120 protein-coding genes and 2 tRNA genes (2 of these 122 cut by a window edge) are annotated in these 111,050 nt (G+C 57.8%); 48 read left to right on the top strand and 74 right to left on the bottom strand.

Annotation, left to right across the window (positions count from 1 at the left end; genetic code table 11):
* Positions 1–319, top strand: partial view of a DUF421 domain-containing protein gene (locus ACTQ33_RS00595; RefSeq protein ID WP_441461193.1) — the 3' end only. The gene continues 359 nt to the left of window position 1, outside the view; 319 of the gene's 678 nt are visible here — the last part of the coding sequence; its start codon lies off the left edge, out of view; it ends in the stop codon at positions 317–319.
* Positions 316–696: a DUF4363 family protein gene (locus tag ACTQ33_RS00600; protein WP_441461194.1), complete on the top strand. Its 381-nt coding sequence runs from the start codon at positions 316–318 to the stop codon at positions 694–696. Before ACTQ33_RS00595 ends, ACTQ33_RS00600 begins: the two co-directional genes overlap by 4 nt.
* Positions 697–779: 83 nt before the next feature.
* Here ACTQ33_RS00600 and ACTQ33_RS00605 read toward each other — a convergent pair whose 3' ends face one another.
* The 10 genes from ACTQ33_RS00605 to ACTQ33_RS00650 all read right to left on the bottom strand — a co-directional run bounded on the left by ACTQ33_RS00605 (position 780) and on the right by ACTQ33_RS00650 (position 8,690).
* Complete coding sequence (locus tag ACTQ33_RS00605; protein WP_441461195.1) at positions 780–2,228, bottom strand: methyl-accepting chemotaxis protein; 1,449 nt, start codon at positions 2,226–2,228, stop codon at positions 780–782.
* A 96-nt stretch (positions 2,229–2,324) separates the two neighbouring features.
* Positions 2,325–2,768, bottom strand: coding sequence for a hypothetical protein (locus tag ACTQ33_RS00610; protein WP_441461196.1), 444 nt, complete (start codon positions 2,766–2,768; stop codon positions 2,325–2,327).
* A gap of 137 nt (positions 2,769–2,905) precedes the next feature.
* A complete protein-coding gene (locus ACTQ33_RS00615) occupies positions 2,906–3,229 on the bottom strand; it encodes a hypothetical protein (RefSeq protein ID WP_441461198.1) in 324 nt (107 codons plus the stop codon).
* A gap of 65 nt (positions 3,230–3,294) precedes the next feature.
* The gene (gene nrdR, locus ACTQ33_RS00620) at positions 3,295–3,750 is read right to left on the bottom strand and encodes a transcriptional regulator NrdR (protein ID WP_441461200.1); all 456 of its coding nucleotides are present in this window, start codon (positions 3,748–3,750) and stop codon (positions 3,295–3,297) included.
* A gap of 85 nt (positions 3,751–3,835) precedes the next feature.
* On the bottom strand, positions 3,836–4,102 hold the full coding sequence (locus tag ACTQ33_RS00625; protein WP_441461202.1) for a DUF6514 family protein: 267 nt from the start codon (positions 4,100–4,102) through the stop codon (positions 3,836–3,838).
* Between the two features lie 28 nt (positions 4,103–4,130).
* Entirely contained in the window at positions 4,131–4,931 is an 801-nt protein-coding gene (gene spo0A / locus ACTQ33_RS00630) for a sporulation transcription factor Spo0A (RefSeq protein ID WP_441461204.1), read from the bottom strand.
* 328 nt (positions 4,932–5,259) lie between these two features.
* On the bottom strand, positions 5,260–7,317 hold the full coding sequence (feoB, locus tag ACTQ33_RS00635) for a ferrous iron transport protein B (protein WP_441461206.1): 2,058 nt from the start codon (positions 7,315–7,317) through the stop codon (positions 5,260–5,262).
* Positions 7,308–7,556 (bottom strand): FeoA family protein, encoded by a 249-nt coding sequence (locus ACTQ33_RS00640; protein ID WP_441461208.1) that lies wholly within the window; start codon positions 7,554–7,556, stop codon positions 7,308–7,310. The genes feoB and ACTQ33_RS00640 overlap by 10 nt, the downstream gene beginning before the upstream one ends.
* 375 nt (positions 7,557–7,931) lie before the next feature.
* Positions 7,932–8,357 (bottom strand): ImmA/IrrE family metallo-endopeptidase, encoded by a 426-nt coding sequence (locus ACTQ33_RS00645; RefSeq protein ID WP_441461210.1) that lies wholly within the window; start codon positions 8,355–8,357, stop codon positions 7,932–7,934.
* 3 nt (positions 8,358–8,360) lie between these two features.
* Positions 8,361–8,690, bottom strand: a complete 330-nt coding sequence (locus tag ACTQ33_RS00650; RefSeq protein ID WP_441461212.1) for a helix-turn-helix domain-containing protein — start codon at positions 8,688–8,690, stop codon at positions 8,361–8,363.
* Between the two features lie 278 nt (positions 8,691–8,968).
* On the opposite strand from ACTQ33_RS00650, the gene ACTQ33_RS00655 reads away from it, so the two are divergent.
* From ACTQ33_RS00655 to ACTQ33_RS00665, 3 genes are read left to right on the top strand one after another with little or no spacing between them, the layout of a single operon-like run.
* The gene (locus ACTQ33_RS00655) at positions 8,969–9,202 is read left to right on the top strand and encodes a helix-turn-helix domain-containing protein (protein ID WP_441461214.1); all 234 of its coding nucleotides are present in this window, start codon (positions 8,969–8,971) and stop codon (positions 9,200–9,202) included.
* The gene (locus ACTQ33_RS00660) at positions 9,181–9,387 is read left to right on the top strand and encodes a hypothetical protein (RefSeq protein ID WP_441461215.1); all 207 of its coding nucleotides are present in this window, start codon (positions 9,181–9,183) and stop codon (positions 9,385–9,387) included. The genes ACTQ33_RS00655 and ACTQ33_RS00660 overlap by 22 nt, the downstream gene beginning before the upstream one ends.
* Positions 9,384–9,767, top strand: a complete 384-nt coding sequence (locus ACTQ33_RS00665) for a hypothetical protein (protein ID WP_441461217.1) — start codon at positions 9,384–9,386, stop codon at positions 9,765–9,767. Before ACTQ33_RS00660 ends, ACTQ33_RS00665 begins: the two co-directional genes overlap by 4 nt.
* Positions 9,768–10,444: 677 nt before the next feature.
* Here the strand turns inward: ACTQ33_RS00665 and ACTQ33_RS00670 are convergent.
* From ACTQ33_RS00670 to ACTQ33_RS00735, 14 genes are all read right to left on the bottom strand, one after another.
* Positions 10,445–12,043, bottom strand: a complete 1,599-nt coding sequence (locus ACTQ33_RS00670; protein ID WP_441461218.1) for a hypothetical protein — start codon at positions 12,041–12,043, stop codon at positions 10,445–10,447.
* Between the two features lie 18 nt (positions 12,044–12,061).
* Positions 12,062–12,481, bottom strand: a complete 420-nt coding sequence (locus ACTQ33_RS00675; protein WP_441461220.1) for a hypothetical protein — start codon at positions 12,479–12,481, stop codon at positions 12,062–12,064.
* A 69-nt stretch (positions 12,482–12,550) separates the two neighbouring features.
* On the bottom strand, positions 12,551–14,350 hold the full coding sequence (locus tag ACTQ33_RS00680) for a hypothetical protein (RefSeq protein WP_441461222.1): 1,800 nt from the start codon (positions 14,348–14,350) through the stop codon (positions 12,551–12,553).
* Positions 14,351–14,354: 4 nt separating this feature from the next.
* On the bottom strand, positions 14,355–15,110 hold the full coding sequence (locus ACTQ33_RS00685; protein WP_441461224.1) for an N-acetylmuramoyl-L-alanine amidase: 756 nt from the start codon (positions 15,108–15,110) through the stop codon (positions 14,355–14,357).
* The gene (locus ACTQ33_RS00690; protein ID WP_441461226.1) at positions 15,107–15,583 is read right to left on the bottom strand and encodes a phage holin family protein; all 477 of its coding nucleotides are present in this window, start codon (positions 15,581–15,583) and stop codon (positions 15,107–15,109) included. The genes ACTQ33_RS00685 and ACTQ33_RS00690 overlap by 4 nt, the downstream gene beginning before the upstream one ends.
* Complete coding sequence (locus ACTQ33_RS00695; protein ID WP_441461227.1) at positions 15,573–17,279, bottom strand: hypothetical protein; 1,707 nt, start codon at positions 17,277–17,279, stop codon at positions 15,573–15,575. Before ACTQ33_RS00695 ends, ACTQ33_RS00690 begins: the two co-directional genes overlap by 11 nt.
* A 1-nt stretch (position 17,280) precedes the next feature.
* Positions 17,281–18,933 (bottom strand): portal protein, encoded by a 1,653-nt coding sequence (locus tag ACTQ33_RS00700; RefSeq protein WP_441461228.1) that lies wholly within the window; start codon positions 18,931–18,933, stop codon positions 17,281–17,283.
* Positions 18,930–19,133: a hypothetical protein gene (locus ACTQ33_RS00705; RefSeq protein ID WP_441461230.1), complete on the bottom strand. Its 204-nt coding sequence runs from the start codon at positions 19,131–19,133 to the stop codon at positions 18,930–18,932. The genes ACTQ33_RS00700 and ACTQ33_RS00705 overlap by 4 nt, the downstream gene beginning before the upstream one ends.
* Positions 19,134–19,410: 277 nt before the next feature.
* Positions 19,411–20,472, bottom strand: a complete 1,062-nt coding sequence (locus tag ACTQ33_RS00710; protein WP_441461232.1) for a chitobiase/beta-hexosaminidase C-terminal domain-containing protein — start codon at positions 20,470–20,472, stop codon at positions 19,411–19,413.
* A 375-nt stretch (positions 20,473–20,847) separates the two neighbouring features.
* Positions 20,848–21,198, bottom strand: a complete 351-nt coding sequence (locus ACTQ33_RS00715; protein ID WP_441461233.1) for a hypothetical protein — start codon at positions 21,196–21,198, stop codon at positions 20,848–20,850.
* Positions 21,199–21,211: 13 nt separating this feature from the next.
* Positions 21,212–22,573, bottom strand: a complete 1,362-nt coding sequence (locus ACTQ33_RS00720) for a phage terminase large subunit (RefSeq protein WP_441461235.1) — start codon at positions 22,571–22,573, stop codon at positions 21,212–21,214.
* 328 nt (positions 22,574–22,901) lie between these two features.
* Complete coding sequence (locus ACTQ33_RS00725) at positions 22,902–23,294, bottom strand: hypothetical protein (protein WP_441461237.1); 393 nt, start codon at positions 23,292–23,294, stop codon at positions 22,902–22,904.
* A gap of 523 nt (positions 23,295–23,817) precedes the next feature.
* A complete protein-coding gene (locus ACTQ33_RS00730; RefSeq protein ID WP_441461239.1) occupies positions 23,818–24,465 on the bottom strand; it encodes an HAD family hydrolase in 648 nt (215 codons plus the stop codon).
* Positions 24,466–24,469: 4 nt separating this feature from the next.
* On the bottom strand, positions 24,470–25,600 hold the full coding sequence (locus ACTQ33_RS00735) for an AI-2E family transporter (protein ID WP_441461241.1): 1,131 nt from the start codon (positions 25,598–25,600) through the stop codon (positions 24,470–24,472).
* A gap of 394 nt (positions 25,601–25,994) precedes the next feature.
* Between ACTQ33_RS00735 and ACTQ33_RS00740 the strand changes: the two genes are divergently transcribed.
* A complete protein-coding gene (locus tag ACTQ33_RS00740) occupies positions 25,995–27,173 on the top strand; it encodes an AI-2E family transporter (RefSeq protein WP_441461243.1) in 1,179 nt (392 codons plus the stop codon).
* 528 nt (positions 27,174–27,701) lie between these two features.
* Here ACTQ33_RS00740 and ACTQ33_RS00745 read toward each other — a convergent pair.
* Positions 27,702–27,944: an AbrB/MazE/SpoVT family DNA-binding domain-containing protein gene (locus tag ACTQ33_RS00745; protein ID WP_441461245.1), complete on the bottom strand. Its 243-nt coding sequence runs from the start codon at positions 27,942–27,944 to the stop codon at positions 27,702–27,704.
* A 190-nt stretch (positions 27,945–28,134) separates the two neighbouring features.
* Between ACTQ33_RS00745 and ACTQ33_RS00750 the strand changes: the two genes are divergently transcribed.
* From ACTQ33_RS00750 to ACTQ33_RS00770, 5 genes are all read left to right on the top strand, one after another.
* The gene (locus ACTQ33_RS00750) at positions 28,135–28,710 is read left to right on the top strand and encodes a nucleoside recognition domain-containing protein (RefSeq protein WP_441461247.1); all 576 of its coding nucleotides are present in this window, start codon (positions 28,135–28,137) and stop codon (positions 28,708–28,710) included.
* A 2-nt stretch (positions 28,711–28,712) separates the two neighbouring features.
* Complete coding sequence (locus ACTQ33_RS00755) at positions 28,713–29,222, top strand: spore maturation protein (protein WP_441461249.1); 510 nt, start codon at positions 28,713–28,715, stop codon at positions 29,220–29,222.
* Positions 29,223–29,375: 153 nt separating this feature from the next.
* On the top strand, positions 29,376–29,756 hold the full coding sequence (locus tag ACTQ33_RS00760) for a hypothetical protein (RefSeq protein ID WP_441461251.1): 381 nt from the start codon (positions 29,376–29,378) through the stop codon (positions 29,754–29,756).
* Positions 29,757–30,247: 491 nt separating this feature from the next.
* Positions 30,248–32,005, top strand: a complete 1,758-nt coding sequence (gene argS, locus ACTQ33_RS00765; RefSeq protein WP_441461253.1) for an arginine--tRNA ligase — start codon at positions 30,248–30,250, stop codon at positions 32,003–32,005.
* A 178-nt stretch (positions 32,006–32,183) separates the two neighbouring features.
* Positions 32,184–32,714 (top strand): ferredoxin domain-containing protein, encoded by a 531-nt coding sequence (locus ACTQ33_RS00770; RefSeq protein WP_441461255.1) that lies wholly within the window; start codon positions 32,184–32,186, stop codon positions 32,712–32,714.
* Between the two features lie 332 nt (positions 32,715–33,046).
* On the opposite strand, the gene ACTQ33_RS00775 is transcribed toward ACTQ33_RS00770, so the two are convergent.
* Together ACTQ33_RS00775 and ACTQ33_RS00780 are read right to left on the bottom strand one after the other, a co-directional pair.
* Positions 33,047–33,469 (bottom strand): DUF1934 domain-containing protein, encoded by a 423-nt coding sequence (locus ACTQ33_RS00775; protein WP_441461257.1) that lies wholly within the window; start codon positions 33,467–33,469, stop codon positions 33,047–33,049.
* A gap of 13 nt (positions 33,470–33,482) precedes the next feature.
* A complete protein-coding gene (locus ACTQ33_RS00780) occupies positions 33,483–34,550 on the bottom strand; it encodes a D-alanine--D-alanine ligase family protein (protein WP_441461259.1) in 1,068 nt (355 codons plus the stop codon).
* A 199-nt stretch (positions 34,551–34,749) separates the two neighbouring features.
* Between ACTQ33_RS00780 and ACTQ33_RS00785 the strand changes: the two genes are divergently transcribed.
* Complete coding sequence (locus ACTQ33_RS00785; protein ID WP_441461261.1) at positions 34,750–35,157, top strand: hypothetical protein; 408 nt, start codon at positions 34,750–34,752, stop codon at positions 35,155–35,157.
* 236 nt (positions 35,158–35,393) lie between these two features.
* Positions 35,394–36,779: a sensor domain-containing diguanylate cyclase gene (locus tag ACTQ33_RS00790; protein WP_441461263.1), complete on the top strand. Its 1,386-nt coding sequence runs from the start codon at positions 35,394–35,396 to the stop codon at positions 36,777–36,779.
* Between the two features lie 172 nt (positions 36,780–36,951).
* Here the strand turns inward: ACTQ33_RS00790 and ACTQ33_RS00795 are convergent, their stop codons facing one another.
* Positions 36,952–37,830, bottom strand: a complete 879-nt coding sequence (locus ACTQ33_RS00795; RefSeq protein ID WP_441461266.1) for an aldose 1-epimerase family protein — start codon at positions 37,828–37,830, stop codon at positions 36,952–36,954.
* 131 nt (positions 37,831–37,961) lie between these two features.
* Here ACTQ33_RS00795 and ACTQ33_RS00800 point away from each other — a divergent pair, with 131 nt between their 5' ends.
* Together ACTQ33_RS00800 and ACTQ33_RS00805 are read left to right on the top strand one after the other, a co-directional pair.
* On the top strand, positions 37,962–38,315 hold the full coding sequence (locus ACTQ33_RS00800) for a DUF2500 domain-containing protein (RefSeq protein WP_441461272.1): 354 nt from the start codon (positions 37,962–37,964) through the stop codon (positions 38,313–38,315).
* 167 nt (positions 38,316–38,482) lie between these two features.
* The gene (locus ACTQ33_RS00805; protein WP_441461274.1) at positions 38,483–38,905 is read left to right on the top strand and encodes a replication initiator protein A; all 423 of its coding nucleotides are present in this window, start codon (positions 38,483–38,485) and stop codon (positions 38,903–38,905) included.
* A gap of 459 nt (positions 38,906–39,364) precedes the next feature.
* On the opposite strand, the gene ACTQ33_RS00810 is transcribed toward ACTQ33_RS00805, so the two are convergent.
* From ACTQ33_RS00810 to ACTQ33_RS00850, 9 genes are all read right to left on the bottom strand, one after another.
* The gene (locus ACTQ33_RS00810) at positions 39,365–39,799 is read right to left on the bottom strand and encodes a hypothetical protein (RefSeq protein ID WP_441461276.1); all 435 of its coding nucleotides are present in this window, start codon (positions 39,797–39,799) and stop codon (positions 39,365–39,367) included.
* A gap of 6 nt (positions 39,800–39,805) precedes the next feature.
* A complete protein-coding gene (locus ACTQ33_RS00815) occupies positions 39,806–40,342 on the bottom strand; it encodes an FMN-binding protein (RefSeq protein ID WP_441461278.1) in 537 nt (178 codons plus the stop codon).
* Positions 40,339–41,310: an RnfABCDGE type electron transport complex subunit D gene (locus tag ACTQ33_RS00820; RefSeq protein ID WP_441461280.1), complete on the bottom strand. Its 972-nt coding sequence runs from the start codon at positions 41,308–41,310 to the stop codon at positions 40,339–40,341. Before ACTQ33_RS00820 ends, ACTQ33_RS00815 begins: the two co-directional genes overlap by 4 nt.
* Complete coding sequence (rsxC, locus tag ACTQ33_RS00825) at positions 41,307–42,608, bottom strand: electron transport complex subunit RsxC (protein ID WP_441461281.1); 1,302 nt, start codon at positions 42,606–42,608, stop codon at positions 41,307–41,309. Before rsxC ends, ACTQ33_RS00820 begins: the two co-directional genes overlap by 4 nt.
* A 445-nt stretch (positions 42,609–43,053) precedes the next feature.
* On the bottom strand, positions 43,054–44,076 hold the full coding sequence (locus tag ACTQ33_RS00830; protein WP_441461283.1) for an FAD:protein FMN transferase: 1,023 nt from the start codon (positions 44,074–44,076) through the stop codon (positions 43,054–43,056).
* Positions 44,077–45,201, bottom strand: a complete 1,125-nt coding sequence (locus tag ACTQ33_RS00835; RefSeq protein ID WP_441461285.1) for a hypothetical protein — start codon at positions 45,199–45,201, stop codon at positions 44,077–44,079. It abuts the gene before it with no gap.
* 466 nt (positions 45,202–45,667) lie between these two features.
* On the bottom strand, positions 45,668–46,192 hold the full coding sequence (locus tag ACTQ33_RS00840) for a Gx transporter family protein (protein ID WP_441461287.1): 525 nt from the start codon (positions 46,190–46,192) through the stop codon (positions 45,668–45,670).
* A gap of 13 nt (positions 46,193–46,205) precedes the next feature.
* Positions 46,206–46,595, bottom strand: a complete 390-nt coding sequence (locus ACTQ33_RS00845) for a NusG domain II-containing protein (protein ID WP_441461289.1) — start codon at positions 46,593–46,595, stop codon at positions 46,206–46,208.
* Positions 46,596–46,780: 185 nt separating this feature from the next.
* On the bottom strand, positions 46,781–47,164 hold the full coding sequence (locus ACTQ33_RS00850) for a 4Fe-4S binding protein (protein ID WP_441461291.1): 384 nt from the start codon (positions 47,162–47,164) through the stop codon (positions 46,781–46,783).
* 215 nt (positions 47,165–47,379) lie between these two features.
* Here ACTQ33_RS00850 and ACTQ33_RS00855 point away from each other — a divergent pair, with 215 nt between their 5' ends.
* Complete coding sequence (locus tag ACTQ33_RS00855; RefSeq protein WP_441461293.1) at positions 47,380–47,658, top strand: hypothetical protein; 279 nt, start codon at positions 47,380–47,382, stop codon at positions 47,656–47,658.
* Between the two features lie 185 nt (positions 47,659–47,843).
* Here the strand turns inward: ACTQ33_RS00855 and ACTQ33_RS00860 are convergent, their stop codons facing one another.
* Together ACTQ33_RS00860 and ACTQ33_RS00865 are read right to left on the bottom strand one after the other, a co-directional pair.
* Positions 47,844–49,001: a GNAT family N-acetyltransferase gene (locus ACTQ33_RS00860; protein WP_441461295.1), complete on the bottom strand. Its 1,158-nt coding sequence runs from the start codon at positions 48,999–49,001 to the stop codon at positions 47,844–47,846.
* Between the two features lies 1 nt (position 49,002).
* Positions 49,003–49,902, bottom strand: coding sequence for a hypothetical protein (locus tag ACTQ33_RS00865; RefSeq protein ID WP_441461296.1), 900 nt, complete (start codon positions 49,900–49,902; stop codon positions 49,003–49,005).
* A gap of 143 nt (positions 49,903–50,045) precedes the next feature.
* Here ACTQ33_RS00865 and ACTQ33_RS00870 point away from each other — a divergent pair, with 143 nt between their 5' ends.
* Positions 50,046–50,210 carry a hypothetical protein gene (locus ACTQ33_RS00870; RefSeq protein ID WP_441461298.1) on the top strand — a complete coding sequence of 55 codons (165 nt, stop codon included), beginning with the start codon at positions 50,046–50,048 and terminating at the stop codon, positions 50,208–50,210.
* A gap of 654 nt (positions 50,211–50,864) precedes the next feature.
* Here the strand turns inward: ACTQ33_RS00870 and ACTQ33_RS00875 are convergent.
* From ACTQ33_RS00875 to ACTQ33_RS00885, 3 genes are all read right to left on the bottom strand, one after another.
* Positions 50,865–52,166 carry an amidohydrolase gene (locus ACTQ33_RS00875; protein ID WP_441461300.1) on the bottom strand — a complete coding sequence of 434 codons (1,302 nt, stop codon included), beginning with the start codon at positions 52,164–52,166 and terminating at the stop codon, positions 50,865–50,867.
* 301 nt (positions 52,167–52,467) lie between these two features.
* The gene (locus ACTQ33_RS00880; protein WP_441461302.1) at positions 52,468–53,586 is read right to left on the bottom strand and encodes a tyrosine-type recombinase/integrase; all 1,119 of its coding nucleotides are present in this window, start codon (positions 53,584–53,586) and stop codon (positions 52,468–52,470) included.
* 214 nt (positions 53,587–53,800) lie between these two features.
* Positions 53,801–54,172: a PBECR2 nuclease fold domain-containing protein gene (locus tag ACTQ33_RS00885; RefSeq protein WP_441461304.1), complete on the bottom strand. Its 372-nt coding sequence runs from the start codon at positions 54,170–54,172 to the stop codon at positions 53,801–53,803.
* Between the two features lie 159 nt (positions 54,173–54,331).
* Here ACTQ33_RS00885 and ACTQ33_RS00890 point away from each other — a divergent pair, with 159 nt between their 5' ends.
* Positions 54,332–54,523 (top strand): hypothetical protein, encoded by a 192-nt coding sequence (locus ACTQ33_RS00890; RefSeq protein WP_441461306.1) that lies wholly within the window; start codon positions 54,332–54,334, stop codon positions 54,521–54,523.
* A 267-nt stretch (positions 54,524–54,790) separates the two neighbouring features.
* Here the strand turns inward: ACTQ33_RS00890 and ACTQ33_RS00895 are convergent, their stop codons facing one another.
* The 3 genes from ACTQ33_RS00895 to ACTQ33_RS00905 form a co-directional block, all read right to left on the bottom strand.
* The gene (locus ACTQ33_RS00895; protein ID WP_441461308.1) at positions 54,791–56,110 is read right to left on the bottom strand and encodes a restriction endonuclease; all 1,320 of its coding nucleotides are present in this window, start codon (positions 56,108–56,110) and stop codon (positions 54,791–54,793) included.
* 38 nt (positions 56,111–56,148) lie between these two features.
* Positions 56,149–56,571, bottom strand: a complete 423-nt coding sequence (locus ACTQ33_RS00900; RefSeq protein ID WP_441461310.1) for a hypothetical protein — start codon at positions 56,569–56,571, stop codon at positions 56,149–56,151.
* Between the two features lie 259 nt (positions 56,572–56,830).
* Positions 56,831–57,178, bottom strand: coding sequence for a helix-turn-helix domain-containing protein (locus ACTQ33_RS00905; RefSeq protein WP_441461312.1), 348 nt, complete (start codon positions 57,176–57,178; stop codon positions 56,831–56,833).
* 153 nt (positions 57,179–57,331) lie between these two features.
* Here ACTQ33_RS00905 and ACTQ33_RS00910 point away from each other — a divergent pair, with 153 nt between their 5' ends.
* The 22 genes from ACTQ33_RS00910 (at position 57,332) to ACTQ33_RS01015 (ending at position 67,807) form a co-directional block, all read left to right on the top strand.
* Entirely contained in the window at positions 57,332–57,571 is a 240-nt protein-coding gene (locus ACTQ33_RS00910; RefSeq protein WP_441461314.1) for a hypothetical protein, read from the top strand.
* Between the two features lie 16 nt (positions 57,572–57,587).
* Complete coding sequence (locus ACTQ33_RS00915; protein WP_441461316.1) at positions 57,588–58,355, top strand: phage antirepressor; 768 nt, start codon at positions 57,588–57,590, stop codon at positions 58,353–58,355.
* A 532-nt stretch (positions 58,356–58,887) separates the two neighbouring features.
* On the top strand, positions 58,888–59,088 hold the full coding sequence (locus tag ACTQ33_RS00920) for a helix-turn-helix domain-containing protein (protein ID WP_441461318.1): 201 nt from the start codon (positions 58,888–58,890) through the stop codon (positions 59,086–59,088).
* A gap of 6 nt (positions 59,089–59,094) precedes the next feature.
* Positions 59,095–59,391, top strand: coding sequence for a hypothetical protein (locus ACTQ33_RS00925; protein ID WP_441461320.1), 297 nt, complete (start codon positions 59,095–59,097; stop codon positions 59,389–59,391).
* A 15-nt stretch (positions 59,392–59,406) separates the two neighbouring features.
* Positions 59,407–59,601, top strand: a complete 195-nt coding sequence (locus ACTQ33_RS00930; RefSeq protein ID WP_441461322.1) for a hypothetical protein — start codon at positions 59,407–59,409, stop codon at positions 59,599–59,601.
* Between the two features lie 31 nt (positions 59,602–59,632).
* On the top strand, positions 59,633–59,959 hold the full coding sequence (locus ACTQ33_RS00935) for a hypothetical protein (protein ID WP_441461324.1): 327 nt from the start codon (positions 59,633–59,635) through the stop codon (positions 59,957–59,959).
* On the top strand, positions 59,949–60,152 hold the full coding sequence (locus tag ACTQ33_RS00940; protein ID WP_441461326.1) for a helix-turn-helix domain-containing protein: 204 nt from the start codon (positions 59,949–59,951) through the stop codon (positions 60,150–60,152). Before ACTQ33_RS00935 ends, ACTQ33_RS00940 begins: the two co-directional genes overlap by 11 nt.
* Complete coding sequence (locus ACTQ33_RS00945; RefSeq protein WP_441461328.1) at positions 60,149–60,997, top strand: DUF1351 domain-containing protein; 849 nt, start codon at positions 60,149–60,151, stop codon at positions 60,995–60,997. Before ACTQ33_RS00940 ends, ACTQ33_RS00945 begins: the two co-directional genes overlap by 4 nt.
* Positions 60,984–61,487, top strand: coding sequence for a recombinase RecT (locus tag ACTQ33_RS00950; protein WP_441461330.1), 504 nt, complete (start codon positions 60,984–60,986; stop codon positions 61,485–61,487). Before ACTQ33_RS00945 ends, ACTQ33_RS00950 begins: the two co-directional genes overlap by 14 nt.
* Complete coding sequence (locus ACTQ33_RS00955; protein ID WP_441461332.1) at positions 61,447–61,803, top strand: recombinase RecT; 357 nt, start codon at positions 61,447–61,449, stop codon at positions 61,801–61,803. Before ACTQ33_RS00950 ends, ACTQ33_RS00955 begins: the two co-directional genes overlap by 41 nt.
* Positions 61,793–62,452, top strand: coding sequence for an MBL fold metallo-hydrolase (locus ACTQ33_RS00960; protein ID WP_441461334.1), 660 nt, complete (start codon positions 61,793–61,795; stop codon positions 62,450–62,452). The genes ACTQ33_RS00955 and ACTQ33_RS00960 overlap by 11 nt, the downstream gene beginning before the upstream one ends.
* Positions 62,449–62,916, top strand: a complete 468-nt coding sequence (locus ACTQ33_RS00965) for a single-stranded DNA-binding protein (RefSeq protein ID WP_441461336.1) — start codon at positions 62,449–62,451, stop codon at positions 62,914–62,916. Before ACTQ33_RS00960 ends, ACTQ33_RS00965 begins: the two co-directional genes overlap by 4 nt.
* A gap of 14 nt (positions 62,917–62,930) precedes the next feature.
* On the top strand, positions 62,931–63,803 hold the full coding sequence (locus ACTQ33_RS00970) for a phage replisome organizer N-terminal domain-containing protein (RefSeq protein ID WP_441461338.1): 873 nt from the start codon (positions 62,931–62,933) through the stop codon (positions 63,801–63,803).
* Positions 63,804–63,881: 78 nt separating this feature from the next.
* Positions 63,882–64,616 carry a DNA cytosine methyltransferase gene (locus ACTQ33_RS00975; protein WP_441461617.1) on the top strand — a complete coding sequence of 245 codons (735 nt, stop codon included), beginning with the start codon at positions 63,882–63,884 and terminating at the stop codon, positions 64,614–64,616.
* Positions 64,604–64,987, top strand: coding sequence for a hypothetical protein (locus ACTQ33_RS00980; RefSeq protein WP_441461340.1), 384 nt, complete (start codon positions 64,604–64,606; stop codon positions 64,985–64,987). Before ACTQ33_RS00975 ends, ACTQ33_RS00980 begins: the two co-directional genes overlap by 13 nt.
* The gene (locus ACTQ33_RS00985) at positions 64,980–65,330 is read left to right on the top strand and encodes a hypothetical protein (protein WP_441461342.1); all 351 of its coding nucleotides are present in this window, start codon (positions 64,980–64,982) and stop codon (positions 65,328–65,330) included. Before ACTQ33_RS00980 ends, ACTQ33_RS00985 begins: the two co-directional genes overlap by 8 nt.
* On the top strand, positions 65,323–65,493 hold the full coding sequence (locus ACTQ33_RS00990) for a hypothetical protein (RefSeq protein WP_441461344.1): 171 nt from the start codon (positions 65,323–65,325) through the stop codon (positions 65,491–65,493). The genes ACTQ33_RS00985 and ACTQ33_RS00990 overlap by 8 nt, the downstream gene beginning before the upstream one ends.
* Positions 65,480–65,878 (top strand): hypothetical protein, encoded by a 399-nt coding sequence (locus ACTQ33_RS00995; protein ID WP_441461346.1) that lies wholly within the window; start codon positions 65,480–65,482, stop codon positions 65,876–65,878. The genes ACTQ33_RS00990 and ACTQ33_RS00995 overlap by 14 nt, the downstream gene beginning before the upstream one ends.
* Positions 65,875–66,114 carry a hypothetical protein gene (locus tag ACTQ33_RS01000; protein WP_441461348.1) on the top strand — a complete coding sequence of 80 codons (240 nt, stop codon included), beginning with the start codon at positions 65,875–65,877 and terminating at the stop codon, positions 66,112–66,114. The genes ACTQ33_RS00995 and ACTQ33_RS01000 overlap by 4 nt, the downstream gene beginning before the upstream one ends.
* Positions 66,104–66,784, top strand: coding sequence for a hypothetical protein (locus ACTQ33_RS01005; protein WP_441461350.1), 681 nt, complete (start codon positions 66,104–66,106; stop codon positions 66,782–66,784). The genes ACTQ33_RS01000 and ACTQ33_RS01005 overlap by 11 nt, the downstream gene beginning before the upstream one ends.
* 2 nt (positions 66,785–66,786) lie before the next feature.
* A complete protein-coding gene (locus tag ACTQ33_RS01010; RefSeq protein ID WP_441461352.1) occupies positions 66,787–67,428 on the top strand; it encodes a hypothetical protein in 642 nt (213 codons plus the stop codon).
* A 163-nt stretch (positions 67,429–67,591) separates the two neighbouring features.
* Positions 67,592–67,807: a hypothetical protein gene (locus tag ACTQ33_RS01015; RefSeq protein ID WP_441461354.1), complete on the top strand. Its 216-nt coding sequence runs from the start codon at positions 67,592–67,594 to the stop codon at positions 67,805–67,807.
* Positions 67,808–68,050: 243 nt separating this feature from the next.
* Here the strand turns inward: ACTQ33_RS01015 and ACTQ33_RS01020 are convergent, their stop codons facing one another.
* The 20 genes from ACTQ33_RS01020 to ACTQ33_RS01115 form a co-directional block, all read right to left on the bottom strand.
* The gene (locus ACTQ33_RS01020) at positions 68,051–74,479 is read right to left on the bottom strand and encodes a hypothetical protein (RefSeq protein ID WP_441461356.1); all 6,429 of its coding nucleotides are present in this window, start codon (positions 74,477–74,479) and stop codon (positions 68,051–68,053) included.
* Positions 74,480–74,491: 12 nt separating this feature from the next.
* Complete coding sequence (locus ACTQ33_RS01025; protein WP_441461358.1) at positions 74,492–76,093, bottom strand: hypothetical protein; 1,602 nt, start codon at positions 76,091–76,093, stop codon at positions 74,492–74,494.
* A gap of 15 nt (positions 76,094–76,108) precedes the next feature.
* Entirely contained in the window at positions 76,109–76,528 is a 420-nt protein-coding gene (locus ACTQ33_RS01030; protein WP_441461360.1) for a hypothetical protein, read from the bottom strand.
* Between the two features lie 14 nt (positions 76,529–76,542).
* The gene (locus ACTQ33_RS01035; RefSeq protein WP_441461362.1) at positions 76,543–78,342 is read right to left on the bottom strand and encodes a hypothetical protein; all 1,800 of its coding nucleotides are present in this window, start codon (positions 78,340–78,342) and stop codon (positions 76,543–76,545) included.
* Positions 78,343–78,385: 43 nt separating this feature from the next.
* Positions 78,386–78,880: a phage holin family protein gene (locus ACTQ33_RS01040; protein ID WP_441461364.1), complete on the bottom strand. Its 495-nt coding sequence runs from the start codon at positions 78,878–78,880 to the stop codon at positions 78,386–78,388.
* Between the two features lie 9 nt (positions 78,881–78,889).
* The gene (locus ACTQ33_RS01045; protein ID WP_441461366.1) at positions 78,890–79,666 is read right to left on the bottom strand and encodes an N-acetylmuramoyl-L-alanine amidase; all 777 of its coding nucleotides are present in this window, start codon (positions 79,664–79,666) and stop codon (positions 78,890–78,892) included.
* Positions 79,663–79,905, bottom strand: a complete 243-nt coding sequence (locus ACTQ33_RS01050; RefSeq protein WP_441461368.1) for a phage holin — start codon at positions 79,903–79,905, stop codon at positions 79,663–79,665. The genes ACTQ33_RS01045 and ACTQ33_RS01050 overlap by 4 nt, the downstream gene beginning before the upstream one ends.
* Positions 79,906–79,956: 51 nt before the next feature.
* A complete protein-coding gene (locus ACTQ33_RS01055; RefSeq protein ID WP_441461370.1) occupies positions 79,957–80,280 on the bottom strand; it encodes a hypothetical protein in 324 nt (107 codons plus the stop codon).
* 44 nt (positions 80,281–80,324) lie between these two features.
* On the bottom strand, positions 80,325–80,762 hold the full coding sequence (locus tag ACTQ33_RS01060) for a putative ABC transporter permease (protein WP_441461372.1): 438 nt from the start codon (positions 80,760–80,762) through the stop codon (positions 80,325–80,327).
* A complete protein-coding gene (locus ACTQ33_RS01065; protein WP_441461374.1) occupies positions 80,746–81,300 on the bottom strand; it encodes a DUF4376 domain-containing protein in 555 nt (184 codons plus the stop codon). Before ACTQ33_RS01065 ends, ACTQ33_RS01060 begins: the two co-directional genes overlap by 17 nt.
* 10 nt (positions 81,301–81,310) lie before the next feature.
* Positions 81,311–82,048, bottom strand: a complete 738-nt coding sequence (locus ACTQ33_RS01070; protein WP_441461376.1) for a pyocin knob domain-containing protein — start codon at positions 82,046–82,048, stop codon at positions 81,311–81,313.
* 11 nt (positions 82,049–82,059) lie between these two features.
* A complete protein-coding gene (locus ACTQ33_RS01075; protein WP_441461378.1) occupies positions 82,060–82,869 on the bottom strand; it encodes a hypothetical protein in 810 nt (269 codons plus the stop codon).
* The gene (locus ACTQ33_RS01080) at positions 82,869–84,560 is read right to left on the bottom strand and encodes a portal protein (RefSeq protein ID WP_441461379.1); all 1,692 of its coding nucleotides are present in this window, start codon (positions 84,558–84,560) and stop codon (positions 82,869–82,871) included. Before ACTQ33_RS01080 ends, ACTQ33_RS01075 begins: the two co-directional genes overlap by 1 nt.
* Positions 84,557–84,802, bottom strand: a complete 246-nt coding sequence (locus ACTQ33_RS01085) for a hypothetical protein (RefSeq protein ID WP_441461381.1) — start codon at positions 84,800–84,802, stop codon at positions 84,557–84,559. The genes ACTQ33_RS01080 and ACTQ33_RS01085 overlap by 4 nt, the downstream gene beginning before the upstream one ends.
* Before the next feature lie 47 nt (positions 84,803–84,849).
* Positions 84,850–85,920 (bottom strand): N4-gp56 family major capsid protein, encoded by a 1,071-nt coding sequence (locus tag ACTQ33_RS01090; protein ID WP_441461383.1) that lies wholly within the window; start codon positions 85,918–85,920, stop codon positions 84,850–84,852.
* 14 nt (positions 85,921–85,934) lie between these two features.
* Complete coding sequence (locus ACTQ33_RS01095) at positions 85,935–86,828, bottom strand: hypothetical protein (protein ID WP_441461385.1); 894 nt, start codon at positions 86,826–86,828, stop codon at positions 85,935–85,937.
* A gap of 65 nt (positions 86,829–86,893) precedes the next feature.
* Positions 86,894–86,967, bottom strand: a tRNA-Arg gene (locus ACTQ33_RS01100).
* A 26-nt stretch (positions 86,968–86,993) separates the two neighbouring features.
* Positions 86,994–87,314 (bottom strand): DUF4406 domain-containing protein, encoded by a 321-nt coding sequence (locus tag ACTQ33_RS01105; RefSeq protein ID WP_441461387.1) that lies wholly within the window; start codon positions 87,312–87,314, stop codon positions 86,994–86,996.
* 12 nt (positions 87,315–87,326) lie between these two features.
* Complete coding sequence (locus tag ACTQ33_RS01110) at positions 87,327–88,712, bottom strand: phage terminase large subunit (RefSeq protein ID WP_441461389.1); 1,386 nt, start codon at positions 88,710–88,712, stop codon at positions 87,327–87,329.
* Between the two features lie 1,046 nt (positions 88,713–89,758).
* Positions 89,759–90,166, bottom strand: coding sequence for a hypothetical protein (locus ACTQ33_RS01115; protein WP_441461391.1), 408 nt, complete (start codon positions 90,164–90,166; stop codon positions 89,759–89,761).
* 947 nt (positions 90,167–91,113) lie between these two features.
* Here ACTQ33_RS01115 and ACTQ33_RS01120 point away from each other — a divergent pair.
* The 5 genes from ACTQ33_RS01120 to ACTQ33_RS01140 all read left to right on the top strand — a co-directional run bounded on the left by ACTQ33_RS01120 (position 91,114) and on the right by ACTQ33_RS01140 (position 92,885).
* On the top strand, positions 91,114–91,380 hold the full coding sequence (locus ACTQ33_RS01120) for a hypothetical protein (protein WP_441461393.1): 267 nt from the start codon (positions 91,114–91,116) through the stop codon (positions 91,378–91,380).
* 74 nt (positions 91,381–91,454) lie between these two features.
* Positions 91,455–91,952, top strand: coding sequence for a hypothetical protein (locus ACTQ33_RS01125; RefSeq protein ID WP_441461395.1), 498 nt, complete (start codon positions 91,455–91,457; stop codon positions 91,950–91,952).
* Between the two features lie 30 nt (positions 91,953–91,982).
* A complete protein-coding gene (locus ACTQ33_RS01130; RefSeq protein WP_441461396.1) occupies positions 91,983–92,165 on the top strand; it encodes a hypothetical protein in 183 nt (60 codons plus the stop codon).
* A 70-nt stretch (positions 92,166–92,235) separates the two neighbouring features.
* A complete protein-coding gene (locus tag ACTQ33_RS01135) occupies positions 92,236–92,433 on the top strand; it encodes a hypothetical protein (RefSeq protein WP_441461398.1) in 198 nt (65 codons plus the stop codon).
* On the top strand, positions 92,430–92,885 hold the full coding sequence (locus ACTQ33_RS01140) for a hypothetical protein (RefSeq protein ID WP_441461400.1): 456 nt from the start codon (positions 92,430–92,432) through the stop codon (positions 92,883–92,885). The genes ACTQ33_RS01135 and ACTQ33_RS01140 overlap by 4 nt, the downstream gene beginning before the upstream one ends.
* Before the next feature lie 47 nt (positions 92,886–92,932).
* Here ACTQ33_RS01140 and ACTQ33_RS01145 read toward each other — a convergent pair whose 3' ends face one another.
* The 3 genes from ACTQ33_RS01145 to ACTQ33_RS01155 all read right to left on the bottom strand — a co-directional run bounded on the left by ACTQ33_RS01145 (position 92,933) and on the right by ACTQ33_RS01155 (position 96,000).
* On the bottom strand, positions 92,933–93,277 hold the full coding sequence (locus ACTQ33_RS01145) for a hypothetical protein (protein WP_441461402.1): 345 nt from the start codon (positions 93,275–93,277) through the stop codon (positions 92,933–92,935).
* Positions 93,278–93,507: 230 nt separating this feature from the next.
* Positions 93,508–93,584 (bottom strand) — tRNA-Arg (locus ACTQ33_RS01150).
* Positions 93,585–93,804: 220 nt separating this feature from the next.
* Entirely contained in the window at positions 93,805–96,000 is a 2,196-nt protein-coding gene (locus ACTQ33_RS01155; RefSeq protein WP_441461404.1) for a 5'-nucleotidase C-terminal domain-containing protein, read from the bottom strand.
* Between the two features lie 299 nt (positions 96,001–96,299).
* Between ACTQ33_RS01155 and ACTQ33_RS01160 the strand changes: the two genes are divergently transcribed.
* Both ACTQ33_RS01160 and ACTQ33_RS01165 read left to right on the top strand, forming a co-directional pair.
* On the top strand, positions 96,300–97,502 hold the full coding sequence (locus ACTQ33_RS01160) for a dicarboxylate/amino acid:cation symporter (RefSeq protein ID WP_441461406.1): 1,203 nt from the start codon (positions 96,300–96,302) through the stop codon (positions 97,500–97,502).
* A 210-nt stretch (positions 97,503–97,712) separates the two neighbouring features.
* Positions 97,713–99,071, top strand: a complete 1,359-nt coding sequence (locus tag ACTQ33_RS01165; protein ID WP_441461408.1) for an MATE family efflux transporter — start codon at positions 97,713–97,715, stop codon at positions 99,069–99,071.
* Between the two features lie 200 nt (positions 99,072–99,271).
* Here ACTQ33_RS01165 and ACTQ33_RS01170 read toward each other — a convergent pair whose 3' ends face one another.
* From ACTQ33_RS01170 to ssnA, 3 genes are all read right to left on the bottom strand, one after another.
* Positions 99,272–100,078, bottom strand: coding sequence for a hypothetical protein (locus ACTQ33_RS01170; protein ID WP_441461410.1), 807 nt, complete (start codon positions 100,076–100,078; stop codon positions 99,272–99,274).
* A 524-nt stretch (positions 100,079–100,602) separates the two neighbouring features.
* Positions 100,603–103,545 (bottom strand): putative selenate reductase subunit YgfK, encoded by a 2,943-nt coding sequence (gene ygfK / locus ACTQ33_RS01175; RefSeq protein ID WP_441461412.1) that lies wholly within the window; start codon positions 103,543–103,545, stop codon positions 100,603–100,605.
* 290 nt (positions 103,546–103,835) lie between these two features.
* Positions 103,836–105,176, bottom strand: coding sequence for a putative aminohydrolase SsnA (gene ssnA, locus ACTQ33_RS01180; RefSeq protein WP_441461414.1), 1,341 nt, complete (start codon positions 105,174–105,176; stop codon positions 103,836–103,838).
* Positions 105,177–105,667: 491 nt separating this feature from the next.
* Between ssnA and gdhA the strand changes: the two genes are divergently transcribed.
* Positions 105,668–107,017, top strand: coding sequence for an NADP-specific glutamate dehydrogenase (gene gdhA, locus ACTQ33_RS01185; RefSeq protein WP_441461416.1), 1,350 nt, complete (start codon positions 105,668–105,670; stop codon positions 107,015–107,017).
* Positions 107,018–107,118: 101 nt separating this feature from the next.
* Here the strand turns inward: gdhA and ACTQ33_RS01190 are convergent, their stop codons facing one another.
* The 3 genes from ACTQ33_RS01190 to ptsP all read right to left on the bottom strand — a co-directional run.
* Positions 107,119–109,110 carry a sensor histidine kinase gene (locus ACTQ33_RS01190; RefSeq protein WP_441461418.1) on the bottom strand — a complete coding sequence of 664 codons (1,992 nt, stop codon included), beginning with the start codon at positions 109,108–109,110 and terminating at the stop codon, positions 107,119–107,121.
* A 13-nt stretch (positions 109,111–109,123) separates the two neighbouring features.
* The gene (locus tag ACTQ33_RS01195; RefSeq protein ID WP_441461420.1) at positions 109,124–109,819 is read right to left on the bottom strand and encodes a response regulator transcription factor; all 696 of its coding nucleotides are present in this window, start codon (positions 109,817–109,819) and stop codon (positions 109,124–109,126) included.
* 478 nt (positions 109,820–110,297) lie between these two features.
* A protein-coding gene (gene ptsP / locus ACTQ33_RS01200) for a phosphoenolpyruvate--protein phosphotransferase (protein ID WP_441461422.1) crosses the window boundary here: on the bottom strand, positions 110,298–111,050 show its 3' portion. The gene runs 948 nt beyond the window's last position; 753 of the gene's 1,701 nt are visible here — the last part of the coding sequence; its start codon lies off the right edge, out of view; it ends in the stop codon at positions 110,298–110,300.

The following is a 111,050-nucleotide window of genomic DNA, read 5'->3' on the forward strand; positions in this document are numbered from 1 at the left end:
GGCCCAGGGCATTCTCGATCTGAGCACGGTCCAGTATGCCATCATGGAGGTAGATGGCAAGATCAGCGCCATTTTGGACCCCAAGTATCAGCCCCCCACGGCCCAGGACCTGCAAGTCCATGTGGACGCAGCGGAAATGCCCGTGGCCGTCATCAGCGACGGCGTCATTCTCGACGAGCAGCTCAAAGCGTCGGGCCGGAACCAGGCCTGGCTGGACAAGCAGCTGCGCCACTTCGGCTGTAAGGCCCAGGAGGTCTTCCTGCTGACGGTGACCAAAAGCGGCAAGCTGTACCTGTGCCGTCAGGAGGTGGACGCATGAAGCATCTGACCATGGGCATCGTGATTTTGCTGCTCTGTCTTGCCACCTGCTGCACCTCCCTTTTGGTGCTGAACCGCTGGACCACCCACGCCACCTCCCGTCTGGAACAGGCGTTGGAGATGGCCGACCGGGAATATTTCGACGAGGCCGAAGCGCTGGTGACGGAAACGTGGGAGTTCTGGCGCCGCCGCCGGGGCTTTTTCGGTATGGTTCTGCGCCACGCCGAAGCCGATCAGGTCAACTCCACCTTCCGGCAGTTGGTGGAATACGCCCAAAACGGCTGTGCCGAGGAATTTGAACCCACCTGCGCCGACCTGATCGAACAGATCAACCATCTGTGCGACATGGAAAAGCCCTACTATTATAATGTGCTATAGCCGCCGCCCGGTTCCCCATACAAGCAGCAGCCCCGGATTCCCAAGGGAATCCGGGGCTGCACAATGTACATATGGTTCTCGATTCAAATCTGGAATTTCCCCACCAGATTTTTCAGCATGGCCGCCTGACCGTTCATCTCTTCACTGACGGCGGCGCTCTCCTCGGCGGTGGCAGAGTTGTTGCAGACCACGCCGGAAATCTGCTCCAATCCCTGGCTCACCTGTGCCAGGGATTCGCCCTGCTCCTTGGCGGCCTGGGCAATCTTCGTCATGGCCGCCACCGTATTGGACGCATATTCTGCCGTCTGGTTGACGACCTCCACCGTATCGCCCACCAGATCGGTCCCCCGCTCCACCGACTGGATGGAACTGCGGATCAATTCCTGGGTCTTCCGGGACGCCTCCGCCGACTTCCCGGCCAGACTGCGGACCTCGTCGGCCACCACGGCAAAGCCCTTGCCCGCCGTACCGGCCCGGGCGGCCTCCACCGCCGCGTTGAGGGCGAGAATATTGGTCTGGAACGCGATGTCGTCGATGGTCTTGATGATCTCCTGAATGTTGAAGGAACTCTGTTTGATCTCCTCCATGGCCTCCATCAGTTCCTGCATCTTCCGGCGGCTGTCGTCCAGATTCTTTTTGGCCTCCTGGGCCTGGGCGTTGGAGCTTTCCACATACACGGCGCTGTCGGCCAGCTGGGTAGAAATCTGGTTGGAGAGATCCTCCACCGTGGCGGTCAGCTGCGACACGGCGCTGGCCTGCTCCGTGGCGCCCTGGGCCAGGGCCTGGGCGCTGTTGGACACCTGGGTGGCGCCGGCGTCCACCTGATTGGCCGCTTCGTTGATCTCCCGCAGCGCGTCGCTGACATTCTTCGACATTTTGATGCTGGCATCCAGCAGGGTTCTGTACTCGCCCACATACGCCTCGGGCCGGCTGGGTCTGGCCGTGAAATCACCGGCTGCAAAGGCGCTGAGCATATCGCTTTGGGCGCGCATGACCTGGCTCAGACTGCGGCTGATATCCCGCATATCCGAAGCCAGCTGTCCCAATTCGTCCTGGCTCTGATGCTGGACGTTGATCTCCGACAGCCGCCCCTGCTGGATCAGCCGCAGATTGCCGCTGAGCTCCCGGACCGGCCGGAGGATGATGGTCTGCATACAGAAGAACAGGGCCAGCACCAGCGCCACCACAGTCACCGCGCCGACGGTGCCGTTGGCAAGGAGCATGCTGCTCAGACTGGCCGAATACTCCGTCGCGGGCAGATAGGCCACAATGGTCATATCCTCGTACTGGGACGCGGCGGCCAGATACTTCTGCCCGTCCAGACGGACCCAATCCGCCTGTCCGGCTGCCGCCGTCAGCGCCGCGGCCGCCGTGGCCCCCACCTGGGATGCGTCGCTGTGGGCCACGTACACGCCGTCCTGGACAACGCCCACGGAACCGGTCTCACCGATTTTCATGGACTGGATGCGGTTTTGCAGAGAGAGGACATTGTCCAGCGTCTCCGTCGTCTGCGCATCAATGCCCACCTGCACCAGGCCCTTGCCGCCGTCCAGGGCAACGCCCGTATACTGGACGATCTGGCCGATGGAATTGGCCTGGGGTTCCTGGATGATCTCCAGAGAGGGATCTTACAGCAGTTTCAGAAATTCCCGGGCCTGTTCGGTGGAATTGAAGTTAAAGCCGTAAAAATCCTCCACATTGCTCCAATAGAGGATGCCGTTCTGATCGGCCACATGGATTTCACTGACATCCAACTGGTCGGCCAGCGCCTGAAGCTCCGCCGCGCTGTACTGGGCCGGCGGGGTCATCTGTGCCAGCCGCAGGGAAATCAGTTGCGCCAGCGCCTTTGTCACCGACAGATTGCGGTTTCTCAAATCGCTGAGCACCACGTTCTGGACCTGTTCAGTGACGTTGATTTCCTCTTCCAGGGAAACAATGGTACCCTCGATCTGCTCCCGGTAAATGCTGATGACCTCATTTTTGGCGAAAAAATAGGAGATACCGCCGAGTGCCATCACCGCGCAGATGGAAATGATGGAAAGTGGCAACAAAATTTTGGTGCGTAGTTTCATGGTCCTCTTCCTTTTCCTCAAGTTCTCTGGTGCGGTTTTGCCGCAGGTACGGCAAACGCCCGCATCGTGGCTGCCGAGACAGGGGCCGCCTCCTGCTTCCTGCGCCGCAGCGGCCCGGGCGGAGGCCGGTGCCATATTTATTTTATCATATCCCATCCAACTGGAAAATACAATATGATTCGACAAGATTTTCCTGTTCCAAACCGTCTCTTTTCCGTTTCGGCCCCCACCGGCTGCACCCCGTTATTGCAGAAATTTACGGTTTTTGGTATAATATGCAAGAACTTGTCAATTTTACCATCCCATCCAGAGAGGAGGAACCCATGTCCCACATCCCTGTGCCTCCGGCGGGCCGCCTGGGCAAAATCCAATATGACCCAAATCAAAAGCAGTATTGCGTATGCAAAAACGATCGACGCCCGGGTTTCGAGAGCCATGTGGACGTCGTTTTGCCGTTCCATGGCCTGCTCCCCTGCCCCATCACGCAGCAGCGCCGGAGCCAAACGGCTCCGGCGCTGCGTCTTTTTCACTTCTCCGCAAGAATCTTGTTGAGCTCCTGCATAAACGTATTGATATCCTTGAACTGGCGGTACACCGACGCGAAGCGCACATAGGCCACCTCATCCAGGGGTTTCAACCGCTCCATGACCAGCTCCCCGATCTGGGTGGTGCTGACCTCCCGTTCCAGAGAGTTCTGAATGGTCTGCTCGATCTCATCCACGGCCGCTTCCAGATCCGCCATGGACACGGGACGCTTTTCACAGGCCCGCACCATGCCGCCTAAAATCTTTCCCCGGTCGAAGCTCTGGCGGCTGCCGTCCTTCTTCACCACCACCATGGGCAGACACTCCACCGTCTCATAGGTGGTAAACCGCTTGCCGCACTCCAGACACTCCCGGCGGCGGCGGATGCTCAGACCATCGTCGCTGTGGCGGGAATCCACCACTTTGCTCTCCTGATAGCCGCAATAGGGACACTTCATCTCTCTTTAGACCTCCCGGTTTGACTATGCTAGAGATTATAGCAGATTTCCCCCTGCCGTGTCCACTGTTTCCCTTGGATTCCCGCTATAAAATGTCCTCCAATACGTCCCGCAGCCCCGTGGGCGTCACGGTGGCCTCGGCCAGCAGGCCGATGATGCGGGTCATGGACGAGGCCAGCGGCGTGATACACCCCACAGCACACCGTTCATCCTCCCGGCCCCGCCGCAGCACCACCTCCGTACCATATTGCTCCAGGCCCGCCGCGTACTCGCTGAGCAGATAGTAGTCCAGCTGTACGGACCGGCCTGTCTGGTCGGTGGTCAGGGCTGTGCGTACCAGTGTCTTGTTCATTTGCATTTCCCCTTCTTTTTCCCCTGCCTCAAACGCTCTGGGGCAGCTGCGCGTTTTTCAGCTGCAACTGCAATTTATCCGCGATGAGGGCGATGAATTCGCTGTTGGTGGGTTTCCCCTTGGTATTGGATACGGTGTATCCGAAAAACCGCTGCAACGTCTCCAGGTCGCCCCGGTCCCACGCCACCTCTATGGCGTGACGAATGGCCCGCTCCACCCGGCTGGGCGTGGTGGAAAACGTCTTGGCCACCTGGGGATAGAGCACCTTTGTAATGGCGTTGATGACCTCCATGTCCTCCACCGCAATCAAAATGGCCTCCCGCAGATATTGATAGCCCTTGATATGGGCCGGGACGCCGATCTCATGGATGATGTTGGTGACCATGGATTCCACACTGGCCTGCCGTCCGGCGGAAAGCCGGTCCAGCGACGACGCAGGCGCCTTGGGCTTCTGCCGCGTCTGCCACATCTCCCGCAGACGCTCCACCACCACCGCCGCGTCACAGGGCTTGAGCATCAGATACGATACCCCCATGGTGGAGGTCACATTGGCCACATACTCGGTGATAAAGCTGGACGTTACCAGGATCATGGGGCGCTTCTCCATCTGCGCCACCGCCTGCAATACAGCCATGCCGTCGAGTAGGGGCAGCGCCAAATCCAACACCAACACATCCGGCGTCTGCTCCCGCAGCATTGCCACGGCTCTATGTCCATCCCGGGCTGTTCCGATGAGTTGAAAGCCGCCGGCTCGTTCCATGGCAGTTCGTACTTGCTCACAGAATTCCTCACTTCCGTCGGCGATCAGTGCTTTGATACGTTGTTCCATCTGGTTCCTCTCCTGTCGGTAATTTTGATTCTCCACAAAAGCCGCCGGGTTTCCGATGCCTGCGACACCAATAATTTACCATAATTACCAATATTTTGCAAGTATGAAAAACCAGAATATCCCAATTTTTTATCGACACTTTTTCCAGTTCATTTTCAGGTTATTTTATCAATTCCGATGGTATCCGGAACAAAATTTAATTTTTCGTCAAAAAGGGCGGCGGGTCATATTTCCGGGAAATAGGCAAGTTCCCGACTGGGAATATGGTATCATTGGAAGCCGGAGCATCCAGGCAAACCCACGCCGGCGGCGGGGGCAATCCCCCGCCCTACCCCAGCACTAAATTGACCAGGGCGCAGAGGACCACGCCGAGGGTCGTGGGGGCCAGGGCGGCCAGCAAGGCCCATTTCCAGCTGCCGGACTCCTTACGGATGGTCAGCAGCGTTGTGGAACAGGGCCAGTGACACAGGGAGAACAGCAGGACGCACAGGGCGGTGACCCAGGTCCAGCCGTTGGCGGTGAGCACCTGGCCCAAGGCCGCATAGGTACCCGTATCGCTGAGGGCGCCCTGGGCCTGATAGATCATCACCGCAATGGGAATCACAATCTCATTGGCGGGAAAGCCCAGGAGAAAGGCCAGCAAAACCACACCGTCCATGCCCAGGAACCGCCCCACCGGGTCGAGAAACGCGGCGGCATGGTTGAGCATGCTCACGCCGCCTATGGTCCAGTGGGCCAGAATCCACAGGAGCAGGCCCGCCGGGGCCGCCACGGCCACGGCGCGGCCCAGGACGAACAAGGTCCGGTCCAACAGGGAGCGGACCACCACCTGCCCCACCTGGGGACGGCGGTAGGCGGGCAGCTCCAGCACATAGGACGACGGTACGCCCTTGAGCACGGTCCGGGACAACATCCAGGTCAGCAGGAACGTCAGCCCCACGCCCAAAACCACAAAACCAGTCACCATCAGGGCCGGGACGATGCCGCCCCGCCCGGCGAAAAAGATGGCCGACAGTGCAAGCAGCGTGGGAAAACGGCCATTACAGGGTACCAGATTATTGGTGAGCATGGCCAGCAGCCGTTCCCGGGGGGAATCGATGATGCGGCAGCCCACCACACCGGCGGCGTTGCATCCGAAGCCCATCATCATCGTCAACGCCTGTTTGCCGCAGGCGCGGCACTTTTCAAAGGGTTTGTCGAGGACATAGGCCACGCGGGGCAGATATCCACTGTCCTCCAACAGGGTAAACAGGGGAAAAAAGATGGCCATGGGCGGCAGCATCACCGACACCACCGACGAGAGCACACCGTAAACGCCGTCTATCAACGCACTGCGCACCCAGTCGGGCGCGCCGGACAGCAGCGCGTTCAGCGCCGCGCCGCCACGGTCAAAGAGCGCCGCCAGCCACGACGACGGCACATTGGCCCCGGCCATGGTCAAATAGAAAATCGCCGCCAGAAGCAGCAGCAATACGGGAAACGCCGTCCATTTTCCGGTGAAAATCCGGTCCAGACGGCCCTCCCCTCTGGGAGCCGTCCGGGTGACGGTCTCGGCGCAGATGGCCCGGGCCGTCAGATGCAGCGTTTCCGCCAGGTCCCGCTCCAGCAGGCCCCGGTCCAGGGGGACCGCCAGGGACCGCAGCGGACGGCCCACGGTCTCCTCCAACTGGTCCATCAGGTCCGGTTCCCCTTCCAGAATCCGCAGGGCCACCCAACGGCGGTCCAGATTGCCCAGGTCCACCGATTGCAGCGCGTCCTCCACCTGGGCCGCCGCCGCTTCCACCGCCGCACCGTAGACCGGCCGCAGCGGCGTAGCGTCCCCCGGATCGTCCAGCAGTTCGCCCAACGCCCGGAGAATCCGGCGCAGGGTGGATTTTTTTTGCGCCACGGTGCCCACCACCGGTACCCCCAGCCGCCGGGCCAGAGCCGAAACATCCACGCTCATGCCCCGCCGCCGGGCCTCGTCCAGCAGATTGACGCAGACCACCACGGGCAGACCCGTTTCCATCACCTGCAACACCAGGTGCAAACTCCGTTCGAGACAGGTGGCGTCGCAGACCACCACCGCCGCGTCGGGACGGCCAAAGCAGAGAAAGGACCGGGCCACCTGCTCCTCCGCCGACCGGGCCGACAGGGAATAGGCCCCCGGTATGTCCACCACAATATAATTCCGGCAGCCGTCGGAACAACGGCCCTGGGCATTGGCTACGGTCTTGCCGGGCCAGTTGCCGGTGTGTTGATGTAGCCCCGTCAAACCGTTGAACACGGTGCTTTTTCCCACATTGGGATTGCCCGCCAGGGCAATGACTCGATCTTCGGGGCAGCTTCGGAGATACAGGCCCCGATCCACGGCATACCGGCCCGTGGCCCGCCGCGTCAGTCCCATGGCGCGGCCTCCGTCACCGTGACGGCGGCGCCGTCCATGGCCCGCAGGGCCAGCACCGTCCCCCCCAGCCCGTAGGCCGACGGGTCCCCAAACGGACTGCGGCCCAGACAACGGACCTCTGTCCCTTTTACAAATCCCAGGTCCAACAACCGGCGGCTCAACGGGGCCGCCGGGTCCACAGACCAGACCACAGCCCGCTGTCCGGGCCGCAGCTCCTGTAATCCCAGGGTATTACCCATAGTCATTCGCTCCATTTCCGCAAATAGTCTGGGGTTTCCCCCTGATATCTTATGGCAGGCGCGGTCCGATTGTGTCTGCGGCCCGGTGCGCCGGGTGCTCTTGCCAAACCGGCCCTTGCCGCCCTTGCGCCCGTTTGAAACAGGAAGCGAACTGGGTTCTATTCGATAACAATGCGAAGCATGGATTGAGCACTTTACCGCACTCCTTCCAGCGCACCGCATTCAATCGAATAAATATCTTAAATATCCCAAACTTTAAAAGTTTTACTCGATTTTTTTCAAAAAATCGCAGGGGTCCAGGGGGCAGCGCCCCCGGTCGCCCGCCGCAGCGGGCGAAATTCCCCTTGCACAGGGCGAAATCCCCCCGGCGGCACCTCAGTCATGGACGAGAAATTGTTCATCGGCCAGGTTGCCGCAGCGATAAAAGCAGATGGCTTTCCGGATAAAGTCCTCGGTGAAGCCGAAGTATTCGGCCAGCTGCCAGCATTCTGTAAGGCCGCTGTCCACGGCCTGCTGGAGCTGTTCCGGCGGCAGATAGCGACGGATGGCGTACCGGTCCGCGGCGTTCTCCCGCTTTTGGCGTTCCTCGGCCGTGGCGTCGGCGCCGTAATAGGACCCGGTACAGCTATGAGCCAGCTCATGGGCCGCCACGGTGGTCTCCTCGGCGGTGGTAGCCAGTTTTTCCGTATCGATGGCCATATGGCCCGGCACCGTCATGGCTACGACCTCCTCAAACCGCAGAAAATGAACCTGAATGCCCTGCTCCTCCGCCTCCTCATAGATATGCCACGGTCGGATCACAGGCTATTCCCCCTTCTCCTTGATGAATTGGGCGAATTTCAACACGTCGCGCTTTTGGGCCTCGGTCATGTCCCGGACCTCGCCGAACAGGGCAAACTCCAAGCCATCCAGCTCCACGGACCGGTCCGGTTCCGTCTGTTCGCGGCCCGTGAGCAGATAGTCCACCGACACGTTGAAAAACGACGCGATCTTCAGCAGCAGCTCCTGTTTGGGCGGATTGCCGCTGTTTTTCCACTGGGTGACGCTGGCCCGGTTGAATCCAATGCGCGACGCCGCGCCGCTGGGCGTCAGACCCCGCGACCGGCACAGTTGACAATACACATCGTAGAACATTTTGTTCATCCTCCATCCATTTGCCCCGATGGATGTTTATACCAGTCAACATACCCCCTTGACTTCTTGATATTTTAGGGATATACTGGAATTGTAGTTGATGACCATAAACATCTTCTCTGGGGACCGGCCCGGCGCACGCACCGCTGCCGCCGGTTTTATTGTACCACTGTAGTTTATGATTATCAACGGTTTTTCCAAGTTTTTTCGGTTTTTGTTTTACAATACCACAACAGCTGTCCCATAAAACGGACTGATACAACGGAGGAGGAACGTTCATGGTACGATTTACCCGTTCGGAGCGACTGAAATACCAGCTGGACCGGCTGGGGTACACCCATCAGGAGCTGGCCGACGCCATCGGCTATTCCCGGCCCTATGTGACGGCCATGCTCAACGGGCGGCCCAGTTACCGCTGCCTGCGGGCGGCGGAGGAACAGGTGGCGCGGTGGGAGCGAAAGGAGGGTGCGGTACGGCGGTATGGCGGGCTGTGGCCCCTGAGCTGCCGCTGACGCCGCCGGAGCCCCGGCAGCGGGGCTTCTGCGCCTGGTGCGGCCACGAAATCTACGAAGGAAACGACATTTTCACCGGGGCGGGCCAGATGGTCCACCGGGGGTGCATGGGGCCGATGGCCTGTGAGATGCTGGACCCGGCGGAGCTGGCTGTCCTGTGCGGTTACAGGGAGGAATTGGCATGACAGACACACGACCTCAAATTCGATACATCGTCACCGACCGGTCCACGGGCCGGTTGGTGGCCCGGGGCGGTTCTCAGGACTGCGCCCGGCGGATGGGAATGACATATTCATCCTTTCTGACCATGGCCAGCCGGGCCCGGCGGGGCCATACGCCCTACCGTGTGGACCGGGAGGACGAGACCCAATGGCGGCGGGAGCTGGCACGGCAATGGGACGATTGTTTTGGATGGTACCGGGCGAAGACGCTGGTCTATCCCTGCGACGGGTGCATGAACCGGACGTATTGCGACCATACGGGGCAGTATTGTACGGCCTTTGCCCAGTGGTTTACGGCCCGATATAATGAGGCGGCCCGGCGCTTGCGCACCGCCCGAAACTGACCGCTGCACCCAAACGAAAAAGCTTTTACTGAATTTTTTCTCGAAAAAATTCTGGGGTCCAGGGGCAAAGCCCCGGTCGCCCGTCGCAACGGGCGAAACTCCCGCGCCGCGCAAGGCGCGAAACACCCGCCCGCCGCAGCGGGCGAAACACCCGCCCCGCGCACGGGGCGAAATCCCGCTGGCCGCAGCCAGCGAAATCCCCCATCGTCCCGAACCGCGCCTCGCAAGGCGCGGAATCCCCGGGGCGTCAGCCCCAAAGCCGCCGTCCCCACCCCTCGCGGGGTGGTGGACGGCGGCTTTCCCGTTTCCTCCGAATAAACTGCCGTCCCCCGAACATGGACCAGATGCCCCGCTTCATTGGGGGGCGGGAGGAACCATCGTACCCCGCTACGACATAAGGCCGCCGTCCTCCACCCGCTGACGGGGTGGGGACGGCGGCCTTCGGCTTTGCCGGGGGATTGCGCCATCTGCGGATGGCGCTTTGGAACGATTGGGGATTTCGCCCCGTGCGCGGGGCGGGTATTTCGCCCGTTGCGACGGGCGGGAGTTTCGCTGGCTGCGGCCAGCGGGTGTTTCGCCCGCTGCGGCGGGCGACCAGAGGCGCTGCCTCTGGACTCCGCGATTTTTTGAAAAAAATCGAGTAAAACTTTTTATTTTTGGGTGCTGTGCGGCCTTTTTTACGCGGTATATCCGAATTTGGACAGCAGCCAGGCCACCTCGTCATCGTTGAGCTGGAGGGACGTCTGTTTCCGATACTCCTCGATGGCCTTGCGGGCAAAATTGGGGTCGTTCCGGTTCAGCGATGTGTCGCGCATCTCCAGAATGTTGTTGTACAGCTGCATCACCTTCGATTCGTTGACACCAACCTCCCCCTTGGCCATGCGCCGCTCCAAATCCTGGGCCATGTTCTGGGAAATTCCGTCGCCGTAGCCCAGGCCCTTGAAATAGGCCACCGCCGCCGAATAGGTCCGGCATCCGGCCCGGTAGGCGTCCACCACCGGGTCGCCGCTGCTGCTGGCGCTGCTGCCGGTACTGCCCTTACTGCCGGACGAGGACCCGCCGGAAGATGGCCGCGCGGATGAGCCGGACGACGTCCCCGCAGACGCGCTGGAAGCCACTGTGCTGTCGATCTTGGTATTGGCCGCCTGCCAGGCGGCCTCCATCTGGGCGATCTTGTCCTCGTCCCAGCCCATGAGCTTGCCGTAGGCGCTGTAATCGCCCTGTTTCATCAGAGTTTCCGCCGCTTCCAGGTCCTTTTTATACTGGTCCTGCTGTTGCTCGTACTGCCACTGATCCTGGGTCAGACCCCATTCCCGGTCCTTGTAATACTGGTCCAGCAGGGTCTGGTACTGCTTCAGCGACTGGGACGCGTTGAACTGGCTCTGATTCTGCAATGCCTGGTCCACCCGGACCGCTTCCTCATACAGCGCCTTGAACCGCTCGTAATCGTTGTCGGCCTGGGCCTCCACCAGGGCGTTCTCGTACTCCTTGGCCAGCAACGTCCGCTGGCGCTCAATCTCAGCGTTGGCCGCGCTTTCCGCTGCCTGCAAGGTGCCCAGATTGCTCTGGAGCTGGGTGGCATAGCTCAGGGCCGCCTGGCCCGCCGTGCCGCTGTTGAGACCGTAGGCCGCCGCCGTTTCATTGAATCGCTGCTGCGACAATGCCGACTGGGCCGCCGTATCGTTGCGGGCCGACTGGTAATTGCTCCCCAGCTTCCCCTGCTCCGCCTCCAGACTGGAGAGGTTGTTTTCATAGGCCTCTTTCAGCGCCGCTTTCTGGGCTTCCAGCTGGGCCTTGTACATCTCCTCCAGCTTCTGGCTCTGGTCCTGGGGCTGGTAGGAGATCTGACCGTTCTGCGGCAGCTGAAACTGGGGATACTCCTCAAAGGTCTGGCCCGCCTGGCCCACCCACACGCCGTTGTTATAGGTGACGTTGCCGCCCAGCAGCTCAGCCAACTGCTGGTTCTGCTGGTGGAGCCGGTCCCGTTCGGCGTCGGTGGTGGCATCCCACCAGGCGGCGGAATTGGAATTCATCTGGTCGATGATGGCCTGTTGGAACGAGTTATTGGCCGTAATGCCGCTGGCCGAACCGGAAAAATCATTGGGCCGGGGCGTGCCGATGGACACGCCCCAGCCGCTGGAGGAGGAACTGCCGGAAGACGGCCGCGAGGAGGAACTGGACGAGGAACTGGAGGACGAGCCGCCGGTGGCCGCGTTGATGGCGCCGGAAATGACGCTGCCGATGGTATTGCCGATGATGCTGCCGAAAATACCCATAGAATGTCTCCTTTCGTATCAGGCGTTAAGCCCGCCGTAGGCCGGGGGGATCGTCTCCCAGACCGACGGCAGGTTGGCTCCCAGCTGATAGCGCAGCTCCGCATACCGCTGGGAGAAATAGTTTGCCAGGGCGTCGTTTTCGCCCAGGAGCAGATGGGCCGCCAGACCATAGGGCAGAATGCCCTGGGCCACGCCGTCATCCAGCCCCACATCCTGGTCCATGGCGGTGATCTCCGGCGGAATGGGGCGTTTGCCGTCGTCGGTGTGAACGTAGGTGTCGGAGATGGGATAGACCTCATGGCGCAGGACGTTGAGAATGGACAACGTCCGGAATTCATATTCCCGGGTGTCGGTGGTCTGGGTTTTGCCGGTGCTTTCGTTCTGCTCATCCATCAGATGGATGGCCCGGTCGAAAATCCATTGGGCTGTGGTGGACAAGTTGCGACCTCCTTTCTAAGATGGGTGGATGGTACCGAAGGAACTGGTGCGCCGCGGCGGGGGCAGGCCCTACTTGACATACCCTGTATACCGCACGCGGATGTCCACCCCCAGTACCGTGGTGGTGGCTGCCACATCGTTGATCTCCAGCACCAGCTTATAAAAGGCGAATTTCTTCACCTTCAGCTTCACCCGCTCGATCTGGGGGTTGCGGTTGGTGATAAACGAAAAATGGCGGAAATCCATGGACGTAAACGTTGCCAGCTGCATGGGCACGTATTTGACCGTATAGGTGCTGCGTTTATCGGTCCGGGCGGTGATATACAGCCGGGCATTGCTGTCGGGCTTGATGCTGACCCACAGAATCGTCGAATACTTCCGGCGAAAATCGGCGTCGAAATCCATGTTGCCGCTCTCCCAGCGGCAGGGGATGGGCTGGCCGTCGTCGCTGCGCTCCTCATAGGTGAAGCTGCACACCCGGCCGTCGCTGAGGCCGAAATACACCGCCGCCCCCGCCCGGACGGCGCAGAACACCGGCAGACCCGTATACCGGTACCACACGTCGCCGCCGCTGTCGTACTGGTACCGGTGGACCAGCGTGGTCCCCGCCGCGTCGTTGAGAAACACATAGTATTCCTGCTCCCGCTCGTCGTCGAAGGTCACCACCTGATAGGGGTCGGCGCTGTGCATGGTCTGGGCCACCCGGTCACTGACGATCTTCGCCCGCCGCTCATCCCGGCCCGTGGAGGTCAACTGCCAGTCGTAGAGGTTCCCGGCGTACATGGTCCGGGGCTCGTTGTAGACGGACCGCACCTGTCCCGGCGCTTCGTTGCCGATCTCCCGGTTGATGGGACTGACGTAAAAGCCCGCCGTCACCGTGCCGTCCTCCAGCGTCGTGGCGCTGTACTGGGTGGAAAAGGCCCCGTCGGGCTTGAAAATCATCAGGTACGAAAACTGTTTCATCATACCGGTGACGGGGGTGTTGCCGCTGTCCACGGCGATCTCATAGAGGTCCGGAAAATACTCCGCCGACGGCTGGCCATCCTCGGTGATGCCGGAATAGATGGTCTTGTTGGTGCCGTCGCCGTAGAGGAACACGCGGGTATCGGTGGAGCCGTTGTACGTCTCGGCAAACCGCATGGCCGTCACCTGCGTGCGGAAACTCGCCTTGGCCGTGTACCAGACCTCCACGTTGTTGACGCCCTTGGCCGGGGCCTTCAAAAAGGTGACGGTCCCCTTGGCCGCGTCCACCGTGTACTGGCCCGCTGCCACCGCCACGCCGTTCTGTTCCACCCGGTCGATGGACGCCAGCTGCTGCTCCGGCAAATGAAACTCCAGGGCCGTGCCGTCGGCGGAAAACCGCACCCGGCGCTTGGCCGTCAGCCGGTTGATGTTTTCCAGCTTGGTACCGCCGCCGGTGGGGGTGGCCGCCGTCACCACCAGCGGAATATACCCCTCCACCGTTTTGGCCGTCCCCGTCCCGTCCCACACCAGATATTCATGGCCGTTGAGGATGTACAGTTTATTGGAAAAGGGCAGAAAGGTCACGGCGCTGTCGGTCAGCGACGCCAGCGCCGTTTTTCCTCCGCCGTCGGTCAGCTGCCACACCTGGCCGTCGGCGGCGGCCAGCATCTGCCGCCGTCCGGCCAGGTCGCCGCTCCACAGTCCCCGGACCGGGCCGGTGAACTTCCACAGGGTCTTCAGCCCCGGCCGGATGCGCAGATGGTACTGAGGCGTTACCCGCCAGTTTTCCATGACGGACGCCTCGCCCAGCTGCAGCTGAGTATCGCCGTCCAGGGATTCATTGACCCCCAGAAACCGCTGGATGGCATAATACCGGGTGTCGCTGCCGGTCTGGATGGTGGCCATACCGTCACCGTCCCTTCCCGGCCAGATTGTACAGGGCCTGGGCCAGCTCCTCCCGGGTCACATGGGAACCGTACCGGCCATCGTTGAGGACGCCGCCGGTTTCACACCAGGCCCGGGCCTGGGCCGACCAATCCGCGGCCGGCGCCGCCGCCCGCTCCCGTTCGTACCGCTCCATCATGGCGGTAAATTCCTCATAGGTCATGGGCTTCTCCCCTTTCCATCCCAATGTCTCCGCCGCGGCGTCGGCCAACGCCGCGACCACTTCGTCATAGCGGCGGTCATAGAGGGCCATGTCGTCGCCGTCGTCCAAAAAGCAGACCTCCAGCAGCACCGCCGGGACCCCCTGCCGCCGGGCGGCGGCAATGACCGCCCAGTTCTGACGCTTTACGCCCCGGTTGGGAAACCCCAGCGGTTCCAGCGCCCCGCACAGCGCCGACGCCAGCGCCGTTTCCGTCTCCGTGGTGGTCACATACGCTTCGACGCCCTTGGGCTTGCCGTCGGCGGCCCCGGCGGCGCAGGCGTTGAAATGCAGCTCCAGCACCGCATCGTATTGGGAAAACTGCGCCGTCTGCGTCAGGCGTCCGGCCTGGTAGTCGCTGTAGGCGTTGCGGTCCTCCGGGTACCGGGCCACGGTGCAGCGGCCGGAAAGGGCCTGCTGCACATCCGCCGCCAGACGGCGGGTTTCGTCGGCCTCCCGCCGCCCGTTCCAGACGGCTCCCGGGTCTCCGGCCCCGTGGCCGGCGATGAGCAGCAGGTTCATACCGCCCCACCTCCCAGACCGTTCCCCGCGCCGTCCACGGCGTCTTTGCCCAGGGCCAGCAGCTTCCGCAGCCATCCGGGAATGGGCGCGCCCATGGCGGCGGCGTTTTCCACAATGCTGCCCAGCTCCGTCAGGGCGTACCACACCAGCACCAGAGGCACCAGCAGCCCCGTCTGGGGCATGGACAGCTCCACCACCGGCAGCTGCCGCACCACCGTGGCCAGCACCGTATCCCCCAGCGCCGCCACCAGGACCACCACCACTTCGCCGGTCTTGTGCCAGATGCCCTCCCGGGCCGTCTGACTGCGCCAGGCGCCGCCCTTGAGGGCGGCGGCGGTGCCGGTGGCATAGTCCAGGGCCATGAGGGCCGCCCAGGCCACCACCAGCCAGCCCAACCAGCCCCAAAAGGCCGAAAACGCGCCGATGACCGTGGCCAGTGCGCCTTTCAGCGCCCGCATCCAATCAAACTCCATCGCTCACCCCTCCTGTTGTTATAATGTTGCCGTCGATCTGATTGTCCGTGCCGCCGTCGTCGGGTCCGTACCCCACCAGGACATTGCCGGACACGATGTTTTCGTTGCCGTCCAGGCGCATGGAAAAGTTGTAGCCGGACTGGTTGGCCTTGACGATATTGCCCACAAAGGTGATGCCGCCGTATTCGCCGATGTTGCCGATGTACACGCCGTAGACCCGGAAATAAGCCGACGCGTCAAACAGATTGTTGGTGGCTACGCTGTGGCTCCCGCAGATGGTGGAGTTCATACCGCGAATCCGATTGCAGAAAATCAGGGCTTCCGCACCGTTGTTGAGCAGACCGCCCTCGCCGACGAAGCATCCGTAGACGGTACACCGCGGCGCGGAGACCACAATGCCGCCCTTTTCGCTGGTCCGGCAAAACCGCACGGAGCAATCCTCCGCCGTGGGGTTGACGCCGAGGGCCGTCAGGGCGAAGTTGCGAAAATCCAAACTTTCCAGTACCACCTCTTTGCCGGAGACCTCCACGCCGCAGGCCATGCCGCCGCTGAATCCCTCGCCGGTGGACAGCCACAGGCCCGACAGGGTACACCGGTCGGCTGTGATGCGAACGAAAAATTTCAATCCCGTGATGTTGTAGGCGGTGAATAGCTTGGTGGCCCCCGGCGTGCCACGGATGGTCACGTCGGATTTGTCCAGAATGAACTGTGCCGACAGATGGTACGACCCGTCCAGCAGCCGGATCTCGCCGCCGCTTTCCGGCAGGGCGGCAATGGCCGCCTGTAGCTCCACCTGGTCGTCCACGCCGTCGCAGAGGTAGTCGCAGTCGGTTGCCGTCCAGCCGTCGGCAGCGGAACCCACCACCAGACGGCACGTTCGCGTGCCGCCCACGGCGGCGGACTGGGCCACATCGGCCCAGTATTTGGCGTTGTCCCGGTCCTCGTCGGGCCGGGTACCGGTGCCGCCCACGGCCCAGGACTGGGCGGACTGGGCCGCGTCGGCAGCGGTGGCGGCGGCGGTGGCCGCCGTCTGTGCCGATGCGGCGGCCTGTTCCCCACCGGTGGAAGCCGCTGCCGCCGATTGACCGGCCGCCGTTTCCGAGGCCGCGGCGGCGGCGGCGCTGGCGGCGGCATTCTGGGCCTGTTTCGTGGACTGGGCCACGATGCCCGTGGTGGAATCCACCCGCTGGGCCTCTGCCGCCGCCCGGGCCGCTTCGGCTTCGGCCCGGGCCGTCTCCGCCGTGATGCGGCCCTGCTCCGCCTCCACCCGGGCCAGTTCCTCTCTGGCCCGGCCCGCCTCCTGGGTCCGGCGGGTGTTTTCGCCCTGAATGCGGCCCGTTTCGCCGGATTGCCGCAGATATTCGGCGTGCTCCCGCTCCGCATCCGCGGTCACGCGGGCCTGCTCCGCCGTCACACGGCCCTGCTCCGCCGTGACACGGGCCTGTTCCGCCGCAACGCGGCCCTGTTCCGCCGTCTTGCGGCTGGTCTCCGTGGCATCCAACCCCACCACCTCGGGAATGAGGGTGTCGTTGAGAAACGACTGGATGGCCTTGCCGCCTTCGTCAAACTTGGCTTTCAGCTCCGCCGCCGTCAGACCGCCCACATCGTTGGGCTGATCGTCCAGGGCGGCGATGATGTCCATGTCCTTGAGGAAGTTGGTGATGATGTTCATATCCTTGGTGAATGGCGTTCCCATCTTATTCCACTACCCCCGTTTCATTGATGGCCCGCTGCAACGCGCCGTAGCCGCCGCCCTCGGGAATGGGCATGGGCTGGTTGGTGTCCAGCACCGGCGACGACGCCGACGCGCCCCGCAGTTTTTCGATCAGTTCCTGTTTTTTGGTGATGTAGCCGTTGGGAATGCGCTCCAGATAGTCCACCAGATCGATCTTGTCCTGGACCAGCAGATTGTCGAGGGTCTGCTGGGTGGCGATTTCCGACCAGTAGGCCGACGCGCCCACATCCAGCTGAATCGACACGGGCGCCTGGGCCAGCTGGGAAAAGTCAAAGGCCCGGTTGAACTGCTGATTGGGCAGCGAAATCCCCAGGGGCATATCCTCGGGCTTGAGATTCATGTTGACCTGCACATGGCGGACGCCGTAATAATTGCGCATATGGTCCATGTAGATGCGCCCCAGCGACTCGATGGATTTGTAAAGATTCTGCTTGGTGATCTCCATGGGGATGTTGCTGGCCCGCTGCAACGCCACGATGGCCGAGGTGTTGGTGGGGTTGACGTTGCCCATGGCCACGTCGGACGCGCCGAGAAAGCTCTGGGTGTAGTCCACGGCCAGTTGGATAAACTGAGCGATCTGGGGCGAAATCTGGGCCGGGTCGATGATCTTTGCCACGGCGTTCATGTCGCCGCCGTTGACGCCGATGGCCGCGCCCACGCGGCTGTCCCAACTGGCAATCCTCGTCTTGTCGTAGACGATTTTCGGGTAGGCGGTGGTCATCAGGGAGATCATGGACATGGCAAACAGCTTGTTGATGAAAATTTGGTTGGGAATCAGGCCGGTAATCATGGCCTGTCCGTGGTAGCAATCCTGGACATAGTCCCAGTTGAGCCAGACGATGGGATAGAGGGTCAAACCGGTGTCGGTGGCCTTTGCCATCTCCACGGACTGGGTGCAGACGTATTTCCAGATGGTGCCGGTTTTCCGGTCCCGGTAGAGGTACGTCAGGACGGTAACCTTGTCGTCGGTCATGGCGTCGTGGGGACTGTGGAAATCCTCATGGTCGGGACCGATGGCTTCCCAGTCGGGACTGCCGTTTTCCTTTGCCAGCCGCTGGGCCTCGTCCACCATCATGCGGCGGCACAGCAGAATGTAGGGCTGGGATTGGACGTCGCGGCTGTTGGGGTTGCCGAAGTGGACGCGGGTGTTTTCCACCACTTCGGTGACGAGTTCGCCTTTGACGTTCTGGCCGTTTTCGATGGTGGGGTCGAACCAGGTATAGAGACAGCCGTCGCCGTCCACCGCGGCGTTGCGCATATACTCCCGCAGGAGTCCCACCAGCTGATTGCGTTCAAAGATGGCGGCAAACTGCTTATTCAGGATGTCGGCCATCTGATCGATGTCCCACAGGTCGAGACGGGAGGTGGACGCCAGGGGCGACGCCTGCATGGCGATGTTGTCGGAGGTGACGGTGGCCACCTGGAAGAGCACCACCCGTTTGAGGAAATTGAACACGGGGGTAGGCAGGCCGTTGGATTCGACGCCCTCCCACTGTTTGCCGATAAAAAAGTTCTCGTTTTTGGTCACGGTGTCGTAAAGGCCCAGTTCGGTGTTGAATTGGAGCCCCCGCTCATAGCACCGGGCCACATGGGAAACGGTGGGCAGTTTGGTCATACGGCGCCGCCCCCTTTCTCAAAGGGGTCATAGGCGAGAATGTTGGCCACCCCCGCGTTGAACCGCTCCATGGCCTGGGCGGCCTGGGGGTTGGGCGGTTCCTGGGGCTGAGACGGTGCGGCAGACTGCCCCTCCAGACGGCCCAAACGCCAGAGGATCAGACAGAGCAGCACCGTTTGTGCCAAGCACAAAATGGTCATGGCAGTTCTCCTTTCTGAGAAAATTAAAAAGCTTTTACTGAATTTTTTCTCGAAAAAATTCTGGGGTCCAGGGGCAAAGCCCCGGTCGCCCGCCGCAGCGGGCGAACCTCCCGCTGGCCGCAGCCAGCGAAACACCCGCGCCGCGCACGGCGCGAAATCCCCTGTCGTCCCAAACCGTCCTCCGCAGAGGACGGAATCCCCGGGGCCGCCGGGGCGGCCCCATGGTTCCCCGCTCCCGCCTGTAGGCGGAGTGCGGGGAACCATCCCAGACGCAGAGTTATTCCTCGTCGGTCTTCTCAGCCACAGACGAGCAGAACTTCTCCCCGTCGATGGCGCAGGCGCGGACCACGTCGCCGCTCTCCACGGTGACGGCGTCGCTGTAGGTCTGGGCGCTGGCGCTGTAGCGGGGGTCGCTGCCGTCGATGGTGTACAGAACCGTACCGGTACCGCTGATGGTGGCCTGATGGCCGCTGATGGAAATGGTGGGAGCGGCGCTGACGGTGCCGTTGGCGGCGGCCACATAGATACCGGCGGCCTTGGAGCCTTTCACAAAGGCGTCGAAGATCACGCGGCCCTCCACCAGATCGCCGGAGATGCCGGGGGGATCGGAGTGGATTTTGTAGTCGTTGAGCTTCATGGGAGAGATGGCGCTGCCCTTGGTGACGATCATGAAATAGACGTCCTTGGGCATGTAGCTGGACGGCACCTTTTTGACGGCCATGCCGTCGAACTCCCCGACGATGCCCCTTGCCAGAGCGTCCCGGCCCAGCTTTTCCACGGTGAGAAATTCGTCGCAGAGCTTGAGCATCTTGTAATAGCCGGCGGTGATGTACAGGGTGCGGCCCTCGGTGGGGGCCAATGCGTCATCCAGGGCCACGGTGCCGTCCATAATCAGGCCCGCGATGGTGGACTTGTCGGGGGCGGCGGCCAGGGCGGTGATGATACCGGCCTTTTTGGCCCAGACGTTCATACGGTAGCGGTCGATATAGGGGGTGACCACCTCGCGGAGCTGCCGCTTGAGGGAGGCCCCGGCCTGTTTGACGTTGAACTGTTCCCGGGCGTTGCCCTTGTCGATGGTGTAGGTGAACGCCTTGTCCTGGGTCATGATGTATTCCTGGAGATTGTCGGTCAGCTCCTGGGGGGTGCCGTAGCGGTTGGCGCCGCTGCGGGTGTAATCGTTGAGGGGCGCGGTGTCCACCTCGTAGACCTTGACGGTGCGCACGCCGGTAAATTCCATGTCCAGGTCCTTGGAGAAGGAAGACTGGGTAAAGGAATCCTTGTAGAACCGCTCCTGAGCGGCGGCGGCGTACTTGGTTGCCAGATTGATGGTGTTGCCCATAGTTGGAATACCTCCTGTTTAAAATCAATGGTTTGCATGGCGGGACGGTGGATGAATCGCCGCATTCGGTATGGGTTTCCCCGGTGCGGTGGATGAACCGTCGTGTTCGGTACGGGTTTCCCCGGTGCGGTGGATGAACCGCCGCACCCCGCCGCAGGCGGGAGCGCCGGTCCATGGCTGCTGCCTTGGCAGCAGCCGGGGATTCCGCCATCTGCGGATGGCGGTTTGGGACGACTGGGAATTTCGCCCGCTGCGGCGGGCGGGTGTTTCGCCCGTTGCGACGGGCGGGTATTTCGCCCCGTGCGCGGGGCGACCGGGGGCGCTGCCCCCTGGACCCCTGCGATTTTTTGAAAAAAATCGAGTAAAACTTTTTTCTTAGTCGCTCAGCAACGCTTCCAAAAACGAATCCCGTCCGGCACGCTGGCCGTCGGTCCGTTGGGACCCAATGGTCGTTTGCCGGTTGCGCTCGTTGTCCTGCTCCGAACGGAGCTGCTCCCGCAGCTGCCGGTTTTCCTGCCGCAGCTGCCGTTCCCGGTGGCCCCGGTAGGCGGACACCAGACTTTTCCCGCCCTGGACCTCCGTCCAGACCTCCGGCGCAATGTCCGTGGCCTTTACGCCGGGAAACTCGTTGACAAACTCCCGCACGTCCCGCCGCATCCGCTCCTGTTGTTCCGCGTCGGCGGCCGGTACCATCTCCGGCCCCTGGTTCTGGATGACTTCTTCCATGCCAACTTCCTCCTTAATAATATAAGTAGCGCAGGTCCGGCGCGCCGCCGTGCATGACCTCGTCATAGTCCGGCGGCGCATCCTCGTCCACCGGTTCCGGCGGCTTCTCCGGCAGCAGCGCCCGACTGGCGGCAAAATACCGCAGCGCGTCGGGCCGGTGGGTGATGTGGTGGGGCTCCGTGGCCGCGTCGGAGGGGTTCCGTTCATCGGCCTGCAACGCCTCCAAATCCTCAATCAGCCCCCGGCAGTCCCGGAAAATCACCAGCCCCGGCTTTCCGTCGCCCCGGACCCGCAGCAGTTCCTTCAGGGCCAGCCAACCGGGGACCCGGCTGTTACCCGCCCGGACCAGCGGCAGGCCGCTCTCGGTGAAAATCTCCGCCATGGTCCGGCCCGTGTCCTTCTGGGTGGACCACAGATCCGGCGGGGCCAACGTCGCTTCGATGCACTCCCCGTCCGGGGTGGATGCCAACGCCAATTCCGCCGCCCGGGAGACAATCAGGCCGCTTTGGGCCACTTCCCGGTAGACATAAAACCGTCCCTGGAAGTCCACCGCCACCCACACGCAGGCGAAGCAGTCCAAACCGTAATCGAACGCCCGGTATTTTCGCCACTCCGGCGGGATGGCAAAGGGGGCCACTGTGTGCAGTCCCCGGGTGAACTCGGAAAAATACTGCCCCGACAGGGCGTTCCAATCGCCGTCCCGATGGGCTTTGCGCACCGATTCCGGCAGATTGTCCAGCATGGCGGCATACCCCGGCGAGGATTTCAACAGGTCGGCGTTATCGGTGAATCGGGCCGGAATAAAGATGTAATCATCGGGGTTTTCCCCCGGTCGGAATCGCCCGTCGATGAACAGCCGTTTCACCCACTGATGGCCCACGCCGCCGGGGTTGCACGTCAGATAGAACCGTTTGGGAATGTCGTTGACGCCCCGGAGACAGCCGCCCATGCCGCGAAATTCGCTTTCGGTGAACTGCGTCGCCTCGTCCATGAAAATCCAGTCAAACTCTTGCCCCTGATATTCGCCCTCTACGGTGGCCCGGTCGTTGGGCAGATGGCCGAATTTGATGGACGAGCCGTTTTGAAACAGCACCATATTACTGCTGCCGTTGTACCGTCCCACCTCCGCCGGAATCAATTTGACCAGCGGTGTGATAAGACTGTTTTCCATATCCCGGTACGTCCGCCGGATGATGAGGATGCGGATACCCGGCCACCGCAGCGCACCGCCTACGGCTTTCGTCCGGACCGCCCAGGACTTTCCGCCCCCTCTGGCCCCACCGTAACAGGTGTACAGCTTCCGGCTTGCAAAAAAACGCCGCTGCGGCTCCGAATTGGGCCGCCCCAAATCCACCTGGACCGGCTGCTGCGGCATCGTATCACCTCCTTGGGGGATTTCGCCCCGTGCGTGGGGATTTCGCTGGCTGCGGCCAGCGACCGGGGCTTTGCCCCTGGACCCCACAATTTTTTTGAAAAAAAATTGAGTAAAAACTTTTAATTTTTGGGGTTTTTATGAGTTTGGTTTGGTGCAATGCCTCAGAATGGATTCAGCGCAGCCCTCGACCCCCTCTTTTACCCGGCCATGGATTCCGTGGGAATCCATGGCCAGAATAAAGTTTTACTCGATTTTTTTCAAAAAATCGCAGGGGTCCGGGGACGGCGTCCCCGGTGGGGTGTGGGGCAGCGCCCCACAAAAACCCCCCTTACCCGAACGCGTCATCGGCGCCGGGCGTAGGGCCGAACACCACCTGCACCACCGGCGCGGCGGCGGCGGTTTCCCGCTTGTCGGTGTAGGATTGTCCATCCCATAACTGTTGTTTGATGAGGAAAACGGACTTGGAACCGTTGGTACCGGACCAGGCCGGGGACGTTTCCAGATGGGCCCGCAAACGGGTGGCCGCCTGCCGCAGCACCGGCCCACAGCCCCCCGCTTCCCCGGCCAGGGTGGTGGCCGTTTCCATGTCCATCCCGATGCAGGCCAGCAAATCACTGGGCCCGCCCCGTTTGGCCGGGTCCGCCTCCAACGACGCGAAATAGTCGTCAATCTTTTGGGCCAGTTCTGTGGCTTTCCATCGGGTCTTTCCTTTGGCCGCCATGCGCTCACCTCCTTTCGCACCGGCCGGTGTGATGGTAGTATAGCATATGATTTTCAACGTTTTCGCGAAAAAGTTTACAAATGTTAACATCAGAGCAGAAAAAAACGCCCTACTATCAAGGGGTTTCGCCCTTGATGTCAAGACGTAAAAAGTTTACAATTGTAAGATTTTTTCCATGGGTTCCGCCATCTGTGACGGTCTGCGGTCAACCCGTACCGCCCTATGTACCAACCTCCGGCGGGGCTGAGGGGCCTTTGGCCCTCTCACCGCAACAATGCGAAGCATGGATTGAGCGCGCTGCCGCACCCATTCAGAGCCACCGCACCAAACCACTAAAAAATAAAGCTCCCCCAAACTTTAAAAGTTTTACTCGATTTTTTTCAAAAAATCGCAGGGGTCCAGGGGGCAGCGCCCCCGGTCGCGCCGCGCACGGCGCGAAACACCCGCCCGTCGCAACGGGCGAAATCCCCGCTGGCCGCAACCGGCGAAATCCCCGCTGGCCGCTTTCTGCTGCCCCTATGTATTATAATCCCAGAATCACCGGTACCAGATCGGCCACGGTGTCCGCGATGGCGACGGCCCCGGCGTCCAGCAGCTCTTCCCGGCTGCCGTAGCCGTAGAGGGCGCCCACGGTGGGAATCCCATGGGCCCTGGCGCCCAGAACGTCGTGCTTCCGGTCGCCCACCATCAGCGCCTTCCCCACCGGGCGGCCCAGCTTTTCCATGGCGTAGGCGATGACGTCGGCCTTGTTGGTGCGGCTTTCGTCCATGGTGCTGCCGGCCACCACCGTAAAGAACTTCCGCAGGTCGAACCGTTCCAGCACCCGCTCCGCGAACACCTCCGGCTTGCTGGTGGCTACGATCAGCGTCGCGCCTGCGTCTTTGAGGGCCTGCAAGGCATCGGGGATGCCCGGATAGAGTTCATTTTCGAGAATGCCCCGGTCCTGGAAGTAGACGCGGAATTCATCGGTCATGGCCCGGGCCTCGGCCTCGTCCACGCCGTAGACGGCCCGGAACTGTTCCAGCAGCGGGGGGCCGATGTAGGAATACAGTTCGGAACGGGGCGGCACCTCCCGGCCTGTCTGCCGGAGGGCGTAGGCGACGGAATTGGTGATGCCCTCGCCGGGGTCGGTCAATGTGCCGTCCAGATCAAAAAAAATCGTGTCAAACATGGTATCAAGTCTCCGTTTCTTCTTTGGGGGGCTGCTGGCCGTCCAGCCAGTCCAGTACCAGGGTGTAAAGGACCGAGGAAATGGGCACCCCCAGCAGTACGCCCATCATACCGCCCATATTGCCGCCGACGATGACGGCCACCAGGACGATGAGGCCCGGCAGACCCACGGACCGGCCCACCACCTTGGGATAGATGACGTTTCCCTCGATGAGCTGGAGCGTCAGGACAAAGACCAGGAACAGCAGCGCCTGGATGGGGCTTTCAATGAGGATCAGCAGACAGCCGATGACCTCGCCGATGATGGGACCGATGACAGGCACCAGCGCCGTCACGGCGATGAGGATGGAAATGATGGTGGCGTTGGGGAACTGGAAAATCTTCATGCCCAAAAAGCAGAGGAACCCCAGAATGGCGGCTTCGGTCAACTGGCCGGTGATAAAGTTGGAAAAGGAATTGTTGGCCACCTTGCAGATGTGGCGGATTTTCCGTGAAACCTTCGGGGGGAAAATGGCGTCGGAGAGCCGGGTCGCCAGTTGGCCCACCCGCTCCTTGCGGGCCAGGATATAGATGGACAGGCAGAAGCTGATGACCAGATTGGTGACGCTGCGAATGACGGAGGTGGTGACGCCTGCGGCGGTTTCCACCAGATTGTCGCCGGGGGTCAGTAGTTCCTTGAGCTTTTCAAAGATCATCTCCCAGTCCAGTTGGATGTTGAAGAGCTGCCGTCCGTTGCGGTCGATGGCGTGCAGCAGGTTCTGGGCCGAATCGAGGTACAGCTCCAGGTTTTGAATCAGGCTGAGGATGGTTTTCTGCAATCCCGGCAGGACCACCCAAACCAGCAGCACCACGGCCCCCAGCATCAGAACGATGGTGGCGCCGAGACTGACCGGCCGCAGCAGCCGCCGGACGGCGGCATGGGGACTGCGGCCCAAAAACGCGAAGACGCGCCGTTCCAGCACCCGCAGCAGCACGTTTAAGACGAACGCAATGCAGAATCCCGCGACCACCGGCGAAAAAATACCGTAGATTTTCCAGAAAGCCCGCCAGGCCAGGGCGAAATTCTGCGCCAGCGTGAAGAGCAGAACACCGAAGGCGATCAACACCAGTATGGCCTTGAACCGCTGTTTATCCATGGACAACCCCTCCCGGCGCATAGAGATTATAGTATAGTATATCCACAATTTTGTCCACCGTCAACGCGGCCGCCGTAAAGAAATCGTGAAGCCGCCGGGGGGCGTTTCGCCCGTTGCGACGGGCGACCGGGGCTTTGCCCCTGGACCCCACGATTTTTTGAAAAAAATCGAGTAAAACTTTTTAATTTTGAAGGTTTTTGTTTATGTGGTTTGGTGCGTCGGGCTGGAAGAACGTGCAGTAAGGTTCTCAACCCATGCTTTGCACGGTTGCGGTGAGCGGGTCAAAGGCCCCGCAGCCCCATTTCGTCCGTCCTGTCCCAAAATTTTTACATTTTTCACACAACACCATAAAACTATGGTATACTAGTAAAACTACACACAAAGGAGCTACGCCATGTTCTTTCACGACAAGCGCAAGCGGGACCTGTTGGGCAAATGGCTCATCGGTGTTGTCGCCGTCTGTATTCTGTTCTATCTTGCCATGGGGAACCTGAACATTCTGGGAAAAAGCGTCCTGTGGGTCGTGAACCTGCTGTTGCCGTTGGTGCTGGGCGCGTTTTTTGCTCTGGTGTTCAATGTGCCCATGGGGTTCATCGAACGCCATCTGTTCCCCCACACCAAACGGGAACGCTTGCAGCGGCTGCGGCGGCCCCTGGCCATTCTGCTGTCGATTCTGCTGGTGTTTGGCATTTTTATCGGTGTGGCGTTTCTGGTCATTCCCCAGCTGGCCGGGGCCATCAAACTGCTGTCCTCCCAGGTATTGGAGAGCATCGACCATCTTTCCCAGCTGGAAACGGAAGCCTTTTGGGCGTCCATTCCCTTTGGCGACACCATTTCCCGCATTGAGATTGATTGGGTCGCCATGCAGAGTAAACTGGAGGCCTGGGCCTTGAACACCGGTTCCAACCTGATGGACGGCGCCCTCAATGCCGCCGGGTCCGTTGCCGGTACCACCGTGGATACGTTCATCGGTCTGGTCTTTGCCATCTATATTCTCGCCAATAAAGAGACCCTCAAACGCCAGGGCAGCCGTCTCATTCACGCCTGGATTCCCCAGCGTGCCGGCAATGGACTGCTTCATGTGGCCACTGTGTGCAGCCGGATTTTCCGGTCCTTTGTGGCCGGACAGGTGACGGAAGCGTTTATTCTCGGCTCCCTCTGTTTTATTGGTATGCTCCTGCTGGGCCTGCCCTACGCCGCCATGATCGGCGCGTTGGTGGGCGTATCGGCGCTGATTCCCATTGTGGGCGCGTTTGTCGGCATGTTTGTGGGCATTTTTATGATTCTCACCGTCAGCCCCCTCAAGGCCCTGATCTTCGCCGTCTTCCTCCTGGTGCTCCAGCAGGTGGAGGGCAATCTGATTTATCCCAAGGTCGTCGGCTCCAAAATGAACCTGCCGGGCCTGTGGGTCCTGGCCGCCATCACCATCGGCGGCGAACTGGCCGGCCCCATCGGTATGCTTTTGGGCGTCCCCGCCTTTTCGGCCCTGTACACCCTCCTGAAAGAAGCCACCGCCGCCCGGGAAACCGCCCTGGCCGCCAAAGAGGAGGACACCCCGGAGGGAACTGCCTAAGGAGATTTCGCTGGCTGCGGCCAGCGGGTGTTTCGCCCGTTGCGACGGGCGGGGGTTTCGCGCCGTGCGCGGCGCGACCGGGGGCGCTGCCCCCTGGACCCCTGCGATTTGGGTTGCCCGCCGCCCGTTGGCAAGTGTGGTCGGCGAGGAATTTTGTGTCAGGGCAAGGTGTGGCTTTGCAGCCATACTGGATGTATGGCAAAAAGCCGCACCGCCGCCATGGCGCAAAAGGCCCGGCGAGCACCGCAGACACACGGGTGGTGGGCAGCCCTCACAAGAAAAAAATCGAGTAAAACTTTTAAATGTTGGGATTTTGAGTTATCTTAGTGGTTTGGTGCGCTGCCACTGAATCCGTGCGGCAGCGCCCTCAATCCATGCTTCGCATTGTTGAGAGGGCCAAAGGCCCCTCAGCCCCGCCGGAAGCGATTCTCCATTGCTATTTCTTCCAGAAACATCTACAGGGGATGGTATCCAGTTAGGATACCATCCCCTGTTTTGCGCTAAAAGAGGGCCGTGTCCCTCAGTCCGTCAAATCTTCTTGAGTTCTTTCAGGCAGCTGGCGCAGACATTCTTGCCCTTGTAGTTGGTGATGCCTCTGGCGTCGTTGCAGAAAATGCAGGAAGGCTCGTACTTGCGCAGTACGATGGCCGAGCCGTCCACATAGATCTCCAGCGAGTCCTTCTCTGCGATGTCCAGGGTACGACGCAGCTCGATGGGCAGCACAATCCGGCCAAGCTCATCGACCTTTCTGACGATTCCGGTAGATTTCATGTTCTTTTCCTCCACGGGGTAAATATATGTCCATCGGGACGTCTCTATTGTACAACGGCTTCCTATATTTGTCAATGCGACAAAATCTCATATTTTTCTAAAAATAACAAAATTTTTTCTTAAGATTGTCATAAGACTTTTTTATTGCGCATAGGGTATTTCATGAGAAATGGAGGGGTTCTCCTTGGCAATGTCGATGATTTGGTTGCTGTTATCGTTGAGTTCCATTGTCTACGCGCTAATTGATAATTGTACGAAAGTCTTAGGGACAGCTGTCCTTGACGGGGCCTCTTCGGCCATTACGCTGTCGTTGTCGCTGGCGGGCAGTCTGTGTCTGTGGAGCGGCCTTTTGAAGGTCATGGAACGCAGCGGCGTCACGGCTTTGCTGTCCCGGCTGCTGCGGCCCGTCCTGGGACGGCTGTTTCCCCAGGCGTCCCGGGACCCGGAGGCGTTGGGCCACATCAGCGCCAATGTGTCGGCCAATCTTCTGGGCCTGGGCAATGCGGCCACTCCCGCCGGTGTGGCCGCCGCCAAACGGATGCGGCAATTGTCCGGTTCCTCCACGGCATCCCATGAGCTGTGCCGGTTTCTGGTGCTGAATACGGCCTCGGTCCAGCTGCTGCCCACCACCGTGGCCGCCATCCGGGCGGCGGCGGGATGCGCGTCGCCCTTTGACATTCTGCCCGCCGTCTGGCTCACGTCCGTCTGTGCTCTGGCGGTGGGTCTGCTGGCGGCGCGGCTGTTCCAACGGCTGGGGAGGGATTGACGGTGCTGGATTTGCTGATTCCCCTGATTATGGTGGCGGTGGCCCTGGCGGGTCTGTCCCGCAAACAGGACGTTTACGGCCTGTTGGTGGAGGGGGGCCGGGACGGTCTGCGGGTGCTGGCATCCATTGTCCCGGCGCTGGTGATGCTGCTGTCGGCCACATCCATGCTGCGGGCGTCGGGGGCCATGGACGCGTTGGCCGCGTTTCTCAGCCCGGCCCTGCGGTATGTGGGCATCCCGCCGGAGGTGGCCCCCCTGCTGCTGGTGCGGCCCATCAGCGGCAGCGCCGCGCTGGCGTTGGGGGCGGACCTCATCGCCGCCTATGGCCCCGATTCCCCCGTAGGCCGGACCGCGGCGATTCTGCTGGGGTCCACGGAGACCACCTTTTACGCCGTGTCGGTGTATTGCGGCGCGGCGGGCATTTCCAAAACGCGGTACGCCATACCGGCGGCGCTGCTGGCCGACTGTACGGGATTTCTGGTGGCATCGTGGTCGGCCCGGTGGCTGTTTTAAGTCCTGTAAACTTTAGGGATATATGATAAATTTTGTTTTTTTACCATTTATTTTCCGATGAACCTTAATTTTACTTTAAACCGGTCGATAGAGAGGATAGTCCCGTCGGACGGGATTACCCATTGTGGAGGAAAAATTGGAGGAGTCTCAACTATGAAACAAAAACTGTTCAAAGCATTTGCTCTGCTGCTGACCCTGATCACCGTCATGAGCCTGGTGGCCTGCGGCGGCGGCGATTCCAAGGATACCGACCTGACCGGCACCACCTGGGCGCTGAGCGGCGGTTCTCAGGGCGACACCACCGTGGACAAGGCCACGCTGGAGACCCTGTTCGGCGGCGAAATGACCTATACCTTTGAAGAAGGCGGTAAGATGACTGCTGCTGCTGCCGGTGTGGAAGTGGAAGGCACCTGGACCCAGGACGGTTCCGAAGTGACCATGGACGTACAGGGCCAGTCCAGCACCATGACCATCGACGGCGATAAGCTGCTGCTGAAGCAGGGTGACATCACCGTGGAGTTCACCAAGAAATAAGTACATCGAACCGCGTCCGACTGGATACCGTGGGACGTCCTGCCAGGAAGGAGGCAGGACGTCCCTTTTTGTATGTTCCTTGCATCCCGGCGGCACCCGCTCCTCCCCACCGCCGCACCGATGCGAACCCGTACCACACATATCCCACCACCCCCCGGCGGGGCTGAGGGGCCTTTGGCCCTCCCACCGCAACAATGCGAAGCATGGATTGAGGGCGTGACCGCACAAATTCGGCGGCACCGCACCAAACCACTAAAATAACACTCCCCCAAAATTAAAAAGTTTTACTCGATTTTTTTCAAAAAATCGCAGGGGTCCAGGGGGCGGCGCCCCCGGTCGCGCCTCGCAAGGCGCGAAACCCTCTCCCCGTCGCAGCTGGCGCTCCCCCCTCCCCGCCGGAGCGGCCGAAAGTCCCCCATTCTTCTTTACACGGCACCGCTTTTTTGGTATGATAAACAATACGATTACAAAAGAGAAAGGAATTTCTTTTTATGGAAAAGTTATTAGATTTGATTTCGGCGACGGTGTCGGGAGCGTTTGCGGCGGCGGGCTATGATGCGGCGTTGGGGCGGGTAACGGTGTCGAACCGGCCGGACCTGTGCCAGTTTCAGTGCAACGGGGCCATGCCGGCGGCGAAGCAGTACCGGAAAGCGCCCATAGCCATTGCCAATGAGGTGGTGGCCCAGCTGCAAGCGGACGGGATGTTCTCCAAGGTGGAAGCGGTCAACCCCGGTTTCATCAACCTGAACCTGTCGGAAACGGCGCTGGCCGATTACGTGGGTCAGATGAAGCAGGACAGCCGGTTCGGCGTACCGCTGGCGGAGCAGCAGAAGACCATTGTCATCGACTACGGCGGACCCAACGTGGCGAAGCCTCTGCACGTGGGCCATCTGCGTTCGGCCATCATCGGCGAGAGCATCAAGCGGATTTACCGGTATTTCGGCCACAAGGTCACGGGCGATATCCATATGGGCGACTGGGGCTTGCAGATGGGCCTGATTATTGCCGAGGTCCAGGAGCGTCACCCGGAGCTGCCCTATTTTGACGACAGCTTTACGGGCGAGTATCCCAAGGAAGCCCCGTTCACCATTTCCGAGCTGGAGGAGATCTACCCTGCCGCCAGCGCCAAATCCAAGGTGGACGAAGCCTTTGCGGAAAAGGCCCATACGGCTACCTACCTGCTGCAAACGGGCAAGCGGGGCTATAAAGCCATGTGGGACCACATTATGGCCGTGTCCGTGGCGGATTTGAAGAAGAACTATGCCAAGCTGAACGTGGAGTTCGACGCGTGGCTGGGCGAGAGCGACGCCCAACCGTTTATCGAGCCCATGCTGGCCGATATCAAGGAAAAGGGCCTGTGCCGGGAGAGCGAGGGCGCGCTGGTTATGGACGTCCAGGAGGAGACGGACACCAAGGAGGTGCCGCCGTGCATTCTGGTGAAGTCCGACGGCGCGACGCTGTACGCCACCACGGACCTGGCAACCCTGGTCCAGCGGGAACGGGATTTCCACCCGGACAAGGTGCTGTATGTGGTGGATAAGCGCCAGAGTTTGCACTTTGAGCAGGTGTTCCGGGCCGCCCGCAAGGCCGGGATTGTGCGTCCGGAAACGGAATTGCAGTTCCTGGGCTTCGGCACCATGAACGGCAAAGATGGAAAACCGTTCAAGACCCGCGAGGGCGGCGTCATGCGTCTGGAGCGGCTGATTCGGGAAGTCACCGAGTTCGTCTACGCCAAGATTCAGGAGAACAACATCGTCGAGGGTGACGCGGCCATGGAGACCGCCGGGAAAATCGCCCTGGCCGCTCTGAAATACGGCGACCTGTCCAACCTTGCCACCAAGGATTATATTTTTGATCTGGATCGGTTCTCGGCCTTTGAGGGCAACACCGGCCCGTATATTCTCTATACGATTGTGCGTATCAAGTCCATCTTGAGCAAGTACCAGGGCGACGTGTCCGCCGCGGCCATTCAGCCCGCCGCCAACGACGCCGCCCGGGACCTGATGCTGGCTCTGACCCGGTTTGCCGACAATCTGATTCTGTGCTGCCGCGACAGCGCCCCCAACATTCTCTGTGCCTATATCTATGAACTGGCCGGTTACGCCAACAAGTTCTATCACGAGACAAAGATTCTCACCGAGGAGGACCCCCAGAAGCAGGCCGGCTATATCGCCCTCATCGATCTGACCCGCGCCGTCCTGGAGCAGTCCATCGACCTGCTGGGCTTCAGCGCACCGGAGAAGATGTAAGTCCGGTGCATGGGGAGTTTCGCCCGTTGCGACGGGCGACCGGGGGCGCCGCCCCCTGGACCCCCGCGATTTTTTGAAAAAAATCGAGTAAAACTTTTATCTGGCCATGGATTCCGCAAGAATCCATGGCCGGGAGTTTATGTTTTATATAATTCATTGATTCTGAGGAGGTATTGTTATGATTCATTCTTCCCATGACGCCGAACAGGCCCATCTGCTTTCCACGGCCCAGGCCATGTGTGCCGCCGCCCGCACGGCTCCCAAAACAAAGGGCCTGGACTATCTGGACACCTGCATCCTGACCGGCGACGATTTGGAATCTCCGGCCGCCAAAATGGAGGAGCTGGCCGACACCCACAATGCCGCATTCCTGCGCCGGGACGCAGGCAACCTCCGCAGCAGCGGCGCAGTGGTCCTCCTCGGTGCCAAAAACGTCCCCCGCGGCATCAATGGGCTATGTCAATACTGCGGCTTCCCCGATTGCGCCGCCGCAGCCGCCGCCGGGGCCGCCTGCGTCTATACGTCCATGGATTTGGGCATTGCCGTCGGCTCCGCTTCGGCCATCGCCGCCGATCACCGGGTGGACAGCCGCGTGATGTTCTCCGCCGGACGGGCCGCCCTGGCCCTGGGCCTGCTCCCCGATTGCTCCATGGCCATCGCCATTCCCCTCAGCGTTTCCGGCAAGTCCCCCTACTTCGACCGGAAGTGACCGCATAGGGATTTCGCCCGCTGCGGCGGGCGACCGGGGCTTTGCCCCTGGACCCCACAATTTTTTTGAAAAAAAATTTGAGTAAAAACTTTTAACTATTGGGATTTTGAGTTTTTTATAGTGGTTTGGTACGATGGTTCTGAAAAAGTGCGGCAGCGCGCTCAATCCATGCTTCGCATTGTTGTGTGATTGGGTCGGAGCCTGTGCATCACCAAAAAACTCCATATAGTATTTTTGGCCATGGAATCCAACGGATTCCATGGCCATTGAAAGTTTTACTCGATTTTTTTCAAAAAATCGCGGGGTGTGGGGCAGCGCCCCACAAAGAAGCCTCACGGCTCCCACACGGTGATCTCATAGGTATTGGTACCGACCGGGACATGTTCAATCTCCACGGCGTAGTCTACAAAGAGACTGCCGCCCTTTTCGGTCATGTCGCTGCGGACCCGCCGGGACGACACGCCCAGCAGCATCGCCCCAAAGCCCATATCGTAGAGGGATTCGGTTTTTTCCCCCTCGATAAAGGTCATGGTGGAATTCAAATCGCCGTCCCGCTGGAGAATGACCCGGTCAGGCTCCACCCGAAAGGTGGTGATAACGCCGTCCAGGCCGGTCATTTCCGATTCCCGATAGGAGACGGTCACCACGCCGTCCTCCGCCGTCAGCGTGCCGTCGGTGGTCAGTTCGATGACCTGGGGTTCCTCGCCGTCGGTGTGCTGGGTGCCGCGAATGGCGATGAGTACATCTTTTGTCATAGTTCCTCTTTTCTTATTCTTCTTCCATAGCCAACTGCAACAGCTGGTCGATGAGGTCGCCGTAGGCGATGCCGCTGGCCTCGAACAGTTTGGGATACATGGAGATGGAGGTAAAGCCCGGCAGGGTGTTGATCTCGTTGAAAATAACCTCCTCGCCGTCGCGGGTCACGAAGAAATCGACCCGGGACAGGCCCCGGCAGCCCAAGGCCTCATAGATGCGGACCGCCGTTTCCCGGACGGTTTCGGAGGCTTCCTCGGAAATCCGGGCGGGGATATAGCAGGTGGACGTATCGGTGATATATTTGGCCTCGTAATCGTAAAACTCCACACCGGCGTCGATTTCGCCGCAGGCGGAAGCGGCGGGGGTCTCGTTGCCCAGGACGGCCACTTCCACTTCCCGGCCGTCGATGAACTCCTCCACGAGGATTTTCTTATCGAAGGCGGCGGCCTTGTCCAGGGCTTCCCGCAGTGCTTCCCGGTTCTTGGCCTTGGACACGCCCACGGAGGAGCCGGTTCCGGCGGGCTTGACAAAGACGGGATACTGGAATTTTGCTTCCACGGCGTCCAGGACCTTGTCGGCGTCCCGCTGAAGCTCCCGGCGGGTCACCAAGTGCCAGGCGGCCTGCCGGACGCCGGCGTGATCGGCCACCAGTTTGGTCAGCGTCTTGTCCATGGCGGTGGCGGAGGCGGCCACCATGGGACCTACACAGGGGATACCGGCCAGCTGCATCAGGCCCTGAATGGAGCCGTCCTCGCCGTTTTCGCCGTGGAGGACGGGGAAGACCACGTCGATGCGCTCGCGCACCACGCAGTCGCCCTCAAAGCTCAAAAGGCCCTGGCCCCGGACGGGGGAAATGGCGGCCCGGCGGTTATCGGGGCAGTCGAGCCAGGTGTTTTTGGGCAGCATGGAGTAGTCTTTGCCGCCGAAATGGACCCAGTCGCCGTCGCGGGTGATGCCCACGGGGAAAATGTTGTATTTCTCCGGGTCCATGTGCCGCAGCACGGACTCGGCAGACCGGAGGGACACCTCATGTTCCGGGGAGACGCCGCCGAACAGTACGCAAACACTGAGTTTTTTCAAGGTTTTATCCTCTTTTCCAGATGAGATGGTCGGGCGATGCCCATTGCATACGCACCGATGCTTTGTATATAATATTCTAAAACGCGCCGATTGACAAGGGTATTTTTCACAAAAGAAATTGTTTTAACAGTGGAAATTCCCCACAGGGCCGTATATAATGGAGAGAGAAAGACCAAAGCGCGAAGGGAGGGCCTGTGCAATGAACATCGAGCTGACAACGAAGGAGTTCCGGCGGCTGCTGGACCTGGTGTACATCGGCAACTGGATCCTCAACTCCACCCGGGGCGACGACCGGTTTACCGACTACGACCAGGTGGAGAGCAAGCTGTTCGGACTGTGCCGCAGCAACGGAATGTCCACGCTGGTGGAGCGGTGGAAGGGAGAGGATATCCCGTCCCGCGCCTTTGCCGACGGCGGCATCCACGAGGCCATCATGGATTATGAGGACACCGTGTTTTTTGAGATTCTGGCGGAGGAACTGGCCCGGCGGGATATGGGCTATGTGGAGGTGTCCTCCGACAATTACGAGGAGCTGGTCAGCCGGATGGATGACTACATCGCGGAATTTGAAGCCCACGGCACCGACCATATCACCATCGAGACGTGACCCGGCCGACAAATTTTCCCCTTGACAAATGCTGTCACAGCAGGGAAAATACTACATGAGGAACACCGCTGTCACCGACGCAGCGGCTTCCATGGAATTCAGAGTTCCACCGTGTATCGCAGAGGACTGCTGTGCCCATCTGACCCTTTCGGATTGAGCACAGCAGTTTTTTACCGATGCGTCCGGGGAGCCGGCCAGCTGTCGGAAGTGTTTTACGGAGGGAACTTCGCACAAAAATGAAAAAAAATGTGGGGTTGATCTGTTATCTTTCGGTGTTTTTCATTGTGGAATTTCTGTTTGGATTTTTCATACTGGAAACCCGGAGTATATTTCTGGATAAAACAGCCCAGACAGGCCAATTTCTGGCCCAGTCCTACGTGGAAAAAATCGACACGCGGCTGGACGATTACGTATTTTCCGTGGAGCTGGCGGGCCAGTATCTGCGGGAGATGGACGCCGCCGGCGTCTCCATCGACGAGATGCAGCAGTGGCTGCGCTCCTACTGTGAAAAAATTGCGGAGAAATTCGGGGATACGGCGCTGGATTTCTATGCCGTCATCGAGGATACCCTGGTGACGGCCAATCCCTGGCCCGGCGACAGCAACTATGCCTATCAGACAAAATCCTGGTATTCTGAAGCGGCCAACGCCGAACCGGGTACCATCGTGTTTTCCGATCTCTATCGGGATGTGGCTACGAAACAGTACGTCTTTACGATTTCCCACTCCTTTGACACCTCCAAAAATGTCGTGGCGCTGGACGTGTATCTCAGCCGGGGCGACTGGATGCGTTTTACGGAACTGCCGCAGGATTACGGTATTTTTCTCTATGATACCCAGGGCGTTCTGGCCTATGCCATGGGACAGACCCAGCTGCTTTCGGACATTCCCCAGTCGGAGTATGAGGCGTTGGAGTGTCCGGCGGACGCCCACGCCATCCAGTACCGGGAGCTGAAGGACGAGAATTACAATCTGTATCTGTGCTGTCTGGACATTGGCTGGAAAATCGTGGTTGCCATTCCCAGTGAAAACCTGGTGTCGTCGGAGCATATGCTTTTGATGGATGTGGGCCTGTGGGCGAACATTCTCAACGTGGCAATCGTGATTATCTTCCTCATCAAGAACGAGCTGAGCAAGAAAAAGCACAACCAGGACGTTCTCACGGGCCTGCTGAACAAGTCGTATTTTACGAAGTGCGTCCGCCGGAAAATCCGCAAGGGAGAGGGCGTGCTGCTGGTCCTGGACCTGGACAATTTCAAGAGCATCAACGACAATTACGGCCACGACAACGGCGATCTGGTCTTGCAGCAGGTGGCGAACCTGCTGGAACGCACGTTCCGCAAGACGGATTATATCGGACGGTTTGGCGGCGATGAATTCATCGTCTATGTGGACAGTGAACTGTCCGATTCCATTTTGGAACGCAAAGCCCAGGACCTGCTCCAGCAGATCGGCAAGCTGTCGCAGCAGTATCCCCTGGGTGCGCTGTCGGTGAGCATCGGCGGATGCCGCAGCGTCCGGGGCGACCGATACGCCGACGTGTTTAAACGGGCCGACGAAGCCTTGTACACCGTCAAGGGCCACGGCAAGAGCGGCTACGCCATGAGCGGCGCTCAGAACTGACGGCACCTGTACGCCGGGGCGCTGCCCCGGACCCCGCGATTTTTTGAAAAAAATCGCGGAGTCCAGAGGCAGGGCCTCTGGTCGCGCCTCGCAAGGCGCGAAACACCCGCCCGTCGCAACGGGCGAAACTCCCGCTGGCCGCAGCCAGCGAAATCCCCCTGAACCGCTTTCTTTACTGTCCCAGCACTTGAATGGTCCAGGTGTTTTCGTAGACGCCGCCGGGGGCCAGGTGGAAGAACGGCTGCTTGGTGGCGAAGTCCTCAACGACGTCCTGGACGGCGGGGAGGGTGGCCCAGGGTTCGATGCAGAGGAAGGGGGCTTCGGTCTTGGGGGTATGCCACAGGCCCAGGAAGGGCATATCGGGGAAGGAGACGACCACGCCGTGGGGGTCCTGCTCGGTGACGAGGGAGACGGAACGGGCCATATCCTTTAAGATAATGGCATCGTTGTCAAAGAGGTCGTGGCGCAGGGGGATGGCGTTGTCCGCGAGGGGGTACGGGGAATCGGTACCGGCCAGATAGGCGGCCGGGGACAGGTCCAGGGACCGGGGATTGCAGGGGGCGCCGAATACCACCTTGTAGTCGGTGAACTGCAAGCCGTCGGCCATGGGGACGCGGAAGCCGGGATGGGCGCCAAGGCCGAAGGGCATCTCTTCCCCGCCCCGGTTTTCCACCCGGAACGTGATGGAAAGGGTGTCGTTTTCCAGGCGGTAGCGGAGCTGATAGGAAAAGGCAAAGGGATAGCTGGTTCTGGTCTCATCGCTGTCGGTAAGCTCCAGTGTTACGGTGTCTTCGGTCTGTTCCACCAGGGTATAGTTGAGATTCCGGGCGAAGCCGTGGGGACCTAATTCATAGGTCTTCCCGTTCCAGGTGTAGGTACCGTTGGTGAGCCGTCCCACATGGGGGAACAGGTTGGTGGCACGGCGGGCCCAGTAGGCCGGGTCCCCCTGCCAGAGATATTCGACGCCGTCGGCGCCCAGGATGGATTGGAGTTCCGCGCCATGATCGGAAACGCGGACGGTGAGCAGGCGGTTTTTCAGTGTATATTCCATCGATTGTACCTCCATGGGGCCGCAGGCCCGTTATTTGGATGTATCATACCACGTTTTTCCGCCGCATACAATGGTTGACACGGTCCCGGAAAGGCCGTATACTACAAAAAAAGACACAGGAGGGGTCCGGTATGCTTGGTCCTATGGGGTTTCAGATGTTTAACGTGATGTTTACGGTGATGTTTGTCCTCTTCATAGTGGTCTTTGTGGTGATGGTGGGGCGGTCGCTGTTCCGGTGGAACCGGAACAACCATTCCCCGCGCCTGACGGTGGCGGCCACGGTGGTGGCCAAGCGGCAGCATGTGAGCCGCCGGAACAGCGACACACACCGCACGTCCAGCAGCTATTATGTGACGTTCCAGGTGGAGAGCGGCGACCGGATGGAATTCCATGTGGACCCGTCGGAATACGGGATGCTGGTGGAGGGCGACCGGGGACAATTGACGTTCCAGGGGACCCGGTACCTGTCGTTCCAGCGGAAGTAACCGGCAGCTGAAATGAGACAAAAATCTGACAAATGTGCTTTTTTTCCGTTCTAAACAAGAGCGCCCCGGAGGCCCTGAAAACAGGGGCTTCCGGGGCGTTTGGCTTCGGTTGGGCCGGGGCGGGGATGTGGTATCATAAAGGCAGCGCAAAAAAGGAGGTGGCTCCCATGGAAGCCGTACCGATGAAAGAACGTCCCCCCTATCCCCTGCTGACCGCCTCCCACCGGGTGGAGGCGGATTTTTACCAGATGCCCCGGTGGCTGCTGGCGCGGCAGGATTTGAGTTTGGATGCCAAGCTGGTGTATATGCTGCTGTACGACCGGTTCCGGCTGTCGCAGAAAAACGGGTGGGTCAACGAACACAGCGAGGTGTATCTGATATACCCCCGGCAGGAGCTGGCGCAGACGCTGGGCGTACACCGGAAACGGATCACCGCAGCCATGCGGGAATTGGCAGCTGCATCGCTGCTGTGGGAACAAAACGGCGGCTACAGCGTTGCCAACCAAATCTATCTGGCCTGGGGAGAGCCTGTGGATATCTCTGAGGATAACCTGTCAGTTTCCTGTGGAAATTCTCCATTACCCTTCTGAATTTCCGCTGCCATAGGGGACAAAACGGACCATCATCGGGGACGATTTGGCCCGTATATAGGGGACGATTTGGCCCCCTAGTAATAATAAATAAAATATAATAAAAAAACTATAACAGAAAGAAAGAAAAAAAAGAAAGAACTCCACCGCCTTGGACACCGCAAACGCCCCTCCCCCATCTGCCGCCGCACTGGGGCGAATCCGTACCAGCCGCAAAAAAAGAGATACCACCCGATTGGATGGTATCTCTATCGATGACTTCCGCAACAATGCGAAGCATGGATTCAGCGGCTTACCGCACAAATTCAGCGGCAGCGCACCAAATCACTCAAAACTCTAAGCCTTAAAAGTTTTACTCGATTTTTTTCAAAAAATCGCAGGGGTCCAGGGGGCAGCGCCCCCGGTCGCCCGTCGCAACGGGCGAAACCCCTCGCACGTCGCAGCGGGCGAAACTCCCCCTTACAGCACCATGCCCATGCAGCCCTGAACAGCCAGGAACAGCAGCAGGCCGGTGACCACGGGGGCGGCCTTGTTGGACTTGCCGGCGGCGAGGCGGTCGGCGGCGATGGCGTACAGGGCGGTCAGCACCGTAAAGGATACCGCACCGGTGACGGCGAACTTGACCAGCTCCATGCCGCCCAGGAGGCCGGAAAAATAGGGCATGGCGGCGAAGATCACCAGACCGAAGACCGGCACCAGGGGCCAGCAGCGTTCGGCGTTGGGGGCGGCGTAGTGGTCAATGACCAGGGCCACCAGGGACACGGCGCAAATCCACATCAGGTCCAGACCGGGCAGCATGGCCTGGGGCGCAAAAGCGCCGTAGAGCACATGGCCCAGGCAGAACAGAGCGGTGACAATGGCCAGAATCGTAAACAGGCGATAACTTTTCTGCATCCTTACTCAACCTCCCCATTCGGTGGCGCTGGAAGACACGTCCGCGCCGGTGACGAAGGCTTTGGCCGAGTTGACGGCCTTGACCACGGCTTTCGAGGTCACGGTGGCGCCGGTGACGCCGTCCACGTTCTCACCCACGGTCAGCGTTTCCTCGTCCCGCAGGAGCTGGGTCAGGAACGGCACGTCGTTGGCGGCTTTCTGGCCCAGGCCCCAGGTCTCATGCTGGTTCCGGATGACAACGCCGGTCACTTTGCCGTCGTTGCTGACGCCGACGAGCATGGTAATCCCATCCACATAACCGTCGGTGACGGTCTCCACCACATAGCCGTTGTCGGCCTTGTAGACGGCGGAAATGTTTTCATCTTCGCCGCTGTAGGGTTCCACGGTGAAGGTTTCCGAACCGGGCAGCAGCGTCGTGAGGATGGATTTCAAATCGGCCAACCGGTTTGCATTGGTGGCCGGCAGCAATCCGGCGGCCACACCGTAGAGGACAGCGGCCAGGACCACCGTCACCACAACCGGTACAACAATCTTTTTGTTCATTTGGCACCTCCCGGAATGCTGGTAAACCGCCGGGGCGGGGTGATGCGGTCCAACGCCCAGGCCACGGCGTTCATGAGCAGGATGGCGTAGGTGACGCCCTCGGGGAACAGGCCGAAGTACCGGAACACCACGGTCAAAACGCCGCAGCCCACACCGTAGACGATCTGGCCCAGGGGGGTGACGGGAGACGTGGCGTAGTCGGTGGCCATAAAGATGGCGCCCAGCAGCACGCCGCCGCAGAGCAGGTTGTAGGCCATCCACTGGATGGGGTCCTGCCCCTTGTTGAAAATCAGGGTCAGCACGGCCACGGCAGCCAGATAGGCCACGGGAATCCGCAGGGAGATGACCTTGCGGATGACCAGATACGCGCCGCCGATGAGCAGGGCCAGGGCGGACACCTCACCGATGCAGCCGGGCAGGTTGCCGAGGAACGCATCCAGCAGGGACACATTGGGCAGCTCCGGCATGACCATATGGTGCAGGGGCGTGGCGGAGGACACGATATCCACGGACATGGGAGCGCTGCCGATGGACGTACCGGCGGCGGCGAAGCGGGTCATGGCCGCCGGGAACAGGAGCACCAGGAAGGCACGGGCGGCCAGGGCGGGGTTGAAGGTGTTCTGACCGAGGCCGCCGCCGAGGCCCTTGACCACGATCATGGCGAAGAAGCCGCCAACGACAGGCACCCAGTAGGGCACGGACACGGGCAGGGTCAGGGCCAGCAACAGGCCGGTGACGGCGGCGGAGCAGTCCCGGAGGGTGTGGGGCTGACGGCGCACGGCGCACCAGAGGAATTCGGCGATCTTACAGGAGGCGATGGACACCACCATCAGAATCGCAGCACGGAGGCCGAAGAAGTAGATACCGGCCACCACAGCGGGCAGCAGAGCGATGAGCACGTCGGCCATGAGGCGGGACGTGGTACGGCCGCTGTGGATATGGGGCGACGAAGTAACCAGAAGATTCACTTGGCGTTGGCCTCCTTCCAGAGTTTTTTGCCCTCCCGGATGGTCTGCACCAGGGGCAGTTTGCCGGGACAGATGTAGGAGCAGCAGCCGCACTCGATGCAGTCCATGAGGTGGAACTTGTCGATCTGCGGCACCCGGCCCAGCCTGGTATAGCGGTACAGGTACAGGGGCTGCAAGTGCATGGGGCAGACGCCGACGCAGCGGCCGCAGCGGATGCAGACGGGATTGTCGGGCGTTTCGTTGCCGTTTTTCAGGCAGAGAATGGAGTTGGTGCCCTTGAGCACGGGCACGTCGAGGTTGGACTGGGCCCAGCCCATCATGGGGCCGCCGGAGATGACCTTTTTGGTGCCGTCCAGCAGTCCCCCGGCGGCGTGGATGGCGTCGCCGAAGCTGGTGCCGATGGGCACCAGGAAGTTGCGGGGCGACAGGACGCCGTCACCAGTGACGGTGACCACGCGGCGGGTGATGGGAGCGCCCTCATAGACGGCCCGGTAGACGGCGGCGGTGGTGGCCACGTTGAAGACGGCGCAGCCGACGGCAGCGGGCAGACCGCCCGCCGGGACCAGACGGCCGGTGACAGCCTGAATCAGCTGCTTCTCCGCGCCCTGAGGGTAGCGGGTGGGCAGAACCATCAGCTCGATGTTGTCCTCGGGCTTCAGCGTCTCCTTGAGGATGGCGATGGCCTCGGGCTTGTTGTCCTCGATGGCGATGACGGTGCGCTCGGGGGTCAGGGCCCACTGGAGCACCTGGGCGCCGGTGCGGACCTGCTGGGCATAGTGGCAGATCAGGGTATCATCGGCGGTGATGTAGGGCTCGCACTCACAGGCGTTGATGAGAACGCAGTCCACCTTGCCCAAAGCGGAGAACGCCTTGACGTCGGTGGGGAACGTCGCGCCGCCCATGCCGACAATACCGGCCTCGTGGATGATCTTCAAAATGTCGTTGGGCTGGAGGTCTTTGTGGTCCATGTAGCGCATCATCGTCTCGTCCAGGGTGTCGAGATAGTCGTTCTCGATGACGACGGAGAGGATGTCGCGGCCGGAGGTATGGGGCCGAGGCTCCACGGCCAGGACGCGGCCGGAAACGGAAGCATGGATGGGGGCGCAGACGCCGGAGCCGTCGCCGATCTTCTGGCCCAGTTTGACGGTGTCGCCCACCTGCACCAGGGGGGTACAGGCCGCACCGATGTGCTGCACCATGGGCAGCACCACCTGTTGGGGATGGAGCTCCGGCAGGTCGCCGCCCCTGGACAGGGATTTGTTGCCTTTGGGATGAATACCACCCCAAAACTTACTCATAACATTCACCTCTTATTTTGGGTGACGCAGTCCAATTGTCACCCTAGCTCTCAAACGATGGTGCGTACTGGACCATGGTGATGCACCGCGTCTCGTCCACCGCCGCAACAATGCGAAGCATGGATTCAGAGCCTTACCGCACCACTTCTGTGGCACCGCACCAAACCAAAATTTCTAAAAACTCCAAACAGATAAAAGTTTTACTCGATTTTTTTCTTGTGGGGGCTACCCTCCGCCCGTGTGTCTGCGGTGCTCGCCGGGCCTTTTCCGCTATGGCAGCGGTGCGGCTTCTTGCCATACATACAGTATGGCTGCGAATCCACACCTTGCCCTAACGGAAAATTCCTCGGTGAGCACTCTTGCCAACGGACGGCGGGCAGCCCAAAATCGCGGGGTCCAGGGGGCAGCGCCCCCGGTCGCCCGTCGCAACGGGCGAAACCTCCCCCTATGTCCGCACCATGGCCTGGAAGCCGGGGCTGTACAAAAGCGTCCCGTCCTGGGTCATCCAGAGGGCTTCGGCGTCGAACTGGTCCAGGAGTTTTTGTCCGTCCTCCTGGGACAGGGTGAACAGGGCCGTGGAGAGGCCGTCGGCCAGGCCGGAATCCACGCCGACAATGGAGACGGACCGCCATTGGGTGGCCGGATAGAGGGTGTCGGGGTCGATGATGTGGTGATAGCGTTTACCGTCCACCAGATAATACCGCTGGTAGTCGCCGCTGGTGACCACGGAGGAATCCTCCACATAGAGGGTATGGAGGAAGTCGCCGCCGTCGGGGTTTTCGATGCCCACGACCCAGGGGGAGCCGTCGGGCTTGGGGCCGGTGGCCCGGACGTTGCCGCCGACGGAAATCAGCATTCCCGAGGGCGCCGTTTCGCAGACCCGCTCCACGGCGTAGCCCTTGGCAATGGCTCCCACGTCCAGGGACATCTCCGGGTCGCTGAGATAGACGGTCCCGGCTTCCTCGTCAATGACCACGTTGGACCAGTCGGTGTGGCGGGCCGCTTCTTCCAGGGCGGCCTGGTCCGGCAGAACGGCGTTGGCCGGGTCGTCGATGCCCGCTTCTCTTGCGTCGTGCCACAGAGCCAGGACGCTGCCCATGGCCACATTGACCCGTCCACCGGTCTCCTCGTACAGTTCCCGGGAAAACTCCAGCATGTCGAGAATCTTACCATCCACTTCCACCGGCGCGACACCGGCGTTATCGTTGACGGTCTTTAAATTATTTATGCCGTCGTAGTCGTTGTAGATGTCGTAGAGCTGGTGGTACTCCAACAGGCCGTCGTGAATCTGCTGGGCCTGGGCCGTGAACGCTTCTTCACTGTCGGCGTAGCCCACCATGGTGGTCACCGTGTCAAAGAGGGTCAGGAACGACGCCTCGTAACGCTGGGGCTCCCCCTGCCCTGCCGGTGCGGCGGCACAGCCGCACAGGAGGGCACAGAGGACCAGAACGGAACCCAGCCGTTTCATTTACTGTGCCGCCTTGGCAACGACGGACTGGAAGCCGCCGATGGAGATGGAGCAGGAGGCGGCCAGATCGGCATCGGCAGCGCCGCCGGTCTCGGAGACGGCAATGCCGGTGACTTCGTCGGCGGTCTTACCGACGGTGTAGGCAGCGAAAGCGGCAGCCTGCTCGTTCCACTCCTTGCCGATGGCGCTGGCCTTGCTCATGCCGTAGTCGGTACCCAGGGTGTTCTTGGAGGCCACGGAGCCGCTCAGGTCGGTGGTAACGGTACCGGTCTGGTCAAACTCCACCTTGGGCTGGATGCCGTCGATGACGCAGGAGGTGATGACGCCGCCGTTGGTGGTGACAGCGGAAATGGTGGTGGACACGGCCACCGCGCCCAGGGCGTCGGCGGTGGCGGAGGTGGTGTCGCCGAGGGAGGGCTCCTGGGCGATGGTCAGCACGTCGCCGGCCTGTGCGCCCAGATCGACGGCATTGTTGTAGGCCTGCTCAATGAGGCTGATGTAGCCGCCGATGGAGATGGTCACAGAGGAAGCCAGATCGGCGTCGGTGGGCTTGGTGGACTCGTCCACCGCGATGCCCTTGACCTCGTCGAGGGTCTTGCCTTCCACATAGTCGGCCAGGGCCTGCGCCTGTTCGTTCCACTCCTTGCCGATGCCGCTGGCCTTGACCATGCCGTAATCGGCGCCCAGCTCATTCTTGGACTGGACCGGGGCGGTCAGATCGGAGGTAACGGTGCCGGTGGCGTCGAAGTTCACCTTGATCTGGATGGCGTCGATGGCGCAGGCGTCGATGACGCCCGCTTCGTTGACGGTGACGGCGACAACGCTGATATCCGCCTGACCCAGGCCGTCCTCGCCGTCGGCGGCGGACTTGGATTTGCTGATGGAGCCGGTGACGGCCAGGCCGGTCTTCACGGCTCCGGCGGCGGAACCGGTGTCCACTTCGCTGTCGTTGGTTTCGGTGGTGGTCTCGGTGTCGGTGTTGTCGGTGACCTCAGTGGTGGTGTTCTCCGTGTCTTCGGCCAGCAGTTCGGCATCGGAGACGTGGACCACGGCGGTGCTGCCGCAGCCGGACAGGATGCCGGTCAGCATGGCACAAGCCAAGGTCAGGGCAAAAAATTTTTTCATGTCTTCTCCTCCTGGAAAGTTTAGTCTATTCCAAACGCGGTTTTCCCGCATCTTTGGCGAATTTGTTTAATATCCTGTACTCCCATTGCAGAAATAGGGTTATTTATCGTGGTGCAGGGCGGCATATGCCTTCGGTGGGGCACGGAGGTTTTTCCCCTACGAACCATATGGGCAGTCCGTGCGGTGTTATGTACGTTCACATCGCGCCGGGACGAAACCATCCCATCGAACATCCTTCCGGCGGGGCTGAGGGGCCTTGGCCCTCCCACCGCAACAATGCGAAGCATGGATTGAGCGCGTTACCGCGCCCATTCTGAGGCACCGCACCAAATCAAAATAACAATCCAAACTATAAAAGTTTTACTCGATTTTTTTCAAAAAATCGCAGGGGTCCAGGGGGCAGCGCCCCCGGTCGCTGGCCGCAGCCAGCGAAATCCCCGCCCGTCGCAACGGGCGAACTCCCCCTTTACCCGCTCCCCTGCCGCAGCCGCAGTCCCGTGCCCAGGAGTCCCCGGAAGCCGTAAACGGCGACGGTGCCGGTGATGGCGCCGGTCACCAGGGAGACCAGCAGCAGAAAGGGCAGATAGGCCCAGACGTAGGACGAGCCGAGGACCAGGGCGGCCACGGAGAGCTGGCCGATGTTGTGGGCGGCGGCGCCGGCCATGGAGACGCCGTACAGGGAGAGGGCGCGGCAGCGTTGCAGGGCGGCCATGACCAGCAGGGCCAGGAGCCCGCCGCCGATGGAAAAGAGGAACGCCGTCACGCCGGTGGAGAACAGGGACCCCAGGGCGCAGCGCAGAACGAGAATCATCCCGGCTTCCCGGACCGTCAGGAAATAGAGTGCAAAGACGGTGACGAGATTGGCCAGTCCCAGCTTGACGCCGGGCAGGGGGACGAGCAATTGCAGGGGGAAAAACCGTTCCATATAGGAAAGGGCCAGGGCCAGGGCCGTAAGGATGGCCCCCATGGTGAGACGTTTGGTGTGTTGCACGGCATCCCCTCCCCTAGCGGCTGACGCCGTCAATGTCGGGTTCCGCGCTGCCGCCGGTGAGACGGACTTCCACGCCGTTGGGCAGACACACGATGGTCTGGCCGGTGTAGGAGATCCAACCGGTGTGGACACAGTCCTGGGTGGGGCAGTCGGAATGGGTGACGGCGACCTTGCCGAACTCGACGGTGACGGTGTTGGTGTAATCGCCGGAGACGTCAAAGGTCACCTGGGACATGGCGGGGACCGTTTTGACCAGGGCGCCGTTCTGCCAGACCTCCACGGTGGCCGGTTCCACGGCGGCATTGCGCAGGAAGGACAGCAGAGACGCCCCGGCCAGCAGCAGCACACAGAGGATCACCAACCCGTCGGCGGGCCGAAAACGCAGAATGGGGGACGATGCCATGGAAGCCTCCTTAGTATCGATAGAAACATATCAATATGTCCATAGGAAAGAGTACCAGTCCCGATGGCGTTTGTCAAGATGGTGTCGAAAATTTCCATATTGCGCCGATGGGAAATCCGATGGCAAGCAATGAAAAAGCGCCGCCTCCTGTGGAGACGGCGCTGGAAAAAAAACCGCAGGAAGAATCAGGCCTCGACAACCTCAAGGATTTCCATGGGACATGCCTTGGCGCAGATGCCGCAGGCGATGCACTTGGAAGCGGGCTGATCGGCGACCTTGACCAACACATGGAAGGGACATGCCTCGGCGCACTTACCGCACTGGGTGCAGAGCTTTTTGTTGATGGTGTAAACGCCCTTGGCGTTCTGGGTGATGGCGCCGTACTCGCAGGCCTTGGCGCACTTGCCGCACTGGACGCAGACCATGGGCTTGGCGGCGCCGTTCTTAGCGACGATCTGGATGCAGGACTTATCGGGATGGAATTCCTTGTAGAACGCGTTGGAGCAGGCCTGGACGCAAGCCAGGCAGGCCATACATTCGCTACCCTTTTTGACTGTCAGCTTTTTCATATGTAAAGTACCCCTTTATTTGTGTGTTTGCGTTTTTGTTCAGCGATATCATTATACTGTTTTCCGGTAAAAGAATCAACAGTGATTTTCTCAAAAAATGGTGGGGCAATTTGGCGGAAATCGCCACAACTGGTAGGGATTTGCATAGTGACGGGAGGAAAAACGGCACATACTACGTCTGGAGATACGAGATTTACCACAAGGAGGAATTTTCGATGAAACAGACGGTAACCATGATTATGGCGCTTTTGTTGGCGGCGGGGCTGACGGCCTGCGGCAACAGCGTATCCCAGATGGTGGACAAGGCGGAGGACGAGGTAACGGAGTACCGTGGGAACGTATCGACCACCCATGACGGCCGGGTGAACGGGACCAATCCGTCCAAGGAGACGGACCGGAGCGACCGGACCGACCGGACGGGCCGGGAGCCGGTGCGGCCCATGCCCCGGACCCAGACACCGAACACGGATTCCATGGGCGCGGGGATGCGGTAAAAAAGGCGGGGGCCAGCCCCCGCCTTTTTGTTCTTTTGCCGCAACCGGCAGATTGTTCAACGCCTGATGACCGGTTGGGGCATTTCGCCCCGTGCGCGGGGCGGGTATTTCGCGCCGTGCGCGGCGCGACCGGGGCTTTGCCCCTGGACCCCAGAATTTTTTCGAGAAAAAATTCAGTAAAAGCTTTATACTGTTATCAATGCGGGTTCCAGGTCCCGGTTTAAATCCATATTAAAATCCATCAACCACAGGGTCTTCCCTGCCCCGGCCACGGTACCGGCCTCCGTCATGCCGTTTCGGCGGTAAAACCGGACGGCCCCCGGATTTTCCGGCGACACCGCCAGCTCCAAATGGGTTCTGCCCAACCGCCGGTAAAAGCTGACGGCCTGACCGATCAGTTGGACGCCCAATCCCAACCGCCGGTACTCCGGCAGCAGATAGAGAAACGGGATATACCCCACGCGCCGCTCCGCGCCCCGGTTCAGATCCAATTGCAGCAGACCCGCCGGTTCGTCGCCCAGCATGGCCTGACAGATGGCCCACGGTTCTCCGGCGGCGCGGCCCACGGCGTCGGCGTAATACGCCGTTCCGTCATGGAAGCTGCCCGGCCCGTAGATGCCCTCCCAGGCTTCCCGGCGGCACTGGACATACCACTGGGGATCGTTGCCCAGGGGCCGGAACCAAAGATTCCGGTCCCGCCGGACCCGGTCCTTTCTCCACCAATTCTGTTTGGCGAAGGTGGATAAATTTTCCGGTACATGGCTGTTGTCGTTGCGGTAAATCTCCCGATACCGGCCACCGTCGTATTCCAGCAGGGTGACGCCGGTGTTGTCACAGTGGCCCGCCTCCTGTCCGGGGAACAGGCCCTCCAGCATAGCCCGAATGACGCAGCCATGGGTGAAAATGGCCACCGTTTTTCCGTCGTGCCACTGGGCCACCCGCTCCAGCGTATCCAGGAACCGCCGCTGATAAACGAGAAAATCCTCCGCCCCGTCCACGTGCCACTCCCGGGGCCGGTGGCTGAAGGCCGTCAGCTGGTCCCGCTGCTCCCGTTCCAGCAGGCCGAAGGGCAAATCCTCCCAGGGGCCAAGATAGACCTCCCGGAATCCCGGTTCCAGCCGCAGGGGCAAATCCCTCGGTTCGTAGACGGCCCGGGCCGTGACCCGGGTCCGCACCAGATCACTGCTGTAGCAAACGTCGATGGGTTCGCCCTGGAAGCGCCGTTCCAGCGCGGCAATCTGTTTCAATCCGTCGTGGGTGACGTTGCTGTTATAGTGGCCGTGGATGCGGCGGAACAGATTGCCCTCGGCCTCGGCGTGGCGGATGATATAGAGTTTTGTCATGTCACATCACCTTCACATGGCGGGCCAGCTCGTCCCGCAGCCGTTCTCCGGCCAGCTGGAGCGCGCCCGCCGGGTCGGTCGGATGGCGTTCCCAGGCGTCCAGAAGACCGGACGTAATTTCCATGACGGCCCCATGGCCGTACTTGTCAAAGAGCCGGGTCATATCCTTAAAGGAGGAGCCGTGGACCGTGCGGCCGGGAATCAGGAAGAACAGCCGTTCATAGCGGCGGCGCAGTTCGGCGGCGGCGTCGGCGCTGCGGGGGCACAGGGCCACGCCGACGCGGGAGAACCCGGAGCCATCCTCCATCCCCACGCTCCAGCGGACGGCCAGATCGGCCATGGCCGTGTGAACGACCCGGTCGCCGGAGATCAGGTCCTGGACCTCCCGGGCCGATTTATCGGCGGTGCGGGCCTGGACAAAAATGCTTTTGTTGAGGGTTTTACAGTGGGCCAGGTAGGGTTTGACGCCGTCGCTGCCGGTGTACCCGCCGATGGACAGGCCATGGATGGGCCAAGGCTGTTCCCACGGTTCATTCTGAGCGCTCAAGGGGCCGAAATAGGTGGCAGCCGACAGTTCCGCCGCCGCCGGATGGTCGGAGCGGCCCGTCTCCAACAGGACATAATACCCCAGGGATTGGGCGTAGGCGCACAGGTCACGGACCACATCGAGGCCGCGGCTGCCCAGCCGTTCAAACCAGACGGGATGGAATTTCACCGCCGGGATGGAATCGGCCAACGCATCCAAAATCGTTCTGCCCCAGGATTCGTAAGCCGCCGCCAGATCGGCGACGGAGCCGCCGCTCCAGACCGACGGCGGCAGGAGGGCCGGGGTCAGATCGAGACTGACCAAGGCCGGGGTTCGTTTTTCACAAATTTTCCGCTGTAACAGTTCCATGGACATACAAACCCACCGTTCTTTCTTTCAGATAGCAGTATCATATCATAGAAATGTGCGTCTGCCTAGGGTGACGTGACTGGGGGAAATTGCATGGGTGAGAGGGGGCAAAGTGGGATATGCTATGGTCGGAGAGGAGGTTGAATGTTATGGAGATGAAAGGACTTGCCGCCGCTGTAGGCGCAGGGATGCTGGCTGGTGCGGCCGTGATGATGATGGTACCCAAGCGGTCGGCCATGTATCAGGCCGCCGACGACGCTGCGCATACCATCAAGCGCAAGGTATCGGACGTCGTGGACGACATGATGCACTGAGCATCAGAGGGCGGGCGGCAGGAGCCGCCCGCCCGGCCCCGGACTTACATCGCACCCAAAAGAAAAAAGTTTTACTCGATTTTTTTCAAAAAATCGCGGAGTCCAGAGGCAGCGCCTCTGGTCGCCCGTCGCAACGGGCGAAACTCCCGCCCGCCGCAGCGGGCGAAATCCCCGCGCCGCGCACGGCGCGAAACACCCCATCGTCCCAAACCGCCATCCGCAGATGGCGGAATCCCCGGGGCCGTCATGGACGGCCCCATGGTCCGCCGCTCCCGCCATAGGCGGGGTGCGGCGGACCATCATCCAGCGTACCCACCGCCCCCGCAGCCGGTTCGTGACACAGTATGCACCTGGTAAGGGACGAACTGCCCTACGTGGTTCGTGGTGCGAGTATGTCATCGAACGCGGTACGACATAAGGCCGCCGTCCACCACCCGCTGACGGGGTGGGGACGGCGGCCTTCGGCTTTGCCGGGAGTTGCGCCATCTGCGGATGGCGCTATGGACGATTGAGGAGTTCGCCCGCTGCGGCGGGCGGGAATTTCGCTGGCTGCGGCCAGCGGGAGTTTCGCCCCGTGCGCGGGGCGACCGGGGCTTTGCCCCTGGACCCCACGATTTTTTGAAAAAAATCGAGTAAAACTTTTATTGTTTTGCTCTATTGCAACAAATCGGCGACGATTCCACAGAATGCGGCCACGCCGGTGACCAGATCGCCCTCATCAAAATCAAAATTCCTTCCATGGAACGGTCCGGCGCAGGGCGACAGCGTATGGAACATCAATCCCTGTCCCCCGTGTTCCTGAACCGCGTTCACCATATACGCAAAATCCTCACTGGCCCCGGCCTTTTCCCCAGACAGGACCCGCAATCCCAGCTTGTCCCGGCAAACGCTCTCGGCCCGTTTCACCAATTCCGGATGGCTCCGGAGGGACGGCGATGCCCCCATGGGCGTGATCTCCCAGCCGCACCCGTGCATTTCCGCCGCCGCCTGAAGGATTCGCCGGGCGTATCGTTCCATCTCCTCGTTGATTTCCGTCGTAGCACCCCGGACTTCCAGTTCCATCGCCGCCCGGTCACAGATGACATTCCGGCCCGTGCCTGCGTGGAGGGTCCCCACATTGATGCGCGTCTCCCCCTGGCTGCTGCGGGGGATGGCGTGGAGGTTCAGTACCGCCGTGGCCGCCGCCAGCAGCGCGTTGCGCCCCTGCTCCGGCACCATGGCCGCATGGGCCGCCTTGCCCGTAAAGGTCACGTCCAGTTTGGTCGTAGCCAGCGTTCCCTCCTCGGTGAAAGAGACCTGAGAAACGCCGTCGGACCGCTGGCCCATATGGGTTGCAATCACATAGTCCACATCGTCCAGCAGGCCCCGGTCCACCATTGATTTGGCGCCCCGGACCCCCTCCTCGGCCGGTTGGAACAACAGTTTAATCTTGCCGTGGAGCTGGTCCCGTAGATTCATCAGGACCTCCGCCACCGCCAAGCCCATGGCCGTGTGGCCGTCGTGGCCGCAGGCGTGCATGACGCCCTCATTGCCGGAGCGGAACCCCTCCGCCGCCGGACGGTGGGACAATTCCGCCGCCTCCACCACGCCCAATGCGTCCATATCGAATCGCAGCGCCACCACCGGCCCATCGCCGCAGTCCAGCACCCCCATGACGCCGGTGAAGCCGCCCCGCAGGCGGGGGGCAAATTCCGGGTCGGCCCCCTGGGCCATGGCCCGCTGGTACGCATCATCCAGCCGCTGCACTGTGGGCAGCCCCATACGGCTGGCATCCCGGCAAACCTCCCGTCCCAGGAAAACCGCATAGCCCAGCTGGGTCAACCGCCGGGCCACCAGGGACGCGGTGCGGATTTCGCACCAACCGCCCTCTGCATGGGCATGGAAATCGCGGCGTGTCTCCCGGAGCTGCGGCCCCAACGCGTTCGCCTGCTGCCAAATGGATTCATAGATGGACATGCGATACCCCTCCAAAAAAGTCGATATTGAAAAAGCAGGCAACCGAAGTTGCCTGCCATGCGATTCAACAGAAACAGGTGGGGTGACGCTTCCCACATCTCCCGACCCTGAACCGGGGGCGACAGCCACCCGTTCCGTCCTCTGCTTCTGCGGTATACATCTGAAATTTTGCACGGCTATAGCAAAAAGCACCCCGACTGCATTTGCAATCGGGGTGCTGGTACGGTAGGAGGGACTCGAACCCCCGACCTACTGATTCGTAGTGCAGAAAAACTCCTGTATTATCAACGCTTTCCGGGTTTTAGTGTGTAGACTGGTGTGTATTGCCCGAAAAATACGAATTGAGTTTTTCCGCTACCGATTCTCTCCTCGAGTTGCGAATATGTGTATAAATTTGCTGTGTAACCGAAATATCGGAGTGCCCCAGCAAAACCTTGGCTTGCTGCACATCAATACCGGCCTCATAGAGGATGGTCGCATACCCATGGCGCAGCACATGGGCCGTCAGTGTGTTTCGATGGGCCTTGTAGGTGTAAGCCCGTCCGTTCTTGTCTGTTCGCTGTTCTGGCCGCCAGTCAGAGAACCCGGCGTCTTTGCAGTAGTGCCGCCAGTGTCGTTCGTATGTCTTGCTGCTCATTGGCTGGCCGTTCTCCTGGGGGAACAACAATTCATCGTCCCGCAGCTTTGGCAGGACCCGCTCCAGATCATCCAGCAGCGGCACCTCCCGCGTACCGGCTTCCGTCTTGGGCGTCTTGATGTACGGCACACCATGGCTATAGGCCACCGACCGCCGAATGTGGATCACCTTCCGTTTCCGGTCAATGTCGGCGCCGGTAATCGCCAGGGCCTCCCCTTTCCGGCAGCCGGTATACAGCAGGAAAAACGCGAACAGTCCAAAATAGGCCCCCACGTTGTCCCGGATACGCTGTATGGCGTCATCCTCCGGGGCCTCCCTCGTTTTCCGGGGCAAGCCCTTGGGGGTCCGCACGGCCTTGGCCGGGTTCTGCCGGGTGTATCCGTGGACAATGGCATAATCCATTACCATTCCAAATAAATATTTCTGGATTTTAACCGTGTGTGCAGATAGGCCCTTGGATTTCAGGTCCAGCAGCACGGCCTCTATATCCTCGCCGCTGACCTCGTCAATGGGGACCTCCCCCACGGCGTCCTTGGCCCGCTGGATAGCGCTGTTATAGCTGGATTGGGTACCGGGTCCGATGGTCTTATAGTGCTCTTCCTGCCATTCGTCGCAAACCGTGGAAAACGTTCGTACCGGGTTCTGCGCCGCTTCGATCTTGCGCCACACCTCGTCCGGGTCCTTGGACCGGAACGCCCTCCGCTTCCCGTCAATCGTCAGGATTTTTTCATATACGCCGTTGGGCCGCAGATATAACCCGTCGGTATTCTTTTTTCTGGGCATGCGGCCACCTCCTGTGTTAAATAGAAAGCCGGGAGCATCTCAATTAAGACACTCCCGGCTTATCTTGGACTTTGGAAGGGCGGCGTATCCTTCATCTCAGGTTCCCCGAAGGGAGTGTCGGGAGCCATTTCCGACCTCAAAGACCAAGCAATATATATGCTCCTTGTGTCTTGATTATACACAGTAAACAAAAAAATGTCAACAGTTGTTTACGTCAGTTATCAATTCGTTTCAATCTTCCGCTGTTGATTCGGTTTCTCAGCTTTGCCTCTGTGATTTCAAACACACTGGCAACAAACAGGTAGTTCTCGTCTAAATCCAGTTTGATGCAAACCATCACGTTCTGGTGCAGCACTTTCACCAGTTCAATACTGTTCTTCTCTTTTGGATGTTTCCCAATGTAATCCGGATTCTGGATGATGGCCGGTATGTCGTTCAAATGCTCATTTTCACCGGCGTGCCGTTTCTGAATGTGCTTTGCCAGGCCATGAGACTGGTAGATAGCACCGCAAGGGAGCGCCTGCCCTGTCATCTGATTGAACAATTCTATGTATTCGCCAACACGAAATAGTTTCTCTGTCTGCATTTACGTCAGCCGTTCTCCCTTCTCATAGATTCAGTGCCTTTCTGGGCATGCGGCCACCTCCTGTGATTTTCGCAAACTAAACAATCGTCTGTTGATATTTACAAACATTTGTTCTATTATATATTATAAGTGCAAGGACACTGAAAGGAGGAATCACCAATGAAACCCGATGAATTTACCATGAAAGAGCGGCAGCGCATGATGGAGAACGCAAAAAAGCACCCACTGTTTGGGAGTGAAACGTGTTCCACCATCGAAGAATTGGCGTCCCACTATGGTCGGGTCATTTCCCCGGCCTATGAAGATCGGATGAGAAGTTATCTTTCTCTTCCTCCGGCAGTGCGGGAGTGATCGGTTCCCTTGTGTTCATGTCTGGGTGATGCATAAACATTAGCATCAAATCTCTGCGGCACAGGTCACACGGCATACTCCCGTTCATATTTTCACATCCGTTACACTCTGGAAACCAGCCCTGGGGAACTTTTCTCAAAATCACCTGCATTGGTTCGATTTTGAAATTGTCCCCGGGGCAGTATACGTTAAAGTTGATAATTTTTAACGATTCCATGCCAATTTCCCCCTTCCTTGGCATACCGGCCACCCCCCTGCATCGTAGCTCTATGATTTATCAGGAACCCACCTGTATGCACGTCGGAACCCCTTGTCCTCAGCTTCTTTAATAGTTGAGGCATAGAAAGCGCCTGGTTTCCCACAAATAGAAACGCGATCATATTGCTGATCGAACGGCAAATGATAGATTTTCTCACCATTCTTTGCAATATTGCACTTAATCATCGGGTAGTCTTTATATGGAAGATTCTCAACCAATTTAACATCTAAATACTCTGCGCATCTTCTTGCGACATCCGAAAGTGTTGTAGTTGTAATAAATACAGCCTTAAAATCCTTCCCCTTTTCTTCGCTGGCCAACAGAACCATGGTTGCATAGAGTTGAAAAATATGTTTTTCATGAATTATTTTTTCTTTGCCCCATCTTTTACACTGAATTACCAGAACTTGTTTATCTTTTCTGGCAATAAGATCCCGCCCCATATCTTCCAGTCCTTTTATGGCCCCGTTGTAGAGAACTCTATATCCGTCTGTTTCCAGTAAAAAACCGATGTACCGTTCATATCCAATGCCAACTCCACGATTGTTTTTTCTTTTCTCTTTGTACCTATCCAATGCGCGCTGGAATTTCTCAACTTTTGGGAGATTGGCATATTCTTCTGGTGATAAATACTCCCGATATTTCTCATATCGCTCAGAGTCATCCGCTTCATCACTCTGATTTAGGTATGAATATGCTTCTCTAGGCGGTATTTGTTTGAATTCTTCCAGCCAAGGAAATACAGATTCATAATAGTTTAGTTGATACTGTAGTTGTTTATTTTCGTAAAGGAGTTCGCGTTTTTCTTTTGCAATCCTTTTAACTTCCTCCGACGCTTTGATAGCTGGATTTTTTTTATTCCTAAGAATCTGATATGTTCGCCTGTTTTCGGAATATTCAAAATCTGCAATGATCTTTGCCAACCAAGGGTAGTTTTGCGATTCAGAATGAAGGATTCTGCTCACATCAGAATCACATTTTATTTTATAGTTATTTTTTTCTTCTTCACAATCATTTTTTATTTTATTAACTGCTTGCCTAGCGTATTCAATAGAATTCCTTTTCGCTTCATCAATTGCAGTATACAGCCATCGGTCACACTCTGTTCTGTACTCCGCGTTCTGTTTTGATATTTCCTCATCTGCCCAAGCCCTTAATTCTTCCTTGTACTCCTTGCACATTTCTTCTACTGTTTTTTTCTTCTTTTGCTTTACATAATCAGATATGCGCTTCTTTATATCATCATAGATAACGTAAAAAAACATATAAAGCGGCCATCCGAACACAAGGATTATAAGGAAAATTACAAGTATTACTTCACCGATCATACGACACCATCCCCCTGTTGGTGTAGCGGTCACCTTCCCTATTTTGTGGTACTTTCTTTAGACCTCTCAGCGCGTTGTTTTTTCTCAAAATAAACAAACCAAATATCTAGTCCGACGCTTAAAACCCAAAACCATATAATAGGCAAATCAGATTGTGTAAATACAACATATGCAGTTACGCTGGCTAGAATAATCATCCATGCACATCTAAAATATCCAATAAATATTGGAGCATCGTCCTTGCATATAAACATAAACAAACAGTTACAAGCAATAGCTGATATCAATGCTGCCGCAGTCGGCGCAGCACCTCCTAAACCAATAAATGCTGGAATAAATGGAACAAAAGAGTTTAAAAAGTTTGTTCCATCGTATGCTATAATAACAATTACAAAGAAAATTACAGTAGATAGTATCGTTGCAAGAAATGTTCTTATGGTTAATGTCATTGTTTTTTTCATTTTGTCACACCCTCAAACAATATCTCTTTCATTGTCCCATAAATAGGACTTCTCCTTAATTTCTCTGAAATCTCCATTTCGACCATTTCTGCCGGGATATTTCATGCAAATTTCCATCTTGCCATTATAGAACAAATGTTCAATAATAAAAACACCACCGGGGAAACCCGAACACGGCATGAGGTGATAAGCATGGAATCTGATCAAGTGGTAATGGAAATTATGGAAATTCTCAGAAGAATGCCAGAAACGCAGCGGCTCATTTATTTGAATCGCCTGCGCGCTGTCGCAGGTACGCCAACTCCCGCGCCAATTCATCCTCTGATAAAGAACGAAGCAGTTGAATAGCCTCGGATTCCCACCCGTCAGCGTCATCGCTGGCGGGTTTTTCTGTGTTTGCCGTATCTTCCCAGCCCATGATCTCCGCCGGTGATACATGCAATATTTCTGCAAGTTTAGCTATCTTCCCGTGTCTGATAGATTTAATGTTTCCACTTTCCCATCGCTGAACCGTGGCTTCCGCCACACCCATCTGTTCGGCAATTTGGGCCAAGGTAAGGCCAAGGTCTGCCCGTCTCCTTTTTAATGTTTCTGATAGAGAACCCATAGCAACACCTCCTATGCTGTCAATATACCACGGTTTCAAACATCATGCAACGTACAACTTTCGTTTTGTAAAAAAACTTACGCAGAACGTATTGACGTTTGACGTAAGTTATGCTACTATACTTTCGTAATACGAAAGGTTGGAGGTGATTTGATGATGCATGTAGACGTCCCAAGAGTGCGCGGCAAGATGGCTGAACACGGTTTTACCATTACATCTATGGCCAATGCCCTAAATATTGCCAGAAACACCCTCGCATCTTATTTGCAAACACCCGAAAAGATGCCCTATGGCGTTGTGGCCAATATGGCAAATTTGCTGTGCAACAGTCATGCGGAAGCAGAGGATATTTTTTTTGCCCCGAACTTACGTAAAACGAAAGATTCTGATTGATCGGAGGTCATTAAAAATGAGCAATCTAAAGATTTTCCAGAGCGACGAGTTCGGCTCCATCCGGACTGTGTCTATCGACGGACAGCCATACTTTATTGGCAGTGACGTTGCCAATGTCTTGGGATATACCAATCCCAGAAAGGCTATTTCGGACCACGTTGATGATGAAGATAAGGGGGTAACGAAATGTGACACCCTTGGCGGTCATCAAAATATGACCATCATCAATGAGAGCGGCCTGTATTCCCTGGTCCTGTCCAGCAAGCTCCCGAGCGCCAAACGCTTTAAGCGCTGGGTTACGTCGGAGGTGCTGCCGGCCATCCGGCAGACCGGCGGCTACATCCCCACCGCGCCGGGTATGTCGGACATGGAGATTCTCTCCCGCGCTGTCATCATCGGCCAGCGCACCATTGAGCAGCAGAAGCAGCAGCTGGAAGCCCAGGCGCCCAAGGTCCTGTTTGCCGACAGCGTCGCCGCGTCGGATAACACCATCCTAATCAACGACCTTGCCAAACTGCTGCACCAGAATGGCGTGGATATCGGAGGAACCCGCCTGTTCCAGTGGATGCGGGAAAACGGCTATCTGATCCGCCGCAAGGGCACCGATTACAACATGCCCACCCAGCGCAGCATGGAACTTGGTTTGTTCCGGATCAAGGAAACCACCCACGCCCATTCTGACGGCCATATCAGCATCAGCCGCACCCCCAAGGTGACCGGCAAAGGCCAGCAGTATTTCGTGGAGAAGTTCCTGGGCCGCGCCCCGGCAGAGCGGAAGGCGTGACGATGTTCAAATTCCTTGCTCACAGAATCCGTTGGTTTCCCATCCACTGGAAATTGGTCCGTCGCGGCCCCTTAACCATTCGCTATGAGATCGACGGAAAACGGTACGCCGCCTTTGTGATCTTCCGCCTGTGCAAGCCGCCCAAGACCACGCGATTTGAGGTCGTGGACGAGGTAGACCCTCGCCACAACCCCATTCCGTGGAGAACGAATCCTTCTAACATTTCACCCAGACCGACGGAGCCCCGCAAGTCGGGCAGTCAGGGAGCTCTTCCCCGTCATCCGTAATCATTGCAATGTACGGCTCGTCTCCGTCGCAGAGCGCACAGACATAGTATCCGTACGGCACCGCGTCACCGGTTCTGTACTCAAACATACCTTCCAGCTCTTCAATTTTTCTCATAAGGAACACCTCTTGTCATTAGATTTCCCGAAATATCCGGGGGTGTTGGCACACTCCAACGATATCACTAAAGAAACTAATGTGCAACTATTGTGTTCCCATTATTAACAATCTCAAAGGTGGTGATTGCATGGAGGAACGGTATACCTGTCAGCAGGTCGCAGACCTGTACCACGTCAAGATCAGAACCGTGTGGAAGTGGATTCGAGAAAAACGTCTTTCTGGCATAAAGCTGGGGAAAACGTACGTCATCCGCAAGGAAGACCTGGAGCGTTTTGAATCTGATCGGCTTACGGTTCCATATAGTCAAAATTCTAAAATGGAGGAGTGATGACCCATGCAAGCAGACGATGGAATTAAGGCCCGCTGCATTGAACTGGCCCAACACGCCGTTGGTCTGGGACAAAAACGGCCCTATACCAGACATGGAAAACAATTTTACAGACCCTACAGGAACTACTTTACCACGTTGCTGCCCTGTGAGCCGTGGGATCTGATGGTGTATGCCGAATACGCCGAAATGCGGGAATACATCCGGGATGGCCGCCGCGCCGCCACATTCTGGCTGACCCGGGCGGGCCTGGACTGGCTGGGCGAACAGTTGGGAATGCACATCTATGACGCGAGACATTGAAAGGAGGCCCACACCATGAACACCAAAAACGCCGAGACCTACCGCCGCAATGTGGAGTGGATCAAAGCAGTTTACCCGAACAAGGAACTTCTGACCATTAAGGACGTGGCCCAGTTCTTGGGCCGCAGCAATAATTTTTGTGCCCGGACCTATCCCTTTCGGAATCGTATGATTTCCGTTGCCACCCTTGCCAGTTATCTCACGGCCTGACGCCGTATCAAATCGAAGGAGGAACCGCCCAATGAACCCCGATACCTACCTGGAAGCCATTACCGCCCGCCGTTACTCTGTGGCCCTTGCGCAGCGGGAAGCCGATGCCGCCGCCCGCCGGGAAGAAATCGCCCGGCAGATTGACCGCCGCTATCCCCAGGTGGCCGCCCGCCGTGCCGTTGCCGCAGCCGGGTATACCCTGTTTGTTCTGCTGGCCGTACTGTGCGTCTTTGCCCTGGCCGCCGGGAACTTTCTGGCCCTGACCGTCAGCGCCATTCTGTCCGTCTCCGGCATTGCGCTGGCAAATTGCATGGTCTATGAGATTGACACTCTGGAGCGTGGCGATCATGGGGCTTGACCGCCGCACCCGCGTCAAGGCCCGGCTGCTGCAAATGGGCTACACCCAAGCAGAACTGGCCGACGCCATCGGCTATTCCCGGAGCCGGATTGCCGCCGTGCTCAACGGTGCCCGTGACGGACGGAACCTTCTGTCCGTCATGGAAAAAACATTGAACCAATGGGAGGATGAAACAAAGTGCAGGAAGAAATGATCCGCTTAGTACAAGCCCCCGTAATTGAGGAACAGCTACAAAAGGTTAAGGCCGCTGTGACGGCCCGTGTCGATGCGGTGTCCAACATGGCCTGTACAGTTCAGACCGTTACGGATGTGAAAAAGGCCCGTGCCGATCTCAATAAAGAACTCGAGGCATTGGAGGAAAAGCGTAAAGAAATCAAAGCTAAATGCCTAGAACCCTACAATAAGATGGAAGCCGCCTATAAGGAGTGCGTCGCAACTCCCATACGGGATGGACTGGCCAAAATGGATAAAAAAATCCAGGAAGTAGAGGGGGCGCTGAAAGCCGCCTGTGAGCAGCGTCTCCGTGCCTACTTTGCGGAACTCTGCCAGCGGGAGCGCCTTGGCTGGCTGCAATACCACCGCGCCGGTATTACCGTGGATTTGACCAGTGCTAAACAGAAGACGCCCCAGAAACTCATGGACCGTCTGTCGGAGTTTGTGGCCCGCGTTGCGACTGAGCGTGACGCCATCAATCGGCTGCCAGACGCCGACGAAATCATGGTGGAGTTTCAGAAAACGCTTTCCATGGCTTCCGCAGTGGAGACGGTGCGCCGCCGCCATGAGGAAATGGCGCGAGTGCGGCAGGCCTCCCAGCAGAATGCCGCCGCAGAAGCCGCAGAGAGCGCCGCTGTGGCCCGCGTAGAAGCCGCCGCCCCCGTTGTCGTGGAGCGCCCGGAGCCGGTGCAGACGCCCACAGCGCCACCCGTGCAGTCTGAAAAGCTGCTGCCCTGCACGTTCACCGTCACCGCGACAAAATCCAAGCTGATAAAGCTGAGAAATTTTTTGAAGCAGGAGGAAATCCACTATGTCTGCAAATGAAGTCGCCAATCGGCCTACCTTTTCCGCTGCCATTTCTACAAAAGGATATCAGAAGCTGATCAACAACACCATCAAGGACCCCGCACGGGCCCAGCGCTTTGTGGCCGCCATTACGTCCGCCGTGGCTGTCAACCCGACCCTCCAGACGTGCGACCCGTCCACCATTCTCAGCGCTGCCCTGCTGGGAGAATCCCTGAACCTGTCCCCCTCTCCCCAGCTGGGCCAGTATTATTTAGTCCCCTACTGGAATAAGCGGAAGGGATGCAATGACGCCCAGTTTCAGCTGGGCTACAAGGGATACGTCCAGCTGGCCCTTCGTTCCGGCTCCTATAAGCGGCTGAATGTTCTTGCGATCAAAGATGGGGAATTGAAGCGGTTCGACCCTCTGACGGAGGATGTGGTTGTGGAGCTGATCACCGACGAGATCGAACGGGAAAAGACCCCTACCATTGGCTATCTCGCCCCAGAAAGTGAGTTTTGCCGACTATGAAGCCGGCAACTACCCCAAGCAGGACGAATGGTTGTATTCCTCCCATTGGTACAAGGACTTTGACGCCATGGCCTTTAAGACCATGCTGCGGCAACTGATCTCCAAGTGGGGCATTATGTCCGTTGATTTGCAGACGGCCATGGAGCAGGACGACTTTATGACGGAATCCGACTATCTGACGGCCCAGGACGCCCCGGCCCCCGTACCGGCCATCGAGACGCCGGACGCCGCACCGGAACCCGCACCGGAATCTCCGGACGCCGCCCCCGTGGAATCTGTGAACCTGGATGACCTGGTGGACGACGATGCAGTTTGAGATTTTATCCACCGGTAGCAAAGGGAATGCCGTCCTGATCGGCAACCACCGAGAAATCCTCGTGGATTGCGGCGTTCCCATAGCAAAACTGGAGCCCTACGCCGACAAACTGAAACTGGTGCTGCTGACCCACATTCACGGCGACCACTTCAACAAATCGACGGTGAAAGCCCTGGCCCGCCGTCGCCCTACCCTGCGGTTTGCCTGCTGGGCCTTCCTGGTGGAGGCCCTGCTGGGGGCCGGGGTGGACAAGCGGAACATTGACGTCTGCACCGAGGAAAGCGCGTTTTATTATCCCTCCCTGTCCGCCATGGTGTATACATTTCCACTTGTGCATGACGTGGAGAATCTGGCCTATCTGGTGAAGATCGGGCGGGAACAGCTTTTTTACGCCACCGACACCGGCACTCTGGACCATATCGCAGCCCCTGGTTGTGACCTCTACATGATAGAGGCCAACCACACCAAGGAAGAGCTGGAGGCCCGGAAAAAGGCCAAGCAGGCCGCTGGACAATATGCCTATGAATCCAGGGCCGCCGCCACCCATTTGTCCCAGGAGCAGGCCATGGACTGGCTGTATCGCAATATGACCCCCAACAGCAAATACATTTTCTTGCACCAGCATGAAGAAAAGGAGGCTACACCTTGAGCCTGAATACCATTATTCTCATGGGCCGTCTGACCCGCGACCCGGAATTACGACGGGGCGCCACCGGCACCGCGATTTGTGGGTTTTCCATTGCCGTTGACCGGGACTATAAGGCAGACAACGGCGAGCGGCAGACGGATTTTATTGATATTGTCACGTTCAAAAATACGGCGGAGTTCGTCTCCAAATACTTCGCGAAAGGCCGAATGGCCGTGGTACATGGGCGTCTCCAAATCCGCGATTGGCAGGACAAGGAGGGCAACAGACGCCGCAGTGCGGAGGTGGTGGCCCAGTCGGTTTATTTTGGCGATTCCAAGCGGCCCGACGATGGACCGGAGCGGTTCAGCGGCGACCCCATTCCCTCCCCTGTCTATCCTGGCATCCCCGGATATGAAGCACCCGCCGCATACTCTCCCGGTGATTTTTCTGTTACCGAGGAAGAGGACAGCGAATTGCCGTTCTGAAAGGAGGTGCCGCTGTGGCAAAGCGGTACTACTGGCTGAAACTCCAGGAGGACTTTTTCGCCTCCCCCCGCATTAAGAAACTGCGTCGTATTGCCGGGGGCGATACCTTTACCATTATCTATCTGAAACTGCAACTTTTGTCCGTCAAAAGCGGCGGTCTTTTGGTCCATGAGGGCATTGAAAGCAAATTCTCTGACGAGTTGGCCCTACGTCTCGACGAGGACGCGGACAATGTAGCGGTTACGCTGAATTTCCTGCTTGCCAACGGACTTATGGAGCAATCGGACGAGGACAAGTACATTCTCCCCCAGGCCGTGCAGAGCATTGGCAGCGAGGGGGAAAGCGCTGCCCGAATGCGGGCGCTTCGTGCCAGACCGTCACAATGTGACGCGATTGTGATTGGTGGTGACAAAAAAGTGACTACAGATATAGATAGAGATAAAGAGATAGATATAGAGAAAGATACTACTCTACATACTGCTGCTGTAACTACGCGAGCGCCCGCGCGAGAGGAAAGCGCCGCCGCAGCCGCCGCCGTGATCGCCATGTATCATGCGAAATTGGGCCGTGCCCCAAGCGAGGACTGCGCCCAGGAGCTTGTGCATTTTCTTTCCACAATGGACGCCGCCTGCATCGAGCGCGCAATCAATATCGCCATCGACGCCGGTGCGCCGCGCTGGAATTACATTCGGTCCATTTTACAGGACAAACAGAAAAAGGGCGTCCGCTGCCTTGCCGACTGGGACCGGCTTATTGCAAACGCCACCCATCAGCAGCCGCCCCCGCCTCAGACCGGCCGGCGGCCACCGGCGGGCAGCGCCGGGATGGTCCCGCTGGGAGAGTTGGAACAGCAGGCATTGGATCGGATGTTGTCTCACAAATCATAGATAGGACGTGAGAAAATGGAGTTACTTACACACTTGTCCCTATTTTCTGGAATCGGTGGAATGGACTTAGCCGCAGAAATGGCAGGGTTTCAAACGGTTGGTCAATGCGAATTTGCGGATTTTCCGCACTCAATTTTAGAGCGACATTGGCCCAATGTTCCGAGGTGGAGAGATGTTAGAGAACTTACAGGAGAATCTTTTCGAGAAAAATCAAACGGATGCACGCCAACTGTCGTATCAGGGGGATTTCCATGCCAACCCCATAGCCTTGCGGGAAAACGTCTGGCATCTGATGATGAGCGCGATTTATGGAGTGAACTCCTTAGGGTATTTTGCGAAACTCACGCAAGATGGCTTGTGGGAGAAAATGTACCAGGGCTTCTCTCAAGTGAAAATGGAAGGTTTTTTGGACGAATACTCCGGGACTTGGCCGAAATCGGGTGTTCTGCATGGTGGTATTGTTTCCCAGCCCATTCTTGCGGAGCTAAACACATCGGAGAACGGGTTTGCATTGTGGCCACGACCCATAGCGAGCGACGGCGAAGTGTGGAGAAAATGCAGCCAATCGAACCCGATGAAAAGTATCCGAAAATGCTGGGGAACTGGGAAGCAAGACAGAACAATTTATTACCATATCCAAAACGGATTGAACCCAAACCAGGCCGCAGAATTAAACGGAATGATGATGGGCTTCCCAGAGGGATGGACAGACTGAAAGCGTATGGAAACGCTGTCAATCCATATCAGTTTTACCCTATTTTCAAATCAATATTTGATATAGAAATGAGGCTCAAAATTTTATGTCAAACCTGAAATCCATTGAATCTTACAATCTGTCCCAGCAACTGCGGGAGCAGTACCAAATGGCCCCACGGGCAGGCTGGGACCAGTCCGGGAAGCGTGGAAGGGACAACCACACAATTCTGGTCAACCGCGCACAAGTCCTGGACCTGACCGACCGGCTGAGAAGCGAAGCCAATATAGCATCTGTCTACACGTTTGAGCGGTTGAACCTTGTCAACGTACTGGAGCAGTTGGCCCGGGGAGAACATGACGCGGTCATTTGCCCGGAATGTCACCGCACCTACCAAACCGGATGGATGAACGGCCAGTGCGTTTACTGTCAGTGCCGCAAGGGCGCGTCAGACTTCGTACAAAAGCTTCTGGTGGAATCCGATGGGTAGAATGTCACGGGAGAAGGGAAAGCGCGGGGAACGGGAGTGGGCGGCCCTCTGCCGGGCGCACGGATACGGAGACGCCCGCCGCACTTCCCAGTATTGCGGCAACACCGGTGACGCGTCGGACGTTGTCGGGCTCCCCGGCATCCACCAGGAAGTAAAGCGGGTGGAACGTCTGGAATTATACTCCGCGCTCAAACAGGCCGCCAGAGACGCACAGGAAGCCGGAAACGGTGCCATTCCCATCGTGGCCCACCGGCGCAACAAAGAAAACTGGGTGGTCATCATGGACGCCGAGGACTTTTTCAAACTGTACGGCGCATGGCTGGAGGACTTGCACCATGGATGATATCCCCGAACGCCCATTGGAGCCGCCGGAGGTCCCCGTCCGCTGCTACTGCGAGTTATGCGGTCATGAAATATACATAACCGATCTTGTGACCTTTGACAGCAGCGGGCGGCCCTGCCACCTGTCCTGTGCCGGAGAAATTTTTGGAGGTGATCCAGATTAAGACGTACACCGTTTTTGACCGGTTGACCGGCAAACTGCTGGTCACCGGAACAGCGAAGCATTGCGCCGCAAAACTCGATATGCAGTATAAAAGTTTTCTGACCATGGCATGTCGCAGCGTCAAAAAAAAGACAAGATACCAAATTGACGTTTGCGAGGATATGGCAGCACCGACGCAGGAAGCCATTGCCAATTGGAACCGCGCAATCTATATCCCGAACCAAGAAAGGAAGTCGGGGCCTTACCCGTGCCGCCGGTGCCCCCGCCGCTCTCTCTGTGATGCCATGGACGCCCGCTGCAAAGACTGGGACGCATGGTATGCCGCCGCCTACGATGGAGCCGCCAAGCGGATTTCCAGCGCCGAGAGAAGCGAGGGCGACGCATGAGCCTGGACAACGTAACCCGCGCACAAATCGCCATTGCCATGCGGAACGGCCAGGAATTGGAATTGCAGTGCGGCAATATTTGTCTCCTGGTCTCGTCTGGCGGTGGCCCGTGGGGCCAAGAAATGATCTGTGGCGCGGTGGTTTCATTCCCCGGCGGACTTTGCCGGAAGTGGTGCAGGAGTGTTGCAGAGTTGGAGGAGTTTCTGGAAGGAAAGGATGAACGACATGAAAAATGAAGAAGCGATTGCTTTTTTGGAACAGTATATAGGCCCCGAAGTGTACACGGAAAAGTGCATTTCTGCTCATGCAATGGGGATATCTGCGTTAAAACAAAACAGGCTTATTAACGCAGAAAAAATGGAGCCGCTGACACCGGAGCAGTTGCGGGAGATGGACGGAAAGCCGGTGTGGGTTAAGATGAAAACTATCCATGAGTTGACCGGATGGGCAATCGTCCACATGGATTATCAAATGGATGCAATCCGTCTGTGGGAAAAAGGAGGAAATTGGCTTCGGTTCAATTCGGATGAAATGGATGTTTACGCCTACTCGACCGCCCACATTGACCGGGAGGCGTGGACGGCTGAATGGGTAAAGCACGATGGATATACCGAGTGCAGCAAATGTGAACATTGGTACGATTCCCCGGAAAACGAGGATGAAGGAGACCGCCCAGTGTTCTGCCCATCCTGTGGCCGCGCCGTGACGCCGGAAGCGTGGGACGAGCTGGAAAAGCGGATGGGGGTGATGGGGGTTAATGGAAAATGGATTCCAAACACGGACGAATTTACGCCGAAGAAGCGTTGCACAAACTGTGGATACAACAAGCCTATTGCAGCAGGAGAGTGTTTGCGGGAAGAACCAGAAAAATACTGCCCCAACTGCGGCGCGAAGATGGAGGAATGAGCGTGAAGCGGTTAACGACAGATGATAAAAATTCCATTGTGTTTTCCTTTAACACATTTTATGCGAAGGACAGAGAAATTTGGATAAGAGGCGGAGGACCAGCGCCGGATTATCAAGATGTGACACTTGTACAGTGGATTCGATCGGCTGCATCAAAGCACGGACTTGCCATAACTGCCGATGACCCGGAATGCCTGGGAGACGAAATGTACGATGCGCTCCAGGACGGAGACGAGACTGTAGAAGGTATTCTGGCTCTTATGCATCTTGCCGCGGTGCAAGCCACAGAAATGCGAGAAAGATTGAAACCCATTGAGGACATTTTGGGCGACGACTACGACCTTTACCGTCTGCGTGAGCTGATCGAGGCAGACCGGGAAGGGCGGTGCGTGGTGCTGCCGTGTAATATCAATGACCCGGTTTGGGTGACTATGGCATACGGGAAGCGATACAACCCTCCGATAGAAGGGCACGTCCAAAGATTTATTTTGCATGATGACGGAATTGTGTATCTCGAAGCAATTATATGGATGGATATTAGTGATGGGAAAAAAGAATACGGGTACAGCACAAACAGCTTTGGAAAGGTCGTATTCCTCACCCGTGAAGCCGCAGAAGCCGCGCTGCAAAAGGGGGCAGATTGATGGAATCCGCAAAGGGTAAAATCTGCCCCATGACCGGGGCCACCTGTACCGAAACCGTCTGTGCATGGTGGTGTGGTTGGGCCAAAGATTGTGCCGTTCCGCTACTGGCCGGTATGGTTGCCGACAGTGAGATTTGCCGGAATGTATTTGATGAGGTGCAAGAATGTTCTGGACAATCGTAATCCTGATCTTGGCGATTATGCTGTATCTCTCCTACCGGCTGGAAAAATCCCATCCGAAACTGGCAACCATTGCCATGTCTATCGCGCTGGCCGCAGCCGCCTTTTACATCTTAGGGATGTCCATTACAGTATATTCGCCCAAAACATACCGATGCCCCGTCTGTTCTTCAGAACTACAGATGGAAACCACTACATAGGAGGTGCGGGACATGCAACACCGCGACCAGACATACCGCTGCCGGAAGTGTGCATACTCCGGGAAATACGACGGTACCAACATCTGCTGTATGTACTGGGAAATCATGGACCGGAAGCGGCCCTGCCCGCCGGGGGACGATTGCACAGAGTTTAAACAAAGAACCGTCCGTCATCGGAAAGTACCACAAAGAGTATAGAAACTGCCCCCGGGAGCCATGCCATAGGCCCCGGGGGCGTTCCTGTCAATCCCATTTCTTTTTTGCCTGCGAGTAAAACCGGTCTGCCCTATATTGGTCTCCCAGTTCCTGGTACAGTGCGTCGATGGCCTCGGCCTTTGTATCCTCCCCGCTCATAATGCGGTACAGCTTCAAAAACTCGTCCATGTCATATTGGCTGCTGCCCCAGTTGTCCCACACGGTTTTCTGTTTGTCGGTCATTGTATCATAATTATACGATTTCTGATAATCGGCCTGGAACATAGCGGCGTTGTATTCCTTTGGAGATAGGTCCAGCCCGTCAAGGTACTCAATAAATGCTTTCTTTTGGTCTGCACTCTCTTGATACTGATTTTCTATGCTGTCTGCCTTGGAAATAATGTCCACGATCTCGTCCACAGTCAACCCGGACTGGCCCATGGCTCCGCTGTACGGGTTCTTCGCTGCCCTGGTGTTGCTGTTCTTGCTGGACCACAGGGCGGCGGCGGTGTCTTTGTCGGCAATCCCCGCCTTTTCGATTGCCATAATCGCCGTTGCGGAATCGGAAACCTGATTCTCTGTGTCCTCTTTGTCCATGACGCTGTATATCGCATCAAAGGCAGCGTAGTTTTCCAGACCGACACCTCTGTCGGCAGTCTGCATGGCCTTTGACGGAGTGTACTCCAGCCCCATAGATTGCAAAAGTTCCTGCTTTGCCACTTCCGCCGCCAGTTCTTTGGCGTTCACCATAAACTGTTCCTGCTCTTTTGGCGTCATGTTCTGCAATGCCCCGGAGTTATAGGCGGCTTCCAGAATGGAGCGCCGCGTCTGTCCGTAGGTGATCTGCCGGTCGTTGTACTGCTCCGCCGTCAACTTGTGTTCCACGCCGTCAACGGTAATGCTTCTGTCGGTGATACGGTCCGGGAGAACTGACTTGTTCCCGGTTTCATCGTACACCGCCTGGATGATCTCGTCTACCGGCGTAGTCTCGACAGTGCTTCCGTAGCCGGGGGACAGGAAGTTTTCAAGCCCTGTCAAGAGTTTGTTTCCGTTTTCCTCCACCCGTCCCCAGGCGTCAACAAACGGAATTTGGTTGTAATCGAAACCAGGGACCTTTGCCAAAGCACCGCCAAGCGCCTGCTGAAGACTGCGGCCAGTCTGTGTTCCGGCGTCTGTAAACGTGGTCATTCTGGCGTCCTCTGCCGTCCGCTCGATCTGACCGCCTAGTGTGGAGGTTAATCCCTGATTTATATAATCGATAGCAGCGTTCAAAACAAACTGCATGGCTCCATCGTCGGAATAGGACACGGAGGAAAAGGCGTCGTTGATACCCTGCAGCATGGACATTTGAATAATCGGGGCCGTCATCTGCTTTCCGATTTTCATAATGGAATCAAAACTAAGTCCTTCGCTGCTGCCATACTTCGCCAGCTCTGCACCCACAAACAGTGGAACGCTGACAGGTGCACTCCAGTCAATCGTATAGCTCTTGCCGTCGATCTCCAAGGAATAGCTCTGATGACCCTGCAGCTCGTCAAAATACTGCTGCTCCAAATCCTCATCGTCACCGCCGCGCAGGATACCGGATAGGAATAAACCGGCACCAAGTCCCAAAAGGCCGGTTCCCGTCAATCCAGCGGCCAGCTCGTCGATGATTTCCGCACCGGTAATGTCAGAGGAACCGCGCTTTTTCTTTACGCCGTCAATGGCCGATTTCACAATGGAGTACGGGGAGTATTCCGCGACCCGCATAAAAACATTTGCGGGAGTTCTTTTGAACGGCAAAGTTCCTTCCAGAACCACGTTTGCAGCCTTTTTCGGCAAGGTGTCTGCGTTCTTGAATCCAATGCTTGCCACCATGTCAGAAAATGCGTTGTGGTCACGGAACGTGGCTTTCTGCGCTTCCGTGATAGCGTATGCCCTGGCCTTATCCAAGAGGTCAGCGTCCACAGCTCCATCCGCAAGCTGACGGCCAGAAACGCCGTTTGCGTGAAGGTAAGAGGAAAGAGCGTCGGCGTATGTTGTGTAGGAAAAAAACAAATCGCCCTTGTCCATAGCAGAAGAAACAATTTTTCGTCTTGCCTCTTGAAATCTCCATCCGGCGTCGTATAATTTCCTAATAAATTTTACAGTTGTTGAACTGTCCTCCTGCGTTCCCCACTTTGCGTTGCTCTTGAATATGGTGCGCTTATCCTGGATTTCCTTGTTAATGGCGCTGCGGTCAGAAAACTTTCCGGCTCCCAGCAGAATGTCGCGCACATTTCTGGCGTCTGTCCACGCGGAAAAAAACAGGTCCTTGTCCAAATAGAAGGATTTTGACCGCTGCAGGCCGTCGCCGCCAAACAACCGGCTGCCGTTGTCCACCATGGATTCAATGCCGGTTGCAATGGCGTTTTTGCCCATTCTGGCGCCCTGCATCACCGCATTGCCGACAACATTTTTGACTTGCGTTTTCAGATTGCCCAGCATATGCAGATACCGCAAGGCCGTAAACCGCTCCATAAAGGTGCTGGGGATCTGGTCGGCAATGTCCTGCTTGATCTGGTCCAGGATGTTGTCGCGCTGCTGGTCGGTTTCTGCTTCCAGATACGCCTGGGCCAATTCCGGGCTCACCTTGTACTTTTTCTCACCAAACAAATAGGTGTTCAGCCCGTCCCGAATGGCCGCATCGGAAAATCCGCCGGACGCAATGGCGGCGCGGAGTTGGTCAAGGTTGCCTTTTGGTTTTGCTTTTCCTTTCAAAGAATTGTTGATGGAATTGGTGACGGTGCTGTTCAGCCAATTCCGATACTGGGCAATGGCGTCCTCGTTTCCTTCGTACTTTTCCTCCAAAAGCTGCTGGGCGTCCTGCCATACATCATCGTAGAAGTCTCTGTTTTCCAGATAGTCCTTGATCCGGTCAAAGTCCGTTTTGGCATCGCCTGTGCGCTGCACCCTTTCTCCTGCGGTCTGATAGGCAAAACGCTTCAAGTCCGCGAGGATCTCCTGCATGGTGGTTTTTCTGCCGGGTGCCTGTTGCTGCCGGTCAACCGATGCAGTCAGCCGGTCCGCAGCCTCCATCCACCATTCCTGTGCCGGAATGTTTTCATCCATGACAGCAGCGGAAACGCTTTTGCCGACGGATTTTGCAGCGCTTTCCACATTGCGCTGGTTGTTCCTGCTCTGGTCGGCGGCGTTCATGTTTCGCACGGTCTTTTCCACCATATACAGCTTTCCGGCAGGCGTAAGCTGGTTCATAAGGGAAATGACCTGCACCGCTCTGGCGTAGTCTCTGGTGTTCTGTTGCAGGGTGTCGAGAATGTTGTACGCCGTCACATCGTCACCGGCTGCAACCGCTTCATTGTAGAGGGCAAGACCAAGGGCGTTGTTGTCCACGGCAGCAGTGCCGCCACGGTCGATGTTCCTGTAGTATTGGGAAAGTGCGTCTGGAAATCCGACGGATTTTATGCGATCCTGAGCTCGCTGCTGCACCACGTCATTGGGCAGCACCGCATATGACAAATCGCCCTTTACGATCTGATCCTCGATCAAAGAGGCCATGGTGTTGCTGGTGTTGCGAGAGTTCAGCGCCGTCGCAGCTGTTTTGGAAATGCGGTTTCCATACTGATTTTCGGTCGGAACCTCTATTGGTGCCCGCCCGAATTGCTCTTGTGCAACAGACGCCGCTTTCTCGTTGATCGGGTGAAATGCGCTGGACTGCTCCTGCAACTGAGAAAACGGGTCAAATCCGCTTTCAGCCGCGCCGACGCTGGTAGTCTCTCCGGGCTGCGCCGCCTGGTCCATGGCGTCCATAGACAAATCAGTATCCTGCTCAGGAATATTGGACGCATCATAATTAAAATATCGAGCCTCATCCCCTAGCTTTGTAACAAAATACGTCTTATTTTTCCGCTGACTAATCATACCAGAATGAATAGCGGCTTGAACATCCTTGAGATGCCTTATTCCATGTTCTCTTGCATAGGAAGTAATATCATCCCAAGTGGGATTCTCCCCAGTAAAATCAACAAAAGCATCTATAAACCTAACGCCATTATATGCGCTCTGCGTGTTCTGCACAGTGTTTCCGTTGGGGATTTGTGCGAAATTCGCGTTGTTTTCCACACCGGCTTGTGGTACACTATCCATAGAAATAGAGTCGCTGATGTTTACGGGCTGTACCGATTGCAAATTTGCTGAGGAGGTCCGCGTAGGAGGCTCTATCCCAGAATCTGATGAGGCACCGTTGGAACTGCGGCGATGGCCGCCTCCTACATCGCCCAAGGATTCGCCAAACGCGCCATTCCTGACGTCTTGGACGTGCATCTGGGGGACAGCTTTCGCTGCATCACCTGGAAGGGAATTGGCGCTGTTTTTTTGCCCATCCAGCACATCAAGAACCGTCTGCACGGCCTCCGGCGGCTGATAGGCGGTGGCGGTATCTGCGGGGGCCTGTGCCGTCTCCTGCCGGCCATTGAGCACATCCAAAACCGCCTGTGCGCCGGGAGAGAACGTCTCGTCAGGGCTTTGCATCCGCGCAACGGTCTCTTTGACCGCCGCCCGGCGCTGCGCCTGGGTCATGCCGTCCGTCAGCGTCAGGCCGTTTTGCTGAAGATCAGCAACCGCCGCCGGGTCATTGAGAATCGCGGTGGCAGTGTTGTTGCTCACAGCGCCGCGCTGGTTAAACTCTGCGGCTGCTTTTTCCAGTATGGACGCCGGTTGTACCGTCTGGACACTCCCGCCCTGCTGCGTCTCCATGGGCGTCTCCGTTGCCGTTTGAATGTTCGGAGAAGATGGACCAGTTTGATTTCCATTCGTGGAAAAATAGTTAAGTCCCCTGACTGCGCCTCCCATAATACCGCCGGATAGAGCGCCGCCGACACCAGCTAATACAACTTGTCCAACATTGTCTAAAAAAGCCTTTTTCTCCGCTTCCTTTTGGCTCATGCCGCTGGATTTGTAGGCATCAACAGCGCGCGCATAGTTGCTGTTGCCCTGCATAATAACGCTGTCGCTGATAATATTGGAAATCTCCGTCAGCATTTCCTCAGACGCTTCAACGCCTGATTGCTTTGCAACTTCCTTTACCAACGATTTCACACTGTTTACATCTTTGATGGACAAAAGCCGGTCGACAGAGAATTTCTCAAAAACGGCTTCTGCCGCGCCAGCGGCCAGACCGCCCCAAATCGCCTGGTTGCTTGTGCCGCCCCGCTGGATGATATCCGCCGCCGTGGAAGACGCAGCCGCGCCGCCCATGAACATCGTGGCCGCAGGACCCACCGTGGACACTAGACCGACGCTGTCTGCAACACTCATGCCGGTCTGGTATAGAAACGATGCCACATTGCCCCAGTTGGTCTGGATATCGTCCGATACCACGCCCCGAATCTGGTTAACCGCATTGGTATTTACCATGTCATAGACATTGGGGGGCACATAATTTTTTAAATCTTTCGGGTCATTCCCGATGCTTTCCGCTGCCAGTTCCAGAAATTCCACGCCCTGCAAAGGAGACCGCAAAACAGACGAGATAGAAGAAACAATCGGGTGTTCCTTTGCCCACTTCTGCCGTGCTTCACTTTCCTGCTGGTACTGCTTCGCCTTTTCCTGCGTGTCCTGGTACTGGCTCATCCGGTCAAACTGATAGCCCGCTGTTGCCAACCCTTTTCGCAGGTTTTCCAGCTCCTTTTCCATCTGCCCCCGGATATTGGAGATTTTCAAATCGCCGTACATGGATGCGTTGGCAAAGTCCTGAGCCGTGATACCGTACTTCTCCATCACATCTTTTGCCACTACAAAGGGGTCCTCGGTTTCCATCGGGTCTGCGTTGTTATACAACTGAATCGCCCGGTCCAGTGCTTCTAAATCCTTTTGCAACGTTCTAGCGGAATCATACGTTTGTCCTGTCCCCTGATCTCTTGATAGATTATACCGCTGCAACTCGTTTTCCAGCTGATAATACTGTTCGACCGCGCTGGCCTGGTCCGCCTTTAGCCCGGCAATCTCCTGTTTGATTTCCTCTGTCGTTCTGGTAGTTGTTACCGGCTGCTGCGTACTCCAGCTGTTGCGCACAAACGGCGCGCCCTTTCTAGCTGCGGATAGTTCCTGTTCCGCTGCTTTTATCTGTGCATCATAGTCAATTTTCTTACGAATTGAAGTCGTACCGTCAACCGTGCGACCAATCAAAAATGGGTTATCCGGTGCGCTGTTATAGTCCCGGATAAACTCGTTCATCTGTTGCCCTTGCGTCTGCTGAAAGGCATTTTTCACCGCCTCCGCCATTTTATCTGCGGACGAAAGCAGCGATTGTGTACCGGGCGAGGAAAATCGGCTGTCCGTATTGCCGCCGGTAGCCTGCTCCAGCAGGGACGGCGCTTTTTGCGTCGTCCCTGTGGATGCCGTAGGTTTTTTGGCCGTACTTTGGACGATCTGTCGGTTTTTCTCCTGGTCCTTTTCGTATTGGCTCAGTCCCTGTACCCATGTAAACTTTACCATAGAATCACCCCATCAACTGATAATGTACCCAAAATACTTGGCCTTTTGTTTCACCTGGTTTGCTATGCTGGGATTAGCGCCGATCTTGTCCCAGTTGTTTTGAATAATCTTCATGGCAGTCTCGTCCATGTTGTTGCCAAAATAGAAGTCAATTTGGCGCAAAATCTCGTCAAGCTGCTTCTGTGCCTCTTTCTGTGCCTCTTCCTGTGCCGTGCTGTTTCGTTCAAGCCAGGAATTATAATCATCATAAAGACCCGTAGACTTGGAAAATCCATATTTCTTATAATTATTTTCAATAAAACTCTCAGGATAGCCGCTTGCCATAGCCGCCTTAAACAATCCTTCGTAATCGTTAGAGATGCTGGGGGTGTCCACACCTCCAGAACCGCCGCCGCCAGAGGAACCGCCTCCGCCGCCTCTGCCGCCGGAGCTGCTGGTAATGGTGTTTGCCATCTTCCAGGCGTTGTTCATCTGGTCAATCTTACTCTGGTCCCATCCGAACAACTTGCCGTAGGCGCTGTAATCGCCGGACGCCGCCAGCAGTTCCGCCGCCGCCAAATCCTTCTGATACTGATCCTGCTGCTGCTGATACTGCCACTGCTCCTGTGTAAAGCCCAGCTGCTTGTCGTTGTAATACTGGTCAAGAAGCGTCTGGTACTGCTGCAAGGTCTGCTGTGCGTTGAACTGGCTCTGCTGCTGCAACGCCTGATCCACCCGTACCGCCTCCTGATACAATGCGTCGAACAATTCATAGTTGTTGTCCGCCTGGGCCTGGACCAACGCACTCTGGTACTGCTTGGAAAGGTTGGTCCGCTGCCGCTCTATTTCCGCATTGGCGGCGCTCTCTGCCGCCTGTAGGGAGGAAATATCGGCCTGAAGCTGATTGGAATAACTCAACGCTGCCTGCCCTGCCGTGCCGCTGTTGAGACCATAGGCATTCGCCGTTTCGTTGAACCGCTGCTGTGCCAGGGCGGATTGGGCCGCCGTGTCATTTCTGGCCGCCTGATAGTTTACGCCCAATTTGTCCTGCTCTGCCTGCAAATCAGAAAGATTGGTCTCATATGCCTGCTTCAACGCCTCTTTCTGTTTTTCCAGATATGCCTGATACATTTCCTCCAGGTATTGGCTCTGGTCCTGCGGCGTGTACAACCCGCCAATCTGCCCACTTGGCAATTGATAGTTTGGGAGCTGTTCATTGGCCGCGTCACCATGCCAAACGCCGTTGGTATACTGCACGCTGCCACCCAGCATGGCCGCCAACTGCTGATTCTGTTGATGCAGCTGGTCCCGCTCTTCCTGAGAGGTGGCGCTCCACCACTTCTCCGAATTTGCGTTCATTTGGTCCTTAATGGCCTGCTGGTATTTGTCGTACACCGTGACATAGCTTGCGCCGCCCTGGTAGTCGCTGGGCGGCTTGATGCCCAGGCTAATTCCATTGCTGCTGGACCCGCCGGAAGAGGGTTTGGAAGCAGACGATCCGGAGGAGGAAGCGCTGGAAGAACTGGAAGAAGAGGAACCGGAGGATGGTTTGCTGCTGCCGCCGGTGGCGGCGTTGATAGCGCCGGAAATGACGCTGCCGACGGTACTGCCGATGATATTTCCAAAAATACTCATTGTCGTTTCTCCCTTTTATACGCTCAGCCCGCCGTAGGCCGTGGGGATGTCCTCCCAGACAGACGGCATGGACTTCATCATGGCGCTGTACAGTTCGGCATAGCGCTGGGAAAAGTAGTTTGCCAGGGCGTCATTTTCGCCCAGCATCAGGTGGGCGGCCAGTCCATACGGCATAATGCCTTGTGCCACGCCGTCATCCAGTCCAATTTCCTGATCAAAACTGAGCAGCTCGTCCACAATCGGGCGCTTGCCCGGCTCCACCACCGCATATGTATCGGAAATTGGATACAGCTCATGACGCAGGACATTGAGAATGGACAAGGTCCGGAACTCATATTCTTTGGTGTCCGACGTTTTGGTGGAACCGGTGCTTTCGTTTTGCTCGTCCATCAAGTGGATTGCCCGGTCAAATACCCATTGTGCTGTTGTAGCCATCCAGAAACCCCTCCCTATTTCACATAGCCGGTATAGCGAACGCGCATATCCACGCCGAGAACGGTGGTCACAGCGTTGTCGTCCTCAATTTCCAGAACCAGCTTATAAAATGCAAATTTCTTGATTTTCAGTTTCACTCGCTCGATCTGCGGGTTGCGATTGGTGATAAAGGACCAGTGCCGGAAGTCCGCTTCCAGGAACGTTGCAAGACCCATGGGAACATATTTCACCGTGTAGGTGCTGCGCTTGTCCGTCCGGGCGGTAATGTTCACACGGGCTTTGTTGTCCGGCTTCAAACTGACCCAGATGAGCGTGGAGTATTTGCGGCGGTAATCGTAGTCAAAATCCATATTGCCGCTTTCCCACCGGCAGGCAATGGCTTTCCCGTCATCGTTTCTGGCGCTGTAGGTGAACAGGCATACGCGCCCATCCCGCAGTCCGAAGTACACGTCCTCGCCTTTCCGAATGGCGCTCATGGCCGGTATTCCGGTATACCGGTACCACACGTCGCCGCCGCTGTCGTACTGGTAGCGGTGGATCAGGACTGTCCCCGGAACATCGTTGAGAAACAGGTAATACTCCTGCTCCCGCTCATTGTCAAAGGTAACTATTTTTTTCGGGTCGGCACTGTGCATGGTCTGTGTCACGCGATTGGTGATCAGCTTGGCCCGGCGCTCGTCCCGTCCCGTGGTGGTGGTCTGCCAGTCGTAAAGATTCCCGGCATACATGGTGCGCGGGAAATTGTACACGGACCGAACTTGTCCCGGAGCCTCGTTGCCGATCTCCCGGTTGATCGGGCTGATATAAAAGCCAGCCGTCACTGTGCCGTCGGTCAGCGTTGTGGCCGAATACTGCGTGGAAAACGCCCCGTCCGTCTTGAAGATCATCAAGTAAGAAAACTGCTTGATCATACCGGTAATCGGCGTGTTGTCGCTGTCCACGGCGATTTCGTAGAGGTCCGGAAAATACTCCGCCGACGGCTGCCCATGCTCCGTGACGCCGGAATAAATGGTCTTGTTGCTCCCGTCCCCATACAGGAATACACGGGTGTCCGTGTTCCCGTTATATGTTTCAACAAACCGCATGGAGGTCACCTGCGTTCGGTAACTTTCCTTTGCGCTGTACCAGATTTCAATGTTGTTGACGCCCTTTTCCGGTTTTTCCAGAAATGTCACGGTACCTTTTGCAAGGTCCACCGTATACTTGCTGGATTCCAAGAGCACGGCGTTTTTTTCTACTTTGTCAATGGATGCCAAATTTTTTTCCGGCAGCTGAAAATCCAGCGCCTCACCATCTGCGGAAAACCGTGCGCGGCGCTTGGCCGTCAACCGATTGATGTTTTCCAGTTTGGTGCCGCCGCCGGTGGGCGTGGCCGCCGTGATGACCAGTGGAATGTATCCTTCCACCTCTGCGGCGCTGTCGCCGCCGTCCCAGCTGAGATATTCGTGGCCGTTGAGAAAATAGACCTTGTTGGAGAATGGGAAAAAGGTCACCGCGTCATCGGTCACGGTTGCAAGTTTCTTTGTCTGCCCATCGTCCAGAAGCTCCCACACCGCGCCGTCGGCAGCGGCCAGAACCCGATCCTCTCCATCAATTTGCCCTGTCCACAACCCTTTTACCGGTCCGGAGAACCTCCATTTTGTCAGCAGGCCGGGTCGAATGCGTAAATGATACTGCGGTGTGATGCGCCAGTTTTCCATAACAGACGCCTCACCCATGGCAAGCTGCGTATCCCCGTCCAGGGATTCATTGAGACCGAGAAACTGCTTGAGCTCATAATATCTGGTATTATCAGTTGCCGTAATTGTAGCCATGGTTGCACCGCCTTTTAAAAATAGGGGGCCGAAGCCCCCTGTCTCAAGAATCTGTGTGTTCGTCTTGATGCCCGCAAGACAACGCCTCACCGGCATTGTCCACAGCTGATTTGCTCAGCTGCAAAATCTTTTCCAGCCATGCCGGGATGGTAGCCCCCAATTTTTCCGCATTCTCCACAATGCTGCCCATTTCCGTGATGGTGTACCAAACCACCACCAGCGGGAGCAGTAGTCCAGTGGCCGGGTAAACAAACTCCACCGCCGGAATGTGGTATACAATGGTTGCGAGAACGCCGTCGCCAAAGGCTCCCACCAGGACAATCAGGATTTCCCCGGCCTTTCGGAACAGGCCATCCCTGGCGACCTTGCTGCGCCACTTCCCTTTCCGCATGGCGGCCAGGGTGCCGGTGCAGTAGTCCAGCGCCATAGCGCATACCCATACGATAATCAGCCAGCCCAGCCACCCCCAAACCGCGCTCAGCGTCATGAGCGCGGCGGCGATTCCGGCCTTCAAGGCAAACAGCCAGTCAAAATCCATAGCGGAACCTCATTTCTCAGAATTTCCTACGGCGTTGTACAACATCTGCGCCACCTCTTCACGGGTGACACCGGATTTGTAGCGCATCTTCCCAGCGTCGTTGCCGTTCACAATTCCGTTGCGCTCCGCCCAATCCCGTGCGGCAGCGCTCCAGTCGTCGGGCTGTTGGGCGGCCTTCTTTGCCTCGTAACGAGCCATGAACGCTTCAAACTCTTCGTATGTCACAGGGGAATCCTCCTTTTTCAGACCGTATTCCTGAATGATGGAATCGGCAATGGCCTGAATTACGGCGTCAAACTCCGACGTATACACCTGCATATCGTCGGGGTCGTCGATAAAGCAGATCTCCAGCAGCATTGCCAGCGGACCGGACCGTTTGGCCGTGGAAATCACGCTGTAATTCTTGAATTTTACACCCCGGTTGGTAAATCCAACAGCGGATACATTCCGGCAAAGCCTGTCCGCAAGAGACATATGCTGCTCGGTTGTCGGAATAAAGACCTCCGTTCCCTTGGTTTTCCCGTCCTTGGGACTGGCGGACAGCGCATTGAAATGTACTTCCAGTACCACGTTATAAAGCGAAAATCGGGCCGTCGTTCCCAAGGCCCCCGCCTTATAGTCGGAAAACGCATTGCGTTCAGATGGATACGTCGAAACGTTGCAGTAGCCATTCAACGCATTGGAAAGCGCGGCCACCACTTTGCGGGTCTCGGTGGCCTCCTGGTATCCGTTCCCAACCGATCCCGGGTCTCCGGCGCCATGGCCGGCAATCAGCAGCAGATTCACTTTTTCACCGCCTTGGCATGGTTCATTACCTTGTCGCCCTCAATCGCAGCGTCGGTAAAGCTGTTATTCTTCCACCATGCAACAACAGCAGTCACAACAGTGACGCCAGAAGTCACAAGGGCTTCAACAGTTCCGTCCTCAATCGGCAGGACAGGGCGACCGGCCGCACTCAGAATCTGATTGAGCAGAGCAATGGACAAAATGATAGTTCGTACAATAGTCGCGCCGGATGCTTTCATTTTGCAACACTCCTTTTTAGTTATCGGGGCCGGTGACCCGGCCCCGGTTGGTCAGCTGTTAAACAGGACAATGGCACGGAACTTCTCGCGGTTGCCTTCAGCAAAGGCCGCGCACAGCGCCTTGTAGTTGCGGTCGATGATCTTGCCGACCTCGTCGTACTCCTTGGCCTGGGCAGCAGCGTCCAGGGCCTCCCACTTGGCCTTGGCGGCGGGGACGTCGATCTCCGCCAGGGCCTTGTACTGGTGCTGGGGATTGCCCTTGATACCCTCCACAAAGAGGTTGGGCGCAATCTCCATATCGCCGGTCAGGTTGTCGCCGTCGGTGCGCTCCTCGTTCGCACACTGCCAGATGGTCCACAGATAGTTTTTCAGCATAGTTTTTTCTCCTTTCATTTTTCGGCGTATTCGCCGTTGCTGATTTATGTATAGTGGGGCTTCTCGCCGCCTTCGACTGCATAGCGTAGCCAGTCGAATACAGGAATGAAAATCAGGCACAGGATGTACCAAAGCAGGGCATACTGGGCGCAGATTTGGCCCCATAGGTTAAGGGGCAGATGGGAATAATCCCAGACGCCCAGGTCCAGCCAGGTATTGAGGATCAGCCCGGCCACCAGTTCCGTTAAGGTGATAGCCACAGTACAGATGGCAGCCTGGATCATCAGCGGCAGCTCCCAGGGCAGCTCCGCGCCAAACCGCTCCAGGGGGATGGACAGGAGGATGGCCAGCACCAGCATGGTCCAACTGATCCGCTCCGGGTGGCCGGTGATGGACTTGTAGCCCACCTCCATCAAGAAGTACACCGTACCGCCCCAGCTCCAGAGGAGCATGGACAGGACCCGATTACCCCACCGCGTCATAGTCCACCTCGATGGCTGCCAGGGATTCCAGGCTTTCGGCATCCCGCATGGCCACCTCCTGGGTCTGCTGGTAGGTGACCAGGGCCGTGACACGGGCATCGATGGCAAAGGCCAGCTTGCCCAGTTCCTCCAGGGTCCACTCCTTGCACACCTGGCCGGTGCTGTTCCACGTCAGACTGTAGGGCGTGGAGGTCTGCTGTGCCAGCGTGGCCGACAGAATCTTGCCGGTGAGCTGCTGCTGTTTCTCTGCGGTAATGGAATACCGCTCGCCGTCGGTCCACTGGATGGGATGGGATTCCAGATACGCTGCCAAATCGGCTTTGCTCCGCTGGATACGTTCGGCTTTGATTGCTTCCAGAGGACGGGTATCCGGCACATCCTCCACCGTGACCTCACTGTTGTACGCCTCGGCTTTCGCCGCCGCAAGGTTTTCCTCCAACATGTCATCGGGGCAAAGGATGGATTTGTCCTGCAAGTATGTTACAGGCTCTTGTGCTCCGTCAGTAGTAACAGCAAATTGATAAACAATACGTTTCATAAACGGCCTCCTATTCGTCTGCGGTTTTGGTATACCGGATTAGCACGTTAGCCGTTGCGCTACTGCGATCACGAGCCGCATAGATTGTCACGTTGGTAGGGTCTACCAGGACATCGATGACATCATCCATAGACGATCCTCCACCATAATTCAGAGTGGGAATGTTCTTCTTATCAGAGGTAGAACCGCTCACAGAAACAATGTTTTCGATGTCGACGATTCTGTGAGCAACGCTACTTGCTGTAGCATTTGGAAGAACTCCAAATTGGACTAATTTTGCATATACCGGCTTTCGGTGATACCGTGAAGTTGTTCGATATTCAACACCATATTCCATTATCGGATTGTCCCACTCCCACGCCCGCCAAACTCCACGTTCTTTTGAGCGTCGCTTAACGATTCCATAGCCAAATGATGTTGTTGATTCTAATAGATGTGCTATCTGAAATGCGTAATCCGGGCTATAGGAAATATGCTCAATGGCTGAATTCCCAAATTTTGCAGTTGGCGTGTTATCGTTCCCAAGGTACAGTCCAGTGACCGAGATACTGTCAGCATTACCGGATAGTGGCGCCTCACGTACGCGGTCCTCGCCTAGCCCAAACCCACTGGGGGCAAACAGTTTCCCGAAAACCTGCTTGAGCAGCGACAGCGACATACGCTTTGTCCCCTGGGATGTCGTGACGACAAAACTGTCGCTTTCGGCTATTTCTGCTGCCTGAGGCAGCTCATTGGTTTTTACACTCATGCTATATCTCCTCACAAAATGCGGAATGCGTCAATTGGCACACCGTCATCAGTGGTAATGCAATACCCGTCATCAGTGCTCAGTGCCGTTGCAACATATCCGAGAATAATCTGTCTCTGGACAGAATCCCATGTTGCGTCAAAGTTTTTGTCCGACGCCTTGACAAGCTGATCGCCGGGAAGTCCGCCGGGCGGCAGATTACCACCAGGACCGCCGCCGCCAATCATTGCAAACAGCCGTCCCACAGCCGCCTCGGATGGAACGCGGTTGGGCGAACTCCCGACGGACTGCGACAGTCCAAGAATCAAGTCCAGAACTGCCTTATTATTATGCGTGTGCCGCTGCTGGACGGAAGACGCAAGATCGGAATTGGATTGTGTGTAGGTGTCAAGCAGGGCCTTGTTGCCATGACTGTGTTTTTGGGCCACAGCGGACGCCAAGGCTGTTTCGGTTTGCGTATATCCATCCAAAAGGGCCTTGTTGGCGTGGCTGTGCATCTGCCTGACCGCGTTATCCAACTGTGCCGCCGTTGACGTCGCTCCACCCAGGTTGGAAACCTTGTCCAACTCGTCCTGAACAGTCGAAGCGCCTCCGTTCTTATCCGTGGCGCCGATGCCTGCCGATGCCTCCGGCTTTTGGAAGTTTGCCTGATTATTGTCAAGCTCCGGCAACAGCGTATCGTTGAGATACTCCTTTACCGCCATGCCGCCCTCGTCAAATTTGGCCTTGAGTTCCGCAGCCGTCAGGCCGCCAACGTCATTGGGCTGATCATCCAACTGCTGGATGATGACCATGTCCTTTTCAAATCTGGTAAGGGCCATTACTGCACCACCCCTGTTTCATTGATGGCCCGTTGCAGTTCTCCGTACCCGCTGCCGCCCTTGACCGGAAGTTCTGTGCTGGTGTCCAGCGGCGGCATGGACGTCGCGGTCTGCGGCTGCATCACGGTCTGCATCTGGCCTTTGATTTTCTCAATCAGTTCCTGTTTTTTGGTCACATAACCGTTAGGAATGCGCTCCAGGTAGTCCACAAGATCAATCTTATCCTGCATCAGGAGATTGTCCAAAGTCTGCTGGGTGGCGATTTCGGACCAGTAGGACGAAGCGCCAACGTCCAGCTGAATCGAAACCGGGATTTCTTTCAATATGGAAAAGTCGAACGCCCGGTTAAAATCCTGGTTTGGAATCTGAATCCCAAGTGGCATCTGCTCTTGTTTGATATTCATATTGACCTGCACATACCGGGTACCGTAAAACACCCGCATATGGTCAATGAAAATCCGGCCCAGGGATTCAATGCAGCGGTACAGGTTTTGCTTGACGCTTTCCGTCGGCACCGCAGCCGCCCGCTGCAGGGAGATAATGGCCGAAGTATTGTAGGCGTTGCCGCTGCCCAGGGCTACATCGGACGCGCCCATATTCTCCTGGGTCATTTGCTGGGCCAGTTGAATAAACTGTGCAATCTGTGGGGAAATCTGCGCCGGGTCGATAATTCTTGCGACGGCGTTCATGTCGCCGCCATTGACACCGATGGCCGCGCCCACCCGGCTGTCCCAGCTTTTGATTCTCGTCTTGTCGTAGACGATTTTGGGGTAAGCCGTAGTCATGAGGGAGATCATCGATATGGCAAACAGTTTGTTGATGAAAATTTGGTTGGGCAGCAGACCGGTAATCATACTCTGCCCGTGGTAGTTATCCTGTACATAGTCCCAGTTCAGCCAGACAATGGGATACAGCTTCAATTCCGTGTCCGTCGGTTCTTGCATTTCCACCGTGGACGTGCAAACGTACTTCCAGATGGTTTTGGTTTTTTTATCCCGGTAAAGATACGTTAAGACCGTGACCTTATCATCGGTCATGGCATCGAACTTGTTGTCGTATGTCTCCTGATCCGGTGCAATTTTCTCCCAGGTCTCCTTGGGTACGCCGTTTCCCTCGGCCATATCCTTTGCCTCATCCACCATCATGCGGCGGCTGAGAATGATCCATGGCTGTTCCTGGACCGCCCGGTTATTGGGATTGCCAAAGTGAACGCGGGTGTTTTCGATGATCTCCGTCACAATCTCGCCCTTGACGTCCTGGCCGTTTTCAATGGACGGGTCAAACCAGGTGTAGATACAGCCGTCTCCGTCGACGGCGGCATTCCGCATAAACTCCCGAATCTGGCCCACAAGCTGGTTCTGTTCAAAGATGGACGCGAACTGCTTGTTGATGACGTCGGTAATCTGGTCAATGTCCCATAACTCATAGCGGGATGTGGAAGCCAGCGGCGACGCCTGCATGGCGATATTGTCAGACGTGATGGTTGCAACCTGGAAGAGTACAATCCGCTTGAGAAAGTTGAATACCGGCGTGGGCAATCCGTTGGCCTCCACGCCCTCCCACTGATTGCCGATGAAAAAATTTTCGTTTTTTCGGACCGTATCATACAGGCCCAGTTCCGTATTAAACTGAACAGACCGCTCATACTTCTGCTTCACGGACTGGACGGTGGGTTTCGGCGTCTCTCTCATTGCTTGGCCTCCCCAGTGTACCCGAGGATATTGGCGACGCCGTCATTAAACCGGTTGATCGCTTCTGCGGCCTGTTTGGCTTTCTCCTGGTCAATGGGTATTTCCGGCGGTTGCGACGGCTGCTGCGCCGTTCCGGCGGCCATACGGGACACAATTCGGAGCGTGTGTTCCTCCCGATAGAGCTTTGCGGCCAGGAGCAGCAACCCCACCGTTTGCAAAAGATTCAGCATCATATCCAGCATGGGTCATCCTCCTACGAAAAAGGGCCGCTGTGTGCGGCCCTATGCGGTTACTCTTCGTCGTCCACGTCCTCTGCGACGGGGGACGCGAGTTTGTTGGGTTCCACCTGATAGGCGCGGACCTTGTCGCCCTTGACGGTGCGCGGCTTGCTCATGCTGTCATACACCATGGCCGACGCGCTGTAGCGGGGGTCGCTGCCGTCCGTCGTATACTTGATGGTGCCGCTGCCGGTGATGGTGGCCTCGTGGCTGGCAATGGATACGGTCACCGCCGCAGAGGTTTGGTCATTGGGAACAGCCACATAAATTCCGTTGGCCTTGGTGCCTTTCACAAAGGCATCAAACATAATGCGGCCTTCCACCAGATCGCCGGAAATGCCCTGCGGGTCGGTGTGAATCTTGTAGTCGTTGAGCTTCATGGGAGAAATGGCAGCGCCCTTCACGATGATCATGAAGTATGCTCCATAGGGCATATAGCTGGACGGCACTTTCTTGACCACCATGCCGTCAAACTCGCCAACCACGCCCTTGCCAACCGCTTTGGTAGTCAGACCGTCGGAGTTGGTGAACTCGTCACACAGCTTCAGCAGCTTGTACATGGCCGAGGTAACATACAGGGTACGGCCCTCGGAAGGAGCAAACGCATCGTCCATGGCCACCGTACCGTCCATGATCAGGCCACCAATGGTGTCCTTGGCGGGAGCAGTCCCCAGGCCGACGACGATGCCGGCGCCCTCGGCCCACTTCTTTAGTCTGTACCGGTCGATGTAGGGGGTGACCACTTCGCGCATCTGCCGTTTCAAGGATGTGCCGGCCTGCTTCACGTTGAACTGCTCCTTGGCGTTGCCCTTGTCGATGGTGTAGGTAAACGACTTATCCTGGGTCATAATGAACTCCTGGAGATTGTCGGTCAGCTCCTGAGGTTCGCCGTAGCGATTGGCGCCGCTGCGGGTGTAGTCGTTGAGGGGCGCAGTGTCCACCTCGTAGACCTTGACGGTGCGCACGCCGGTAAACTCCATGTCAAGGTCCTTGGAAAAGGAATCCTGGGTGACGGAATCCTTATAAAACCGCTCCTGTGCGGCGCTGGCGTATTTCGTCGCCAGATTGATGGTGTTGCCCATTGCAATGTTCCTCCTTAATCGTCAGACAGGAAGTGTTCCAGGAACTGGTCTTTCGGGGTTTCCTGCCCGCCGGTGCGCTGGCTGCCGGTGCTGCGCTGCCGGTTGGCGCTGTTCTGCTTTTCAGCGGCCAACTGCCGCTCCAGCTCCGCAATCCGCTGGTCTTTTTCCTGTGCCGCCTTGGCCGCCGTGTGGGCCTCGTAGGCATGGACCAGCGTTTCACCGCCCCGCACCTGTTCCCAAACCTCCCTGGGAATGTCGCTGCTGCTGACGCCGGGAAATTTTTTCAGGAATGCGGCAATGTCGGCCTGTCGTTTGGCGGCATCCGTGTCCTGCTGCTGCCGCTCTCTGTTGCGGCTATCCAGCTGCCGTTCCGCCTTTTCCCGCTTAATGCGCTCCAAAGCCAGATCGCGGCTGATATTTTCCCGCTTCATGAGCTGGCTGGCCCTGACCTCGTCGATCATGGCGCTCAAACTCATGTGGCTCTCGTCAGCCAGTTTCTGTAAAAACTCGATATCCTCGGCATGATCGGCCTGGAACTTACGCAGCTGCTCCAACTCCGTATTGGCGCTGTGCAGCTGTTCCTTTACTCGGTCATAGTCCATGCCCTTCTGGGCGTATTCCTTGGCCTCCGCCACGGTGAGTTCCCGCTCCTGGTCCATCCACTTCACGGGAATCTTGACGCTGTCAGAAGCGCCATCACCGCCCGTGGCCTGCTGTTCCTCGGCAGGCGTTTCCTCTGCCGGTGTCTCCGGGTCCGGGGTATCGGCAGGCGTGTCGGCTACAGTCTCCGGCTGTTCGGGCTGGTCTTCCCCGCCGCCGGTCATGTACTCGGAAACGTCAACGCCCATGGCGTCAATGGTTCCGCTGGTTTCCTCCACCGTCGTGGTGTCAACGCCGTTGTTTTCCATGTCTACCTCCTATCCGGGCTATGGTTGGCCCGATTTCACCCACTATGGTTGGCGGGTGTGATTTATGGAGCCGTCTGGAGGACTTGAACCTCCGACCTGCAGATTAGAAGTCTGCTGCTCTATCCAACTGAGCTACGGCGGCATATGCTGCCAGTAGGCCGCGTGTTATTCTTCGTAAATGATGGTCAGGCCATAGGCTACAGCCGCGTCATGCTCAATTTTGCATCCGCGGGCGTTTTCCCAGCCCTTGCAGAAGTAGGCAGCGTGGCACAGGCTCATGCTTTCAAGCGACTTTGCCAGGAAACAAAGCGGAATCTGAACTACGCCGCGCTCCTCCATCTTCTCACGGCTGTACCACTCATCAGTGAACAGGGTGTTCACGATTTCATAGCCATTTTCTTTCAGGGCGGAGATTGCCTTCTCGCGGGTTGCAATGATTTCTTCTTCGGTCTTTCCAGCCATCGGCTGAGACAGCATTGCTTTCATCGTTTTTACCTCCTAGTATGCTAGATACGACGAACTCATAGGACCGCCGCACATGGCCGTCTGATAGTCCATGCCGGTGTCCTCGTCGTCCTCGTCGTAATCGTATTGGCTGGCCAGCTCCGGCGCCATAAAGCGGGACTGGCAGTAATATCGAAGGGCGTCGGGCCGGTGGGTGATCTCGTGCGGCTCCTTTGCAACGTCCGACGGATTCTTTTCATCGGATTGCACCGCTTGAAGGTTGTCGATCAATCCCCGGCAGTCCTTAAAAATCAGCAAGCCCGGTTTCCCGTCTCCCATGATTTTCAGCATTTCCTTGACGTTGAGCCAGCCCTGGACGCGGGAATTATTACCCTTTACCAGTCCCAGGCCGCACTCTGTAAAGATTTCTGCCATGGTCCTGCCGGTGTCCTTCTGAGTGGACCACATATCCGGCGGGGCTATGGTGTACTCAATACGCTCATACTCTGGTGTGACGCCTAAAGCCAGTTCCGCCGCCTGGGAGACGATCAGACGGCTTTCCGCGACTTCCCGGTAAACATAGGACCGGCCCACAAAGTCAACGGCAATCCACAGGCAGGCAAAGCAGTCAAGGCCATAGTCAAACGCCCGGTAGCGCCGCCACTCCTGCGGAATCACGAAAGGCTCAATGGTGTGGATTTCCTCACGGAACTCCGCGAAATACTGACCGGCCAAAGCGTCCCAGTTGCCGTCACGGTGGGCAGCTCTGACGTTCTCCGGCAGATTGTCCAGCATGTTGCGATACGCCGGGGAACTTTCCATCAAGTCCTTATTGTCGGACCACTTAGCAGGAATAAAGCAGTAGTCGTCCGGGTTCTCACCCTCCCGGTATTTCTTGTCGATGAACAGTCGCTTCACCCACTGGTGGCCTACGCCGCCGGGGTTACAGGTCAGGTACATTCGCTTGGGAATCTTGTTGACGCCACGCAAGCAGCCGCCAATACCGCGGAACTCGCTTTCGGTAAACTGCGTGGCCTCGTCCATGAAAATCCAGTCAAATTCCTGTCCCTGGTACTCGCCCTCCACCGTGGCCCGGTCGTTGGGCAAGTGTCCAAACTTGATGGTGCTGCCATTTGCGAAAAACACCATGTTCATTGTGCTGTTGTAGCGGCCCACCTCTTGTGGAATCAGCTTTACCAGCGGCGTGATCAGGGAGTTTTCCATGTCGCGGTATGTCCGGCGGATGATCAGGATTTTAATTCCGGCCCACCGCAGCGCACCGCCCACGGCCTTTGTCCGGACTGCCCAGGACTTGCCGCCGCCTCTGGCGCCGCCGTAGCAGGTGTACAGTTTGCGGCTCTTGAAAAATTTCCACTGGGGTTCCGAGTTGGGCCGCCCCAGTTCCACCTTGGGTGTGTTCTCCCAGCGCTCTCGCGCCATGTTCTGTTTTCCCAACTCCATCACCACCGGTCAGAAAGTCCCCCAATGGGGGCGACAGATTCGCCCGCTGTCGCACCGGGTCGCCCTGCCCACGTCAGGGCTAATTGAGACCGCCTATCAGGAGGTTACTGGGAGAAAGCGGGGTCGAACCGCCTACCTGGACGCCCCAGGGGTGAACCGTCAGCTCCCATATTGGGGGCGGCATGGAGCAACCGCCCCCGGCAACAGAGATGAGAGGAGAAAGAAAGGATGACCCATGTGCAGGACGAAATACGGGAAACGCCCTGCCGGAAGGACCCGCTCCAAAGGGGTATGGTGCAGACCCTTTCGGCAAGGTGTTTGATTTTTCTGCGTCCCGTTCTCTGGCAACCCCTACGCCGTTTTTCCCTGCCCCCCTTGGCCCGAGGAAAGTATATCACAGTTTTTCGGCCGATCTTCAAACGCTGCCCCGCAAAAGCCGCCGCAGCCGCCGCCCGTGGGAGGGAAGAGGGAAAGGGACCATCAAGGGGGATTATAGGGGGTTTAAGGGGGATAGGGTGTAGAGTGGGAGAAAGCCCTTTACTGGTACGGCAGTCTCTTCCCCTGTATCACTGCCCAGAAAATAATTACTCTTCTCTGGCGGCGGCGGCAAGCTGGCACTGTTGATGGGTACAATGTGCCGATAACACGCAGAGAGTGTATTCAGGGGAGAGTATAGGGTTCTTAGAAAGAGACGCCCGGTTTTTGGGTACCCCCATAGCCTGGGGCCATGCCTACCGGGTAGGGGGTACCCCCAGCCCCATCGGACCGACCGGGCAGGAGCCCCCACCCCCTCCCCCCTGTCTTGTGACTGGCCGCACAGCAGGCCACCAGCCGCCGCCCTGGTCATTGCCGCCGCAGCCGCCGCCGGGTGATGGGCCTTTGTGTTTTTGGATAAGACATGGCCGGTAAAACAGGCCGTTTTGCCGATTGCATTGGGCAATATGACGGAATATTCTCCAGAATCGCCCCATTTCGTTGTAAATACAACCGATGAACGCAACAAAATTATGATTTTGTGTCCTTGGCTAATCAAAGGCCCCATTTATGCCCTTTCCATCCCCAAAAAACACGCGAACCTCTGCGGAAACGCTGGATTTTGTCTCCTGTTTGTCCACATAGGCCCGGTTGTCCCACAACTGCTGTTTTGACAGGAAAATGGCCTTGCTGCTGCTGCCATTGGCCCAGGCCGGTGCCGTCTCCAGATGGGCGCGGATCAGTCCCGCCGCCCGGACCAGCTCCCGCCGGTGCTTTTTATAGGCATCAATGTCCGTATTACATACGGCTACCGCTTCATCCCAGGTAATCCCTATCGCCACAAGCAGATCGGCAGGGCCTCCCCTCTTGGTTGGGTCGGCTGCCAGGGCGTCAAAGTATGCGTCCACCTTCTGTCTGATTTTGTCCGCAGAGACGGAGCATAGCGGGTCTTTCGGCATTCCTCTTCACCTCCTTATCTTGTACAAGAGTATCTTGTATTTATATTTTTTATATAATAATAACACTTACACAAGATAAGATAGTGCTTACTGCTCCCACCTTTCCCAGCTGAGAAACCACTGGGAGACCGGCAGAACGCCGGTAAAATGGGGCTTCCTGGTGGGTGTGAGACCGCCAAGAGTTGATAAAATAAAAACAGTACAAATGTACTGTCTGAGAGGGTCTAAGAGCAGCCCCCAAATGGTATAGATAGCCCCCACATAATAAGGCGGCGGAGCGGGCCAAAGAGCGCACCGCAAAAGAGCGCCAAAGAGTGATAACCACTGTATAATGCCTGTCTTGTCACTTGTAAAAACAGATAAAACAGCGCCGGGAAAAAATAATTTCAAAAGGGGCTTGACATACGTCGATGTATGTTGTACGATAAGGCCAGCAAGAGGGGAACGGCTCGACCTCCTGAAAGGAGGTGACAGCGTGACAGTGCAAGAAACCTTGATGTTACTTAATCTGTTAGCCGTTGTTATCTTTGGAGTTATCAACATAACGAAAAAGAAATAACCGGCCCCCCGCATAGGAAACCGGCAATTTCTCAAGCTATAAACTTGTAGGAGGTTGACCGGGGTCCGTTGCAGCGGACCGCCCCTCTTGCTCTCGATTATAGAGCAAACTGGGGGTGAAGTCAATAGCAAAGCGGAAAACGGAAACCAGCAGCGAGGTCAAATCGCGTTGGATTGCAGCAAACTACAAACGATACGGCGTAAGTCTTCGATATGATACCGACGGCGAAATTATCGAATATCTGGAGAAGCACAAGACGCCCGACGGGAAAGGAACAACGGAAATTATCCGTGCAGCACTTCAAAACTATATCAAAAACGGGGGCTAGATAGCCCCCAAAACTTAAATTACATACATCGATGTATGTAACACAGAAAGGAGCAACGTTATGAACATGTTCAGCACTCGCCGCGAGGCTCTTGATATTTTCGAGAATATCAGCCCGGAATTGGTTTACACCGTCCGTGAGGAAATCAGTGGGAACATCATCACCGGAACAAAGATGGAATTGTTCCATTCGATCATCGACGCGGACCGAGAAGCAAATGGGAATGTTTCCCACGTTCCTGCCTCTCACTACTATCAGGGTGAGGAGCCGTCCGACGAATACATTGAGACCTGGGCAATTATCGAGTGTGCGTATATGGGTTTCTGATGCTGACCCAGCTCACCGCCCGCCGATGGGCTGGAGTGAATACCAGAACTCACATAAATCAAGGAGGAAACACCATGAAATACTTTACCACCTGCTCCAATCTCGACGAACTGAAAAAGGAATATCGCCGTCTGGCCCAGCTCTTCCACCCCGACTGTGGCGGCGACACGGCTACCATGCAGCGCATCAACGCCGATTACGCGGTTATGATGGAAAAGCTGAAAGCGGACCACAACGCATCCGCAGACGAGGCCCACAAGGTCACGGAGGCCCCCGAAGAATTTATTGCTATCATCACCGCCCTGTTGAAGTTAAAGGGCCTGGAGGTGGAGCTGTGCGGCTCCTGGCTGTGGATTGGAGGCAATACCCGCGAGAACAAAGAGGAATTGAAGGCCGCTGGGTGCCGCTGGAGCAAGAACAAGCAGCTGTGGTATTGGCACCATGCCGAGGACGGCGCCCACTGGAGCCGGGGCAAGAAGAGTATCAGCCAAATCCGCAGCAAGTACGGCTCCCAGGTTTTCCGGGGCGGCGCAGAATCCACCAACTTTACGCCGATTGGCGCGCCGGTTTGACCGGCCGCCTTTGATTAGAGGTTGCAGACTATGAGTATCACGAGCTTTTCTCAGGTTTTCAGCCGGACGATTTCCGGCCACATGATCCGCATTTTTCAGGGCCGTGGCTATCACGTCGGCTATGTAGACGGCGCCCGCGTCACTGGTTATATTGCCGGATTTGGCCCGTGCCTTTCCTGGTGTCAGGAAGTTGCCGAGGCCGCCGGGTGCTGACGTTGTCCCTGTCCATCGTCCACCGGTGGGCAGCAGAGAGCGCCAGAAAATAAAATGGAGGTAATCACACATGAAAATCAAAGTCTGTATTGGTGGCCGGGTGCTTGAGCGCACCATAAAGAAGTTTTGCTTTTCTTCGGGAGGTATCGTCCACTATATCACCGTTGACAGGGTTCCTTATGTGGTGGAAATGCACAACGGGAATCCATCTGGATTGGTTCCTTTTGCGGCTTTCTCTGGATACTACTTTGGAGGTGAGCGTACATGAGCTATCGGCAATGGTTTGACCATGGAAGCTGGTACAAGTCCGACAACTACCTGGACAGCCGCTGTTATGTGGCCGACCCGGATAAGCAGAACGATTTGAAGACAATCCAGTGGTTGGATAAGCAGGCGGCGGCGTATATTGAGCAGTACGCCGCCACACTGGCCAGAGTGCAGGAGTATCGGGCAGCACTAGCCGCCAGATATGCAGAACTGGTCTCTATGCCCTATCGGATGCAGTTAGAATTGACCCGGCACAAGCAGTATCAAGGCCCTGTAACATACTGGCTGCGCCTAAACCGTGTATACGCCGATGGACATGTGGAGCATGAGCAAGAAACCAAATACCCAGGCACAGAGCGCCACAAGGCCATAGCAGAGTTTGAACGGATGAAGAAACAGCGCCCAGGCATTGAGGCCGTCAAGGACATTGCAAAAGGAAAGTGGGAGCGTTGAAAAATTGAAAAGCGAACCCCCCGACCGGAACGGAATCCGGCGGGGGTTTATGCGTAAAATATGACTTTGTTGCGGTTACTTTCATGCCTGAGCCATTTTTGTTTTGACATGGAAAAGTTTCTCTTCCCGCCGTCATTGTTGTTGTTGATCTCTGCTGTATCGCCCTCAACGGTTTGGTGAGTAGTCTCAATCGTAAGGCCGTTTGCCAGAGCAAAAATCAATCCTCCAACGCATAACGTCGCAACGACAACAATAGTAGCGCAAATAACGCAAAGCCGGGTTAAGCCTCTGCGCTCGGACTTTTCTTTCCGGCGGTCTTCCCTGTCACTCTCAATCGCAGAAATTAAAAGATCAAGCTTTTCTTCAACCGTCAACTCCCGTTTTTCTTCCATTGTTGCGCCTCCTTTTCTGCAATTATATCATAATTTTGGGATAATTTAAATATAAATTTGAATATCATTACAGCCATCGAACGTCTGAAATTTGGTGTGTAGATTGGTGTGTATTTTATTGTCTGTAATTGTTCGAAATAGTGCAAAATATGATTTACATAAAATCATCACATAAAATAAAAAACCACCGAAAACCGTTGATTTCTCAGGGTTTTCGGTGGTTTACACTATGGTACGGTAGGAGGGACTCGAACCCCCGACCTACTGATTCGTAGTCAGTCACTCTATCCAACTGAGCTACTACCGCATACACATCGGCGCTTCGTTTTTTAACCGCTCGCCTCAGCGCTCATTTATATTAGCACAGGTCTTCCCAAAATGCAAGCATTTTTTTGAGAAATTTTAAAATATTTTTGGAGGCCGCCATCCCCTCCCCGCTGCGACGGGCGTCCGGAGGCTTTTCCGCTGGCCGCCGCCGGGCAAACATTGGACGCGCTGCCGAAGCAGCGCGTCCTTGTTCGTACCTGTTACTGCATCTTGAAGTAGTCCAGCAGCAGCTGGGCAACCTGGGCACGGGTAGCCGTACCGGTGGGGTTCAGAGCGTTGTTGGAACCGCTGATCAGGCCCATGCCCACAGCCGTCTCCATGTAGCTCTCGGCCCAACCGGCCACCTGGGCCACATCGGTGTAGCCGCTCAGGTCTGCCGTCTGCTGGGTGTTCTTCTGCTCGTAGGCAGCATAGGACACCATGATCTTGGCCAGCTGCTGACGGGTCACGACGCCGTCGCCGTCAAACAGGCCGTTGCCGACGCCGCCGGCAATGCCGTTGTCCTCGGCCCAGGCCGCCGCATCGGCGTAGGTGGTACCGGCCACATCGCTAAAGGTGGCGGCTTCCACAGCGGGCTTGCCGGACAGGTTGTACAGGGCCTGAATCAGGACGCCGCGGGTGGCAGCGCTGTCGGGCTGGAAGTCCACGCCGGTCTCACCCATGATGCCGTTGGTGGTCACATACTCCACCGCCTCGGCGTACCAGGGCTCTTCCACCGGCGTCTCAGAAGCCGCGTAGATGGTGATGCGGCCCTGGCCGTAAGGGTTGGCGTACTCGTCGCCCACGACACCGCCCAGGGTGTTCTTGATGTAGTTGATGAGGACTTCATTGTCCACCATGACCTCGTCCTTGAGGATGGTCACGTTGTTCTTGCCAAACATGGCGTAGCCGTCGCCGCCCTGCTTGAGCATATAGTTGTGGGAAGCCAGGGTGTAGGTGCCCTGAGGATCGATGGCCTTGTACTCGCCGGTGGCCTTGTCGAGAATCTGCACGTTCTCCACGCGGCGGGCGCCCTCGACCTTGACGAAGTTCCCGGCCTCGTCCAGGACGACGGAGCTCTTCACACCGGTGTTGATGGTGTACTTGAGGCCGGAGACCTGCAGGAAGCCGCCGTTCTCAGACTCGCCCGCGTAAGCGGAGCCGTGCTCCAGGGCGTCGAGGATCTGCTGGCCGCTGACCTCCACCAGGCAGGCCAGATTGCCGAAGGGATGGACCGCGATGATATCGCCGTAGGTGATGTCGCCGGCAGCCAGATCGGCGCGGACGCCGCCGCCGTTGACAAAGGCCACATCGGCATCGAGCAGAGACCGGTAGGCATCGGCGCAGAGGTCGCCCAGGTTGGTCTCAGCGGAACGGACGGCCCGCTCACCGGTGGCGGGGTCCAGGGTGGTCAGGTCGACCTTGGAGGTGGCAACCACTTCGTTGGCCTTGTCCTGATACTGCTTCTGGATGGACTCCACCGTGGTCTTCATCTGGGTGTAGGCCTCGGAGGTGGTGTCCACATCGGCCAGGGCCACCAGCTCCGTGGACAGCTTGCCGTCGGCGGAAATGGTCAGCTTACCGATGGATTCGGCCTTGGTGCCGGTCTGGCTCAGGAGCACATCCTCGCCCTTCTCGTTCTTGACGGTCTGGCTGGGGACGGTGCTGTGGGAGTGGCCGTCGAGGACCACGTCGATGCCGGAGGTGTTGGCGATGACTTCCGTGGACATCCAGGGGGAGCTTTCGGTGTCTTCGCCCAGGTGGGCCAGGGCCACCACGTAATCGGCGCCGGCGGCAATGGCCTCGTCCACGGTCTTCTGGACCTGATCGTACAGTTCCTGGCCGTTGTCGCCCTGGCAGAAGCCGTAGATATACTCACCCTGTTCGTTCTGGAAGTAGGCCGGGGCCGCCTTGGTCATGGTCTCGGGGGTGGAGATGCCCACATAGGCCACGTCCACATCGCCATAGGTGACCATCTTGTAGCTGTCCAGGACCGGATTGCCGTCCTTGTCCACAAAGTTGCAGCTCAGGTAGGGGTAGTTGGCCTGATTGTTGACGATGTCCAGGAAGGTCGTCATCTGGAAGTCAAACTCATGGTTGCCGGGAACGGCCATGTCGTAACCGGCCTTGTTCATGATCTCGACGATCCAGCTGCCCTGGGACATGGAACCCAGGATACCGCCCTGAATGGCGTCGCCGTTGTCCACCAGGGTCACATACCCGTCGCCGTACTGCTGCTGCATCTGGGCCTTGTAGCCCGCGATGGCGGCGTAGGCCATACCGTCGTCGTTGGTGCAGTGGACGTCGTTGGTGTAGAGTACCACGATGTCCTGCCCGTCGGCGGCGCTGACGGGCAGCGCCATGGCCGATACCGTCGCCAGCGACAGGCCCAGAGCCACCAGTTTTTTCGCTCTCATGGGGAATTCCACCTTTCGTAATCACAAATGCCCTGTTCTGCGGACATTCTCTATATTATGGTATCAGGTTCCGACGCCCCTTGCAATGGATTTCACGAGAGCCTTACAAGATTTTACGCATGTTTCAATTTTTCACCAAAAAATTCTGCAATATTTAACAAAAAATTACCATTCCCATTGGAAACCGCTCCGGCAAGAATCCACGGTCCCCCCTTGTGCCGCGGAGAAAACTATGCTATAACAGAATCAAGTCGTTGGGGCCGCACGGCGCGGCCCCACGGAAAGAGGAGGTCTATTGTATGAAATTTGTCAAGAGCCTGCCCTTCAAGCTGCTGGTGGGCGTGGTCCTGGGCATTGTCCTGGGCCTGGTCATCCCCGAGCAGGGACCGCTGCACAATGTGCTGCAAGTCATCGTCACCATCAAGTACATTCTGAACCAGCTGATTTCCTTCTGCGTGCCGCTGATTATCATCGGTTTTATCGCCCCGTCCATCGTCAAGCTGGGGTCCAACGCCTCGCGGATGCTGGGCGTGGCCCTGGTCATCGCCTATGTATCCTCTGTGGGCGCGGCGCTGTTCTCCATGATTGCCGGCTACGCCATCATTCCCAGTCTCAACATCGTCTCCCAGGTGGACGGCCTCAAGGAGGTCCCCGAGGCCATTTTCCAACTGGATATCCCGGCCATCATGTCGGTCATGAGCGCACTGGTGTTCTCGGTGCTGGTGGGTCTGGCCGTCACCTGGACCAAGGCCCGCACCATTGCGGCGGTGCTCCAGGAGTTCCAGGAGATCGTGCTGAAGATCGTCACCCGGGTGGTCATCCCCATTCTGCCCCTGTTCATTGCCACCACCTTCTGCACCCTGGCCTATGAGGGCACCATCACCAAGCAGCTGCCCATCTTCCTCATTGTCATTGTCATCGTCATGATCGGCCACTACATCTGGCTGGCCCTGCTCTATGGTCTGGGCGGCGCCTATTCCAAAACCAACCCCTGGGAGGTCCTGCGCCACTACGGCCCCGCCTACATCACGGCGGTTGGTACCATGTCCTCCGCCGCCACGTTGTCCGTGGCCCTGGACTGCGCCCGCAAGGCCAAGACCCTGCGGCCCGATATGGTGTCTTTCGGCGTTCCCCTGTTCGCCAATATCCACCTGTGCGGCTCGGTGCTGACGGAGGTGTTCTTCGTGATGACCGTCAGCAAGATTCTGTACGGCTCGATTCCCAGTGTCGGCACCATGATTCTCTTCTGCGTGCTGCTGGGCATTTTCGCTGTGGGCGCCCCCGGCGTTCCCGGCGGTACGGTCATGGCCTCTCTGGGCCTGATTATTTCGGTGGTGGGCTTTGACGGCACCGGCACCGGCCTGATGCTGACCATCTTCGCGTTGCAGGATTCCTTCGGCACCGCCTGCAACGTCACCGGCGACGGCGCGCTGACGCTGATGCTCACCGGCTACGCCAAGAAGCACCACATCAAGGAGGAGGCCATCGATTTCAGTTTGTAATCCATCCGCAGCAACACCCCCGCACCGCCGTGCGGGGGTGTTTCCCGTATCTGCACGCCCCCAAGCGGGGACCCATGCCCCGCCCAAACCGGGGCGGTTTGCGTGTGCCGAACCTTTTTCCAGCGGTGTAACCGTTTGTTGTTTACAAGCCGTCCGGAACCCGCTATACTTACTGTCAACACGGCTTGAACGAGAGAGGAGAGAACCGCCATGCGGCGTACCAATGACCTGGGCAACGATCCCGTGGGCCGTCTGGTCCTGCGGCTGGCGTTGCCCACCATGCTGGCCCAGCTGGTCAATGTGCTGTACAGCATTGTGGACCGCATTTACATCAGCAATATTCCCCAGGTGGGCGAGCTGGCCCTGGCCGGTGTCGGCGTCTGCGGTCCCATTGTCACCCTGCTGTCGTCCTTTGCCACGTTGGTGGGCCTGGGCGGGTCCCCCATTATGGCCATGCGCATGGGCGCGGGCCGCAAGGAGGAAGCGGGCCGCATTCTCAACACCTGTTTTCTGCTGCTGCTGGGCCTTTCGGCGGCGCTGACGGTGGGGTTCCTGCTGATGAAAAACCATCTGCTCCAGTGGTTCGGCACCAGTCCCAGCACGTTTGCCTATGGCAACACCTATTTGACCATCTATACCGCCGGTACCCTGTTCGCCCTCATGGCGGCGGGGATGAACAGTTTTCTCATCTGCCAGGGCTTTTCCGGCCTGGGTATGTTCACGGTGCTGCTGGGCGCGGTGATGAACATTGTACTGGACCCCATCTTTATTTTCCTCTGTGACATGGGCGTGGCCGGCGCGGCGCTGGCAACGGTGCTGTCCCAGATGGGCTCCTGTGCCTTTGTGCTGCTGACGCTGCGGCGGAAAACCATGCCGGTTCCCCTGGGGCTGCGGGGGTTTTCCTGGAACATCGTCCGGCAGGTGGTGGCCTTCGGCCTGTCGCCGTTTCTCATCATTGCCACCGACAGTGTGCTGCTCATCGTGCTCAACACCATGCTCCAGCGCTACGGCGGCCCGGAGCTGGGCGACACGCTGGTGACCTGCGCCACCATTGTGCAGAGTTATCTGTTGATTATTTCCATGCCCATGGGCGGCATGACGCTGGGGACGCAGCCGGTCATCAGCTTCAACTACGGCGCGGGCAATCCCGAGCGCATCCGCAAGGCCATGAAAGCCATTGTGGGGCTGTGCCTGCTGTTCTGCGCCATTATGATGGTTGCCACCCATACGGTTTCCCAGTATTTTGTCCAGCTCTTTACGTCGGACGGTGATATTTTGGCGCGGAGCGTCCGGTATATCAAGATTTTTACAGCCATGATTCTGCCGTTGGCGGTCCAGTACGCCCTGGTGGACGAAACGACGGCATTGGGCCATGTGAAATTGGCGCTGTTCTGCTCGCTGTTCCGGAAAACGGTCTATCTGATGGCGTTGGTGGCGCTGCCGGTGCTGGTGTCGGCGGAGGCCACATTCCTCTCGGAACCCCTGGCCGATATCATCGCCGCCACCATGACCACGGTGCTCTTCCTCCGGGCGTTCCCCAAAATCCTCCGGGAGTGTACCACGACTTAACCGTTTTTACCGGCGTTTTCCCATGTGGTGTCGCAACCGATGCTGCAACGCATATCAATGGGGTGCCGCTCACCGCAGCACCCCTTGTAAAAGGCCCAACTCCGCGCTGGAGCTGGGCCTGTTTTGTCGCCTGCGGGCGATGGACCACGAAGGGGGCGCAAAACGCCCCCCCTTTTTGTTTTTCCCTGCCGGGTGGTTTGTTACGGAAGCAGCCCTGCGCCCGGTCCCATGGCCATACCCGGCCCCATCTGACCAAGCAGAAGCTGTATTTCAAGGTCCACTTGCTCCCGCTGTACCTTGACCGCTTCTTTTTGCCGGAACAGTGCGGCAAACTGTGCGACAAAGTCGCTGTCACTGATTTGCTCAAGCTGATACTGGTACTCCAGACTTTCCAGCTGCCATTTGAGCTGTTGTTCCTCTCCCTGTAGCTCGAGCCGCTGCGTGTACAGTTCCTCATAGCTCAGCCCGGAGACGGTGGCCGCGTTGGTATAAAAAGCGTATTCCAACTGCGCCCGGTCCGGTTTTTCACCGATCAGTTTCAGATAGGACTCTGCCTGTTTCTTCTGCCATTCATACTGTTCTTTCAGCAGTTTCAGCTCATATTCCTGATTTTTCAGTTCCATCAGCTGGCTATAGGCTGCCGCGCCGTCGCCGTTGTAGTAATAGTAGTACGCGCCGGGTCCCTCCAGCAGCCGCAGTTGCTCACGCAGTGGGCGCGCTTGCATCTCATACAGTTTTTTGTACGCTTCGGCCTGGGCGAACTGCTCCCAGGCCTCGTCGGCGCTCATCTCCGCATAGCTGGTATCAACCGTGAAGTCCGACAGCCCCACTGCCGCAGATCCGGCTGTAACCCCTGCCGGCAGCGCGGCGGAAGCGCCCAGGGCTTTCACTGTTGTGGTTTCCGGTCCTTTTCCCGGCTTCTTCTGTCCCGGCCCCACAGCAAGCGTTGGAACGGTGAGGCTGAACACCAGAGTGGGAACGACCAGAAAACCGATCCATCTTTTCATTTTGTGATACCTCCTTCTGATAGTACGTCGATTTCCGGTGTGATTGACGGTTTTGGGAGCTATCGGCAGTTCCGTATGGAATGCGCACAAATGTAAAGAATTGCCGATGTCCTTTCTATTCAGCAGTATATCATAAACAATTCCAAAATTCCATATTTTTCTTATCAATGTGGAGGAAATTGGAAGCATTCTCCGGTGTACCCGCCCCCCGAACCACGGGGGGCAGTTGGTCCGTGTTTGCGTGGGGCAGAGATGCGGGGGAAACCGGAAAAGCCGCCGTCCACCACCCTGTAAGGGGTGGGGACGGCGGCTTTGGGGCTGACGCCCCGGAAGTTCCGCCATCTGCGGATGGCGGTTTGGGACGACAGGGGGTTCGCGCCGTGCGCGGCGCGGGTGTTTCGCCCGCTGCGGCGGGCGGGGATTTCGCCCCGTGCGCGGGGCGACCAGAGGCTCTGCCTCTGGACTCCGCGATTTTTTGAAAAAAATCGAGTAAAACTTTTATCTGGGGCGCAGTCTTTTGGTGCTTACTGGACCATATAGCCGTAATTGTTCAGGACGGTCAGAATCAGGACCTCGATGGAGGTGGGCAGGCCGTTCTTGGGATCATCCAGATCGTACTCGGCCTCGTTGCCGAACAGCCGGACCAGGACCTTCCGATTGCCCAGGTACAGGAAGCCGGAATTTTCCTTGCTCTCGGCCATACCCTCTCTGGAGCAGAACAGCGTGAACTTCTCCTTATACGGCGCGCTGCTGTAGGGGCAGAACACGGCGCAGTTGCCGCACTCGTTGCACATCTGATCGATATGCAGAATCTGATGGCTGCCGTCGGGCATGGTAATGACCACATTGGCCCGGTTGGGGCAAACATCGGCGCAGCACTCACAGACCGTATTGCAGCTGAGGCAGCGGTCACCCTCGCACTTGGCGGAATCGCACAGAATGCCCTTTTTGGCGATGGCGTCGCCCCGCTCGGCGTAGTTGGGCGCCACATATCCGCTCTTCTCACCGGTGACGGCTTCGCAGAACCGGGCGGCGTCAGCAATGCCTTCCACCACCGTGGCAGGACCCCGCAGGGTGTCGCCTGCCGTGTAGACACAGCCGTTTTCAAAGGCCGGACGGCCCCGGTCGTTGACAGCCACGCCGTTGGCGGCCAGGAACGCATCGTCCACCTTTTCACCCACGGCGGACACCACCAGATCGCAGGGGATTTCCACAAACTCGTCGGTTTCCACCGGACTGCGGCGGCCGGAGGCGTCGGGGTCGCCCAGAATCATCTTGCGGCAGCGCAGCTTGCCGTTCTCCTGGGACATGGGGGACACCAGTTCCAGGAACCGCACGCCGTCGGCCATGGCCAGCTCCAGCTCTTCGGCGTCGGCGGGCATGTATTTCCGGGTCCGGCGATAGACCAGCGTCGAGGACGCTGCACCAGCCCGGAGGGCCAGACGGGCCGCGTCCATGGCCGTATTGCCGCCGCCGATGACGGCCACATGGCCGCTGACGGTCTCCTGACCGGCCTTGATGGCCTGCATCCAGGCGATGACGGGCCGGACGTTGCCGGGGATATCCAGCTTGCCGGGCTTCCACGCGCCCACGGCCAGCAGGATGTGGGTATAGCCCTGGGCCTTCAATTCCTCCACCGTGGGAGCCGGTGCGCCCAGACGGATGTCCACGCCCAGCTTGGTCAGCATGGCGGCGTCCTTGTCCATGGCCTCGTCGGAGATGCGGAAGCCGGGGATGACGTGGCGGACGATGCCGCCCAGCTGATTCTCCCGCTCAAACAGCGTCACGGGGACGCCGGCACGGGCCAGGAAGTGGGCCGCGGCCATACCGGTGGGGCCGCCGCCGACGATGGCGGCTTTCCGGTCGGGGAACCGGACGGCAGGGGCTTGCAGCTTGGCAAATACCGCGTCGTAACCGTGCTCGGCGGCGATCAGCTTGGTACCGCGGATGTCCACCGGCAGGTCGTAGAAGTTCCGGGTACATTTGTCCATGCAGTGATGGGCGCAGATGGTGCCGGTGATAAAGGGCAGGGGGTTCTTCTCCAGAATGACTTCCAGCGCTTCCTCATAGCAGCCCAGGCGGCACAGCTCCACATATTCGGGGATGTCCTGGCCGATGGGGCAGCCGCCCTTACAGGGGGCCGTATAGCAGTTGAGCAGCGGGACTTTTTCGGCCAGTTTCCGGTTGGGCAGGGGCTTGACGGCCTTTTTGTGGTGGCGGTCCTGGCGCATATCGGCGCCCAGACGCTCCACGCCCTCGCAGTCCACGCGGGAGAAGGGCTGGTACACCATGCGCTCCAGCTTCTCACCGATCTGACGGAACCGCTGATAGCCGCCGGGCTTCAATTCGGTGGTAGCCATCGTGATGGGCCAGATGCCGCAGGCAAACAGCCGGTCGATGTTGAAGAAGTCCGCGCCGCCGGAGTAGCTCAGGCGCAGGCGGCCATCGAACTCCTTGGAAATCCGGCGAGCCATTTCGATGGTCAGGGGGAACAGGGACTTGCCGGCCATGTACATTTCTTCCGAGGGCAGCTCGTTCTGCTTCACGTCCACGGGGAAGGTGTTGGACAGCTTCAGGCCGAATTCCAGGCCCTTGGACGTGGCCAGGGCCAGCAGGCGGCGGAACATGGGGATGGCGTCGCTGTACTGGAGGTCCTCGTTGAAGTGGTGATCGTCAAAGGCGATGTAATCGAAGCCCATGCAGTCCAGGATATCCCGGGCGGATTCGTAGCCGAGGATGGTGGGGTTGCACTTGACGAAGGTGTGCAGGCCCTTTTCCGTAATCAGGTACGAGGCGATGCGTTCGATTTCGTCGGGGGGGCAGCCGTGGAGGGTGGACACAGTGACGCTGCGGGAGACCTTGGGAGAAATGGTGTCGATGAAGTCTTCCTCGTTGGGGAACATGGCCTTCAGAACGGCGATGCACTCCTGGAAGATGGGCGTCTGGGACGCGTCCATCATATTGTTGAGGTATGTGTCGATTTTCTCGCCCTGGATGCCCGCCAGATCGTAGCCCACGGACATATTGAACACAAAGCCGTCGTCGTGGCCCAGGCCGTACAGGTGGGAGATCATTTTGATGGCGCACCAGGCTTTTACATACTCGTCAAAGGCCTCGTGGACATACAGTTCCGTGGACCATTCGCAGTTGTAGCACTCGTCCTCTGCCAGAATGCAGGGCTTGTTGACGCAGGCGGCCAGGTCGGCGCCGTCCATCTGCTGGACGGTCTTCAATTCAAAGAACCGTGCGCCGCCAAAGTATCCGGCGATGATGTTCTGAGCCAGCTGGGTAGCGGGACCGGCAGCGGGGCCGAAGGGCGTTTCGATGGTCTCACCGAAGATGGGCAGCGTCTTATGACCGGCGATATAGGGACGGTGAACGCCAAACACGGAGCCATCGCGCTGGTATTCGGTGGTAATCCACTGCATCAGGCGGCGGAACGGAATGGGAGTCATCAGTTCGGACATAGGATGGTCCTCCTTATAGATAGTATAGGGTAGCGGGGATTTCGCCCCGTGCGGCTGACGGGGATTTCGCCCCGTGCGCGGGGCGACCGGGGGCGCCGCCCCCTGGACCCCTGCGATTTTTTGAAAAAAATCGAGTAAAACTTTTTAATTTTTGGGGGGTGTTATTTTAGTGGTTTGGTGCGGTAGTACGCAAGAGGTACGGCAGCGCGCTCAATCCATGCTTCGCATTGTTGCGGTGAGAGGGCCTTCGGCCCCTCAGCCCCGCCGGAAGTGCATTGTGGGGTTTACGTTTAGTAGGTGGTGTGGTTCAATTCGCCCCACAGCTTCTTGGACTCCTCCAGGATATGGGCGTTGACGGCTTCCTCGTCCACGCCGACCAGCTCCCGGTCCTTCATCAGAATCTTACCGTTACCAATGGTGGTCTGGCACTGGCGGCCCGTCATGCCGAAGATCATATGGCCGTCGATGTTATCGCCGGAGAACGGCGTGAAGGGCTTGTAGTCCATCACGATGATGTCGGCGGCTGCGCCGGGCTTCAGGACGCCCAGGGTGGTATGGAAGTACTTCTCACCGATCTTGGCGTTGTTTTCAAACAGCATTTTGGTGACCTCGCACCAGCCCACATTGGGCATACAGGCGTTATGCCGCTGGATGGTCAGCGCCACCTTGAGGGATTCCAGCATATCGTTGGTATAGGCGTCGGTACCCAGGCCCACCAGGATATTCCGGGCCATCAGCTGCAAGATGGGAGAGCAGCCCACGGCGTTGCCCATGTTGGATTCCGGGTTGTTGACGCACATGGTACCCGTCTCCTGGATGATCTCCATTTCGGCGGTATTCACATGGATACAGTGGCCCAGGATGGTCTTGGGGCCGAGGATGCCGTGGTCCTGGAGCCGCTGCACCGGACGGCGGCCATAGTTTTGCAGGCTGTCATAGACGTCGTTCATGCCCTCGGACACATGGATATGGTAGCCGGTCCGGCCATTGTTGGCCGCCACCATCCGCTCGAAGGTCTTGTCGGAAATGGTGAACAAGGCGTGGCCGCCGAACATGGCCGCCAGCATGGGGTCTTTTTCCTGCTCACACCAGGTGATGAAATCGGCGTTTTCCTGGATGGCCTGCAAGGCCTTTTCCTCGCCGTCGCGGTCGGAGACCTCATAGCACAGGCAGGAACGGATTCCAAACTCCCTGGCCGATTCCGCGATGCGCTGCAACGAGCCGGGAATCTCACAGAACGAGGCATGATGGTCAAAAATGGTGGTGACGCCCTGCTTGATGCAGTCCAGATAGAGGGCGTCGGCCGATGCCTTGGTACCGTCCAGCGTGAGATGGCGGTCGATGTTCCACCACATGCCGTCGAGTACCTCATAGAAGTTGGTGGGGTTGTACCCGTTGATGGACAGGCCCCGGGCCAACGCCGAATAGATATGGGTATGGGCGTTGATGAATGCCGGCATGATGACGCCGCCTTTGGCGTCGATGACCTCTGCCTGCGGATAGTTCTTCTGCAGGGCGGCTTCTTCGCCGACGGCCACAATGGAGGGGCCGTCAAAGACCACCGCGCCCTTTTCATAGTAGGGATGCTCCGGGTCCCGGGTGATGAGTCTGCCGTTTGTCAATAAGTACATGATGGTTCCTCCTTAATGACTGAGAACAACACGTCTCGGATAACAAAAAATGTTTCAAACCGCCTATGGTTTGAAACACTCTGCAAAAGCCGAGTGATAGTTGCAGCCCGTGCGCGCAGCACTTCGTTACAGCTACCAGTCTTAGATTGTAGCTTTATTGTACTCCCATCCTTGGGAAATTGCAATAAAAATTCTGTAAATTCTAAAAAAATTTTGCGCAACTCGTTCACCAAAACGCGATTGTCGCCGGCATATGGACAGAACTGCTCCGCAGTCCTGCTACAGTGAACAACTAACAGACTACAGTATGGAACGGACTTGCAGAGTGGAAAACACCAGAAAAAAAGCCTAAAATTTGGAGTGTTTTCTATTGTGGAACGGACCACGACCCGTTATAATAGGATCGTACAATCAAACGGCGTTCCCCCGGTTGGGGGTCCGCTGCCGAAAAAAACCTGCGGTCTGCGGTCCGCAGAGAAATGGAGTAGCCTATGTTGCAGAATGCCTATTTGAAGCGCGTCTATGAAGATACCGTCCGCTGCAACCCCGGTCAGCCGGAGTTTTTGCAGGCGGTGGGCGAGGTGTTTGAATCCCTGGAGCCCTATGTGGAAATGCATCCCGAACTGGAGACCCATGGCATCGTCGAGCGTCTGGTGGAGCCGGACCGCATGGTGACCTTCCGCGTGACCTGGGAGGACGACCAGGGCAAGGTCCATGTCAACCGCGGTTTCCGCGTTCAGTTCAACTCCGCCATCGGCCCCTATAAGGGCGGTCTGCGGTTCCATCCTTCCGTCAACGCCTCCATCATCAAATTTCTGGGCTTTGAGCAGGTGTTCAAGAACAGCCTGACTTCCCTGCCCCTGGGCGGCGGCAAGGGCGGCTCCAACTTCGACCCCAAGGGCAAGAGCGACAATGAGATCATGCGGTTCTGCCAGTCCTTTATGACGGAGCTGTACCGCCATATCGGTTCCCAGATGGACGTGCCTGCCGGTGATATCGGCGTGGGCGGCCGGGAAATCGGCTTCCTGTTCGGCCAGTACAAGCGGCTGAGAAACCAGTTCACCGCCGGCGTCCTCACCGGTAAGAGCCTGCGGTTTGGCGGCTCCCTGGCCCGGACCGAGGCCACCGGCTACGGCCTGCTGTACTTTACCCAGGAAATGCTCCGGTGTCTCAAGAACGATTCCATCGAGGGCAAAACCATTGTGGTGTCCGGTTCCGGCAACGTGGCGATTTACGCCGTGCAGAAGGCCCAGCAGCTGGGCGGCAAACCCATTGCCATGTCCGATTCCGCCGGGTACATCATCGACCGGGACGGCATCAAGCTGGACGTGGTCAAGCAGATTAAGGAAGTGGAGCGGGGCCGCATCAAGGAATACGCCCAGCGGGTTCCCGGCGCGGAGTACCATGAGGGCTGCCGCGGCATCTGGACCATTCCGTGTGATATTGCCCTGCCCTGCGCCACCCAGAACGAGCTGGACCTGGACAGCGCCAAGGCGCTGGTTGCCAACGGCGTCCAGGCCGTGGCCGAGGGCGCCAATATGCCCAGCACCACGGAAGCCATCAACTATTTCCTGGACAACAACATTCTGTTTGGTCCGGCCAAGGCGGCCAACGCCGGCGGCGTTGCCACCAGCGGTCTGGAGATGACCCAGAATTCCATGCGGACCAACTGGACCTTTGACGAGGTGGACCAGAAGCTCCAGAGTATTATGGTGAATATCTTCCATCAGGCGGAGGAGGCCGCCGCCGAGTGCAACGCCCCCGGTAATCTGGTGGTGGGCGCCAATGTGGCGGGCTTCAAGAAGGTGGCCAACGCCATGCTGCTGGAGGGCCTGTATTAAACGTTTTAAGGAACTGCGTTCCGCAAATGGATGAAACATCGGAAGGGTCCGGGGGGCTTCGCCTCCCGGACCCTTGTATTTTAAGAACGTGCGGCAAGCCGTTATTGTTTGGACAGCAGCGGAAAGGTCAGCACCACTTTAAACAAGTCGCCGTCCACCGACAGCTCCATTCTGCCGTTTTGCAGCTCCGTCAGACTCCGGGCGATGGACAATCCCAAACCGTTGCCCTCGCTATGGCGCGATTCATCGCCCCGGACAAACCGTTCCATCAGCTCTTCCGCCGTCAGATTCAGCGGCACATTGGAAATGTTTTTAAAGGCGATCTCCACTCGGCCCGCCACCGGCCGGGCCGTCACATACACCCGCGTATGGGGCTGGGCGTATTTGCAGATGTTGTTCATCAGATTGTCAAACACCCGCCACAGCCGCCGTCCATCGGCCAGAATCTCCAGATTCTTTTCAATGCCCGTCATCAGCTCCAACTGGGACGACGACAGCTTTTCCTCATACTCGGCCAGCGCCTGCCCCAGCAGGATATTCACCGTACACGGGGCCATCTGCACCTCCAGATTGCCCGTGGACGCCTTGGACGCCTCCACCAAATCCTCAATCAGCCGCTTTAACCGGTCCGACTGCCGGTGCAGCACCTCGGCGTATTCGGTGATTTTGGCGTTATCACACGGCTCTTTTTCGATCAAATCCGTATAGTTGATGATGGACGTCAGGGGCGTTTTGATGTCGTGGGACACGTTGGTAATCAGTTCTGTTTTCATCCGTTCGCTGCGCATCCGCTGTTCCACCGCCGCCGTCATGCCCTCGCCAATGGCGTTCAGGTGTTCGGCGTGGTCCTTCAATGGGCCGTACAGATGCGTCAGGCTGATCTGATGGTTCAAATCCCCTTCGGCCAACGCCTTGCCGCCGTCATACAGTCTCCGGCAGCTCAGGGTCAGCAGCACCACCACCGCCAGGAAGATCACAGAACGGAAGAACCACCAACCAGCCTCGCCGCCCCAGGCGGTGGCGGCGGTGAAAAACCCGTCCACCAGCACCACACCCACCGCGATTGCCACGGTCTTTTTCATGGTGGGGGTGCCGCGCAGAATCAGGGAACCGCCGTGGAGCAGTTTCCGCAGCAGACGATAACCCAGCCGCAGCACCCGGTAAATGATCGTATTGGCCCACAGGGTGTGCAGTTTCAGCCGCAGCGTGATGCTCATAAGCCAGCCCAGAGAAATCACTTCCAGGAAGAGGAAGCCCAGCGTAAACAGGAACATCATCGGCACGTTCCAGAAGCCATACGTGGCTTCCACCATGATTTGCGCGCCCAGGAATCCGGCGAAGAGCGTGGCAGCCGTCAGCACATCGGCGGGGACAAAGGTACCCCAACCGGGCTGAATCTCCGCCACTCCCCTGCGCTTGCCTGTGGCGCACAGCAGAAAGACCAGGGACGCAATGGACAGCATCAGGGACACGGCAGCCAGGGGATAGGCCCAGACCCGGAGGGTATACAGGACCCGGACCACCCGCGACACCAGGTAAAATTCATCGCCAAACGTAAACGTATTGGGCAGAGTGATCGTCACAGAAAGATGGGACACTTTGATGGAATCGGACGCGTATCCCTGGTCGGTCAGAGCATCCGCATCGGTGATAAATTTTTCGCCGGTGTCGTCGTCTTCCACATAGATCCATTCATAGGAATAGGTGTGGTCGGACGGGGCGCCGCCGTTGACGATACCGAAATTTCCGGTCCGTTCGCCGGTCATGTTGGCTTCCAGGCTGGCAATATTGCCGTTGATCCAGCGGTTTTGAAAGTGATCGGTTGTTTCGTAAACCAGAGCGTTGGCGGCGTCATAGGCAACGCCGGACGCCACATTTTCCAGCATGGTGTCCAGCATGGCCGATTCCGTCATGGTATAGACGCCCGTTGTCCACATGGCAAAAATGCCCAGACAGGTGCCCAAAAACGTGGGAATCATCAGAATCACCAGCAAAAATGATACGACTTTCGCCCACAGCCGATGGGTCAGGGGGATTTTTGTATGGGCGGCGGCTGCTTCCGCCGCCGGTTCCGATTTGGAAAACCAGTTCATGATGGATGCCTCCTCATTCCATTTTGTAGCCCCGGCCCCATACCACTTTCAGATGGCGCGGCTCCGACGGGGTGATCTCCACTTTCTCGCGGAGGTGGCGGATATGGACCGCCACGGTGTTATCGATGTCGAAGGGTTCCTTTTTCCACACCTGCCGGTAGATGTCGTCGGGGGCGTAGACCCGGCCGGGATTGGAGATCAACAGCTTTAAAATCTCAAATTCCGTCGGTGTCAGCGACACCGGTTCCCCGTCCAGCGTCACCGCCTTGGCCCGGTCGTCCAGGCAGACGCCGCCCAGTTGAAAGACATCCGGTTCCGGCGCGGCCGGTTCCGTCCGGCCCCCCAGCTGGGTGTACCGGCGCAGCTGGGACCGGACCCGCGCCAACACCTCCACCGGATTGAACGGCTTGGTGATGTAATCGTCGGCGCCGGTGTTCAGACCCAGGATTTTGTCCGTGTCCTCGCTTTTGGCCGTCAGCAGAATGATGGGGACATTGCTGTGCTGGCGGATGCGCACCATGGCCGAAATCCCGTCCAGCACCGGCATCATAATGTCCAGCAGCACCAGCTGAATATCGTTTTTTTCCAGTACCTCCAGCGCCTGCTGGCCGTTGTTGGCCTCGTGCAACACCAGATCGGGACTGGACAGGTAGATTTTCAAGGCGTTGACGATGTCCTGCTCGTCATCGCAGATCAGAATGTGATGCATTGGGGAACCCCTCCTTACGGGTATAGTATAAAAAATTTCCGATGAACAAACCAGTATCGAAATGATGAAGAATTTATGAAGTCGAGGGAAACCGTGGGATTGCGCGGGGCATCGGGACCGCCGCCCACAGGAAAAGGCCGCCGTCCACCACCCGCTGAGGGGTGGGGACGGCGGCCTTCGGCATACGCCGGGAGATTGCGCCATCTGCGGATGGCGCTTTGGGACACTGGGGGATTTCGCCCCGTGCGCGGGGCGGGCGTTTCGCGCCGTGCGCAGCGCGGGGATTTCGCCCGCTGCGGCGGGCGGCGTTCGCCCCGTGCGCGGTGCGGGGATTTCGCCCGCTGCGGCGGGCGGCGTTCGCCCCGTGCGCGGTGCGGGGATTTCGCCCGCTGCGGCGGGCGACCGGGGCTTTGCCCCTGGACCCCAGAATTTTTTCGAGAAAAAATTCAGTAAAAGCTTTTTAATCTGGGTGCGGTGGTTACTGGGAGAGACGCTCCGCGACGGCGGCAGCCGTGGCGCAGTCCATGGCGTGCTCCGTCACCATCTCCGCATCCTCCCGATGCCAACGATGGATTTGGGCGCGAGTGGACAGAACGGACGACGTGCTGACGGAAAATTCGTCCAGACCCCAGCGCAGCAGCAGCGGCGTCAGCCGCGGATCGGCAGCCGCCTCGCCGCACATACCCACGGGGATGTGCGCGGCCTTGGCGGCGGCAATGACGCTGCGAATGGACCGCAGCACCGCCGGATGCAGCGTATCGTACAGCCCCGCCACCTTGGCGTTGCCCCGATCCACCGCCATGGTGTACTGGGTCAGGTCGTTGGTGCCGATGGAGAAGAAGTCGCATTCCAGCGCCAGCAAATCGGCAATCCACGCCGCCGCCGGGGTCTCGATCATAATACCCACGGCAATGTCACCGTCAAAGTCCTTGCCCTCGGCCTTCAGCTCCGCCTTGCATTCCTCCAGCAGCGCCTTGGCCTTGCGGATTTCCTCCACAGAGGTCACCAGGGGCAGCATGATTTTAATGTTCTTGCCCACAGCGCCGGCCCGCAGCAGCGCCCGCAGCTGGACCCGGAACAGGTCCGGCCGGTCCAGACAATAGCGGATGGCCCGGTGGCCCAGGAAGGGGTTTTCTTCCGGCTCCATCTGGAGATAGTCCACGGCCTTGTCGCCGCCCACGTCCAGGGTCCGGATGATGACCTCCTTCCCTGCCATGATCTTCGCCACGGC

It is taken from the genome of Candidatus Avoscillospira sp. LCP25S3_F1 (assembly GCF_052117125.1).
Lineage (GTDB): Bacteria > Bacillota > Clostridia > Oscillospirales > Oscillospiraceae > Avoscillospira_A.

Bases quoted from the DNA above. Each gene is read 5' to 3' on its own strand.
- ACTQ33_RS00600 (WP_441461194.1), top strand. From the start codon at position 316: ATGAAGCATCTGACCATGGGCATCGTGATTTTGCTGCTCTGTCTTGCC.
- ACTQ33_RS00610 (WP_441461196.1), bottom strand. From the start codon at position 2,768: ATGAAACTACGCACCAAAATTTTGTTGCCACTTTCCATCATTTCCATC.
- ACTQ33_RS00615 (WP_441461198.1), bottom strand. From the start codon at position 3,229: ATGGAACGGCAAAACGACGTCCACATGGCTCTCGAAACCCGGGCGTCG.
- nrdR (WP_441461200.1), bottom strand. From the start codon at position 3,750: ATGAAGTGTCCCTATTGCGGCTATCAGGAGAGCAAAGTGGTGGATTCC.
- ACTQ33_RS00625 (WP_441461202.1), bottom strand. From the start codon at position 4,102: ATGAACAAGACACTGGTACGCACAGCCCTGACCACCGACCAGACAGGC.
- spo0A (WP_441461204.1), bottom strand. From the start codon at position 4,931: ATGGAACAACGTATCAAAGCACTGATCGCCGACGGAAGTGAGGAATTC.
- feoB (WP_441461206.1), bottom strand. From the start codon at position 7,317: ATGGGACTGACGCGGCGGGCCACGGGCCGGTATGCCGTGGATCGGGGC.
- ACTQ33_RS00640 (WP_441461208.1), bottom strand. From the start codon at position 7,556: ATGGGTAATACCCTGGGATTACAGGAGCTGCGGCCCGGACAGCGGGCT.
- ACTQ33_RS00650 (WP_441461212.1), bottom strand. From the start codon at position 8,690: ATGTTCTACGATGTGTATTGTCAACTGTGCCGGTCGCGGGGTCTGACG.
- ACTQ33_RS00655 (WP_441461214.1), top strand. From the start codon at position 8,969: ATGGTACGATTTACCCGTTCGGAGCGACTGAAATACCAGCTGGACCGG.
- ACTQ33_RS00665 (WP_441461217.1), top strand. From the start codon at position 9,384: ATGACAGACACACGACCTCAAATTCGATACATCGTCACCGACCGGTCC.
- ACTQ33_RS00670 (WP_441461218.1), bottom strand. From the start codon at position 12,043: ATGGGTATTTTCGGCAGCATCATCGGCAATACCATCGGCAGCGTCATT.
- ACTQ33_RS00680 (WP_441461222.1), bottom strand. From the start codon at position 14,350: ATGGCCACCATCCAGACCGGCAGCGACACCCGGTATTATGCCATCCAG.
- ACTQ33_RS00685 (WP_441461224.1), bottom strand. From the start codon at position 15,110: ATGAACCTGCTGCTCATCGCCGGCCACGGGGCCGGAGACCCGGGAGCC.
- ACTQ33_RS00690 (WP_441461226.1), bottom strand. From the start codon at position 15,583: ATGGAGTTTGATTGGATGCGGGCGCTGAAAGGCGCACTGGCCACGGTC.
- ACTQ33_RS00695 (WP_441461227.1), bottom strand. From the start codon at position 17,279: ATGGGAACGCCATTCACCAAGGATATGAACATCATCACCAACTTCCTC.
- ACTQ33_RS00700 (WP_441461228.1), bottom strand. From the start codon at position 18,933: ATGACCAAACTGCCCACCGTTTCCCATGTGGCCCGGTGCTATGAGCGG.
- ACTQ33_RS00705 (WP_441461230.1), bottom strand. From the start codon at position 19,133: ATGACCATTTTGTGCTTGGCACAAACGGTGCTGCTCTGTCTGATCCTC.
- ACTQ33_RS00710 (WP_441461232.1), bottom strand. From the start codon at position 20,472: ATGGGCAACACCATCAATCTGGCAACCAAGTACGCCGCCGCCGCTCAG.
- ACTQ33_RS00715 (WP_441461233.1), bottom strand. From the start codon at position 21,198: ATGGAAGAAGTCATCCAGAACCAGGGGCCGGAGATGGTACCGGCCGCC.
- ACTQ33_RS00720 (WP_441461235.1), bottom strand. From the start codon at position 22,573: ATGCCGCAGCAGCCGGTCCAGGTGGATTTGGGGCGGCCCAATTCGGAG.
- ACTQ33_RS00725 (WP_441461237.1), bottom strand. From the start codon at position 23,294: ATGGCGGCCAAAGGAAAGACCCGATGGAAAGCCACAGAACTGGCCCAA.
- ACTQ33_RS00730 (WP_441461239.1), bottom strand. From the start codon at position 24,465: ATGTTTGACACGATTTTTTTTGATCTGGACGGCACATTGACCGACCCC.
- ACTQ33_RS00735 (WP_441461241.1), bottom strand. From the start codon at position 25,600: ATGGATAAACAGCGGTTCAAGGCCATACTGGTGTTGATCGCCTTCGGT.
- ACTQ33_RS00740 (WP_441461243.1), top strand. From the start codon at position 25,995: ATGTTCTTTCACGACAAGCGCAAGCGGGACCTGTTGGGCAAATGGCTC.
- ACTQ33_RS00745 (WP_441461245.1), bottom strand. From the start codon at position 27,944: ATGAAATCTACCGGAATCGTCAGAAAGGTCGATGAGCTTGGCCGGATT.
- ACTQ33_RS00750 (WP_441461247.1), top strand. From the start codon at position 28,135: ATGTCGATGATTTGGTTGCTGTTATCGTTGAGTTCCATTGTCTACGCG.
- ACTQ33_RS00760 (WP_441461251.1), top strand. From the start codon at position 29,376: ATGAAACAAAAACTGTTCAAAGCATTTGCTCTGCTGCTGACCCTGATC.
- argS (WP_441461253.1), top strand. From the start codon at position 30,248: ATGGAAAAGTTATTAGATTTGATTTCGGCGACGGTGTCGGGAGCGTTT.
- ACTQ33_RS00770 (WP_441461255.1), top strand. From the start codon at position 32,184: ATGATTCATTCTTCCCATGACGCCGAACAGGCCCATCTGCTTTCCACG.
- ACTQ33_RS00775 (WP_441461257.1), bottom strand. From the start codon at position 33,469: ATGACAAAAGATGTACTCATCGCCATTCGCGGCACCCAGCACACCGAC.
- ACTQ33_RS00785 (WP_441461261.1), top strand. From the start codon at position 34,750: ATGAACATCGAGCTGACAACGAAGGAGTTCCGGCGGCTGCTGGACCTG.
- ACTQ33_RS00790 (WP_441461263.1), top strand. From the start codon at position 35,394: ATGAAAAAAAATGTGGGGTTGATCTGTTATCTTTCGGTGTTTTTCATT.
- ACTQ33_RS00795 (WP_441461266.1), bottom strand. From the start codon at position 37,830: ATGGAATATACACTGAAAAACCGCCTGCTCACCGTCCGCGTTTCCGAT.
- ACTQ33_RS00800 (WP_441461272.1), top strand. From the start codon at position 37,962: ATGCTTGGTCCTATGGGGTTTCAGATGTTTAACGTGATGTTTACGGTG.
- ACTQ33_RS00805 (WP_441461274.1), top strand. From the start codon at position 38,483: ATGGAAGCCGTACCGATGAAAGAACGTCCCCCCTATCCCCTGCTGACC.
- ACTQ33_RS00810 (WP_441461276.1), bottom strand. From the start codon at position 39,799: ATGCAGAAAAGTTATCGCCTGTTTACGATTCTGGCCATTGTCACCGCT.
- ACTQ33_RS00815 (WP_441461278.1), bottom strand. From the start codon at position 40,342: ATGAACAAAAAGATTGTTGTACCGGTTGTGGTGACGGTGGTCCTGGCC.
- rsxC (WP_441461281.1), bottom strand. From the start codon at position 42,608: ATGAGTAAGTTTTGGGGTGGTATTCATCCCAAAGGCAACAAATCCCTG.
- ACTQ33_RS00830 (WP_441461283.1), bottom strand. From the start codon at position 44,076: ATGAAACGGCTGGGTTCCGTTCTGGTCCTCTGTGCCCTCCTGTGCGGC.
- ACTQ33_RS00835 (WP_441461285.1), bottom strand. From the start codon at position 45,201: ATGAAAAAATTTTTTGCCCTGACCTTGGCTTGTGCCATGCTGACCGGC.
- ACTQ33_RS00845 (WP_441461289.1), bottom strand. From the start codon at position 46,595: ATGGCATCGTCCCCCATTCTGCGTTTTCGGCCCGCCGACGGGTTGGTG.
- ACTQ33_RS00850 (WP_441461291.1), bottom strand. From the start codon at position 47,164: ATGAAAAAGCTGACAGTCAAAAAGGGTAGCGAATGTATGGCCTGCCTG.
- ACTQ33_RS00855 (WP_441461293.1), top strand. From the start codon at position 47,380: ATGAAACAGACGGTAACCATGATTATGGCGCTTTTGTTGGCGGCGGGG.
- ACTQ33_RS00860 (WP_441461295.1), bottom strand. From the start codon at position 49,001: ATGACAAAACTCTATATCATCCGCCACGCCGAGGCCGAGGGCAATCTG.
- ACTQ33_RS00865 (WP_441461296.1), bottom strand. From the start codon at position 49,902: ATGTCCATGGAACTGTTACAGCGGAAAATTTGTGAAAAACGAACCCCG.
- ACTQ33_RS00870 (WP_441461298.1), top strand. From the start codon at position 50,046: ATGGAGATGAAAGGACTTGCCGCCGCTGTAGGCGCAGGGATGCTGGCT.
- ACTQ33_RS00875 (WP_441461300.1), bottom strand. From the start codon at position 52,166: ATGTCCATCTATGAATCCATTTGGCAGCAGGCGAACGCGTTGGGGCCG.
- ACTQ33_RS00880 (WP_441461302.1), bottom strand. From the start codon at position 53,586: ATGCCCAGAAAAAAGAATACCGACGGGTTATATCTGCGGCCCAACGGC.
- ACTQ33_RS00885 (WP_441461304.1), bottom strand. From the start codon at position 54,172: ATGCAGACAGAGAAACTATTTCGTGTTGGCGAATACATAGAATTGTTC.
- ACTQ33_RS00890 (WP_441461306.1), top strand. From the start codon at position 54,332: ATGAAACCCGATGAATTTACCATGAAAGAGCGGCAGCGCATGATGGAG.
- ACTQ33_RS00895 (WP_441461308.1), bottom strand. From the start codon at position 56,110: ATGATCGGTGAAGTAATACTTGTAATTTTCCTTATAATCCTTGTGTTC.
- ACTQ33_RS00900 (WP_441461310.1), bottom strand. From the start codon at position 56,571: ATGAAAAAAACAATGACATTAACCATAAGAACATTTCTTGCAACGATA.
- ACTQ33_RS00905 (WP_441461312.1), bottom strand. From the start codon at position 57,178: ATGGGTTCTCTATCAGAAACATTAAAAAGGAGACGGGCAGACCTTGGC.
- ACTQ33_RS00910 (WP_441461314.1), top strand. From the start codon at position 57,332: ATGATGCATGTAGACGTCCCAAGAGTGCGCGGCAAGATGGCTGAACAC.
- ACTQ33_RS00915 (WP_441461316.1), top strand. From the start codon at position 57,588: ATGAGCAATCTAAAGATTTTCCAGAGCGACGAGTTCGGCTCCATCCGG.
- ACTQ33_RS00920 (WP_441461318.1), top strand. From the start codon at position 58,888: ATGGAGGAACGGTATACCTGTCAGCAGGTCGCAGACCTGTACCACGTC.
- ACTQ33_RS00925 (WP_441461320.1), top strand. From the start codon at position 59,095: ATGCAAGCAGACGATGGAATTAAGGCCCGCTGCATTGAACTGGCCCAA.
- ACTQ33_RS00930 (WP_441461322.1), top strand. From the start codon at position 59,407: ATGAACACCAAAAACGCCGAGACCTACCGCCGCAATGTGGAGTGGATC.
- ACTQ33_RS00935 (WP_441461324.1), top strand. From the start codon at position 59,633: ATGAACCCCGATACCTACCTGGAAGCCATTACCGCCCGCCGTTACTCT.
- ACTQ33_RS00940 (WP_441461326.1), top strand. From the start codon at position 59,949: ATGGGGCTTGACCGCCGCACCCGCGTCAAGGCCCGGCTGCTGCAAATG.
- ACTQ33_RS00945 (WP_441461328.1), top strand. From the start codon at position 60,149: ATGATCCGCTTAGTACAAGCCCCCGTAATTGAGGAACAGCTACAAAAG.
- ACTQ33_RS00950 (WP_441461330.1), top strand. From the start codon at position 60,984: ATGTCTGCAAATGAAGTCGCCAATCGGCCTACCTTTTCCGCTGCCATT.
- ACTQ33_RS00960 (WP_441461334.1), top strand. From the start codon at position 61,793: ATGCAGTTTGAGATTTTATCCACCGGTAGCAAAGGGAATGCCGTCCTG.
- ACTQ33_RS00975 (WP_441461617.1), top strand. From the start codon at position 63,882: ATGGCAGGGTTTCAAACGGTTGGTCAATGCGAATTTGCGGATTTTCCG.
- ACTQ33_RS00980 (WP_441461340.1), top strand. From the start codon at position 64,604: ATGTCAAACCTGAAATCCATTGAATCTTACAATCTGTCCCAGCAACTG.
- ACTQ33_RS00985 (WP_441461342.1), top strand. From the start codon at position 64,980: ATGGGTAGAATGTCACGGGAGAAGGGAAAGCGCGGGGAACGGGAGTGG.
- ACTQ33_RS00990 (WP_441461344.1), top strand. From the start codon at position 65,323: ATGGATGATATCCCCGAACGCCCATTGGAGCCGCCGGAGGTCCCCGTC.
- ACTQ33_RS01000 (WP_441461348.1), top strand. From the start codon at position 65,875: ATGAGCCTGGACAACGTAACCCGCGCACAAATCGCCATTGCCATGCGG.
- ACTQ33_RS01005 (WP_441461350.1), top strand. From the start codon at position 66,104: ATGAAAAATGAAGAAGCGATTGCTTTTTTGGAACAGTATATAGGCCCC.
- ACTQ33_RS01015 (WP_441461354.1), top strand. From the start codon at position 67,592: ATGTTCTGGACAATCGTAATCCTGATCTTGGCGATTATGCTGTATCTC.
- ACTQ33_RS01020 (WP_441461356.1), bottom strand. From the start codon at position 74,479: ATGGTAAAGTTTACATGGGTACAGGGACTGAGCCAATACGAAAAGGAC.
- ACTQ33_RS01025 (WP_441461358.1), bottom strand. From the start codon at position 76,093: ATGAGTATTTTTGGAAATATCATCGGCAGTACCGTCGGCAGCGTCATT.
- ACTQ33_RS01030 (WP_441461360.1), bottom strand. From the start codon at position 76,528: ATGGCTACAACAGCACAATGGGTATTTGACCGGGCAATCCACTTGATG.
- ACTQ33_RS01035 (WP_441461362.1), bottom strand. From the start codon at position 78,342: ATGGCTACAATTACGGCAACTGATAATACCAGATATTATGAGCTCAAG.
- ACTQ33_RS01040 (WP_441461364.1), bottom strand. From the start codon at position 78,880: ATGGATTTTGACTGGCTGTTTGCCTTGAAGGCCGGAATCGCCGCCGCG.
- ACTQ33_RS01050 (WP_441461368.1), bottom strand. From the start codon at position 79,905: ATGAAAGCATCCGGCGCGACTATTGTACGAACTATCATTTTGTCCATT.
- ACTQ33_RS01055 (WP_441461370.1), bottom strand. From the start codon at position 80,280: ATGCTGAAAAACTATCTGTGGACCATCTGGCAGTGTGCGAACGAGGAG.
- ACTQ33_RS01060 (WP_441461372.1), bottom strand. From the start codon at position 80,762: ATGACGCGGTGGGGTAATCGGGTCCTGTCCATGCTCCTCTGGAGCTGG.
- ACTQ33_RS01065 (WP_441461374.1), bottom strand. From the start codon at position 81,300: ATGAAACGTATTGTTTATCAATTTGCTGTTACTACTGACGGAGCACAA.
- ACTQ33_RS01070 (WP_441461376.1), bottom strand. From the start codon at position 82,048: ATGAGTGTAAAAACCAATGAGCTGCCTCAGGCAGCAGAAATAGCCGAA.
- ACTQ33_RS01075 (WP_441461378.1), bottom strand. From the start codon at position 82,869: ATGGCCCTTACCAGATTTGAAAAGGACATGGTCATCATCCAGCAGTTG.
- ACTQ33_RS01080 (WP_441461379.1), bottom strand. From the start codon at position 84,560: ATGAGAGAGACGCCGAAACCCACCGTCCAGTCCGTGAAGCAGAAGTAT.
- ACTQ33_RS01085 (WP_441461381.1), bottom strand. From the start codon at position 84,802: ATGCTGGATATGATGCTGAATCTTTTGCAAACGGTGGGGTTGCTGCTC.
- ACTQ33_RS01090 (WP_441461383.1), bottom strand. From the start codon at position 85,920: ATGGGCAACACCATCAATCTGGCGACGAAATACGCCAGCGCCGCACAG.
- ACTQ33_RS01095 (WP_441461385.1), bottom strand. From the start codon at position 86,828: ATGGAAAACAACGGCGTTGACACCACGACGGTGGAGGAAACCAGCGGA.
- ACTQ33_RS01105 (WP_441461387.1), bottom strand. From the start codon at position 87,314: ATGAAAGCAATGCTGTCTCAGCCGATGGCTGGAAAGACCGAAGAAGAA.
- ACTQ33_RS01110 (WP_441461389.1), bottom strand. From the start codon at position 88,712: ATGGCGCGAGAGCGCTGGGAGAACACACCCAAGGTGGAACTGGGGCGG.
- ACTQ33_RS01115 (WP_441461391.1), bottom strand. From the start codon at position 90,166: ATGCCGAAAGACCCGCTATGCTCCGTCTCTGCGGACAAAATCAGACAG.
- ACTQ33_RS01120 (WP_441461393.1), top strand. From the start codon at position 91,114: ATGAACATGTTCAGCACTCGCCGCGAGGCTCTTGATATTTTCGAGAAT.
- ACTQ33_RS01125 (WP_441461395.1), top strand. From the start codon at position 91,455: ATGAAATACTTTACCACCTGCTCCAATCTCGACGAACTGAAAAAGGAA.
- ACTQ33_RS01130 (WP_441461396.1), top strand. From the start codon at position 91,983: ATGAGTATCACGAGCTTTTCTCAGGTTTTCAGCCGGACGATTTCCGGC.
- ACTQ33_RS01135 (WP_441461398.1), top strand. From the start codon at position 92,236: ATGAAAATCAAAGTCTGTATTGGTGGCCGGGTGCTTGAGCGCACCATA.
- ACTQ33_RS01140 (WP_441461400.1), top strand. From the start codon at position 92,430: ATGAGCTATCGGCAATGGTTTGACCATGGAAGCTGGTACAAGTCCGAC.
- ACTQ33_RS01145 (WP_441461402.1), bottom strand. From the start codon at position 93,277: ATGGAAGAAAAACGGGAGTTGACGGTTGAAGAAAAGCTTGATCTTTTA.
- ACTQ33_RS01155 (WP_441461404.1), bottom strand. From the start codon at position 96,000: ATGAGAGCGAAAAAACTGGTGGCTCTGGGCCTGTCGCTGGCGACGGTA.
- ACTQ33_RS01160 (WP_441461406.1), top strand. From the start codon at position 96,300: ATGAAATTTGTCAAGAGCCTGCCCTTCAAGCTGCTGGTGGGCGTGGTC.
- ACTQ33_RS01165 (WP_441461408.1), top strand. From the start codon at position 97,713: ATGCGGCGTACCAATGACCTGGGCAACGATCCCGTGGGCCGTCTGGTC.
- ACTQ33_RS01170 (WP_441461410.1), bottom strand. From the start codon at position 100,078: ATGAAAAGATGGATCGGTTTTCTGGTCGTTCCCACTCTGGTGTTCAGC.
- ygfK (WP_441461412.1), bottom strand. From the start codon at position 103,545: ATGTCCGAACTGATGACTCCCATTCCGTTCCGCCGCCTGATGCAGTGG.
- ssnA (WP_441461414.1), bottom strand. From the start codon at position 105,176: ATGTACTTATTGACAAACGGCAGACTCATCACCCGGGACCCGGAGCAT.
- gdhA (WP_441461416.1), top strand. From the start codon at position 105,668: ATGTTGCAGAATGCCTATTTGAAGCGCGTCTATGAAGATACCGTCCGC.
- ACTQ33_RS01190 (WP_441461418.1), bottom strand. From the start codon at position 109,110: ATGAACTGGTTTTCCAAATCGGAACCGGCGGCGGAAGCAGCCGCCGCC.
- ACTQ33_RS01195 (WP_441461420.1), bottom strand. From the start codon at position 109,819: ATGCATCACATTCTGATCTGCGATGACGAGCAGGACATCGTCAACGCC.